The following is a 115,343-nucleotide window of genomic DNA, read 5'->3' on the forward strand; positions in this document are numbered from 1 at the left end:
TCGCTGTCTGAGTCTGAATCGCTATCTGAATCTGAGTCACAGTCTGAATCGCTGTCTGAATCTGAGTCACTGTCTGAGTCTGAATCGCTATCTGAGTCTGAATCACTATCTGAGTCTGAGTCGCTATCTGAATCTGAGTCGCTATCTGAATCTGAGTCGCTGTCTGAATCTGAGTCACTATCTGAGTCTGAGTCACAATCCGAGTCTGAATCACAATCTGACTCTGAGTCACTATCTGAGTCTGAGTCACTATCTGAGTCTGAATCGCTGTCTGAATCTGAGTCGCTATCCGAATCTGAGTCGCTGTCTGAATCTGAGTCACTATCTGAGTCTGAGTCACAGTCTGAATCCGAACCACAGTCTGAATCTGAGTCTGAGTCACTATCTGAGTCTGAATCGCTGTCTGAATCTGAGTCACTATCTGAGTCTGAGTCGCTATCTGAGTCTGAGTCGCTATCTGAGTCTGAATCGCTGTCTGAGTCTGAGTCACAGTCTGAATCCGAACCACAGTCTGAATCTGAGTCGCTGTCTGAATCTGAGTCGCTATCTGAATCTAAATCACTATCTGAATCTGAATCAGAATCATAGTCTGTGTCTGAATCATAACTTGAGTCTGAATCACAGTCTGAGTTGTAATCACAGTCTGTGTCTGAATCATAGCTTGCGTCTGAATCGTAGCTTGAATCTGAATCATAGCTTGCGTCTGAATCGTAGCTTGAATCTGAATCATAGCTTGAATCTGAATCATAATCTAAGCCTGAATCACTATCTGAGCTATAATCACAGTCTGAGTTGTAATCACTATCTGTGTTGTAATCACAATCAGTATTATATTCACTGTTTGTGTCGTAACCAGTATCTGTGTTGTAATCATAACTTGTTGAATCAGTATCATAGTCTAAGCTACGATCCGCGTATAAATCGCAATCTGAGTTGCTATCTAAAGCTGAAACATTTTCAACAGCGTCTCCATTAGCTGAGACATCAGATGAATTATCTAAATTATCATTATTATTTTCGGAAACACCACTTATTGCTTCTATATCGTAATTGTTAGAACCTGCTTGAATACCATTTTCACAGTCTGCTGATTCTGACAATGATTGATTTGCATCATTATTTTCTTCTTGAGTTTCATATTCTTGGGCTTTTTGTAATTCATCTATGTTATTGTCGTTGTTCACTTGGTTATCTGTTTGTTCTTGCACTGATTCGTTGTCAAAAGTTTGTTCATTTGCAATGCAGTTATCAGTTGATTGGGCGTCAACTGATTCATTCTCCGTATTACGTGTGTTAATATCTGTTGAAACATTTTCTAATGATGTAGCATCTTCTTCTTGGGCTTTGGATGATGCATCATCACTATATTCAACTTCGTTCATAGGAACTTCATCAATAATACAATCGTTGTCTATTTGCTGAGTTGGTTGTTGCTCGTTATAGTCGTTTTGTGTGTTTTGAGTTTCTGTTAACATTTCTTCTTGCTGGGCTTGATCAGTAATACCCGAACAATCTTCATCCGCTTGCGCCTGAGTTAATTCAGTTGAAGTCTCAGCCGCTTTAGCTTCATGATTCACTCCGAATATTAATGTTGCACCAACTAATATTGATGCCGTTCCTACTGTAAATCTTCTAATGGCATACTTATTGTGCCTGTTAGGCACGAAATCCATTCTTTTTCTCAAATTACTTCTCTCCCTAAAAAAATTTTGTGATTTATATAATCACAAAGAATATAATACTACAATTTCTTTTTATATAAAAGAGTTAATTAAAATGTTATTAATAATTCACAAAATATATGAAATTTGTTTTTGGTGTTATTTTTTGAATTTCAATTTTATTTCAGAATATTTAGCGTTTCAACGTATTATTTTTATATTAGTAAATTTTTTAAGAAAACAAAAAGCGTTAGTTAAATAATTCATATGAATATCATTTAACTAACGCTCTAAAGTAATTATGAAATATTAAATTTTTTAAGTGTCATTATAAATCTTTGCTGATTAACCAGTTTTTATTACTTTTGAATAGAACTTTATCCTCTCGAAGTTCATTAATGATATGACCTGTGGTTTCTCTAGATATACCGGCCATATCGCTCAACAGTTGTATCGTCATGAATTGCTTAATTTCATAAAATTCATCATTATCATAACCAACTGTTTGGCAAAGATAGCGTAATATCTTTGTTACGCGTTCTTTCGCAAGCTTGCTGGTTAACGCCATATTATATTCAATGTGTTGGCATTGTGTTGCACTCAACAATTCAAATAACCTTACAAAGATATCTTCATGATTTTTACAAAGATATTCAATTAAATCTTTAGGTATGCCAATCACTTCGCAATTCGTCAATGCGGTGCACATTTCATTTGGCGCCTTATCTTGAAATAAATTGTTTAAGGGAAATAACACTTTTTCTCTATTTAAATAACGATACACATCACCATTAAGATTAAAGTTTTCTCTCATTATATTCCCTTCTATTAATAAATAGATATGCGTCGTTTCATCTGACGAAAAGTAAATAACCTGACCCTTACTATAATGTCTCACAAAGCATTGGCTTTTAAATGGAAGTAAGACACCTACAGGTATATGAATATATGACGCTAATTGTTTAAAACTTTCATCAAGTTCATTTTCTCTACAAAACATTTGATTTCCAGCCATAACATAAACTCCTTACTACCTAAGCTATTGGATAGAGGAACAACCAAACATCTTTTGCAAGTTGTTAACGGGGTAAGTGTCAAAGAAGAACCGCTTCAAAGATGTTATATTTTTGATTAGGGGGCCATCGTTCTTAAATCTCCAATAGCATAATCATTCATTATTTATGAATATGTGTACCTGCTTGCTTGTCGAACGCTTGATAAGCATTTTCCAAATTAGTGATGATCGCTTCTTTATGCTCCCCACTTTCAACGAAATCAATCGCCGCTTCTATCTTAGGTAGCATTGATCCTTCAGCGAATTTACCCTCTTTCGCGTAACTTTTCAAAGTTTCAACATCAATATCTGTTAACTTTTCTTCATTAGGTTCTTTAAAATTTATATACACGTGCTCTACATTGGTTAAAATCATCAGCGTATCCGCATCAATTAAGGCAGCTAACTTCTCGCTAGCGAAGTCTTTATCAATGACGGCGTCAACACCTTCATAAGTATTATCTTTCTTAATAACAGGTACACCGCCACCACCACATGCAATGATGATATTTTTTTGTTCAACAAGTGTACTTATCAATTTATGTTCAAGTATTGAAATTGGTAAAGGTGATGCGACAACCTTTCTATAACCACGACCAGCTGAGTCTGCTTTATAGATAGCCTCAGGTTGCGCTTCTTTCAATTCTTGCATCTCTTCTTCAGTGTAAAATGGACCAATCGGTTTAGTTGGTCGATCAAATCTCGGATCATCTTTATCGACTTCTACACGAGTAATAATAGTACCGACAGCTCTGTCACTGCCAATCTCAGATAGTACACGGTTAATTTCTGTTTCTAACCAGTAGCCTATCATACCTTGTGTCATAGACCCACATACATCAAGTGGCATAGCGGGCGTTTGTTCACTATCAGATTGAGATTGTTGAATCAATAAATTACCTATTTGAGGACCATTACCATGCGAAATGACAATATCATTATCGGATTGAAATAGTGGTTTAAGTGTTTGCATAGTCATACGAATAGCCCGTCGTTGTGCTTCTGCTGAACCTTCAGACGTCTGAATCGCATTACCACCTAATGCGATGACAATTTTTTTATCCATAACAGTTCGCTCCTTTTTCTAGAACACGTTAATCGCGCCACTACATAGTCGTATAAGTCCGACAATAGATAGAATGATAATGATAGCGAAGAAGATATAGTCAATGCGTGTTAAGCGTGTTTGGTTATTTTTTTGAACGATTGAATAAACGATAAGACCAGGAATGTAAAGCAACATTGTTAATAATAAATAATCAAATCCTGCAGCATAGACCAGCCATACTGCGTATAGTGAGGCGAGTATACCTATAGTCCATTGTTTAGGTGTCGCGTGTTGTTTATGTTCAATAGTGTACTTAACTTGGTAAAAGGCACTGAACATATATGGGTATAAAATGGCACTAGATGCTAATGAAAATGCAAATTGGTACGCGCTGTCAGTGAACAACATACTAATCAAGAAAATTTGAACTAATATGTTAGTGATTAATAATGCATTGACTGGTGCGCCGTTTTCATTTTCCTTAGCGAACCATTTCGGGAATAATCCATCTTTCGCAACGATAAAAGGCAACTCTCCGGCAAGTAGTGTCCAACCTAACCATGCACCTAAAACTGAGATAATTAGTCCAATGTTTACAAGTGTTGAACCCCAATCTCCTACGATGTAAGCAAGGACATGTGCCATAGATGGTGCGTTTAATTGAGAGATATGGTTTTGAATGATGACACCTTGTGCTAATACAGTTAATAAGAAATAGATGAGTAACACTGAAATTAATCCTATTACTGTTGCAGTACCTACATCTTTCTTACGTTTGGCACGACTTGAAAAGACGACAGCACCTTCTATACCGATAAATACCCATACAGTGACGAGCATTGTACTTTTCACTTGAGACATTGTGTCTCCAAAGTTAAATGGTAGTGCACCATGTGCATTCATTCCGAAGAATCCTTCTTTAAAAGTTTCAAAATTAAAGGCAACTAACATGCATATAATGACTAATAAAATAGGTATTAACTTGGCAACCGTAACAATACTATTAATAAACGCCGCAGTTTCTACCCCTTTAAGTATTAAAAAGTGAACACCCCATAATAAAATTGAAGCAACGAGTATACTTGGGAATGTGTTACCACCTTTAAAAATTGGGAAAAAGTTACCGACGGAAGACATTAGTAATGTTGCGTACGCGACGTTCCCTAAAAATGCAGAGAACCAATATCCCCATGCACTTGCAAAGCCGATAAAATCGCCAAAACCAGCTTGGGCATAACTGTATATACCGCCATCAAGATCCGGTCGTTCATTTGTAAGGTTTTGGAAAACGAATGCTAATGAAATCATGCCTATGGCTGTGATAACCCATCCTATAATAATGGCTAAACCACCAGCTTGTCCTCCCATATCAGACATGAGATTGAATGCACCGCCACCTATCATTGATCCTATTACAAGACCTATCAATGATGATCGACTTAACTTATTTTCTCCTTGTTCGCTCATATTCATTTCTCCTTTAGAAGTAGGAAACTATAGACTTACTTTTCCCTCTAATTGTTATCATTGTGCTGAAACCAATAGTGTATTTTCTTTCATTCATATCCTTTCATTAAGTCAGTATGCGAGAGTGGGTGTTGTGGAAAGGTGTGAAAGATAGTTACGACCGTTACATTAAATGGGTTAGTAAACATGTGACTACGGACGGATTGATAACGGTCAATTCGTAACGACTTAATGATGATGAACGTTTAATCTTGATTCATCACTGCTCGAATATGATGAACTCAATCACTCATTTGACTTCATACACTTGGAGTGGCTCAATTTGTTTTGTATGTTGTAAGTCTATAGTTCCTCATGATGTTGTGTAGATTTAATCTAGCCTAGTGTAGCAGCCATAACAGCTTTAATTGTGTGCATGCGATTTTCGGCTTGATCAAATACTTTAGAGTGCTCACTTCTAAAGATTTCATCAGTAACTTCCATTTCACTGAGGCCATATTTATCATATATATCTTGACCGTATTCTGTTTGTGTATCGTGAAATGCTGGTAAACAATGTAAGAAGATTGTACTGTCTTTACCAGTTAATTCGAACATCGCTTTATTGACCTGATAGTCCTTCAATAAATTAATGCGTTCTTCAAACTCACTTTCTTCGCCCATAGATACCCATACATCTGTATAAATAACATCGGCATCTTTAACTGCTTCTTCGATCTTATCAGTGACTAACACGGAACCACCATATTTAGAGCCACAATCTCTAGCTATTTCTACATAAGCATCTTTAGGACTTAGTGCTTGTGGTGTACAAATTCTAATATTTACACCAAGCATCGCACCAGCTACCATTAATGAATGTGCCATGTTATTACGTCCATCACCGACATAAGTCAAATTAATGCCTTCAAGATGTTCGAAGTTTTCTTTTACTGTCATAAAGTCTGCCAACATTTGTGTTGGATGCCAATCATCTGTTAATCCGTTCCAAACTGGTACACCAGAGAATTCTGCAAGTTGTTCTACTTTCTCTTGTGAGAAACCTCTAAACTCTATACCATCAAACATTCTGCCTAATACTTTCGCAGTGTCTTCAACAGATTCTTTTTTTCCTAATTGTATATCATTTTTTCCTAAAAATTCAGGATGTGCACCTAAATCAATAGATGCGACTGTGAATGCAGCACGCGTACGTGTAGACGTTTTTTCAAAAAGTAATGCAATGTTTTTACCTTCTAAATAACGATGCGGTGTGCCTTGTTGTTTATACGTTTTTAACGTCATGGCAAAATCTATTAAACCTTCAAATTCTTCTTTGGTAAAATCACATTCTTTAAGTAGTGATCTTCCTTTTAAGTCAAATGGTTTCCGGATTTTTTCCATAGTATACGCCCCTTTCATCTAATTAGTCGCAGTGTAAATCATCAGCGCCTTCAAAACTTAATATGATAAGTTTTTAAATTGAAAGCGATTTCATATACACTATAACAGGTTTTTGAATACGATTCTATAAATCTTCTCTGAATAATGGTTGACTCATACATCTTGGGCCACCACGTCCGCGAACAAGTTCGCTTCCAGGAATTTCAATTACTTTAATACCGCGTTTTCTTAACAAATCATTTGATACATAGTTACGATCATATGTGACTACTACACCTGGACGGATACATAATGTGTTTGAACCATCATTCCATTGTTCACGTGCACCATCAATCACATCACCATTACCAGTTGGGATTAACTCGATATTATCAACACCAAGTACTTCCTCCAATGTTCGTTTAAGGTGACTTGAATGAGTGATTTTGATGTCATCACTAGCTTCATCATTTTCAATAATGAAAATGTTCATATTACCTTCAGCTTTAAGGATTGCAGAGTGAGTTGTGAACTTATCATAATCAATCATTGTACAAACTGTATCTAAGTGCATAAATGTACGGCTAGTTGGAATCTCAATTGCTACTACCTTTTTAAAAGTGGATAACGGATCTTTAAATATACGTCGTGCTAAGCGTTCGATAGCTTGAGCTGACGTACGTTCTGATATTCCAATTGCTAGTACTTCTTTAGAAAGTACAAGTTCGTCCCCACCTTCAATGTTGAAAGGACAATCACGGTCTAACCATACCGGAACATCCGCATCTTTGAAGCGAGGATGATGTTTTAAAATGTATGAAATGAAGATTGATTCTCTACGTCTAGCTCTCCAAAACATACGATTCACTGTCATACCTCGACCTATTGATGCTTGTGGGTCACGAGTGAAGTATAAGTTAGGCATTGGGTCTAAATAGAATGGATACTTGTCATCCATATACTCAACTAAATGCGTAGATTCTAATTTTATCTCTTCTTTACGCACACCAGCCATAACTTTATCAATTAACTCTTGATTAGATAATGTTGAGAATAATTTTTTTATTTCTTTCTCATGACCAAGAATTGTTTTACGAGATTCTGCTAACACATCATTGATGAATTGTTCTCTAATATCTGAATCTTCAATGCTTTCTGCAGCAAGTTTCTCTAAGTATAGTACTTCTACTCCTTCATCTTGTAACACTTTGGCGAACCGATCGTGCTCTTGTTGAGCAACCTCCAAATAAGGAATATCGTCAAATAGTAAACCACCTAAATAATCTGGAACTAAATTTTCTAACTCTTTACCTGGACGTTTAAGTAAAACGGTTTTAAGTTTACCAATTTCACTGTTTACTTGAATGGGTCCATCTGCCATATTCATTTCCTCCTTTTCTGTAACTTCAACATGAGTATATAGTGATTTCACATACATTTATGTGATTATATTCACAAGTTCAATGTAGAAAGTTTTGTACAATTTGGTTATTCAATACATTTATATGATTGTTTATACATTTTTGTATTGTTATTTCGTATGGAAAATGAATATTCAGCTAATATGAAATAATGAATGTTTCGATAAAAAGTTTTTTATTCACTTAAATGAATAGTTAGTCAATATGTGAATTAATAACTTTAGTAATATAAAAGACCTAGCAAACGTATGCAATACGTTTACCAGGCCTTTCGATTCATTATTCAGATATGAGAGATTATGAATAATTATGATTGAATATTTTGTAATACACATATTCAGCCATTGCTTTAGAATGAGTAAGTATCATAATAGTGTCGTTGCCACTTATAGTACCAACAATCTCTTTAAGTTGTAATTGGTCAATATAATAATTGATACTTTGCGCAAATCCTGGTGACGTCTTTATAAGTATATATGATTCTTTAATCACGGTACTAATGATTTCTGTTTCTAAATAATCATCTAGCTTAATTTTAGCGTCGATTTGCGATTGATTATTTAAAATTTTGTATTCAAATTGTTTGCTCTCAGCTGGCAGACGAAAAATATTAAGTTCTCTCAAGTCTCTCGCAATGGTTGTCATACTATAACGAATGCCAAAGTGATCATCAATATAATCAATGATATCTGCTTTTTTATAGATGTGATTTTGTTTAACAATCATGGTTACTAAATCCTGACGTTTACTCTTTTTCATTAAATGATAAACTCCTCACTAAATCTAATTTAAATTCATTTAAACTTTAATAATTCTTTTTATTTAATAATAATTTATCATTCTAATGTTAAAAATATATGAGAAAGTATGTAAAATTTTGTGACAAATATTGAGTAACACAGGTAGTACCATACATCACTTTAATGTATAACTGACATTGAACAATCATTTGTACAATGTCTAAGATGTCTTATCTTTATAAATCATTCTAATCCATCCAATCATTAATAAAGCCGAATTAATGATTGATAATAAGTTAGAATAAAATGCAGGTACGTGAATCAAATGAGTGAATATTAAAATATTAATGAAGAAAATAATGATTAGTGGTGTAAATAAAATGAAATCTATAATATTCAGACCTTGCTCAGATTTATTCAACCTCAATCAACTCCTAAAACTTTCTATCATTGATCGTGTTTATCTTTCTTATTTATTCGAATTAAACTAATAAAAACGATAATGGTAAAAATAGTGGCAACATAATTAGATTGACTTTCTGACAGCTTTACTATGTCAAAGGTATTTAAGAAGCACATCACTGCAACTATAAATAAAATGACAATCAATACGAAATCTTTTTTAGTTAACTTCTTTAATAATTTACGCACTTCTTATCTCCTAACACTTTATTTTCTATTTGGAATGTTTATGTTCTGCCAGAGACTTAAAAAGAATAAGAACGACGATGATTATAGGAAGTATTAACGTAATGATTGGCGATACGTGTATTAAATTAAATATCTGCAAAACTCCAATTAAAACGACTAATAAACTAATAATGATTAACAGAATATCAATAACTTCAAGTTGTTTTATCTTTTTCATCCTCTTCTCTCCTAGTAATTTTGCTTTTAGAGCATAATCTTTCATTTATAAAAGATGTCACAATAATCATAAGCAATGCTAATAATACGACACTTAGTAAAGGCAACTTAAAAAAACTAACGAATCCCATAATCAATATTCCTATAACGTCTCTTAAATTAAAATCTTTCATTGGATCATTCATGTTTATAATCCCTCATTTGTATTGTCTCTTTCACTCTTTATAACATTTATAAGATAGAATAAAAAGGTTAGGTAGAGTTAAGAATATCTATTAATAGTTTCAATAAATAGACTGCCGTCTCACTTCGGCTAGACAACCCGCAGTCTCCTCCCTAAGAACATTTTAAAGCCCCTACTCTACTGTTAGAGTAAGGGCTACATGAAGCCAAACATTGTTTGATCATCATTTATTAAGGCGTTTAATATTTGTAAGTGTTTAACATTAATTCTTGTTTATTAAGGCGTTGATTATGTTCGTTGATAGATTGTTTATGGCTGATTTAAATGATTTAAAGCTCAATTATTTATACACCAACGTCGTCCCATGCATCTGCTACTTGGTTAGCTGTGTTTTTATCATATAAATCTAAAGCTGATTGATACAGTGCTTCTTTAGCATCACTAAAGTTTGAATTTGAACTTAAATATTCTGTGAGCGCTCTGTAGTAAATTTGTTGTGCTTTACCCTTTCCAATACTACGTATTGTATTGTAAGCTGCTTTGTTAGGAATTCCGGAGTTAGTGTGTACACCACCATTGTCTGATTGCGTATTTACGTAATCATCCATGTGAGATGGTTGACCAAATCGTTCTGGATTGGACATACTTCTTAGTGCATCTCCATTTTGTCCTGGTGTATATACATCTTCACCCATTAAGAAATCTTCATCATCGACAAAGTAACCGAAGACATCTGAGAAACTTTCATTTAAAGCTCCTGATTGATTGCGATAATTAAGATTCGCTGTTTCTTGGGTTACACCATGCGTGATTTCATGAGCTACAACGTCATTTGCACCAGATAGTGCTGTAAATGTTCGTCCGTCTCCATCACCATATATCATCTTATCGCCAATCCATGCGGCATTATTTCTATTATCAGAACCTTGGAATTTGTTTACGTGTGCTAGAGAGATAATTGAACTTCCTCTATCATCATATGATTCACGACCGAAAGTATCTTTATAGTAGTCATACACTTGTTTAGCGTAGTAATTAGCGTCAACACCAGCACGTTGATTATCATCTGTGAAGTTTTTATCGTTATCTTTGATGAGCGAATGTTGGCCAGTGTTATCACTATAATTGTAAGCTGCTAATTGTCCTTGATGCGTTAAATCTTGTAACGCATATCCTTCATTTACACTATTGATATTGATTTGTTTTGTATCACCAAGTACACCTTTACCTGTACCTGTCGTCGCTGCTTCTTTGATGAGATTAAGTTTATCGACAACTTGGCCTGTTTCTGCATCAACTTTGATATTCCAATGTGAAATTTTAGGTGTTGTAGTAATCAATTCTACATTGTAAACATACTTATTTGTTTTACCATCGATTTCTACTTTATTTGTTTTGACGGCGTCTTCTTTCATATTTTTCGCTTTTTTAGGATTAAGATTAACCGCTTCAAACGCTTTTTTAGATGCTTGTTCTTTGTTGATCGACACCTCATTAGCTGGTCTCACCTTCTTCGCATCAGTGTCACCGTTAATTAATACAACTTTACCTTCAGTATTCACATGTACTTTAACCTCCTCATCAGGAGCAAAGACGTTACCTAACTTAGGTTGTAAAGTGTAGTGCGTAAATCCTTTGTTGTCTTTTTTTACATCAGTGACAACATAGTCTTTATAATGGTTCTTAACATTTTCTGAACCAGGTAATGCTTTAAGCGCTTTTGGTGCGTCAGTCTGTTGAGTAACCTTTGCATCAATGTCTTGTTTTACTGACTTGTCTTTAGCATGGCCATCCATAGTGACAAAGGGACTTGCGACCGTAAGTGCTGCGATACTTGTAAGTGCATATTTTGAAAAATTTTTCATCTCGTAACCTCCTATAAATTTTTGAAAAAGCAACTTACGGTGCCATCGTAATTTTAATTTTCTGTTAAGTAAATGGAAACTGCATTTTATTCACATACTTTTCATTTATAAATTATTTGTATAAATAATATGTTCATTATGCCAAAAACTTATGTTAGTATTTAAACTTTGATAAACTTTATTTATTTATTTTTATTAATTGAACTGCAATAAAATTAATAATTATATTATGCATAATAAAATTAAGCGAAAGCGTATTGTGCGTAATACCTTTGATATCAAGGGTTTTGGAATATAAAAAAATTACTCGACATTCAATCGAGTAATTTCCATCAATCATTTTTTAATATTTCACCTTTAATAGGATTATTATAATATTTAAATTGAATCTTCAATGATTGACCATTTTCTAAATCAGGGGCATTCATAACTTGAAAGTGTAAATGAGGTTCGGTAGAGTTTCCTGAATTGCCACACTGGCCAACCACTTCTTGCGCATAAATTAGATCCCCTTCATGTACAGTAATCGAATGCTTCTTTAAATGGGCAAGAACACTATACTCATGATCGCCATGCTTCAGCATTACATAATTTCCATATGGCTCACTTTCATTTGTGTTTCCAGGCGTATTATCATTAATATGGTTCACAACTTTAACAACCTCTCCATAAATCGGTGCAACCACATTCGCCCCAAAACTATAATAATTTGAACAAAATTGACCACCATCATACATCGTTTTACCATTGACTAGTTTCACTAAATCATATGCATAGCGTTGCGTTTCGTAGTTATAGTGATAATTAAATAATTCGTTATCTCCACCCCAATATATTAACCATTCATCTTTAATAGGAAGATCATAAGTCTGTTTCGTCCATTTATCTTTAAAATAATAGAGGGGTTTCAGTATTAAACTATAAATAACATCATTTTCCAATAACACGAAAATACCATAATTTTGGTATTCATCTAGCCAGATTTTTTCGCCACTCTTTTCATTGCCTATATCCACATACAAAGTATGTTTCTTGGCATATTTCATATATAGATCTAGTGTTTCCTTTAACACGCGTTTACTAATAGAGCGCTTAAAACTTTTAGAAAACATCCTATATAACTCATTGTGCTTTTTATTTTCGATTAGAGTAATTAATTTGTTTAAGTCCATTTTCATCCCCCCAGATGTCCTATACATTAATATATATTCCCTAATTTATATATAATTATCATATTTCATCTTTATATATAAAAAATGACCCCCATGAATAGAAGCCTACGAACTCACTAAAAATAATCATTCAATCAAAAATCCACAAAAAAGCCCATCTCACTTTTTCCAGCGAGATGGGCATTCACCTTATATAATTAATACTTAAAATTCATCAGTAAATGACGTTAAGAAATCGATATAATAATCAACAAAATCAAGATAATTTTGTTTTTCAACACATTCGTCAACTTGGTGAGGTCCAATACCAGGGCCGAACATTAAGAATGGAAAGTGCTCATCTTTACCACGAAGTAAGTTAGACGCATCTGTAACCGCAACAGTCGGCGTAATAATTAAACCTTCCTCATTAGGGAAATGTGCTTGTGCTTTCTCATGGCCAAGTTCTACCAATCTATTTTTACCAGTTGTTACAACAGGCGCTAAATCAAGATAGATTTCTTGAGATAAACTTGAACCATTTTCGTTAGCTTGTTTTAAATATTTATTAAATAATTCTTTAACTTTGTCATTATTATATTCTGGTATAGTACGCACGTTAAATTCAGCAGTCGCACTATCCGGTACAGAATTGACTTGTGAACCACCGTTAAAGATACTATTTGTCATGACTAAACCTTCAATTAAATCTTTAGCCTGTTCTTTAGTGACATTTTCAGGTAATTGACCTGCTAACTTATTCATCATATTACTGTAGTCTAAAGACTCACCTTTAACAGTTTGCGTAAGTTCTTCATATTCTTTATCAATATTTTGAATAAATTCGAGTAGTGGTTTAATCGCATTTTCACCTAAGAATGGCATTGAACTATGTGAAGATCTACCTTTAGAAGTGATTCGGAAATCCATAGAACCTTTATGCGCATAGACTAAACTTGGATAAGACGGTTCTGCGATAAGTAACGCGTCTAAATCGTCCGCATAGCCTTTTTCATATAATTGTGAAGAACCTGCTTGTTCCATTTCTTCACCAACAGTCGCCATAAATTTAATTGTACCTTTATTTAACTGGTTACTTTCTTTAATTTCAATTAACGCAATGGCTAATGCTGCTAAACCTGATTTCATATCAGCAGCACCGCGTCCATATAAGTAACCATTATCTTCAGTCAATTCAAATGGATCATATGTCCAGTCATCATGATTTCCTTCTGCAACCACATCCATGTGACCTGAAATACCGATGACAGGTTGACCTGAACCAACAGTGGCAATTAAATTGGCACGTCCTTCTGAAACTTCATCTAATTCTGATTCAATTCCATACTTGTCGAACCACTTTTGTAAGTATTTCGCTACTTCCAATTCATTGTCGTTCACTGTTTTAATTGCGACGATATCCGATAGAATTTTGACTCTCTCTTCATTTGTTAATACACTCATGAATGATTACCACCTTTCCATGACTTCTATACCCTCTCCCCTTGAAAATTAATTTTCCGACAGAAAGTGAACTTTATCAAATTTAAATATTTCATTGATACAACTTAAATTACGTATAAGAAAATTAAAATTCTTTAGCGCTGGTGCACTTTAATAAGGGGAGGATGTCATCATCATTGACCTTTATCAGTGTCTCTCTATTCATCATATCAGTTTTCCCTACTCTAATTTTATAGATTTGAATAAATATTTCTCCACTAAATAAAAAAAGAGTGGCACAGAAATATAATTTGTCAAAATTAATTTCTCTGTACCACTCCGGCAAGGATGACTAAGATTGAAAGAAGCTTAGCATAAGTGCACTTCCAATTCAGATATCTATTGCCAATATGTTAATTAAGGTTGAGACAATTATTTATGTTACAGCCTCCACCTATAAATCTTATTTACTTGGTGTAGAAAGTGAGTAGCCAATCGTCACTGCTACGACACGACTATTATCTACTACAAACAATACACCTAAACCTTTACCTGAAGGTGTATAACAAAAAATACCGCCATCCTTGTTTTTATTATGACTTTTCTTAATTAAATCTTTGCCATAAGCTTTTTTCAGCTGATTTAAGGTTAAATCTTTAGTCACAGTAAATTGGACTTGTTTAGCCTTAATCCCATCATTTGCGACACCTTCGAAATGTTGATCATACTTATCGACCATTTTAGTACCAGTCGAATGTGTCAATTTAATTCCATTAAATGTCACATTATTACTCTTAACGGCTTTAATAAATTGCTCTTTAATTAAGAATGATCCATTTCCTTTAACGTAACCTTGATACGTATAGTAATGTGAGTTTGTAGCTTGAGCAATGCCATTAACTGGTGAAGCCGTAGAAACACCCACTCCTACTAATGTTCCCATTGCGATAGTTGATGCTACAAAGACTTTAGTTAGTTTTCTCATGATAAGCTATCTCTTTTCTATATTTAATGTTGCTTGTTCATTACGTATTAGTAAATGATTAGCTAAAATTTTTCTCCAGTCACACCTAGTGTTCCGATTGTAATTTTAGTTACTTTATTATTCTTAGTAGTAAATGATATACCATAGTGTTTATTTCCTGGGCTATAAGCATACGTTTTAGTGCCTTTGTGCTTGTTAGGTAAAGCTCTCAAACCTTTACCATAAGCTTCTTTAAGTTGTTTCACAGATAGATGACTTGTAACTTTAAACTCTACGCTACCTGCTCTCGTTTTCTTAGTATTAACTCCACTAAAGCTTTGGTCATATTTCTTAACCATGCCTTTATATTTGTTCACATGATTTTTACCAGTTGTGTAAGGAATTTTTATTCCATTCATTCTAAAAGTGTCATACTTTAACGAATTAATAAATAGTTGGTTTAAAACAAATGAGGCGTGATTACCAGCATATCCTGTAAATGAGTAGTAAGGTGCTGTTGCTGCATGGGCTTGATTCACTGGTGGCGTATCTGTTGAAAGGCCAACTCCAAATACTGTTCCGGCTGCTAACATTGACGATAAGATTACTTTTGTAGTTCTGTTCATAAATGGATCTCTCCTCTATTTTTATTGGAATCGCTATTTATGTACAACAAAGATGGGATATTACGATTCAATTACAATATTACAATGCGATTACATAAAGTGCAAATTTTTCTTTAATGTTTTTTATTACATTCTTGTAATTTTTTATATTTTCAAAAATAATTGGTATGATATACGTAACTTATTGTTTCAAAATAGTTCTACTTATGACCCGAAAACGATTATAATAGAATACAGAAAAATTTAATTAGGACGGAGGACAACCATTTGAAAAAGATATTAGCAAGCATCGTAGTGATCCTTCTTGTCGCTGCATTAAGCTTCTCAATTTATGCAGCAATGACGCATGAAAGCAAATCTTCTAATACTGACTCAAATAAAGACAATCAAAAAACTGAAGAGAAACATAAGAAGAAAAATAAATCTAATCAAGACAGCGATCAATATAATGGAAATAATAACGCTAACCAAAGCCAAGAAAATGCGCAATCAGAACCAGCATCTGGCACATATAACGGAAACTCTAATATTAATCAATCCAACAACACAACTAAGCAACCTAGCAATAATCAGTATCAAAACGATAAACAACAAACCAACACAAACGAAACTAAAGATAAACCATCTAAGAACAACTACAAACCAAGTATGCAAAATAACACGAACAATAATAACTACAATAACCATTCACAACAAAATAGTCAGAACTCTACACAACCATCAACATCAGAGAAACCTAACAACCAGCAATCTAGCTCACAAAACTCTGAAAACAAACCAAGTAACCAACAAAATAATAACAACAGCACACAAAATAAACACGAGTAATAAAAAAACGTTTATGCAAACAGATGTATGCATAAACGTTTTTATTTTTTATTAATGGAATCTCATACCACCATCAACAATGATAGTTTGTCCTGTAATATAATCTGAATCACTACTTGCTAAGAAACTTACGACATTAGCTACATCTTCCGGTTTTGAAAGACGTTTTAAAGTGATTTGATCAGTGAACTGTTTCCAACCCCACTCTTCGGGTTGATTGTTCTCTTTAGCTAATTTTATTGCAATACCTTCCATCATTGGTGTTTCAACAATACCAGGTGCATACGCATTAACTGTAATACCTTTATCAGCTAAATCACGTGCAGCAACTTGTGTTAAACCTCTAACAGCAAATTTAGTACTACTATATAAAGATAATCCCGCATTACCCTCTACACCGGCTTGAGATGTAGCATTAATAATTTTACCGCCATGACCTAGTTTATTAAATTGTTCTAATGCAGCTTGTATTCCCCAGAATACGCCACCTAGATTGACTCCAATAACCTGATCAAATTGTTCAGGTGTCACTGTATCAATTGGCGTCATTGGACCTAAACCTGCATTGTTAACTAATACATTAAACTCTCCGAAATGCTCAACCACTTTTCTTAATACTGAAAAGACTTCATCACGATTAGAAACATCAGCTTTAAAAGCAATGGCCTCTTGTTCATTATTCGTTAAAGATGACGCAACACTTTTAGCACCTTCTTCATTGTAATCAACTATGGCTAAATTAAATCCATCTTTAAATAAACGTTCAGCAATTTTCAAACCAATACCTTGAGCCGCTCCAGTAACAACAGCTACTTTTTTAGAATTACTCATCCAAATCACTCCTATAGATAATATATTCAATTATTATATTATCACTAAGATATAAGAATGATTTGTAGAGATTGTGAATACTTATTTAATTTTTATGTTTTATTATTTTTTGAGTAAGCTAACCTCTCTCTTCAAAACTACTATCTAAATTTATACTTTATTACCTTATATAGCAGTTTCATATATTTATGCGTTATCATGAATTATAAATAATTTTAAAAAGGTGATTAACTTTGAAAAAGCTAATTTATATTCCTCTTATAATTATAGTAATAGCAATTTGTTACATGATTCTAAATTTCTTATTTTTTGATAAATGGGTTATGTATTCCAGTGAAAAACAATTAAATACCTCTATTAAAAATAAAGATACTAAAAACTTAAAAGAAATTGCTAAAGATAATAAAACTTATCAATTTCTAAAAAGCCAAAATAAAGTTTCTATTAACGGACAATCAGATAATCAAGGTAGCGGTCATATAGGTTATTATCAAGTGAACATTAATGACAAACCAGCGACTTTAACTGTAAAAATTAAGTATGCATTACTACAAGAGAAACCAAAAATAAAATCAGTAGAATTAAATGACTAACTAACAAAAAGACTCTAATACATATCAAATTGAACTAGAGTCTTTTTTAGTTAACATAAATGACTTATCGGAAGTTAACTCTCATCGTATATTCGGAGATGATATAATATATAGGTCGCCTATCCCTCAGGCGTCAATTTGACGTAGAGAGGAGGTGTATAGAGTGATGCTTATTTTCGTTCACATCATAGCACCAGTCATCAGTGGCTGTGCCATTGCGTTTTTTACTCATTGGCTAAGTAAACGCAATAAAAATAGGTGACATATAGCCACACCAACAAAAATCCCCTCACTATTGCGAGTAGTGGGGGGATTGGTGTATAAGTGAATACTTATTTTCGTTGCCTAAATTATAACACTGGTGAGCAGAGGAATGCAAAATAAATAAAGCTCTTAGGAATCAATTCCGAATTTTTTTAATAATACTACTTAATTTTTTTAAACTTCTATCAATATCACTTTCATCAATGTATGAGTAAGAAAATCGAATGTAATTTTTGTAGTTAGAATCATATATTTCTCCAGGTTGTATAAGTATATTTTCTTTTATAGATTCATTAAACAAAGTTTTTACGTTTATTGAAATAGAAAATTTAAACCAAATATAAAAAGAACCATCAGGGTCGTTCCAACTACCGTATATAGATAGGTGTTTTTTTAAAGCTTCTATAAATAAATTTTTCCGTTCTATTAATTCTACTTTTAATTTATCTATATGCTTTTCATGATAAGTATTTAGCCATTTTGTAGCAATATACTGTGATATAGAACTAGCACCATAATCATTTTGCATTTTTAAATCAGATAAGTGGTTAATTACATTTTTATCAGCTACTATCCATCCAATACGCAGACCAGGACTAACTGTCTTAGATAAACTACCTAAATATAAGACATTATCACTGTTTTTCAAAGACTTCATTGGAACTTGTTTTTCAGTATTAAACCATAAATCAGAATATATGCTATCTTCAACAATAGGTATTCCATTTTTTTGACATTGATCTATAATTTTTTGTTTTTCTTCTTTAGTGTAAGTATTTTGAGTAGGATTATGTAAGGTAGGTACACAATAAAATATACTGTTTTTGTAGTTACTACTTATTTTAAATATATTATTAATATTTCTCTTTATATAGTTAATTGATAAAGGGATCATTTTAGATCTGATATTATGCCAAGTACGTATAGAATTAATATATGAAGGTATCTCAATAATAATTTTAGATTGAGGAACTAATAACCCATCAGCTATTAGTTTTAATCCTTGAACGGCGCCTGAAGTTATGCATATATTATCAACGTCACAAATAACCCCTCTTTTTTTCATATACCGTACTATTTCTAATCTAAGATCTAATTTCCCTTTTGGCTCCTCGTAGTTTGTTTGAATAGATTCATCAATACTGTTTGCTATTATTTCTTTGAATAAATTATTTGGGATTAACTTGGGTGATAACTCACCAGTACCTAGACGTATAATATTAGAATTGAATTCTAGTTCGTTGATTCTTTGAATATAATATTGATTGTTTTTAGACATACTATTCCCTATATAATTTTGCCAATTAATATTACTTGTAATATAAGCATTCCATTTATATTGAGATACATAAATGCCTTTTTTTTCAATGGTTTCTAAAATACCATAGCTTTTCAAAATATCTAGTGACTGTATAACTGTAGATCTATTCACATTATAATATTGAGAAATTTCTCTTTGAGATGGTAATTTATCTCCTGATGATAGCTCGCCATTGTTAATTTTATTAATAATATCATCTATTATCGTTTTATATTGAAAATTTCCCATGCCTCTTCTCCTTGAAACTGGTTGGAATTTTATATTTAATCTGGTAGTTTTTTTAAATTTCAGATTATTATAACATATAATCCACAGGAGGGGATTATGATGTCACAAAAATTAAAAAAGGCAGTTTTTTCTAAGGAAATCAAAAAAGAATTGAAACCTTTGATGAAAAAAGATAACTATCATAACATTTTTGCTTTACTTTTTGATTGGTTGGTTATTTTTGGAAGTTCTTATTTAAGTATAACTACAGGAAATATATTTGTTTATCTACTTAGTATTATTTTAATTGGAAGTCGAATGCGAGCTTTTGATAATTTAATGCATGAAGCATGCCATCGTTCGTTATTTACGAATAAATTTTTTAATAAGTGGATTGCTTGTATATTAGTAGCATTCCCTATTTTTACAAGCTTTACTACATACTGCAATTCTCATTTTCAACATCATAGAAATTTATGGGATGAGAATAATGATCCTGATACAAAAAGATACCGTATTGTTGGGCTAGATAAGCCACAAGAAGATACAAAAAAATTTGTAGCAGATCACATTATAAAAGTATTATTACTTTTTCATGTACCTAAGTATATACTAGGTACGGTATCAGCTAATCTTTATAGTAAGGACATACCTAAGTCAGAGTTTTGGACTAGAAATATTCTGTGGATAGTTTTGATATTGACGTCTATAGTATTTAACTTCTGGTTATACCTTATTATTTTTTGGTTCGTGCCACTTCTTACAACGTTTCAAATTATTCGTTATTGGGCAGAGATGGCAGAGCATTCTGGATTAAATAATGATACTGAATTAACAGCAAGCAGAAACACATTTGGTATGCCTTGGACAATATTTTTATTTCATCCACATCATGATAACTATCATTTGGTTCATCATTTATTCCCAGCTATTCCTCATTATAATTTAAAGAAAGCACATACTATTTTGATGAAAGATAAGAAATATAAAGAAGCACACCATTGTACTGGATTTTTTAAGACTACACTACCTGGGTTTTATAGTGTAGTAAAAGACATTTGTACACCCAATAATAAAATGAAAGAGAGTTAATATTATGTTACAACCAATTGCACATGGTGTTTTATTAGCATTAGGTCTAATTCTTCCATTAGGAGCGCAAAATGTCTTTGTATTTAATCAAGGTGCTAATCAAAAGAAATTTGTAAAAACTTTACCAGTCATTATTACAGCTGGACTATGCGATACATTATTAATAACCATTGCAGTTTTAGGGGTTTCATTAATTTTAATGTCTCTACCTATTTTGCAATTAGTTATATATATTATAGGCCTTCTATTCTTATTATATATGGCTTGGTCTTTATGGAATGAGAAACCAAATAATTTAGAAAATCATGACTCTATGAGTGCTAAAAAGCAAATTGGTTTTGCTTTATCTGTATCCCTATTAAATCCCCATGCAATTATGGACACAGTAGGAGTAATTGGCACAAGTGCTTCTGTTTATTTAGGTATAGAAAAATTATTATTTAGTATTTCTACTATTATTATTTCATGGATATGGTTTATTTTATTAGCTATATTAGGGAAAATTTTAGGCTCCATAGATCAGACTGGAAAATATATAATAATCTTAAATAAAGTATCCAGCGCTATTGTTATTATAGTTAGTTTGATAATTGTAAAAAACATCTTACATTTAATCTTTGGTTAGATGATTAAAAATCTAGTTTAATAAATTAAAGGAGTGGTTTTGAATGTCTAAAAGAACAGATGCAGATAATTATGTTATCAGAAAATATGGAAATGATATCACATTCATTCGGGAAAGTGGAGGAATTTTCTATTATGAAGTTAGCACTTTTTGGAGTGGAAAGTTTACAATAAAAGTTAAAGATGGTTTTCTTGGTTGGAATGACGAAAAATTATAAAATGTTAAATAATAATTTTGATTAATTAAGGTACACCCTAATCACACAAAATAAGTTATTGAATTTATAGTAACTTGAACGTATGATTAGGGTGTATATTAATTTTGGAGTGAAAGTGAATGATTATAGGTTATGCAAGAGTATCTTCGATAGATCAAAATTTAGAGAGACAGATAGATAATTTGAAAACATTTGGCGTAGAGAAAATATTTACAGAGAAACAGTCGGGAAAGTCAGTAGAAAATAGACCCGTATTTCAAGAAGCACTTAACTTTGTGAGAATGGGCGATAGATTTGTAGTAGAATCGATTGATCGCTTAGGTCGTAATTATGATGAAGTGATTAACACAGTTAATTATTTAAAGGATAAAGAAGTTCAATTGATGATTACTAGTTTACCTATGATGAATGAAGTCATTGGCAATCCTTTATTAGATAAGTTTATGAAAGATTTAATCATACAAATATTAGCAATGGTTTCAGAACAAGAACGAAATGAAAATAAACGTCGACAAGCGCAAGGTATTCAAGTAGCTAAAGAAAAAGGTGTATATAAAGGGCGTCCGTTACTTTATTCAGCGAATGCTAAAGACCCACAGAAACGTGTTATTTATCATCGCGTGGTGGAAATGTTAAAAGAAGGCCAAGCAATTAGTAAAATTGCGAAAGAAGTAAATATAACAAGGCAGACAATTTACAGAATTAAACACGATAATGATTTGGTTTAATAAACTTTACTTCGATGAAACTGAGAGCCTCTCACAGCGTCCCAAAACAGATGATCATAATCTATTATGAGCTTTTTAATAACAAAACAAGAAAAGAGAGCAAATACGCTCTCTTTTTTTACTTTACATAATAGGTATTTATCAGAATTACACAAACATCTTTTGTAATAAGCCTTGTTTACGTTGTTTTAATAATTCGACTTTAGAAGATTGTTTTTCAATTATTTTATCTATTTTTTTAAGAATAAACTGATTTGTTTTTGTTCTTGTCTTACAGGAAGTTTTATTTTATATAGTTCTATATCTTTCTTAGTTAATTGTGGTTGTGCAGAACCAAAGCTAAGTAAATCAATTTGTTTTTTTCCTAATGGTGAAGCTAAATATTTTGTTATAAAAAACGACTTAATATAGTCTTCTGTTCTAAGAATTAGCATACCTGAGTTAATTCTTACAAATGGTTTTTTCTTAGTAATTTTCTCATTATACAGAAAAACATTTCCAATAGATCCTCTTGTAGTCAGTACTACATCATTTATATTTAATTTTCCTTTCCCCATAGAGTTTGATTTTTCTTTAGTAATATATTGACTTTGATTTAAAGAAAAGCCTTGTTAAGTTACATTTGCTGCACTTAAAAAAAGTGTATGCCCATTTTCCATAAAATCATTTTTAGTAGGATAATTTTTACCTCGATCACCATCTATAACAGAAAGAAATTCCATTAATTTCATTTCTTTCCAACTAGGATGATTGTTCCCTCTTTCATCTTTAAATTTTAACTCTTGAGAAAAAATCTTTTGTATATACCCACGCTTTTGTTGTTCTAAAAGTTCAAGTTTCTCTTCTTCTAACTCAATTTGGTAGTCGAGTTTGCTGAAGAGTTTACCAATTTTCTCTTGTTCTTCATTTTTAGGATAGTTAATCATTACTTTTGCAATTTCATTTTTATTAATTTTTTTCGGAAATGCTATATGCAAAGTCTTTCTCCATAGTTCATTTTGAACAGTAGGAGAAAGGATTAATGATTCTAAAAAATATGAATTAATATTTATAGGTTTTAATAATGCTAAACTCACATAGTATGCTAACGGCTCTATTAAGTTTACTACTTTAGGCGTTCCAATATCACCTATTCGAGTCATCAGTATATCTCCATATTCTGGATAAATTTTAAATTCTTTTTCAAAATCCTCTTTGGAAATAAACTTATTTGATTTCAATAATCTTATATTTTCTACAGAAAGAAATCTAATTCCTTCTTTAGTATATCTCGGAGTTTGATGAGTACCATCATACACATTAACTACGTCTGCTAACTTACTTTTACGCCACTCACCTTTGAACTCTGTAAATCTTAACTCTGGAGTATTTTGTTCAGTCATTATCCGACACTCCTAGTTCTTTGAGATATTCGTTGATTTCTGATTCTACGTTGGCGATGTCTTTATCGATGTTTTTGAGTTGCTGTTGGACTTGGTCTAAGTCAATCGGCTCTTCTTCTTCAAATGTATCTACATATCTAGGAATATTGAGGTTGTAATCATTCTCATTGATTTCATCTAAACTTGCGACATAACTATATTTATCTATTGTCTCTCTTTGGCTGTATGTTTCGACGATTTTTTCTACATCTTCATCTGTAAGGTGGTTTTGGTTTTTACCTTTTTCAAATGATTGTGAAGCATCAATAAATACTACGTCATCATCAGCTTGGCGACATTTCTTAAAGACTAGGACACACGTTGGAATACTTGTCCCAAAGAACAAGTTGGCAGGTAAGCCTATCACGGCGTCTAAATAATTCTTCTCTTCGATTAAATATTTACGAATTGTGCCTTCGGCTGCGCCACGGAATAGAACACCATGTGGAAGAACAACTGCCATTGTCCCCTCATCATCTAAGTGATAAATCATATGTTGAATAAATGCAAAGTCTGCTTTAGATTTAGGTGCAAGTTTGCCGTAATCACTAAAACGTTCATCATCTAAGAATGAAGGTTCAGCACTCCACTTCGCACTGTATGGTGGGTTTGCGACTACCGCATCAAATTGTTCGCCTCGATGCGCTGGATCTTCTAATGTATCGCCATTTTCAATTTGGAAGGCTTTAAAGTTCACATCGTGAAGCAACATATTCATTCTAGCTAAGTTATAAGTTGTACTATTGTATTCTTGACCATAATAGTTACGTACTTTAGCTTCACGACCTACACGTAATAGTAATGAGCCAGAACCACATGTCGGGTCATACACACTTCTTAAATCTTCTTTACCAACTGTAACGATCTTCGCAAGTATCGTTGATACTTGTTGAGGTGTATAGAATTCACCGGCCTTTTTACCCGCACTAGCTGCGAATTGACCGATTAAGTATTCATACGCGTCGCCTAACATATCGATTTCTAAATCACTATGGACGAATGGTAATGTAGAAATATTCATCATGACTTTCCCAATTAATTTCGTACGTGCTGCATTGGTATTACCTAAACGACTGGAGTTCAAATCCATGTCATCGAATAAATGGATGAAGTCATCTTCACTTTCATGACCACGTGTAGAGTTCTCAACATTTTTAATCGCATTGCTTAAGTCTTCAATTTCAAATGTTTGGTTTTCAATTTTAGCTTTTAAATTACTAAATAAATTTTCCGGTTCAATAACGAAACCAATACGTTGAATGAGTTCTTTCTCAACGATAGGACGGTAATCCTCGTTATTCATTGCTTCTGTATATGAAATATTATCTTCTGAAAGAAGTCTTGCGGATGTCTCTTCAACCTTCTCACTCAAGAAACGGTAAAAGATAAGGCCTAAAATGTAATTTTTAAATTCATTGGCGTCCATATTCCCACGTAAGTCATTCGCAATGGACCATAATTTCTTTTGTAGTTCTGCTTGTTGTTGACGTTTCTTCTCTGATGTAGTCAATGTACGTTCCCTCCATTTAGTACGAAATTTATAAATAAATAGTTGTCCATTTATTTTGTCTTTTATTTATAATTTTATAGCACAAAATAAAATAAGTTAAGTGGGAACACCCACCTAACTTACAGTTTTTGTGAATTATTTTACTAGATATAAAATCTAACGCAAAACTCTTGAGGAAACAAGATAAGTATCTAAACCGTGGCTCGACCCCAGCCCCTCCTTAGGAAAGCGTTGCGATTGAAGTTAGATGTTAATATCATGTGTTTAAAACATCAAAATGATTATTCCACTGCACCATATTTTTCTACGGTTTCTTGAACGAAGGATTTAACATTATCAATTTTCTTAGTACGCACGAGTAAGCCACCAGAGACACCCTCTTCAACTAAATTATTATCTAATTGTCCACTGTACTCATACTCACTCACAAGCTGTTTTAATAAATCAATTGGATAGGTTTGATCTTTGGCGAAATCTTGTAACTCGCCTTCTTTGACTTCCTCTTCAAATTCATAATATGCATCATCAATCGCTGTTCCTTCTTCAAGATGTGGAATCACACTATCTAAGAACTCGCGAATTAAGTCTGCCTTCAGTCTTAATTTATCATCATCTGCTTGTTCAAGTAACTTACGTATCTGCTTACGTGCTTTATCTGTTTCTTCTTTATTCGTTAAATCAATCTGGTTCAATAAATCTAGAATATATTGAACATTAATCAAATCATTTCTTAATATCTCGACTTCGAAGTCAATATCATCTAAAACAGAGACTTTGTTAATTTCTCTTTTATTTTTCTGACGTACAGCATCATATAAATGAAGATATTTACCTCTGTAATCTTGAAAAGTTTGCTGAGCTATGCCGAGTTTATCCTTGTCAAAGCTAAATTCGTCAAACGTTTTTAGCATTTGCATTAAACGTGACAAACTACGGAAAGTTAATACAAACTCTTTAATATCATCTTCACGTTCTAATCGGTCTACCGCTTCTGGCGTATCTGCAACTTTATACAACTCTATTAATTGCTTTTTAAACTCAACTAAATACTCATCAAATGATGCACTTAATACCGTGTCTACATCATCTGTTTGTGAGAATAACTCGATTGCTTTATCTGTATTCTCTTTCAAATTACGATAGCACACAATGTTGCCATAAGGTTTAGTCTCATCTTCAACTCGATTCGTACGAGAATAAGCTTGAATTAATGTATGATATTGTAGATTTCTATCAACATATAACGTATTTAACTTTTTACTATCGAAGCCTGTTAAGAACATATCAACAACAATTAAAATATCTAATCGTTCACCTGGTATGCCTCGTTTCACTCGCTGAGAAACATCATTAAAGAATCCATCAAATGTATCTGTAGAATAATTTTTATCAAACATTTTATTATAATCTTTAATTACTGTTTCTAATTCTTCACGTGAATGCTTAGGATTTTCATTTTGTTGATACACTTCTCTATTTTTATGCATATCTTCATTAGGATTATAAGTGAAAATTGTAGAAACATTGAGGTTGTGTAAACCTTCTTCTTTCATCTCTTTGAAGATTTTATAATATTTAATTGCCATTGGTATGCTTTGAACAGTAAAAATGGAAGTATACATTTGATTACGCGTCTTCTTGTGATGGTTTGCGACAAGATGTTTAGCTACTTTCTTAAGACGGTCGTCAGCCATCCAAATCTCATTCTCATCTATCTTAGAAACATATTCTTCATCAATATTGTCCTTCAATTTATCGAATGTATTGAGGTATTCAACAGAGAATCCTAGTACATTGCCATCACGAATCGCATCTTTAATAAGGTAAGTATGGAGGCATTTCCCGAATATATCCGCCGTCGCACGTCCGTCTTGACTCGCATTCTCTTCAAAACGTGGTGTACCTGTGAATCCAAAGTATTGCGCGTTCTTAAAATGTTGTTTAATCACACGATGCATATCACCAAACTGTGTACGGTGACACTCGTCGATAATGAATACTACTTTATCTTCTTTATAACGTTCAATTGCTTTATGTCCTGTTTTAATTGCATTTGCCATCTTTTGTATCGTCGTAACGATAAGGTTCTGAGTAGGGTCGTCTAACTGTTGAAGTAATTTACGTGTATTGTCTGTAAGGTCGACAGAGTCATTTTCAAATTTGTTGAATTCAGCAAGCGTTTGGCTATCTAAATCCTTACGGTCGACTAAAAATATGACTTTATTGATATTAGGTTCCCTAGAGAGAATCTGACTCGTCTTGAAAGAAGTTAACGTTTTACCGCTTCCTGTCGTATGCCAAATATAGCCATTATTATTTGTCTCTGTCGCACGTTTAATTAGTGCCTCAACTGCGTAAACTTGATAAGGTCTAAGCGTCATAAGCACTTTATCAGTTTCATTAATAATCATGTAGCGACTAATCATTTTAGCAAGTTTGCATGGGCTAAGAAAATCTTCAACAAAATCTTTCAGGTTATTGATACGTTGATTATTTTTATCGCTCCAATAAAACATCGCGCTCTTAAAAATTCTTTGGTCGCTATTTGCGTAGTAACGTGTTTCCATCTTATTACTAATAACGAAGAGTTGAATGAATCTAAACAGACCTGTGTAATTAAATTTACGATAACGTTCAATTTGATTAAATGCTTGAGTAATTGCGATACCACTTCTTTTCAATTCAATTTGAACAAGTGGCAAACCATTGATAAGAATCGTCACATCATAACGACTTTTATATGTATCTTCAACAGAAACTTGGTTCGTTACTTGGAATTTATTCTTACACCACTTTAACGTATCCATAAAACTCAGATATACTTTCGTCTCATCATCACGTTCAAGGACATATTTATCCCTTAATATCATTGCACTATCAAATACACTTTTATCACTAATATCTATCATAATTCTACGAAATTCCGCATCTGATAATGGCTTCCCTTCAAGTTTATCAGCATTACGTTCATTTAAAATTGAGCGGAAATTATCGACTAGCTGTGCGTGATCACGTATTTGAACTCTCTCGTATCCCTGACTCACTAATTGTTTAATTACATATTCTTCTAAAGCGTGTTCGCTTTGATACCCCATACTATCACCCAATATAAATAATTTAATTAAAATATATCATATTTACTTGGGTCATTATATAGTGAAAAACAAAAATTGCACACATAACAATTATTAATGAAAAAACTGTTATGAGTGCAAGAAATCTTTTAATAGATCATTTTAAATTAGAATATCTTTTATTCAGCACGTTGTTTGTTTCGTAAGATTTTTAATAAGAAAGGGAGTAGTGCTATAAATAAAGATGCAGCTGCAAATAACCACGCTTCACTAGCCCCTGCTATTAGTTTATTAGAACTTGAGGAGTTATTAATAAATAATGAAGTTATAGCTGTATAAATAGCAATACCTATATTTTGAACCATTCTTTGAGCTGCTCCTACTGTACCTTGCATATCCTGAGAAACGGAGCCCATAATTGCTGAAGTATTAGAAGGAAGAAAGAATCCACCTCCTAAACCATATAGTAGTAATAATAGACTTAATGCTATTGGACTTAAAATAAATTGGAAGCCTCCTAAACTTGTATAAGCAATAGTCATTATAATTAATCCAATCACCATTAATATGGTACTTCCTAAACGAGATATCAACTTTCCGGCAAGTTTTGAAACAATGACTAAGCCTAAAGGAGATGCTAAATTAACTAAGCCCACTTGCCATGAACCGAGATGGTTAGCTTTCTCTAATATGTACGGTGGAACGATAAATCCTAGAGAGGTCGTACCGCCAAACACAAATATCGCAAAAATAGGAGAAGAAAAAGATATATTTTTAAACATGCGTAAATCTATGATTGGATGACTATTTTTTAATTCCCATACTACAAACAAACTAAATAGTATGATAAAAGTTATTAAATTCCCATAAACGAGTAAACTTTTAATAGAATTATGAGACCATGCAGTTAGACTGATTAATAAACAAAATATAGATAGAAATAACAATATATTTCCTCGCAAATCCAGGTGAATAGATGTACTTCTATTTTCTTTAATATTTCTCTTCAATATTAAACAGCCAACTAACCCTACTACGATAAAGGGAATATTCATCCAAAATATCCATCTCCAACTTCCTAAAGAGAGTAAACTCCCTCCTACACTAGGTCCTAAAACTGGTCCTATTCCTAAAAGTATACTTAGCGTTCCTAGGGCCGATCCTTGTCTATCTTCAGGAATACTAGTTGTAATAATAGCAGTGGCAGTGCCTTGCAACATTGCTGCTCCGATGCCTTGCAAACCTCGAAATGTGATCAATTGGATAATATTACTTGAAAAACCACATAAAATTGAAGCTATTAAAAACACAATAAGCCCGATACTATAGATATTTATTCGACTAAATTTGTCACTCAATCTTCCAAATATGATAATCGTTCCCGTCAATAATAAAGTATATAAAGTGACACTCCATGTTATCAATGATGTATCAACATTAAATGATTTCGATAAAGTAGGTAATGCAAGGTTAATAATCCCACTATCTAAGGTAGATAAAAACATTCCTATGCCTGCGGTAAAAACAACTAAATAATCAAAATCTTTAGAAGAAATGTTCAACTATAATACCTCCTCATCTAACTAATTTACTCATACCCATATAACATTTTGCTTAACAATATAATGAAGAAACTGTTATTTGAGCAAGTCAATTAAAATTAATGTTTGATGGGAGTGGTTGTTGAGTCAATTGTTCTAATATAATGATTTAAATTTGGAAGTTCGTTGTCTTGAATATCGAAGACTTGGAGTCTATTAATTGTTTGATTACAATAATCGATAATTTCGTACTTAATTCTTCAAAGTTGATTTTCTTACCTACTTGCCTATCTCCTCGCTAACAAGTAAACTTTGATTGTGTAGTAAGCGTTTTCCTAATCAAACTTTGTGGGAGAAGTGAGATGGACTATGATAAACAGACAGATTAAACTCATTCAACTCTTAATCAATAACGCTCAAACGTACATTAGTGGGAATGAAGTTTCGGCTTATTTAAATGTGTCTAATCGCACAGTTAGGAATGATATTAAAGTTATTAATTCTACATTCATTGATAATCTTATAGTGAGTGTTAAATCTAGAGGTTATCAATTAAATTTAGATACATATTCTATTAGTTATATTGAGGGACAATTAAATGACAGTATTCTTAAAGAGAGAAAGTTATTAATTAAGATTGCTTATAAATTATTGATGGATCATCATACATATACTTTGAGTGAGCTTGCATCACAGTTTCATCTATCAAAGTCAGATGTACTTGATTGTGTCACACGTATCCAAACTTGGTGTGAAAAATTTGATGTCACCGTCACTTTGAAAAGGAAACAAGGTATCATTATCGATGCTAGTGGTTCGGATTTAAGTAATGCGGTTCTTCATCTGAATCAACTCTCTTCGAATGAAATTAAGGTAGAAGATTTGATTCTGCAAGAATTACCACAGGGACATATTCAGCGTATTCATCATATTATTAAGAAACATATTCAAGCTTCCGAGCTTCAAACGTCAGATAATCAAGTGCGACAGTTACTTGTGCATTTAATCTTAATTATCAAGCGCACTAACTCTGAGGAGTTAGATTGGGAGTCGGATCCAACTTCACTAGCCATAGCACGACAGTGTATTACAGATATTAATCAACAACTAGGTTACCGGCTGACTGATGAAACGAGTCAATTGTTTTCATTCTTCATTAGTTATCATTTCAATCAATTTGATTTAAGCTTCCAACAACTCTTTATTCAAAGTTATATTCAACGGTTAATACAATTGATGGAAACGAATGTAGATATTCCTTTTTCTAAAGATTCAATTCTAAAAGAAAATATTTATATGCACTTTAGTCGTACCTACTTACGATTGATGCGCAATGTTTACCTCAACAATCCGCTGACATCTGAAATCAAACAACTCTATCCTTTTATCTTTAACACGCTTTATGATGTGATTCATCAGTTATCTAAAGACACTGACATACAACTTAGCGAAGATGAAATTGCCTTTTTGACGATTCATTTTCAATCATCAATTGAACGACAAATGCATTCGACCATTAACGTCGTCATTGTGTGTTATTACGGCTTAGGGGTTTCAACTTTATTAGCCGAAAGGATTAAGAAATTAAGTCCTTCAATATCAATTGTTAATACATTGAAACTTGAAGATGTTGAAACTTATGACTTTGCGCAAGTGGATTTACTCATCACGACGCATGATATCGACTTAAGTCACAAACGTTCATCACACCTTCCGAAAGTGATTCAGGTGTCGCCATTATTTTCAAAAGATGATGAACGCCAAGTTGAACATGTAATTAAAACGTTTAAAAACCCAACGTTACAAAGAGATGCCCTGTCACCAATAGAATTTGTGGTTGAGTCCGACATCGAACAAGATGAATCCTCCGTTGCACTCTCAATCTTTAAGAGAACTCAAGAGATTCTAGAAGAACATCAAGCGACTTTAGATGGTTATATTGAATCTGCGATGGAACGCGAACGTCAGTCTTCAACTTTCATAGGCAATGGTATGGCGATTCCTCACGGTAATCCTGAGAAGGTGCTGAAATCTCATGTGATTGTCTATAAATTCAAGCACCCCATTCCATGGAAACAACATGATGTGAAGTTAGTGTTCTTCCTAGCGATTGCGAAGAAAGATGCACAAATGATGAAAAATATGATTCAGTCACTGGCTCAACTTGATGAATATACGGTTGATCAGTGGTGTCTGATGGATAACCATGTCATGAAAAATAAGTTAATCGCTCAAATTCGAGAATAATTGCCACTAATAACGGCAATTATTCTTTTTTATATAGTATTGAATACGCTTACACTTTAAATAAAGGAGAGTGAAAGCGATGAAAATACTTGCTATAACATCATGCCCTAACGGTATCGCTCATACATATATGGCTCAAGAAAAATTAGAACAAGCTGCTAAGGAAATGGGCGTAGATATCAAAGTTGAAACGCAAGGCGGTGTAGGTGCTGAAAACATTTTAACTGCCAAGGAAATTAAAGAAGCAGATGGCATCATTATCGCCGCTGATAGACAAGTTGATCTTTCACGTTTTAATGGTAAACGCCTCATTAATGAGAACGTGCGTGAAGGTATCCATCATCCAAAACAATTAATTCAACGTATCATTGATCAAGACGCCCGTATCTATCATGGAAATGATTCAGAAACTCACAGCCACAATTCTGAAGAAGATAATGAACATAAAAGTGGCATGCAAATGGTCTATCAACACTTAATGAATGGTGTCTCTTTCATGGTGCCATTCATCGTTGTAGGTGGATTGCTGATGGCCATTGCTTTAACTATAGGTGGCGAAGCGACTTCTAAAGGCCTCGTCATTCCAGAGCATTCATTCTGGAAATCAATTGAAAATATTGGAAGCTTATCTTTTAAATTTATGGTTCCAATTCTAGCCGGTTATATTGCCGTAAGTATTGCTGATAAACCCGGACTTGTTCCAGGTATGATTGGTGGAGCTATCGCTGCTGATGGAAGTCTTTACGGCAGTACTGCAGGTGCTGGTTTCTTAGGTGGTATTGTTGCCGGTTTCTTAGCTGGTTATATCGCTAAATGGATTAAACAAATTAAAGTTCCTAAAGCGATGGCACCGATTATGCCAATTATTATCATACCTATTATTTCTTCACTTATCGTAGGACTGATATTTATCTTTGTCATCGGTGCTCCAATTTCAAGTATCTTTGCTGCATTGACGACATGGTTAAAAGGTATGCAAGGTGCAAATATTATTATTCTAGCGTTGATTATCGGCGCTATGATTGCCTTCGATATGGGTGGTCCGATTAATAAAGTTGCCTTTCTCTTCGGTTCTGCATTAATTGCTGAAGGTAACTATGCAGTGATGGGAATGGTTGCTGTAGCAGTATGTACGCCTCCAATCGGTTTAGGCTTAGCAACATTTATTCAAAAACGTAAGTTTAACAAAGCTGAACAAGAAATGGGTAAAGCCTCATTTACAATGGGGCTCTTCGGTATCACTGAAGGTGCGATACCTTTCGCTGCCCAAGACCCACTTAGAACAATTCCAGCTAATATGATTGGTGCTATGGTAGCATCTGTCATCGCCGCGCTGGGAGGTGTTGGAGATAGAGTGGCCCACGGTGGTCCAGTTGTAGCAGTACTTGGCGGTATTGATAAGGTTCTTTGGTTCTTTATCGCTGTCATTATCGGTAGTTTAGTCACAATGATGACGGTCTTAATTTTCAAGAGACATACACCTGCGAATGAAGTGAATGCACACGAGACTGACCCTACCCTTGAAAATGATTCTACATCAGCAAACGATACAACAACACAAAGTAATGTAGCAACGACTGCTCCACAAAGTGAGCCTACAAATGAAAGTAAAGAACATGAAGTATTTGCCGAGAATATTATTGAAATATCAAATACTGAACTTACGCGTGACAATGCGATTGATACGCTCATTTCTAAATTAAACGAACATCACTATATCTCTAATGTTGAAGAAGTAAAAGAAGCTATTCTTAAGCGAGAAGCAGAGTCAACTACTGCCATTGGTATGAATGTGGCGATTCCTCATGCGAAATCAAGTGCAGTCAATCAACCTGCCGTAGCTGTTATGCAAAATAGAAAAGGCATTCAGTGGGAAAGTCTTGATGGTTCATTACCGCAATTGGTCTTCCTTATCGCTGTGCCAAATGACAGTAATGATACGCACTTAAGATTATTGCAACGCTTATCAAAAGCTTTAATGCATGATGATACAAGAGACAACCTCGTACATGCTCAAGATAAAAATGAAATCTACAACATTTTAAAAGAGATATAAAGGAGTGTAAGATATGGTATTGTTTCTTAAACCTGTATTTCAAGAGCGCATTTGGGGTGGCAATGCTTTAACTCAGTTTGGTTATGATATTCCAAGTGATCAAACTGGCGAAAGTTGGGCTATTTCAGCACATCAGAACGGACCTAATGTCATTGAAAATGGCAAACATCAAGGTAAGACGTTGGATAAGGTATGGGAAGAAGATCGTGCGTTATTCGATAACGATTCAAGAACACACTTCCCGCTTCTAACTAAAATTCTAGACGCTCATGATCAACTTTCAGTACAGGTTCATCCTAATGATGACTATGCACTTAAACACGAAGGTGAATATGGTAAGACAGAGTGTTGGTATATTCTTGATGCAGAACCTGGCTCAGAAATCATCTATGGTGTAGAAGCACAAACAAAAGAAGAATTAGAACAACTCATCGATAATAAAGACTTCGACCATTTATTTACTCATGTTCCAGTTCACCCTGGCGACTTCTATTATGTTCCTGCTGGTACAGTACATGCGATAGGATCAGGCATCCTCATCTTGGAGACGCAGCAATCTTCTGATACCACATATCGTATTTATGATTACGATAGAAAAGATAAAAATGGCAACACACGTGAATTACATTTAGAACAAAGTAAAGATGTTATCGATATTTCTAATCGACAGCCGAATACTTCTCCACATACTAAAGAGATTGATGGTAACACTTATACGCAATTTGTGTCGAATACGTTCTTCACAGTAGAGAAATGGGATATTTCTGAACATCTAACTTTAGAGAAACCTCATCCGTATTGCTTAGTTTCAGTCATTGAGGGTGATGGTCAATTAACAGTTGATGACGAAACATTCACTGTTCAAAAAGGTACGCATTTTATTTTAACAACAGAAGATAAAGCAATTCAGTTTAATGGACACATGGAGCTAATTATAAGCCATCCTTAAATAAGCATTGCTTATAACTAAAATAATCCCTCGAATTGAACCATACAATTCGAGGGATTTTAGTATATTATTCAGTTACTTTACTTTCTGCTGCACGTTTAGCAATTTTACGCATAATTGGGTCCATCACAGGTTTCATACATATACCAAATATAATAAATCCAAGGCCGAACAATGTGAGTACGACAACTTTAGTAATTAATATTTCAGGTACAATACCACCTACAGTTTCACGTAAGGCGTCAATGGCATAAGTGAAAGGCAGGTATGGTGAAATGGTTTGGAAGAACTGTGGTGTCGTTTGAATTGGGAATGTTCCTCCACCCCCTGCGATTTGTAATACGAGCAAGATAATCGCTACAGCTTTACCTGGATTACCTAACATGGACACGCATGTATAGATGATTGAGTTAAATACGAGTGAACTAAATACAGCGATGGTTACGAATAAGACTGGTGATTCCACCGCCGCTTTAAGTATCACTAGGTCACCTATCGACACGATAAGTGCTTGAATGATACCTAAGAGGAAGAAGAAACCAGCTTTACCCATGTAGATTTGTCGTGCTGTTAATATAGGTCGCAAATGTTCATGTTTGTTATCTACTGAAAGTAAACTTACCATTAATAAGCCGCCTACCCATATTGATAACGCTGTATAGAATGGTGTCATTCCTGAACCATAATCTTTCACTGGGAAGACATCCGTAGTCTTTTTATTAATTGGATTTGCAATTGTGTCTGCTTGCTTTTTCAAATCGTTCTTTAATGTGTCTATAAGTTTATCGATAGCATCATCTTTGTCTAGTTTCTTGAAGACTTTATCTGCTTTTTTAAGATCCTTCTCAACGTCAGGCAATTTATTCTGTGCGAAGTCAGCTAGTGAAGCTAAACCTTCTTTCGCACGTGGTTGATTCTCATTTAATAAATTAACAGCATTGTCATAGCGGTTAAATAATGCCGGTAAGTTTTGGTTGACTGATTGAGTGACATTAGCTAATTCTTGTTCCAATTGTGGTAAGTCATTGCGCACGAAACTAGCGGCTTGTGCAACGTCTTTCTTCACAGTTGGGAAGTAAGCTTGAGCAGTTTTCATGGCATTGATGTAAGTTTGTTCAATACCAGGTAAAGTGCTTTGTATTGTATCAATACGTTCTTTACCATCACTTAAGATATCTTGACCTGCATTAATCACTTGGTTGATTGAGTTCAATTTCGATTGAATTGTAGATAAAGTATTCTGACCTTTATTTAATTGATCTGTAATTTCGTTTGAAACAGCTAATAAATTGTTATTTAGTTCATTTTTAATATATGAACGGAAGTTATCAAGATTATCACTCAGTTTTGGCAGTCCACGAAGTACTTTTACTGCTTCAGACTGGCCTGAACTACCATTTGATAAAGAATCAATTAATTGATTAGTCGTACGTAAACTATCATTAATTTGGTTATTCGCCTTTTTAATATGTTTAATTTCTGATGATAAATCTACATCTTCACTTTTCTCTAATTCTGAGAGAATATCGATCATTTGTTGATTATATTTAGTAGCATTTTCCAATCGAGATTTAATATTCTCAAGTGGTTCTTTAAATTGTGTAGGTTTATCTGATGCGATAACACCATATGCCATGTTCTTCAACGCTTTAATATCTTGTTGAGTGGCTTGAGCTTGTTTGTCTGTCTGATTTGATAATGATAATAACGATTCTGTTAAGGCGGTGTTCATTGATTTAACGTCGTTTTGTGTTAAATCTGAATCATTGTTAGATGAATCACCCATCGTACTCATTTGGCTGGTCTTTATATTAGAGTAACTATGCCCTTGATCTTTATGGCTTTGGGTAGCACTTTGTTGCTGTGTCGTTGTATGATTGTTTAAATCTTTATTCACAGCACCATTCACTTCTTGTGCTCTACCGGCAGCTTCTTGATAGTCTTTCACACGCTGCTTCGCTTGAGTTAAATATCCTTGTGCGTCGTTTAATTGACTACTTGCTGCATCAATGCCTTCACTGGCAATGTCTACGCCTTTATTAATCTTAGGAAATTGTGCTGGCACATCATTGGAAGCTACATTGAGTAGTCGTTCAATATTCGGCATATAATCATTAAGTGCTAGGATGAGTTTTGCCTTCTCATTTAAAGCGGGAACAGCCGAATTGACTGCATTGAGTTTGTCTTGAGCATCAGTAATGTTGGCCTTATATTTACCTAAATCTCTAAATTTATTCGCATATTGATCTAACTCGTCTTGATGATTGTTAAGATAAATAACTTTGTCAGCGAAGTCGTTAATCTTAGGTAATGCATCATTCGCTTGATATACCGCATTTTTAATCTTATTGATTGTCGGCACATTGTCTTCTAATGTTAGACCGACTTTATTTGCTTCAGTTAACAATGCTTTCGTAACTGTTTTATTAAATTGCTCATTGGCTTTCTCTACAACGAGCGATGAACCTGTATCTGTCAGTTTCGCCGCTACGGCATTAATTTTTTGGTTCACTTTGAAATTAACGTCTGCTTTTTGCGGATGCTTTCTTAGTGTGCCAGTAACTTGATGTGTAAACTTACTTGGTATGTATATACCGGCATAGTACTTACCCATCTTAATTTCATGGTCTGCTTTTTCTCGGCTAACAAATTGCCAATCGAAACTGTCATTGTTCTTTAGCGATTTGACCATTGTATCGCCGACGTTAATTTTTTTACCTCGAATTTTGTCACCACTGTCTTCATTTACTACTGCTACTTTAATATGGCCTGTATTGCCATACGGATCCCACATCGCCCATAAATTGAACCATGCGTAGAACGAAGGTAGAATAGCTAGACCTGCTAAGATCACCCAAACACCCGGCGTTTTCGCTACCCTCTTCAAATCCGTGATAAAGAGTTTTAGTGCGTTCTTCATATTCACACTCCTATTGAGAAGGTTTTTAATATTCATTCTTTATAATAACTCTATTTTTATTTTTGAAAATGACTCCACCATCATTACTTGATCATTGAGGAGATACTTCTATTATTTTATAACATTTCTAGGAAAGTAATTTATTTTTACAAGTAAGATTTGTATAATAAATGTATTAAGGCGCATTACGTTTCGTTGATAGATATCAACAATATAAGTCATAAGTTAAATTATACCAAATTCTCAATTATTATCACACCAAAATTAAACTTTTCGAGGGAGAAAAAATGTGATGTCGAAAAACAAATTGTTAATTTATTTACTATCAACTACGTTGGTATTCCCAACATTCACTACCCCTACGGCCGTTGCGAAAGATAATACAGATGACATGAATCAACAAACAAAGGTAACTCATAAAAGTTCACAGTCGAAAGAAGATAAACAAGAGCAAACTGATAGCAATCAACGTGCACACCAAGCAGAAAAAGCTTCTTCTGAGAAATCTCCTTCTAAAGAGAACGGTAAATCTTCTAAAACGCTTAATAAAGATAATGATATTAAAGTGAATAAAAACAAAACATCTAATCAGTCAGATCAAAATTCTAACCACTCACATCAAACTACAACAGCAGTTACTGATCAAAATAAGCAAAAAAATACAAATTTAGTTGACCAATTTTACCATAACGTTGCTCAAAGTCAGTCTCATATGAACGACCTGTTAAAACCTGATAAATATGATGATAGCTTTAGTTTAACTACATTAATTCAAAATCTTTTTAACTTTGATTCTAATATTTCAAATTATGAACAGTCAGATGAGCATACAAGTCAATCATCTTCCGCTTCAAATAGAGATGATTCTACTGATAGTGATAACAATAATTCTAAAGAGGTAACATCGAATAAAAATACTAATTCAGACATTCCTTCTGAAGGAAGTCATTCCTCTCATTCTGAAGATCAATCACATCAAAGTAGTACATCATCTTCTAAAGCAGAAACAGATGATTCAAAGGTGAGTGACGCATTATCTCAATGGGAACATGACGATGATAAAAATACTTCTCAGTCACAAGGTCAATCGTCTCAACAAGATGAATCTAAACAGTCATCAAATCAAACGCATCAATCATCTTCTAATCAAACAACATCACATTCATCAAGTGACAACAACCACTCAAGCGTATCTGATTCAGCACTAGATACCATTCTTGATGAATACAGTGAAGATGCTAAGAAGACCCAATCTAATTATGAGCAGAAATCTAAACATCAGAAGCACACATCGCAGTCTTCTCAAAATAATAATCCGCAACTACCTACAGAGGATGAATTGAAACATAAATCTAAACCGGTTCAATCGTTTGAGTATGATATTAAAAAATCTAATACGCGTTCAACAAGTTTATTCCAACAAGTACCACAAATTGAAGATGGCAAAGTGTCAGACGATAACTTTAATGTGGTAGACAGCCAAGATACTCGTAAATTTATTAAATCGATTGCCAAAGATGCACATAAAATTGGCCAAAAAGAAAAGATTTATGCCTCTGTTATGATGGCTCAAGCTATCTTGGAATCTGACTCAGGTAAAAGTAGTCTAGCTCAATCACCTAACTATAATTTATTCGGTGTTAAAGGTAGTTATAATGGGGAATCTGTGAACTTCAATACATTAGAGGCTGGTAGCGATAACCAAATGTTTAGTATAAACGCTGGATTCCGTAAATATCCTAATTTGAAATCCTCACTCCAAGATTATGCTGACTTAATTAAAAATGGTATTGAAGGCAACCCTACAATATATAAACCTACTTGGAAGAGCGAAGCATTAACATATAAAGAGGCAACGTCACACTTATCACATTCTTATGCGACAGATCCGAATTATGCTAAAAAGTTAAATAGTATCATTAAACATTACAATTTAACTGCATTTGATAAAAAACGTATGCCAAATCTTAAAAAATATACTCAATCAATTGGAACAGAAACTTCAGGAAGTGATTTCAAACCATTTGTTGAAGCCAGTGGATCTTCTCCATATCCACAAGGACAATGTACGTGGTATGTTTATCAACGTATGCAACAATATGACTCATCTATTTCTGGTGATTTGGGTGATGCACACAATTGGAACAATCACGCTGAAAGAGAAGGTTATACTGTAACACATTCACCCAAAAACCATACTGCTGTTGTCTTCGAAGCTGGCCAACTTGGTGCAGATACACAATATGGTCATGTTGGTTTCGTTGAAAAAGTCAATGACGATGGTTCAATTGTGATTTCAGAATCTAATGTTAAAGGCCTTGGCGTTATTTCATACAGAACCATTGATGCAGAAGATGCCAATGATTTAGATTATATTCAAGGTAAATAATAAGAGTTACTCAAGATAGCATGTCTCTTCATAGAGCTTGCTATCTTTTTTATTTTCCAGGAAATAGTTGAGTTTGATATGTATTTAAAATAATCCCTCCATAAACATTGTTTACGGAGGGATTGCTCAATTTGTATTTCATCGTTATATAAAGATGTTACTTTACTATAAATGGTTTCTCCATGATTCGACTGATTCTATTTCGCATGAACGATTTAAAATTTGTTCTATTATGAAATCATGCTTATCATCTGAACGATCTCCCACAGCATCTTCTAAAACTGTAATTTGATAATCTTTATCTGCTGCCTCAAGTGCGGTACTTAGCACCACTCCACTTGTTGAAATACCTGTTAAAACAAGATGATTAATTTGATTCGCATTCAAGAAGACCTCTAAACCACTACCTGTAAAGGCACTAAAACGTCGTTTAGTCATGATTGGTTCATCCTCTGCAGGTTCTAATTCCTCAAGAATTTGTGCAAACGCATCATCCTCTGTCATGGATATACCACGTTGTTTAAAACTTGCGAACACACGATTATGAGGTGAAACGTCTGCAAAGTTTTTCTCTAATGCAACACGCATAAAGACTACCGGAATTTGGTGTGCGCGTGCTGCTTCTATTGCGCGTTGATTAGCTTTAATTAAACTATTAATTTGTGGCACATTATCTGCGATACCTTTTTGCATATCCATCACTAATAGTGCTGTTTGATTTGTCATAGTCATACTCCTTTAACTCTTTTTCATAAACAGTTTCTACATTATAACGATATGAGATACTCATTCTCCAATTATTTATATTTATTTCCATTGAAAAGTCACCCAAACATTTTAAAAATTTTAAGACGTCCGGGTGACTAAATTTATTAATTATGATGCATGATGTTTCTTACGACGACTTACCCAAATCAATGTGCTTCCAATCACTAAAGCAATGATTGCAAAAGGTAAAACACTCAATTTAAGAACTTTACCTGCAGCTGGTAAAGAGATATTGCCGTCGTCATTTAATATTCCACTCAATAAGCCATCACCTGAACCTAATGATAAATTGTTCTCTGGGGATGGTGTATCCATATTACCAATACCATCTAGTATTGAATCTTTAGAGTTTAAACCATCTAATATACCTGATCCATTTGTTAAACCTGCGAGTTGGTTTAATATATCAGCGAGTTGACTACTGTTGTGATGATTACCATGGATTCTATCAAGTAATGATGGGCGATCTTTTATTGGTGATAAAATATAATTTAAATCACCTTTAGCTCGTTTAACACGATTTTGAAGTTGCAATAAGTCATTTGCTTTACCATTTAAAGCGGATTGTATCAGTTGTAACGCATCTGTTTTATCATTTTGGATACGTGTAATGACACTTGCTAAAATTTTCGCTTTATCTTGATTCAATCGTGTAGCTAATATCGTTTCGATTGCTTCTTTTTTATTTTTAGCATTATTTAATACGCCATTTAAAATATCATCTGCTGTTGCGTGACCATTCTTATCAAAATAGCGTTTTAATTGCTCCACAATTTGAGATTGACTCAAGTGACCATTGGCTAATTTCTTTGCTATTTGAGAAGCTTCATTGTTTCCTAGTCGCGTCGATAATAGTTCTTTAATCAATTTTTCTTTATTATGTGATTGATCCAACATTGATTTAAGAATGTCATCACTTGAAGTTGTGGCAACGCCATCAATCTGTTTCGCGATTTGATTAGCAATGTCTTTATCAGATTGACCTTTAATTTTAATGTGTTTCAATGCACGTTGAGCTTCATTGTTACTCATGATGCTATGAAGTATATTTGCAGTGGTCTTAGCTTTATCTTTATCATTTTTAAGTTGATTTAATATCGCATTTTGTTGTCCATCAAGTTTTTGATGCGCTCGATCAATTTCACGTTTTAATTTTTGCTTATTATCGTCGGATAAATGGTTATCTTCCTTAACTTTGCTTTCTAAAGCTCCTAAATCATTCAATTTACGACTTAGATAGTTCTCATTATTATCATTTTGTCGTGATTGTCTCTGTGCAAGCGCATGTGTGATTTTATCACTACCTTGTAAGTCCTTAGTGATTTTTCCAATCGTATCCTCAGCATTATCCCTATTTTGATTAGCTTCTGATTTTAGTGTTGCTATATCATGCTCAATTTGATTTTGACGCTCTTTGTTATCAGATTGATTTGAAGTCTTTTTATCACTTTGACTCGTACTAGAACTTTCATTTGAGCGGAGAGAATCCACATCATCTTTGATAGAGTCTAATTTCTTGAAAATGGTCGTATCATTCGCCTGTGCTTTAGTATCATTGTCTTTAGCTTCTGTATTCTGTGTATCTTCTTTATGAATAGCGTCTTTATTGGGATGGTCTTCATTTACACCATTGTTTGGTTGATAGTTATCAACATTATTAGAAATGGCATCCAAATCTTCTAAAAATTGATCTAACTCCTTAGACGCTTTTGAATCGTTGTTACTATCATTAGAGACCGTTGAATTTACTAACTTTTCATTATGTTGTCTCGCATCTTCAATAATAGCATCTATTTTAGAGTCATCTTTGGCACGATCTATACGAGTTTGATAATCTTTGATATCTTCTTTTGATAAGTCTTTTAAGTGATTTAATTTATCTTTAGCTTCTTTAATGTGTTTACTTAATGAATGATTTTGATCTTGCGCTTGCGTCATCGTACGAGATGTTTCTGTAGAATCTGCGTGTGTATTGTGGGTAAATCCATAACCAATGATTGTCCCGCTGACAAGTAGTGCTGTACATGAGATTTTTAAATATCCGCTAAGTTGGTGTACACGTGTTCTCTTCATATATTTACTCTCCTTCTATAGATTTCCCAATTACTCAATTCAATGCCATTATATACCATTTTACATAAAGATACACTTATCATTTTTATTACACTCTTTTAGATTTCTGTAGATTATTTAAAAATAATATTAAATATAAAATCACATTTCTTGTAAGTTTAACTTAAATGGTATTATACTTCGTTATAACCTTGATTAGTTAAACAAAATATCTAATCAAGCGTAATCAAATAAGGTAAGGAGTTTTCAAAATGGCAAAACCTTTATATACTACGACAATGATTTCAAATGGTGGCCGTGATGGTCGCGTATTTAGCCCTGATAATACATTCGTTCAAAATCTAGCCACACCTAAAGAAATGGGTGGTCAAGGTGGTAATGACACGAACCCTGAACAATTATTTGCTGCTGGATATAGTGCATGCTTTAACAGTGCTTTATCATTAATTTTATCTCAAAACAAAGTAAACGATGCTAACCCAGAAGTAGAAATCACTATTGAATTAATTAAAGATGAAACTGACAATGGCTTTAAACTTGCGGCAGATATCAAAGTAACACTTGAAAATATCTCACAAGAAGACGCTGAAAAATATGTAGAACAAGCTCATCAATTCTGTCCTTACTCTAAAGCAACGCGCGGTAACATCGACGTGCAATTAGAAGTAACAGCACATTAAAAAAAGACGATAAAGACACACCATTTAAAAATCCCCTTACTATTACCAGTAGTAAGGGGATTTGGTGTTTAACCTATGCTAGATATTTTCTGATTTATTATGGGGCTTAACATTTCATTTTGTAGTAACGTTTGTTTATCTTACTTTAATTTAACGCGACGCTCCTGGATTTTAGCATCATTATCAGAAACCTTCACAGAATACTGTTTCTGTGATGTTAAATCTAGTAATGTTAAGTATTGATTATGACCTGCACCAGTATCAATATCTATGACACGAGGTTCAATATGAATGTGATCTTTCTTATATCCTAATCTATAATTCGGCACATGACCGTGAACAATAACTTTATTTTTAGGTAAATAATGATTCAAATTTTCTGGGGCATGGCCTGTAACAACTGCTCTTGATTGTTTGCGCATCGACTTACTTGTATCAATTCCTGCATGCACAAAAATATATTGACCAATGACTTTATAATATGGAAGTTCATTGATAAATTGATGCCACTGAATCGCTGGTTTGTCTTTACGTTCGAGCCATCTTAATTCATGATTCCCCACTAACGCGATAGCCCCGTCGTTTACTAATTGTTTTACAAATTTTAATGTTCCTACTGAATCTGGGCCATTATTGACATAGTCCCCGATAAGTACAAGTTGGTCATCTTTTGCATCATAGTGAGCTGCTTTCAGCAATCGCGCTAGAGACTTACCATGCCCATGAATGTCCGATACTGCTAATAATCTTTTAGGCATCTGTGCATCACGTTCCTCTCACTACTACTGAACTCTTAAAGCTTTTTCTTTCTTTGATACGTTTCTAATATGAATAAAATGATTGAAGTAATACCTATAGACATTATTGCCATTGCCATACCTTGGGCAGAATCTCCTTGCTCAAATTGACGGTAAATAAACGTTGAAGATGTATCCGTATTAGGTGGTCTCAACATTAACGAAGCAACTAATTCTCTCATAGATATGCAAAATATAAGTATCCATCCAGAAATAATGCCTGGTCTTAACAAAGGAAATGTAATTGTTCTGAACAATGTCCATCCTTTACTACCTGAAATCTGAGCTGCTTCAATAAGATTTTTACTTAAACGTTGATCAACCGTTCTTATGTTTTGAACAGCGTATGGAATATAAAGCACTGTGTAAGCAACGACTAATATTCCGATTGTATTATAAACCGGTAAGGGATTATGTTTATTATTCCAGAAAAGAATTAGCCCAATAACCACAATAATACCAGGTACTGTGTTTGGTAATAAACTTGAAAAGTCAATCACCCGACCTAAGGGATTACGTCTTCGTGTGATTAATACAACCCATAGACCAATTAAACTTGCTAACGTAGCCGAAATAGTAGCTAACATGATGCTATTAAATAAAGCTATGCCACCATTACCCGATAATACATTAACAAAGTTTTGCAAAGTAAAGTTACTTAAATGAAACCCTGACGATAACTGTTTCATAAAGGCATTCATAAAGATACTTGCATAAGGTAAAACGATAGTAACGATAATTTCACAAATAATAAATACATAGCATAATATATTCCACTTACTGCGAGAATGAACTTTCACTTTATGTCCTTTTCCAGCATTAGAACTTAAATGATTTCGTGATTGAAACCATTGTTGAAATGCCCATACTGTCATACTCACAGCTAATAATAAAGTAGATAATAACGCTGCTCTTTGAAAATCAATCGGCCATATAGAAGCACTATGATGAATTTCTGAGGTTAATACCTGAAAGCCAATTCTGTTCCCCATTGTGACTGGTGTACCAAATTCTCCGATTGTTTTAACGAAAATAAGCAATGCTCCCATACTATATCCTGATGCAAAAAGTGGCGCTATAATTTTACGAAAACGATAAAAGAATGTACCTCCGTAAATTTCAGCTACTTCTTCTTGTGATTGATGAATTGTCATGAGTGCATTTTTCAAAATAATATATAAAAATGGTGTCAAGTGGCAACTCATGATCAACACCATCCCAAAAAAGCTAAAGAAATAAGGCGTCACACGTGAGAAAATGGGGCTGAGTTGCTCCAACAGCCCATTTCTCTGCATTGTTAGCATCCATCCCATTGATCCAATATAAGGTGGTGTCATAAATGGAATCATAATAACAAGATCTAACCATTGATGTTTAGAAAGTGACGTCTTTGTCATAATATAGCTCAGTGGTAGTGCAATGATTGTGCATAATATGACGACTGAAATACCTAAAATAACTGAGTTCCATAATATTTTAAGGTGGTAAGGTTGACCTAGTTGTTGGATGTGTTCCCCAAATGTGCCATCCTCACCAGACACAAACCCTTTAAAAAGTATTAAACATAAGGGCAAGATGATGAGGAGGAACAACACAATGACTGCTATTACTTGGTTCACACGATAGAATGAAGAATGATGTCGCATATTATCTCATCAATTCCGTGAACTTTTTCAATACTTTTTCACTCTTATCACTTAAATGATTCCAATCATATTTATACTCTTTGATATCTTTACGTTTAGCTTTACCTTTTTTCTTCTCTGCTGTTTTGTCTGCTGGAATTAAATAGTGATCATCCACTTGTTTTTGGCCTTTAGAACTAGTGACATAGTTCATATATTTTTTAGCTAAATCTTTATGTTTTGATGATTTTAAAATAAATGCTGGACGTGGTGAAATCGCCGTCCCTGATTTAGGATATTTAATGTCTACTGGTTCACCTTTTGCTTTCGCTGCATATACCATGTAGTCTACACCACCATATACAACATCATTATCACCTTTAATCACTGATTCTAATGCAGGTTTATTCGCACCAGCAAGTTTCATGCCATTTTGCTTCAATGCTTTATATTCATCCCAAGCTTTACTTCCTTCGTTATTCACTTTAATAGATAATAAATCTAATGCCGTACCAGATTCTGAAGGATCAGGAATGGCAATTTTATTTTTAAATTTAGATTGAGTTAAGTCTTTGATGTCTTTAGGTGGATTTTTAACGTTTTTAGTATTGTAAGATAAACCTAATGCACTGCCACTAAATCCATAATAGTATCCGTCTTTATCTATCCAATCTTTATATAATTTTTTATGATTTTTAACTTTATAAGGTTCAATTAACCCTTTCTTCTTATAATCTAATGCTGCAGGTAGTGATGCGAGTTGAACTACATCTGCTTTAGGATTATCTTTTTCAGCTTCTAAGCGACCAAGAATTTCTCCAGTAGTTCCTTGGAAAACTTGTACTTTTTTCCCCGTTTGTTTTTCGAATTGTTTGACCATATCATTAACTAAATTATCTGGTCCTGCTGCATATAAAACGAGTTTATCTTTACTATTTCCGTCATTTGAACTCGATTTAGAACTATTACTCCCTTTGTCGCCATTCTCTGGTTTATTTTGACATGCTGCTAATAAAACTACCGTTGCAATTAAGATTACGATATATTTAGTGAACTGCTTCATGTTTAGTTTCCCCCATTTTTATAAAGTAATTTTCAGGAATATCAAAGGTTAAATTGACCGTCTCATTCTCTTGAAAATAGTTACTATCGTAAAACATAATCGAGACACCATGCGATGATGCTGTATATTGATAACGTTCACCTGTGAAGCTTACTGTCTCAATGACAGCGGGTGTCGCTTTCGAATGAGTTGCTTCTTCTATATGTACGTGTTCTGGGCGAATTAATACGCCATATTTCCCCTCTTTACTTTGGATAGAATGATTAAGTTGAAAACCTTCATTCGTGCTTAAAACTTGATTATGATTCACGCCTTCTAAAAATGTCCCCTTCCCAATAAATGTGGCAACTTCCTTGTTCTTAGGATGTTGATACAATGTTTCAGGAGTTCCATATTGAACGATACGTCCATTCGACATGACTGCAATATAATCTGACATACTCATAGCTTCATATTGATCGTGTGTGACGAATATAGCGGTCATGTCATATGTTTTAATTAATCTTTGAATCAATAACTGCATATCTTCCCTTAAACTTGCATCTAAAGCCGATAATGGTTCGTCCATCAATATCAGTTTGGATTGTGAAATAATTGCTCTGGCTAATGACACGCGTTGTTGTTGACCACCTGAAAGTTGATGAATCGCTTTATCATAGTGTTCTTCCAAGTGAACCTCTTTTAGCGCTTGCATCACACGTGTTTTTAAATCTTTCGTATCTTTATTTACCTTCAATGGATACGCAACATTTTGGAAAACAGTCATGTGTGGCCATAGTGCGAAATCTTGAAAGACCATCCCTAAGTCTCTCTCAGCCGGTGATACATATGTATGTTGGTTAGAATCATAATAAGTGCGCTCATCATGATTGATACTTCCAGAATCTGGTGTTTCTAAACCGGCAATTAATCGTAACAACGTGGTCTTACCACATCCTGATGCCCCTAGGAGCGATACGAATTTACCACTCTCAATCGTTAAATTAATATCTTGAATCACAGTCCTTGAACCAAATGATTTTTTAATATTTTTAAGTTCTAAAACCACATCCTCACCTCTTTCAATTACTACTATAGAAAAAGATTGTTAATAATTATTAAACAGAATGTTAACGCTAACTCAAAAAATTATATGTAATATGTATAAATGTATAGAGAAAATTTATATTTGGGAGGTGACATGCTTTGAATACAAAGCAGATGATGATATTTAAGCAGTTTGTTGAATTTCAAAATGAAAATGCGGTAGCTGAATCAATGAATATTACTCAACCAACCGTGACATTTCATTTAAAAAATTTAAATAAATATTATGGTATTCCTTTATATTACAAAAAGGGAAAACATTTTAAATTAACTGAAGCTGGGGAATTGTTATATCGAAATACAACTAAATTATTAAATTTAATGCAGGAAACAAATGATGTCATGTCAGACTTCAAAGCTTCTAAGCGAGGAACTTTAAAAATTGGTGCAAGCCATGCGCCTGTTTACCATATTTTACCAGAAGCCTTTAAAAGTTATATGAATAATCATCCAAATATACAAATTGATTTAACAGTAGATACAGCGCCTCATATTATTGATAAATTGAGAAGTAGAGAAATTGAGTTAGCTGTCATTTCTGAAAATGCCTTTTACGAGAATGATTTAAAGGTAAAACGTTTTATGGAAAATGAATTAATGATAGCTATGGACAAAGAACATCCACTTGCTCATAAAGAAGCGTTAACTATGAAGGATTTAGAATACTATGATTTTGTTATACATAGTGGAGGATCTACCAGAGAAAGTATTGATGAGTGGCGTCGCGATAATTTAGTACAACTTCGTGCACGTATGCAATCAAATAGTTTGAGTAGTATTTTAGAAACGATTAAACATTCTCATTATTTAAGTTTAATTAGTCATAGTGCAATTCAACATCGTCAAGACATCGTAAGTAAAAAGCTACCTAATGGACCTAGACCTCGATACATATCAATAGTTTACCGTGATGATATGTATTTAACCCCAGTTATACAGAATTTTATCTCACTCATATACAATGTAAATTTCGGGGAAGCTCCAAATCAACGTACGTAGATAACGTAAAATAAAAAGCAGGAAGTGTTTGAAACACAAAGTAGAAATTAAACCTAACTTTGTCTCAACTCACTTCCCTACTTTCATAAAAGTAACATTTAATTCTTAGTAATTTTCAAATATCAGATTGGTTTTAAGTTGATCTTTCTTCTCATGAATTCCTAATTGATCTAAACTCTTAATGATAGCACTTTGAACTTTTTTCGCTTCCGCTTCATTGGTAACTTTAGAGGAGATTTCTACAACATTTTGATCTTTAATATCCCAGTTTTCGATCTTCACTTCATTACCATCAATATGACCTTTATGTCGTTCAAAATGGACCGGTCCAATTAAATGAGGTTGTTTGATTTTATCTAATGCATCACTATAAGGTTGTTCAGCATGAGTCTTTAAAATCTTTAAACTATCTTGAGCATTAGGCATAGCTAAACTTCCTGAACCTAGTTTTTCTTTTGCTTCTTTTGTCACGCTTAATGTTTCTTTACCTTCACCATATTCTACTTCGTACTCATCTCCATTATAGCCATCTGCTTTTGCTTGTTGAATGGCGCTAGACACATCATGATTAGAAATAGCATATCTCTTTTTATACTGCAGTTTATGTTTACTATCATCTTCAGATTTGCGTATACGATAAGTGACGTTGTTTTGATAATTCGTACGGTTGGCATCATCTAAATATTGAACTTGAAAGTCTTCATCTTTGTCTTCTGAACCTAAATCTTCTAAGACACTGTGCTTAATATGGCGATTGTCTTTTACTATTTTATGACTATCTGCATATACTTTAACTTCATATTGATCTGGTTGATTTGTCTCAGCTTGCACATTATGCGTTACTCCGCTACCAAGTAAAATTGCTGTTGTAACCATTCCAACTTTAATTAATGAACTTGTCATTCGCTCCCACCTCCACTTTCAACATAAACGATGTTTATGTAGCAAACATGACATTAAAATAAATAGATAATAAATTTTTATAAAGTTTTTGAATATATACTTTTATAAATTTTATATTCTCACTACTATATTTCACAGTTTGTTAAAAATATTCTCCTATCACATTAGATATTTCAAGATTAAAAGGGAATATGAAAGTAACTTCATAAACTATTTCTTCATTATATATATCAAGAACTAGGCGACAACTACATACTGTAGGAGGACGATGTATGTTAACAACTTCCATTATTTTTATGATAATCGGTCTATTACTTATTTTAGTGAGTAGAATCGTGTCTAGAGCTGAATCATTTGATTTGAGAGAGAAAATCTATGTACCAGGTTTGTGCTTACTCTTAATAGGAGCGCTTTGTTTAATTGGGCATTTTGTTAATGCTTCTCTCTAAATATCTTATTGCTTAATCATTTTCTAAAAAAGTAACAACAATTCTGACTATCTGTTGCATTTTTCAACGTCTTACTCAAATTAGTGGTGTTTAGGGCGTTGGGAAATTGTTAAATTAGTATATGTAACTTACAAGCACCTTAATTTTAATGCCTCCAAATCGCGTTAAAATTATTAAGAATTCCATGCTCTGTTGCAAAATAATATACAAATAGGAGGAAATGTCTTGGCAAAACTTTTATACAAATTAGGCAAATTCATTGCTAAGAATAAATGGGTGAGTATCCTTGCATGGTTAATCGTTCTAGGCGTTATTATCACCCCGCTAATGATTAACTCACCTAAGTTTGATGATGACATCACAATGAATGGTCTAAAATCATTAGATACAAATGATAAAATCACTAAAGAATTTCATCAGGATAGTCAAAAAGCCTCGATGAAGATTGTCTTCCATTCCAATAAGAAGAATGGTATTACAGACAAAGATACTAAGAAAGATATTGAAAAAGCACTTGATAATATCAAACAAGATGATGATTACGTACAAAACGTAAGTAACCCTTATGATTCTCATCAAGTTAATGATGACAAAGATACTGCAATCGCAACAGTTAACTATGTCGTTAACCAAACAGCGTTGCAAGATTCTTCTAAGAAAATTATCGATAGAGAATTAGATGATGTAAAAGCAGATCATAATCTTAAAATTGAGCAAACTCAAGGTGGCTCAATGAATTCTGAAGTAGGTGGTTCTTCAGAACTTGTAGGTATTGTAACTGCCTTCATCATTCTATTGATTACATTCGGTTCATTAATTGCAGCTGGTATGCCAATTGTCAGTGCACTCATCGGACTAGGCTCCAGTGTTGGAATCATCGCTCTATTAACATTTATATTCGATATTCCAAACTTCACACTGACTCTAGCTGTAATGATAGGTTTAGCCGTTGGAATAGACTACTCTCTATTTATACTCTTTAGATATAAGGAAGTTCGTAAACGCGGTCTAGAGCCTGTCGAAGCTATTGCGACAGCAGTTGGTACTGCAGGTAGTGCCGTTATCTTCGCCGGTGTGACCGTAATGATTGCAGTTTGTGGTTTATCACTAGTTGGCATTGATTTCTTAGCTATTATGGGATTCGCATCAGCAATTAGTGTATTATTCGCTGTACTTGCTGCGTTAACACTCTTACCTGCACTTATTAGCGTGTTCCATAAACGTATTAAGATTAAAGATAAACCTGAAAAGTATAAAGATCCTAAAAATCATCCATGGGCTAAATTTGTTGTAGGTAAACCAATTATTGCTATTATTATTAGTTTACTTATCTTAATTGCAGCTGCCCTTCCAGTGAGTGGTATGCGTTTAGGTATCCCTGATGATAGTCTTAAAGCTAACAATACATCAGCACATAAAGCTTATAACTTAATTACTGATAACTTTGGTGCCGGTTATAATGGTCAAATCGTTATGTTAGTAAACACGAAAGACGGCGGAAGCAAGAAAGATATTCAACAAGATCTAAATAATATTAGAGATGATATTAAGGATATGGATAATGTAGATAAAGTGGCATCACCAAAATTGAATGATAATAATCACTATGCATTGATTTCTATCATTCCTGAAGATGGTCCAAATGCACAGTCTACAAATAATTTAGTTTATGATTTACGTGATTATAATAAAACTGCTAAAGAGAAATATGACTTTAATACAGAGATTTCAGGACAAAGTGTAATTAACATTGATATGTCTGAAAAACTTAATGAAGCTATCCCAGTATTCGCTGGCGTTATTGTACTCTTAGCATTTGTGCTACTAGTATTTGTATTCCGTTCAATCCTAGTACCATTAAAAGCTGTACTCGGCTTCGTATTATCACTACTAGCAACACTTGGATTTACGACACTCGTGATGCAAGATGGCTTCTTAGGTAGCTTATTCGGCGTAGAAAATACGGGTCCTTTATTAGCATTCCTACCAGTTATCACAATTGGCTTACTCTTCGGACTTGCCATTGACTATGAACTCTTCTTAATGACACGTGTACATGAAGAGTATAGTAAAACGGGTGACAACGATCATTCTATCCGTGTAGGTATCAAAGAAAGTGGTCCAGTCATCGTTGCAGCAGCACTCATTATGTTCAGTGTGTTTATCGCCTTTGTCTTCCAAGAAGATTCAGCGATTAAATCCATGGGTATTTCACTCGCATTCGGCGTTCTTTTCGATGCATTCGTTGTACGCATGACTTTAATTCCAGCACTTACTAAATTATTTGGTAAAGGTTCTTGGTATATCCCTAAATGGTTAGGCGGTATCTTACCTAAGATTGATATCGAAGGTAAAGCTTTAGAAGAAGGTCATTCAAACACGAATACTTCTATGAATGAAGCACATCGCTATAACCGTCATAATCGTGATGAAGACATTTATTATGATGACCAAGAATATACACGTCGTCATGGTCAGGCTTATGACAAACGTGATGCACATGATGAGAGACATAGACGTTATGATGACCGCGAGCGCTATTTCAATCGTGATCGCTATGGCAATAATGATAAAGAGCACTATCCTCGCTACGTTCGCCTAGATGATGACCGTCGTGGCTATGGGGAAGATCATTTTCCGGAAAATGACTCACAATATCGTAGATCACAATATAGACAAGATGAGACAGAATCATATGTAGATGAACCATCTCGTCAACGACGTGAGCATGTAGATTATGAATCTCTCTACACACAACAAGGTAATCATTACCGTAATGAAGGCGAAAGAGACAGATATGAACGCAACCCTCATCGTGAGGAAAGATATGATGACCCTCAATCTCGATACGAGGATGGCCGATACGAAGAACGTCATTATAGAGATCATGCGCAACGCTCTGATAGTGAGTCTCGTACAACTGATTTATTTAAACAATTGTCTCGCGAAACCAATGATCAAGATATGTTATTTAACGCATTAATGTTATATGCACGTGAAAATAACAAAGATTTATATGATGACTATGCGCGTCGTGCACCTCGCAGACATGATAATGAAGATGAGAGAGAGTAAAATCACAAAGGAGGAAACGCCGAATGTTCAAGAAAAGTAGTTTCAAAGTTTTAGGACTACTTGCCACACTCGCCTTAGCAATTGTGCTAAGTGCGTGTGGTAATGGCGACAGTGGATCATCGAGTGATGGAAATACATCACTAGGTAAGAAAGATGTTAATATCCCTTATATTGCAAGCGATAATTCTACACCACGTTCATTAGTTATCGCGGAAGTCCTTAAAAAAGCTGGATACAATGTTACTACTACGCCAGTACAAGCGAGTGGTCCATTATATGCGTCAGTATCTCAAGACTCTGACTCATTCCACGCATCTGGTATCTTCCCTTCAACAGATAAAAGCTTTTACAATAAATTCAAAAGTAATTTAACTGTTTATGATAAGAAGAATTTAGTTGATAATGTTAAAGTTGGCTTAGCTGTTCCTAAGTATGAACAGGATATTGATTCAATTTCAGACTTAAATAGCAAGAAATCTACTACTAGTAGTAATACTGGCAATAGTAGTAACAGCTTTGGTAAATCGGTCGATTGGACAATACAAGGTACAGATGCTAGAAATGGTGTTATGAAACAAACTAAAAGTGAATTAGATGATGGTCAATTAGACAAATATAGTCTTAAAGAGTCATCTGACCAAGATCAATTTAAAACGATTCAAAAAGCTTATAAACAACAAAAACCTATCGTCTTTACTGCTATGGAACCAAGTTGGTTCTCTAAGGAACTTGATATTAAAATGTTGAAAGATCCTGAGAAGATTTACGGTAAAGATGATGAACATATTAACCTAGTGTTTAATAAAAATTTCAAAGATGATCATCCTGCTGCATATACGATTGCAACACGTATTTCCGATAATTGGAGCAAAGATGATGAAGAAAAATTAGCGAAAAAAATCTTCAAAGATAATAAAAACCCTGAAGATGTTGCTAAAGATTATGTAGATGATCATGATACTAAAGTCGATAAATGGTTAAAAGGTATTGATCACTAACTAAAAATCGATAGTATCATTAACCCCTTCACATTGAATGACAGTGAAGGGGCTTTTCTTTGTTCACTTATCTAAAAATGATAATCATCAGGAGTTATATTTGGTAAAAACACGCTACTTATGATAAATTAACGTATATTCTAAGTCATGAAGTATCCTTTGAGAAGAAATATAGAGGAGAAATGTGTATGCCTACATCAACGCAAAAACGTATGATTCGACATATCAATAAAACTGTTTTTGAACTGTTATATGATTATCACTTTGATGAGATTACTGTACAAAAGATATGTGAAGTAGCTGAAATCAATCGCAGTACCTTTTATCGTTATTTTCAAGATAAATATGACCTACTCTATTCATTACCTCCGTATATGACAGGCGAAATCATGGGTGATCCAAATACAGAGCACTCTATTGATACCGCTGAGTCATTTAAAGCGTTTATTTATTATATAGAACAACATAAAACTGTATTCAAACACTTGCTCGTATCTTCAAGGCAAGTCGATGTATTTAGAAGTCTGACACATGCAAGTCGCGAAATGATGTTGTATGGTTCAAAGAATAATCACAATGATCCATTAGCACTTAAAATTCGAGAAAGTAAGCACCCTGAAATTTTAGCTGACTTCTATAGTAGTGGCGTCATAGAAGTTTTAAGACGCTGGGTTGAAAATGATTACAATTATTCTGTTGATGAAATCTTTGAAACATTAAATGCAACACTAGAAAGTTCTTTAAACGGTTGTAAAAATTCATAAATAAATAAATTTAAAAAAAGCATGTATCTCATACTTACTTACAAAAGTAAAAGATACGTGCTTTTGATTTAATTTAGGATAAGAGTTGTTTTTTAACTGCTTCAGCAACTTGTGATGGAGACTGAGGGTTTTGTCCTGTAATGATTCGATCGTCGACTTCAAGTGTAGATGTAAAAGGGACACGTCCGAAATGATAGCTGGCACCACGGTGTTTGATTTCATTTTGTAAATGAAATGGAATCATTGTATCTCGTTTAGCTAGTACTTCTTCAACATTTGAAAAACCAGTCACATTTTTATTTTGTATGAGAAATGTGCCTCCTGCATCTTTAACGTTTAGCAACGCAGCAACACCATGACAGACTGCTGACACAATACCACCTTGCTCATATATCGTGTTCACTGCACTTTGTATAAATTTATTTTCCGGGAAATCATACATGACACCGTGACCCCCAGTGAAATATACAGCATCATATTTATCAGGTTGAGCTTCACTGATAGGTTGAGAATATTTCAACATATCCATGAAATGCTCATTGTTATAATATGCCTTTGTAGTATTGTCTAACATAAATGGACTAAGGCTCACTGGGTCAATAGGTGTATTGCCTCCTGTAATGTTGAATAAATCAATATCTACATTCGTGTCTTTGAAAGCATCATAGAAATGAACAAGTTCACTTAGCCAAAGACCCGTGGGCGTTTCCGTATTACCGAAGTACTCTGTACTTGTATTAACAATCATTATTTTCTTCATTTGTTTCACCTCTTTTATTCATCTTCCATCTTCACAATAATTTTACCTTTAGCTCTTCCGCTCTCAGAGTATTCTAAAGCTTTTTGTGTTTCTTTAAAGTCATATACTTTATCAATAATAGGTTTAATTTTTCCAGCTTCAATGAGTTCTGTGATTTCTCTTAATTGTTGACCACTTGGATGCATAAACAGGAATTCATATTGAACATCGTATTTTTTAGCTAAACGTTGATATTTATATGAAGCTGCTTTGAGTATGCCACGTTTAAAGATACTTTTATCTAATTTTCGTGCGTTACGTTCAGTTGGCAGTCCTGAAATGGACGCGATGATACCTCGTGGCTTTAGAATTTGGAACGATTTCACTAGGTTCTCTCCTCCAAGCGTATCGAATACACCGTCGAAGTCTTTGAGTACCTCTGAGAAGTCTTGTTCTTTATAATTAATAAATTCATCTGGATTGAGTGACTCAATGAGTTCTTTACCACTATCGCTTCCCGTTGTTGCAACATAGAGTCCTTTAGCTTTCGCGTTTTGGATTGCAAAACTTCCAACACCGCCAGATCCAGCTTGAATAAGTACTTTGTCCCCTGGTTGCGCTTGAATAACCTCATTGATCGCCTGATACGCTGTTAAGCCCACTAAAGGTATACTCGCCGCTTCTTCATACGATAGGCCTTTAGGCATTGGCGCGATTTCTTCTGCATTAACTGAAATATATTCAGCAAATGTACCAATTTTAGATTTTCGTGGACGACCATAAACTTTGTCCCCTACCTTAAATTGAGTGACTTTGTCTCCTACTTCATACACTTCACCAGCAAAGTCATTGCCTAAAATGAGTGGAAATTGATATGTTAATAACATTTTAAGCTCACCATCACGAATTTTAAAATCGATGGGATTAATGCTTGCTGCTTTAATTTTTACACGAACTTCGTGAGGACTCATACTTGGTAATGGCATTCTTTCAAGTGATACAGGTCCTTTACCATAATGATGGATGACCATTGCTTGCATATCTGTTTTCATCTTTTTCGCCTCTCTTTAAATGTAAATTTCATTTAATTCCTAAAAGATTGTACGTCTGATAAATTTAAGTTTAATCAAGTGTAAAGTGCATTTGTATTCATTACAAGAAAAATGCATGCCACTCCTGAGAGCGTCATGCATCCTAATATTTTAAATTTACTCTTCCGTTTTATTATCAAAATTTCGGCCTTCTAATCCAGCTAATTCTTCTTTAGTAGCAGCTGGTGCTTTCATTTCAAAGATTTCGTCCACTACTGTATAGTCATAATATCCTAAACGTGCGATAGGTCGAATGGATTGAATATCTAATTTACCATTATCGAGAATGACTTTGTCATCGATATGGACTTGTGCCACACGTCCTATAACAATATCCACAGTTGATACAGGATCACCTGTTGGTATACGTACTGTCTGAACATATTCACATTCAAAGTGTATTGGTGATTCTTTAACTCTATATCCAGGCGCTTCAATACATTCTTCTTTTGTAACGCCGGCGAATTCAAATTCATCTTCTTCAGGTGGTAAAGCCTTAGAAGAAAGATTAACCGCTTCACGTAAGTCATATGTTTCCATATTCCATACAAACCAACCTGTTTCTTCAGCATTCTTTACTGTATCTTTTCGTTCATGATTACCTAATACAGATTGATTAGCTGCGAACATAACCATCGGTGGATCCCATGTTAAATTTTGATATTGACTATAAGGTGCTAAATTATCTTCACCATCTTTAGATACTGTCGAAATCCAACCGATAGGTCTTGGTACGGTACTACTTTTAAATGGGTCATGCGGTAACCCGTGACTTCTCGTGCCTTGCTTTGGAGAATAATTCAATTGACTCCACCCCAATTGTTTTAATGTTGTTATATTCAGGCTACATGACATTGTGGTTTAACGTCTAATATTAAAAAATGATTTATCTATAGCTTCATGCTATAAACAAATCATTTTCTTATACTCTATAACTATGAAATGTTGAGTCATTTTCCTAAAAAATTAATTCACATGGTGGTCATTCGGCATAAATATTGAAACGATAACTGCTAGAACACCTATTATTGCAATAGTTAAAAACTCTAAGAAGAAATTAGGAATTTGCTTAACATAAATCATTAAAATTGGTGCAATAGCCGTTCCTAAGAATAAAATCACTGTATTAACTGATAAAAAGAAACCTTGATTACTTTTCACCACAACACCTACTTTAGAAATCACTGTAGGTATAGCAAATGCAATACCTGCTACAAATGTCACACTAAAAATAGTGATAAGTACAATGTTCGTGAAAGTTCCCATGAGTATAAGTGATACCACGCATGTTAAGAGCGCTAAAGTTAGGACACGTTTCGTACCTAATCGACCACTCAAACGTCCTGCTAATAATGATAAAAACATTCCTATCACACCAAATAATTTTACGACTGATGCAACTGACATATCCCCACCAACTTTATTAGAGGTGATATATGAATTCAAGATACTATACATACTAATAAACATAATGAGTAGCGTAAGAGAAATAAATAAGCAATACAATACTTTAAGATTTTGACCAAAGTCTTTAAAGTTATTGAAAAATTTAAGTAGTTTTAGATCTGGCTTTTTATTAGGGCTTTCTGGCACATGTTTATAAATAATAAATGTCAGTGTTAAATATAATATCGTTAAGATAAAATAAACCCAATGCCAATTGAGATAACTGACTACTATTTCACTCATATTTTGACCGAGTACACCTGATAACATAAAACTTGTACTAATAAAGCTGATTGCTGTAATTCGTTTGACGGGAGGATATGTTTCAGTTGTGTACGTAATCGCTACTGGAGAGAATGCTGCAGCGAAGACACCTTGCAATGCGCGCATGATAAGTAAAAGCATAAATGAATGTACGAATCCTATGATTAAGCAAATGATGACTAGCGCGCTAATACCCACCAGTATCGTTTTTATTCTGCCGAACTTTTCAGAGATGGTGCCGTAGAAAAGACAACTTATTGAATAAGTGAGTGAGAAAACAACACCATTCAATGTTGCTACTGATTGAGGAACATGAAAGTCTTCTGCAAAAGCTGCGGTTAAAGGCAATGCTGTGTATAAACTACCCATCACGATAATTCCTGAAATAAACATAATTGTCGTGATGAGATTATAGTTTCTACTGTCTTCCATTCATCTTCATACTCCTTTCAAATTTTTAGTCAACGTTACTATTATGCCAGTTTGATTTTAAATTCTAAAGGGGAGATTTAATTGGCGAATATTACCTATATTAAAGATTAATAACCTGAGGTCTATAGTGATGCATATGATGCTCAATATTATTTTTTATAATAAGGGAACTTTTATATTGACATAGTAAAAGTGTAAGCTTAATATATACCTAGTATAAAAAATATACTAGGAGGTGTGAGTGATGAAAATAGAATTGGGATTAACATCTTTTGCTGAGAATAGCGACATTGTTATGCCTGATGGCAAGCATGAATCTATTAGTCATGCACAACAAATTCGAAATATTGTCGAAGAGATTGAACTCGCCGATCAACTTGGTTTAGATATCTATGGTTTAGGCGAACATCACAGAAAAGACTATGCAGTTTCTGATCCAGTAACAGTTTTAGGCGCTGCAGCTACAAGAACACAGCACATTAAGTTATCATCCGCTGTTACGGTCTTATCTTCAGATGATCCGGTCAGAGTTTATGAGAGATTTTCGACTTTAGATGCTGTATCTAATGGCCGAGCTGAAATCATGATTGGTCGAGGTTCATTTATCGAATCTTTTCCTTTATTCGGTTATAATTTAAATGACTATGAAGATCTATTTAATGAAAAACTTCAAATGTTGCTTAAAATCAACAAACATGAAATCATAAGTTGGGAAGGTAAATTAAGACCAAGTTTAGAAGACACTGGCATTTACCCACGAGTAGAAAATGGCGAATTACCTATATGGATTGCTACAGGTGGTACGCCTGAATCATCACTCAGAGCTGGTGCGTTTGGCTTACCTATTACGTATGCTATCATTGGGGGAAATCCTAGACGATTTGCACGTAATATTGAAATATACAAATCAATTGCGTTATCTTACGGACATGATCCTTCAAAATTACCTATTGGTGTACACTCATGGGGTTATGTAGCTGAAACAGATGAGCAAGCTAAACGAGAATTCTTCCCTTCACTTAAAGCACATCAAGATATTATAGGTAAAGAAAGAGGTTGGCCAGCTTTCGATGAGAATGCATTCGAAAGAGAAATAGGCAGTCATGGTGCTATCTACTTAGGTAGCCCTGAAACAGTTGCACAAAAGATTATTAATACAATTGAAACTCTAGGTATTAATCGCTTTATGATTCATACGCCTGTAGGTTCTATGCCACATGAGTATGTGATGAATTCAATTCGTCTTTTTGGGGAAAGGGTTAAACCTATAGTAGATAAATATTTTGAAGATAAATAGGAGGAAATATTTTATGATTTTACGTTATGCTACAAATTTAAAACTTGCTAAAGAATTATACAATGCAAGCAAACCAAAATTACAAGGTGACCAAGGTATGGTGGATACTTTCACTAATACATTCGGTTTACCAGCTAGTTCAGTTAAAGTAGCGGGTGGTGTTGAAGCTACTGCAGCTGCATTATTCGCTGCAAGTTTCTTAAACAAAAACATCTCACGTCTAGGTTCACTTGCTACTATTTCAGTATTAGGTGTTGCAACTTATAAACACTTTGAAGCTGGCCACGGTAAAAAAGGTGCTCAACATGCCCTTGATTTACTAGGTTTAGCTACTTTAAGCTTATTAGATACTTTCACTTCTAAAAGATAAGAGTTAAAATTAAGACTCTCCGCATCGGCGGGGAGTCTTATTTATTATTTAAATACTTCTTCATAACTCTAAATGCATTTTGCATATCTTCTTGATACTTTAGTTAATAAATTTACTTTTTATATTTATTTAAAAGTGATTCAGGAACATGACAAAGATATTGATCTTCAGGATGCTTATCAAGATGATCTTGATGTTCTTCAGCACTTTTCACATAGTTTAATAATGGTTTAACTTCCACCATAATTCGTTGTGCGTCTGATCTACTATCAATAAAATCGCGAGCTTCATTTAAGTGATTAGAATCATCACTATATATACCGGTACGATATTTTTCACCTACATCTTGTCCTTGTTTATTCAAGCTATATGGATCTATCACTTCAAAGAGATAACTCATTAACTCTTTAATGGTTACTTGATTTGAGTTAAATTCAACTTTTACACATTCTGCATACCCGTCGTACGGGCCATCTAAGTTATTTGTAGTTCCATTAACTCTTCCTGCCTCAGTATTAATCACGCCAGGTATCGTTTTAAAAAAGGCTTCTGTACCCCATAAACATCCGCCTGCAAGATATACGATGTCCAACTCTATCACCTCGTATACATTGTAGCATTTCTTATTTCTCAATTAGACAATTATTATTTATGAATGTTCTAAATATCAAAGTGACAATTTTGTCATAGATTTGATATCTCATACACAGGAGTTCATAAATAGCTTGTGATATCTTATTTATTATACATAGAGAACGTGAATGATTTGTAAATTTGTTGTACTTTAAACAATGCTTCTTGGGAGACTTTTATTGTATTTCTCTGGTGTATAGATTTAAAATTTTAAGGAGAGATTATTTTGACTCAAAAATTTGTCGCTTGCACTATTGGTAGTGTCTTAATTACTCTCGCTTTTCTTGTGGTATGCAATCAACCATTATCTGCTGCAACTCCTAATGAGAATCAAACAATGAATCAATTACAGCTACATTCATTAAAAGATGAATCGAGATATGCCAGTTCAAAGCCATATTTTTTTAAATCCAACGCAGTAGAACATAAACATCCTATTTATCAAACGACATCAAAATCCACACTTCCTGAAACAGGTAAATCTATATCTCATTCTCCTGTTATGGCAGGAATTATAGCGCTCGTTTTGGGCTTAGTTATTTTAATTCATAAAAAGATTTCTGCTAGAAAATAATAACTATTTTATTTAAAAATGAGCTTTTCGATTGATCATCGACAAGCTCTTTTAAATTACATAAAAAAAGAGTTGGAACTAAACGCTCCAACTCTTCTTAAATACATTAAATAATGAGTAATTTAATACCTCTAATTATATTTGTAAAGAATAGGACAATTGCCCATATAAAGAAAATTGCTGCAACGATAAATGCAATTGTTATTCCTATTCCAGAATGCGCGCTATCAAATAACGCTGGAATAATCATAAGGCTTAACAATCCAATAGCTACAAATACCCAAGTGAAAATATGATTAAATAAAGCATTTCTAGAATGAGTAGAACCTGGTGGTTTCGCTATAATCCATACAACGAGTGGGAATAACACAGGTGCAAAAAACACACTAAGATAACTTAAAGCGCCTAATACATTATTAGCTTTTTCATTATGTCTCTCATCATATCTTTCATCAAAATTGTTCATTTTTTTCACCTCAGTTATATCTAAACATATCATTGCACACAATTTAAGATATAATGCTTAAAATTACAACTCTGTAAGTTTAACAACGTAATTCTTAGCATTTTTAATTCAATGCTTGATTGAGTGCCGTCTTAAATGTTGAAACCGAGATTTCATTCGCGTGAGACGACTGTTGATCAAGTTTATCTTTAAATATATCTTTATTAGAACCTACCTCAGTAAGTACTCGGCTCAATTCTGCAACATTTTCAGCTGAAAATAAGTGTGATGGTGAAGTTATAGTTAAATGGTGTGCAGTCTCTTTATACCCAAGTATGAGTAAATTATAATCAAATGCTGTTCTAACAGCATTTAATATTTCCCCACCTTCGTTAATATCTAGATAAATATCGCATCGTTGATAAAGTTCCTCTACCATATCTCTTTTAATCGTCGGATAAAGTTTCGCATTCGGATAATGTTCTAGGCTTGTAAGTACAGTAGACATTTCTGTCACTGCACCAATGTGAAAGTTAAAATCATCATGACGTTGTATTAATGCCTCTAAATGCGGAATTTGATCGGAATTAGTTAGGATTAAAATATTTTTTGATAATTGATTTTCTTTCTTTTTATTATATAAGTACCCAGAAGGATATACGAATTGATTTTCAGTTGAATTCAGTTGATTAGTAATCATTTGATACTCTTCTCTTTCAGGAATAATAACTGAAAACTGACTGAAATTATTTGGCTCAAACATTAATTTCATATTTCCCGGGACATGCCCTTGAGACTGTTCTTGCCAAAATAACACGACTTGTTGTGCAATAGATTGATGATAAAGCGTAATAAACGGTGTTGAAAGGGAATTAATAACGACTTGTTTATAATCAATATTTAGTTCATTTAAATAAAATGCTATAAATTCTTTCGTCGTTTCAAAGAAATAAGACTTCCCTCTGTAATCCAAAACTATATTTTGAGTCACATAGTTTTCGTATATAACTTCTTTACCATTTCTATCCATATATTTTTTTAATATGGGTGTACCGGACAAATCATAGACCTTTTCAGCGTATTTGAATCCTTCTTTTGTGTAGTAATCGACCGAACGAAGTCGTTGGTGTTTATCTAACCATTCTACATAACTTACGACTCTCGTTTTATAATTTTCTTTATAGAATATTTTACCTCGCAACTCGCCCATGTCTATGACTTGAGCCATCGTACCGTTTCCTTTTATTTCCCAAAAGGGCGGTGTAGTTACATCATTAAAAAATGCAGGTTTGTCATCATCATAGATTTGATAATTAGCAAAGTATTGATACGGTGAAGTCACTTCATCCGGTAGGAAACCATCATCATTTAATACAATTGTAAAAGGATGATAGCCAGCTATTTTAAGTGATTCATGTAACTCACGGGTATTACTATCATAATTCTCGAATAAATTAATCATGTAGCACCTCTTTAATTAATTGTTCCCATTTTTCAACTATATGAGTTGTCTTAAACTCCTCAGCAATTTCGTATGATACATCGTGCGGGTGTGAGGGGCCATTTTCAAAATATTGGATGATCTTAGTCGCCATGTGATCTGTGACGTCGTTGATGGATTCTCTATCCAAGTTAATAGGAATAAGGTAACCATTATGAGCATCTTTAATAAATGTCGGACTACCATAATTTACATCAAATCCTATCATGCCTAGACCTGAACCTACTGCTTCCATCAGTGTCAAACCGAAGCCTTCGCTTTGAGAAGCAGCAACAAATAGTTGATAATGACGATAGACATCTTGAAGGTTCACGTGTCCTTTTAACCGAATATAGTCTTGGGCATGATGTTCTTGGATTATCTTCTTGATTCTTTCTTGTTCAGGACCATGGCCGTAAATATCAAATGTTAATTCAGGTAGCGCTTTTCTCGCTTTAATTACCGCTAGAGCTATCCAATCCACATGTTTTTCACTAGCTAAGCGCGAAGCAGTGATTATAGAGAAAGGCATTCTAGGTTCTTGCGGATAACTTATTTGATGTAGACTCCCCACTGGTATCGTTCTGATTCTAGGAGAATCATGCGTATAATTTTTAAACTGTTCGTTTAATATTTTATTTTGTAAATCTGTTGCTGTAATAAAGAAATCAATGTATTTTGCATTCTCAAATTGATATTCATAATAATTATTCCATAAAATATGTGTATCATCAGTTGAGTTCATACTATAATGCTCGGCATGGACCACTACACCCACTTTGCTGTCGCCCTTATTTTGTAAAATAGCCTGACCTACATCTGTAGCGCGATCAATAATGACAATGTCGTCACTTTCTAAGTGAAGTTTGCGAATAAAATACGCGATAAATTCTTCTTTACTATATAAACGTGCATCATCAAATACATATACATGTGCATCATCATCTATGTATTCTTTATAAACAATTGATCCGTCCTCATTATAGAATTGACGCATATATAGTTTAGCTCTCTTATCATACGGCGCATAATACTCGGAAAATGTACGCACATAACTATAAAAATCTTTACGAATTAACATGCCATTCACTACAAATTCTGCACGATCGACATAGTTTTCTTCAGGATTTTTTAAATAGCATGTAACGAAAGTCTCATTATTGTCTAAATACAGTCTCAATACTTTCCCATTTCGCTCATAACTTGAGACCTCGTTACCAAGCTCTGATATTAAATCATTAACTGTATATGTAGTGGGAGCGATATTAATGTCTGTGAAGTATTGATATAACCAGATAATTTCATCATCTTTGAACCCAATATTACTCGTTAGAGTTTGAATATTTTCAGATTGAATAAAATCTAAAAACACAAACTTGATTGGATAGTTGAGTTGACGAAGCAGTTGAGCTCGATAAGCTTGCGCATATTCAACCCCACTACTTGCCCACCCAATACCAAAATTTATATTATAAATCGTCATGCCTTTACACCTCTTTATTTATGGAAAATGGATGACCATATCATCAGATTTATCGAATGTTAGAATACTTAAGCATAAATTTCGAATGATTTTTCTTTTGATGTCCTTCGCCATTAATTCATACGTCTCTAAAGCAACTTTATGATATTCATAAATGATGTTTCGTTGACCATTTTGTCGATTATTGACACTTGCTTTAAGTTGTTGCAAGTTATCCACTTGTTCTATCCACTCACTATCAATTGCTTTTAGAAAGGACTTTTGTAAAAAACGGCGTTTTAAGTATGGGTCAGATACTTCTTTCAGATTATGATTAAGTTGTTGCTTAAACTGTTTTATTAAAAACTGTATAACCTCTTCACGATTTTTAATGTCTATATTTGAAACAGTTTCATTAAAAACAAAACTTAAATTTTTATAAATGTAATTAATCAGTGCTTCTTCGTTGATTAACTTTTTGTATTTAATATCATTCGCAAAGACGTCTCGCGCTAATTGTTCAAAGTTAAAGTCCTCAAAGTGTTCTCTCTCAAGAATTTGATCTCTTAAGTCATAAATTTTTTCTCGCTGAATACTAATACTTTTTTCAAATTCATTAGCCATTTCTCTATTAACCATGGCAGTTTCTTCAGAAACCCGTTGCGCTTTATTAACGATTGACTTCACTCGTCTTTGGAATAGTGTACTATTTTCTAATTTTGAAGATTCCAACGATAGTAGTTTTTCATTTCCCACTAAATTAGAATTACTCCAACGTTTTACCAAATAATCATCTAATGATACGAAAATTTGAGAATACCCTGGGTCTCCTTGACGTCCTGAACGCCCTCTCAATTGACGGTCTACACGGCTATTTTCCATGTGCTCATTAATTATGACTGCCAATCCGCCAATTTCGAAGACATCTTTAGCTAATTTAATATCAGTACCTCGTCCAGCCATACTTGTCGCCACTGTTACCGCTGATAATTGCCCAGCTTCTGCTATCATTTGTGCTTCTTTCGCAACATTTTGTGCGATAAGCAAGTTGTTAGGTATGTCTTTTTTGAATAATTGCTGTGAGAAATATTCTGCAGCTTCAGCTGTTCTAGTAATAAGAAGTACTGGTTGCTGTGTGCGATGAATATCAACGACACTTTTTAAAATCGCTTCATTCTTAATATTTCCATTCGCAAAGACTCTATCTGGACGATCGTCACGTTTAATTGGACTATTAGTTGGGATTTCTACCACTATTTTGGAATATAAATCGAAGAATTCTTTTTCCCCTAGTTTACCGGTCCCTGTCATTCCGGAAAATTGATTAAATTGCTTAAACAAGTTTTGGAATGTAATCGTCGCCATCACACTCATATCTCTAGAAATCTCAACATCTTCAATCGCTTCAATCGCTTGATGTAAACCTGACTGCAGTTTAGTACCCTGCAACATGCGCCCTGTTATCCTATCAATTAACACGATTTCACCATCAAAGATAAAATAATCCAAATTATACTTAAATAAATACTTTGCACGAAGCGATAAGTTGATAATTCTGACTAAATCAAAATGTTGATTCTCATACATATTATTTACTTTAAAGTAATGATTCGCCGCTTCTATCCCTTCTTCAGTTAACCAAACTTCCTTTTTATTAAATTTCACTTGAAAATGAACATCCTCTTCAAGTGTTTCTACAAATGATTTAACAATATGAAATAAATTAGACTGTACTCGTGGTGCACCTGAAATAACGAGTGGTGTTTGAGCTGCATCTAGAATAATTGAGTCGACCTCATCAATAATTGCAAAATTTAAGTCTGGTAGAAATTTAGCTTGTATATCGTCGGCCAAATTATCAATTAAATAATCGAAGCCAAGACGTCCGTTCGTCGTATAAACGATATCATGATGATATAGATGATACTTCTCATTTTCTTCATATTCATAGTTTGGTATATCGACGAAGCCAAGAGATGCACTAAGGCCAAGCCATTCATATAATGGTTTCATCTCTTGATAATCACGTTTCGCAAGATATTCATTAGTAGTAATAAGGTAGGCACCTTTTCCTGTGAGCCCGTTTAAATACAGTGGCATCGTAGCCGTTAAAGTTTTACCTTCACCCGTTTGCATCTCAGCAATATTACCTTGGTGCATGACAATTGCTCCAAGTACTTGAACATCCTTTGGGTACATTCCAAGCACACGTTTCGACGCTTCACGTACAGTGGCATACGCTTCAGGCAATAACTTGTCCAAGGTAGTTTTACTAGATTGTAACCGTTCTTTAAATTGTAGCGTTTTCGCTTTTAATTGTTCATCTGTATAGTTCGCATATTCCTTGCTTAATGCATTAATTTGCTTTAAAGACTTACTCACTCGACGCAATCTCATGTTGTTTATGATTGTGTTAATACCGCTATTCACGGTTTTCACCTCCAGCATCGGAAAGTGCATCCAAGTCATACGTTCTTGCATTTTTTATCACACGATTCATAATTTCAAACTTCTCTTTAGTGTTAATGCCCTTTGCAGTACTTGGGTTACGGTATGTCCCATCTCCTAGTTCCACAATCGTTATATTTTGAAAGTGAAGATGATCCATCCCAGCATTAACTAACTCCAGCTGATAAGAATGCGCTTCTAACGGATAAACGATTTCTTCTTCCTTATTTTTAATAATTTTGTATTCAAATTGTTCTTTGTTATTACGATAAAACTTAATTTTGAAATAGGCTGCTCCTTCAGGCTCGACTTGAAAATTAAATTTAAATAAGTAACGATGTCCTTTTTTTAATATCGGAAGTTTAGGACTCACACGATCTTCTGTAAAGTTCGTCAGCATATACCAATTGTGAATCACTGTACCTGAAGGCATGAGTGGATTTTCAAAATAAATATCATCATTATTAAAATGTAACTTAGTGCCATACATAAATGTAGTTAAATTGACTAATCGCCATTTCACTTCAAATTGTTTAGCTTCTTGCATGTGATTCTCTCCCAAATTGTTGTGCCATGATTAAATGATAAAAATTGATAAACCAGTTAGTAATTGTCGAAGAATCATCATTATGTCTCCCTGGTACACTTCTACTCATTACACGCGCATATTGTTTTGTAAGTACTGGTAATAATTCATGAAAGGCATTGATATCATAATCATCGTGCTCCATATATGCAATCGCAAATGTTGTCTGGGTAAGTTGACTGTTGTGTATTTGATTCCAAAATTTTTGATCAAGTTGGTTGATTTCATTTTCAGAAATACCGCCTTCATTAGATCTTAAAACATCTAAAGATGTACCAAAGTCGTTAGGACGGACTAGCTTCATATTATTAGCAATCGTTCCGACATTAATCAATGGTTTACCTACTATCACTGCTGCCGGCTGAAGTCGTGTCGCATAATATAAAGCACCAAAAGATCCCATTGATAATCCTGAAAGTATCAATTGGTCATGGGTAAAACCTAAATAATCTAACGCATCCTGGATGACATCTTTAATGCCATTCTCATAATCTTCAGATCCTAAATAAAAGGCCCCACCCTCAATTCGAGGATCACTAATTAAAATGAAAGGTGCATTCAAACGGTTCATCATAAAGAAACCTTCGAAGCCTTCAGCAGTTCTATAGCCACTAAAATACACATTCAATGGTGGTTTAAAATCACCTGGATTGAAGTAATGAAAGAACTCATTACGGTTTTTATCGCTAAACCGTTGTCCTCCTAGAATAAATTGACCTAATTCCAACCTAGACCAACGCTTGTGAATTGAACCTACAAACAACGTACCTTCTCCTTGCGCTTTGAGAGAAATACTCACATTAGCTTTATACGGTCTCGCAGGCAACTCTATCGGTTGGTCTAATTCATTCTGTTCAAAGATGAATGTTTCAACTGGTTGCTCAGTAGAGTAGACCGGTATCATACGTAGCGTATACTGTATCTTAACTTCACCTTCAATTTTAAATTCTGGCCATATTTGATTGACTTTATTTTCATCAGCAATAATGTTTCGACTCCATGTGACAAGAGGTGTAAGTTGGTCGCCAAAGTTTCCCGAAATCTCTAACGATTCATTACCGTTAAATTGGTATTTTCCAATAAACGCTGTATTTACACGACAATGTATAGGTGTAACTTTATCACCATATTGCCCAGGAAATGTTATCGCCTGTAATTTCTGATGCAAATCTTCCTCACTATCATACTTGAGAGGTTTGATAAAATTCTGCTGAACGATCTTTTCTTCTTGAAAATGCACATCCCAATATGCCTCGTCTATCACCGTGTTATAGGGCGTGCTAACGATTTTGAATAAATTGATAAGTGACTCAGAGTACGGCGCTTGTGTAAACACAAAATCAAATGCCCCGTTTTGTTCTATAAGAGCTTCTACTGCTTGGAGATAACCACTTTCAAAATCAAATACAGCCGTATCTATATAATCCCATTCGACTTCTCTTTTATTTTCAAAAAGGTTTTCTAAATCATTTCCTCCAATTTGGAGTACTTTAAATGTACGTGGCATACTTATCATCACCTTCAAACAATTGATTAATTTGATGAATGATATTTATAGAACTAAATTCATCTACTAATCTCATGGAATATGCATACGAATAATTCCACTTTTTTAAATGTACTAAAAAGTAATCTAAAGCTGAGACGATTTGAGAAATATCTTTTATGATTAAACCATTCTGTTCATGTTTAACATAATCAGTCCCTCTATAATTAACTTGTGGCACACCTGCGCCTATACAACAAATTTGTAGAAAGAGGTCGGGTTCATTTGATAAATCTACAACTAACCTTAAATTTGAGACAGCTCTAACAAAGTCTTCTGAAAAAGGTACATACTCCAATTCTATGACCGTCTCTTTTTTTATTTGTGATGCCAATATATCCTCTATTTCATCAGAATGTTCTTGTTTTTCTTGGTGGTACGTATCATTGAGTCGAGCAATTTCTTCCATTAACCAATCGTTTGGATCATTCTTGTATTTGGTAAGTAATTTTAACTTGAAATGATCTTTTTGTTGTATATATTGAAATAATGAAGTTAAAATCACTCGCAATTCATGTTTAGGTAATTGATCTATCCATAATCCTACATACGTATCATAGAGTTGACTACTTTTATTAGATATCGTTTGCGCATCAAAGGGCGTTACTCTTAATAAATGTAGATGTGTTTGAGACTCCTTAGCATAACGTTGAATCTCTCTCTGATTGTCTTGCGTATCGACTAGACAATAGCGTGCTTGAGAGATCGAATCAAATAGTTCGGGCGTTACTTTCTTATTTCGCTCAGTAAATACTGAAAAACATAAAGAAGACTCATCTATCGTATGAGCCATCACTGAATTGTGTCTTTCATCTGATGCAACGATGATTAAGTCATCTTTATTAATCTCTCTTTCGGCATACTCTTTGAACTTTTCTTCAATTAAATCTGCCATAGTTGCATAAGTTGTTTGTTTAAAATTTGATTGGAATTGCTCCTTAATAGTAACTGTTTTATTTCTCAAATCTTCTTTAAATATTTCTTCTCCTTTGATTGAGAAGTAATGTTTCATTTTACTTTGACCCGTCTCAGTATATGTTCTAACCGCTGAAATAAAACCTCTATCATCAATGACATAGCGTCGTTGGATTATATTGTTTTCAAAGTCTTCAATCCACATTAAATATCCTTCTTGACTAAAGTGTATCTTTGAAAAGGTATGCTCCCCTGTGACCGCCTGAATTTGATAAGGAGTAAATATAAATTCTGTATTTTCAGGCCACGCTAAATCTCGATAATCAATTGCCTGTGGCGTTTGATGACTAACACCTTGAATATCATCAAACACAGACCAATAGTTGGTTTCAAACAAATCATATCTATGGAGGAAAGTTCTGAGATAAGGACTGAAACTAAGTATCATCAACTGATAATCCACATTATTTTTACTATGCATTGTCATTAAACTGATCATATCATCAAAGTCTGTGTATTGACGCTTTTGATAGAAAGGTACTGATGTACTTTCCCACCATTTATCATGACTATACCATGCAGGAATAAAACGCTTCATAATTTCCTCCTTACCAATATTTATCTAATATTTGCTTGTAACCATCAAAATATAAATACGCACGCAGTGTTTCTGCGATATTGATACCTATATAAACAAAGACAATCAATTGAATCGAAAAGTAAATTTCCTCAAATAAATGTGGCACAAGTAATGAACAATATAATGGAATAGCTAACACAATAGCTACAATGATTGAACCAGACCAACATACACGGCGTGCTTTTTGTGATAAAAATCGTGTCGTATGCTTACCTGGATATATCCCCTCAAAATAATTTCCGTTTTTAAGAAATTCTTTCGATTTACGTCGCGTGTTAATTAAAAATCGTGATAAGACATACCCTAATACGATTTGCATCAATAGATAGATTGTAATACCTATAGGGTTTGAAAAACTGAAAATAGTCGTCTCAAAATCCTTATCTACGGCCAGTCTACCTATGAGATTAACTATATTATTCTCAAGTATGAAGATAGATAAACTCATCATTATCGTTATACTTCCTGCCGGATTTAACTTCCACGACAAATAAGTTGGTGTATCCTTTGAAGAAATATTCATAATATCATTGTATTCTAAGCGATACTCTGACCGTTCTATAAAGAGTAAGATGAAGAGTATCAAAGCCAATGAACAGATGATAATGACCAATAGTATTGGATTTAAATTTAATTTAGCAAAATGACTATTGAATATTGATTTAACAAGGCTCATTAATACAATTGGCATAGGTCCAGCAATACCGTATGTGGTATTTTGGTCAGCTAACCATACTAAAAATAACGTTCCTGTAATTAAGACAAGTAGCAATATAAAAATATTTGTATCAGTTATCGCCTTTTTATTAATAAATGAATGTATGATATAGAATCCCTGAATCGTACTTAAAAGAAGTGTTAATAATCTTTCTTTAAAATGACGTTCTACGCGCGTTTGCGTTTTCACTTTATCTTCATTTTTATAATTCATTAGGGTAATGATAATCATTGAGCTTAACCATGGTCCAAGTCCTAGTGAAAAAATATTCAATGTATTTAAGTCTCCACCGACATTGGAAATTGCTAGCTTAAAGAATGAATCCTTATGTTGTTTAATTGCTTCATTACCGACAATAGAAATATTACTGCCAAGTATGTAAATAATTAAAATGAAACATGTAAATAATATTCTTTTATATAGAATTTTATATTCAAATTCTTTCAACATATTTTCACCCTAATCAAATGGTTTATTTCATTTTCAAATGATATCAAAAAGGCTAAGGAGATAAATAAATTAGTTTTACTTGTGATAGTAATCATTTTATTTATATTACCCTAGCCTTTTTAATATTAAGTAACTAATCGCTATGATTAATCTTCATTATTTTTTCTATCTTTATTTTTATCCTTTTTAGATCTTCTAATTAATCCTAAACCAGCTAACATTGTTAATACTATTGAAACTAATCCTCCTCTATTTGTTTCATCTTCACCAGTATTAGGTAATGATTTGTCATTTTGTTGATCTGAATGTTTTTCACCATGTTGAGTCACTTGATTATGATTGTGTTCATTTTCAGAAGTGAAATTAGATTCTTTATTCGACTGATTAGAATTAATGAATTCTGAAGAATCCATACTACCACTAAGATGTTGTTCACCTGGATTTTGGTGACTAGGTTTGAATCCACTAGGATCCACAAGCGAACCTTGATGGTTTGAAGAATCCGAGTTGCTTGTAGATGTCGATGTGCTAAATGATTCTGAACTACTTGTGCTCATTGAAGCACTATCTGAGTCGGATGTGCTCGTACTATCTGAAGTACTTACACTATTTGAAGTGTTCCCGCTCGTTGATGTTGATGCGCTTATTGATTCACTTGTTGATGTCGAATTACTGTCTGATGCACTTACTGATTCAGAATTACTCATACTTGTTGATGTGCTAATTGATGTTGACATGCTATCCGAACTTGATGTTCTACCTGACATAGAGACACTTTCTGAACTTGATGTGCTACTAGAGTTAGAATCACTAATTGATTGAGAATTTGATGTTGAATCGCTGTTTGAAAGCGATACGCTCGTCGATGTCGAATCACTTAAGGAATCTGATGTTGATGTACTTAGTGATTCTGAACTACTCATTGATGTTGAAGCACTGATTGATTCTGAAGCCAAGTATGATGGTAAATCAAATTCTGGCAACGATGTGCTAGTCGGTTCAACCATAGAGGATGAGAATTGACTCTTAGATGATATTGACTCACTTTCTGATTCAGATGTACTCATACTTGTTGAATCGCTAATTGAAGTGCTTGTGCTTATAGATGTACTTCCTGAGGTAGAATCACTTAATGAGCCTGATGTACTGTCACTTAGCGATGTGCTAGTACTTAATGATGTTGATGTTGAGTCACTTAGTGACGCGCTTTCACTGTTTGAAGCACTCATTGAAGTACTTGTACTGTCTGAGGTACTTAGACTTGTTGATACACTGTCGCTTGTTGATGTTGATGTGCTCTCGGAGTCTGAAGTGCTTGTTGAGTCGCTTGTGCTTATTGACGTTGACGTGCTCTCTTTAGTGGATTCACTGTCTGAAGTACTTAATGATTCTGAAATACTGTCAGATAATGACATACTTGTACTTGCTGATTCGCTATCAGATGTACTTATTGATCCAGATGTGCTCTCACTAGTTGATTCACTTAATGATGTACTTGTGCTATCTGAGGTGCTTGTACTATTAGAACCACTTGCGCTCGTTGAGGATGATGTACTCGTGCTGCTTGATTCGCTCATACTTGTTGAAGATGAAGTGCTTGTACTTGCTGAGTCGCTACTTGATGTGCTTGTAGAAGTTGAAGTGCTTGCGCTTGCTGAATCACTATCAGAAATACTTATAGAGTCACTTGTGCTACTTGAATCACTTGTTGATGAGCTTGCACTTGATGAGTCGCTTTGTGACGTACTTAAACTATCGGACGTTGACGTGCTCTCTTTAATGGATTCACTGTCTGAAGTGCTTAATGATTCAGAATCACTAGTAGATAAAGATGTGCTTGTACTTTCTGATACGCTTGTACTTTCCGATTCACTTGTACTTATTGAACCTGATGTACTGCCTGATAATGACGTACTTTCACTTGTTGAATCACTTTCTGATGTGCTTGTTGATTCAGACGTACTTACGCTTGTTGAATCACTCTCACTTGTGGATTCAGATGTACTTTCTGATTCTGAACCACTTATTGACGTGCTTTCTGATTCACTTGATGAGTCAGATGCACTTTCTGATGCACTTGTTGACTCTGACGCGCTTTCTGATTCACTCGCGCTTGTTGATCCTGATGTACTTTCTGATTCTGAATCACTTATTGACGTGCTTTCACTTTCTGAATCTGATGCACTTGTGCTTGTTGATTCGGATGTACTGTCAGATGTTGACGTACTTAGTGATTCAGACGTGCTTGCGCTTGTTGAATCACTCTCACTTGTGGATTCAGATGTACTTTCTGATTCTGAACCACTTATTGACGTGCTTTCTGATTCACTTGATGAGTCTGATGCACTTGTTGACTCTGACGTACTGTTAGATGTTGATGTACTTAGTGATTCAGACGTGCTTGCGCTTGTTGAATCACTCTCGCTTGTGGATTCAGATGTACTTTCTGATTCTGAACCACTTATTGACGTGCTTTCACTTTCTGAATCTGATGCACTTGTGCTTGTTGACTCTGATGTACTATCTGATAATGACGTACTTTCACTTGTTGAATCACTTTCTGATGTGCTTGTTGATTCAGACGTACTTACGCTTGTTGAATCACTCTCACTTGTGGATTCAGATGTACTTTCTGATTCTGAACCACTTATTGACGTGCTTTCTGATTCACTTGATGAGTCTGATGCACTTGTTGACTCTGACGCGCTTTCTGATTCACTTGATGAGTCAGATGCACTTTCTGATGCACTTGTTGACTCTGACGCGCTTTCTGATTCACTCGCGCTTGTTGATCCTGATGTACTTTCTGATTCTGAATCACTTATTGACGTGCTTTCACTTTCTGATTCTGATGCACTTGTGCTTGTTGACTCTGATGTACTGTCAGATGTTGACGTACTTAGTGATTCAGACGTACTTGCGCTTGTTGAATCACTCTCGCTTGTGGATTCAGATGTACTTTCTGACATTGATTCATTTTCCGAATCAGATGTGCTCGTTGACTCTGACGTACTCTCACTGCTTGACTTACTTAGCGATTCACTTGTACTGCTTGAATCGCTCATGCTCGTAGAGGCTGATGTACTTGCACTTGCGGAGTCACTACTTGATGTGCTTGTACTTTCCGAATCACTCTCGCTTGTTGAAGTTGACATACTCTCACTATCCGATTCACTTGTACTTGTTGATTCTGATGTACTTTCTGATTCTGAACCACTTATTGACGTGCTTTCTGATTCACTTGATGAGTCAGATGTACTTTCTGATTCTGAACCACTTATTGACGTGCTTTCACTTGATGAGTCACTATCTGATATGCTAGTGCTTGCTGACTTACTTGTACTCTCTGATGCTTTTTTCGAATTACTCTCACTTATTGATTTTGACGTACTTTCAGCTGCTGATTTACTTTGAGAATCTGCAATACTTGTACTTTTTGATTCACTTAAACTTGTTGATGTACTTAAGCTTGTCGATGCTTTTTGTGAGTTACTTAAAGATTCACTTGTACTTTTTGATTTACTCTCACTGATTGAATTTGACTCACTTTCCGACGTTGATTTGCTTTGAGAATCTGATATGTTTGTTGACGCACTCTCTGAATTTGCCTTACTTGTTGATGCGCTTTCTGAATCCGACTTACTCGTTGATGCACTCTCTGAATCCGCCTTACTTGTTGATGCACTTTCTGAATTAGCTATACTATTGCTTTTTGATGTTGAAAGGCTCTTACTTGAAGAAGTAGATATGGAATCACTAGTACTATTTCTAGTAACATCATACTTAAATGTAGACGTTGATGTATTTCCAGTCTCATCCTTTGAAGTAATAGTTATGGAAAAACTACCCATTTTACTTGGCGTGCCACTAATCGTATTCGAATCAAATGTAAGACCATCTGGCAATCCTGATACCTCGTTAACTACCTTAGCACCGCTATTATCTGTTGCACTAATAGTAATTGGATTGATTGGGTTATAAACTTCTGATGATTGATTACTAATCTGTGTAATCGTTGGTCCAGTAGAATCTTTAACTGTAATGACAAAGCTGCTATCTGAAGCATTACCAGTTGAATCTTCAGAATGCACTTGTACAGTCGTTGTACCTATATGAGTAGGTGTACCTGTAATGGTATTAGTAGTACTATCAAATGATAATCCATCTGGCAATCCTGTTACAGTTGTTTTAACCGGATCTGAACTATTATCTGTAACTGTAACGCTAATTGGTGACGTAGGTTTCCCTACTTCTATAGTTGGATTACTGACACTAATCGTCGGTTTTTGTGCATCATTAAATTTGTAAATAATATTTTGACCAGCATTAGTTAATTTAACTGTTCCAGTACTATCTATATAATTAGGTGCACCAGTACTATCTACACCAATATAGTTATATCCCTTACTCTTCATTGCATCTATTTGTTTATCAATAGTCGCACTGCCATCAACTTCACCAGCATATGTTTTAAGAGGGATAATGTCTTTACCTGTTTTAGCATCCACGTATCTTACTTGTGCCGTAGCAGATTGTGTATATTCAAATTTACCGAATTGAACTTGTTGAAGATTTCTAGCCCCACCTGTAGACGCAGTCATTGATAAAGAAAACGTCGTAGAACCACTTCTTTTAATCCAGTCGGACATGTTTTTAGTCCACGTTTGACCTGCATATGTAATGGTCATAACTTTTGTGTCACCATTATAATCAATTATAAATTCTTGGAAAGAATTGTCTGTTGGTTGAACATTTAATTTAGCTGCAGTGCCGGGTTCAGTTGTTGCCATACCTCTAGCATCTGTTGATACAAATGCACCAAATGCGCCTCCGCCACCTACATTAGATGGATCGGCATAAGCTTTAGAAGCAACACCTGGATCACTCGTATTATGGTAAGTATCCAATTTGAAACCAAATGCATTTTTTAATCCACCTATACCTAGAGCTGCACCTTCTTTACCAATCTCACCTAGATTACCAGGAGAAAAAGCAAAACCTATACCGTCTCCCCCCACGATAGCAGTCTTACCTGTCCCTTCATTATGTCCTTCATATCTACTACCAAGGTTAACCTTACCAGTAAAACGAAAACTACGATTTGAATCTAACCGTGTATTTAAACTAATGGCACCTTTCACACTATTCACATCTGGCGTTAAAGTGACTATACCTGTGTCTTGATCAAAAGTCGCGGAACCTGAAACATTCATATGATCGTTAAAGTTATCTTTAGTTACTACTACTGAATTTGAAGATACGCTTGACGCAGTAGTTGTTGTAGAAGCAGCTGGTGTAGCTGCCAATGTTTTAAAGACACTCATTCGACTGAATGTTCTCAAGTTACTTACTTTTGATGTCGATGATTCACTTGCTGATTGAGAGTTCTTATTAATAGTCGGCTTTTCTGAAGTATGAGTGCTTGTTTGGTTATTAATAGTATCTTTTTGAGTTGCTGTTTGGCTATGTTGAGTAAGTGTAGATTGACCCTCTTTTTTATTATTTGAACTTTCTGATGTTGATTTTAATTGTTGAGATTCCTGAGAAGTTTTTTCTGATGTGGATGTATTCTTAGGTTGTTGGGAATTTTTGTCATTATTCGTGGATGATGTATTTGAAACAGTTGATTTACTTATAGAAGATTTTTCTGAAGATGATTTAGATTGTTCGCTATTTTGTGCTTTATTCGTACTTTCACTAGCTTCTTTTTTTATGCTTTCACTATTTTGATTGCTTTCTACAGCTTTTTCGCTACTAGATTCGTTTTTATTTATCACTTCTGATGATGATGTTTTAGTAGTAGAATTTTTGATTTCACTACTTTGCTGCGTGGAATTTGACGTTGTGTTATTCGTTACCTTTGCTTGCGAATTTCTTATAGTAGTAGAGTTTTGATTGGCAACTGTTCCGCTATTAGATGAAATTTCTGAAGTCATTGGCGTCTCAGAAGCAGCTAACGCATGATGATCTTGAAGCATGTTGAATGTGAACGCTCCGCCGACTAGGGCCGTTGTCTTAGCAGCATTCTTCTTGAATCTACTACCTTTATTATCTTTAGTTTGGCTTTCTTTTTTAATATTTTTACTTAAAAAAGGCACTCCCATTGTTCTTAATAATTCAAATTCACTAATACTCGCTTTAACCCAGTTTTTACCGGACTTATAGAGTTTGACCCGGGCTTTTTCTTGGCCAAGACTCTTGTTAAAATCTCTTTCTTTTTTTGACATAATCGACCTCTCACTTATCCCTAAAAATTTGTGAAAAATAGTTATTTATACCATAAATATTCATTTTCTTAAGTATATAACCCGCTATATGTAAAAAGCAACCAATTTAACACAATATTTATATAACTAAATTTTAAAAATATCGTTACGGTATCTTTATACACTTTAGGTGTAATGAGATGCTTAGATAAGCGTGATTTTTTCAAAAAATAAACAAAAATTTTACCTCATAACTATTGAAATTAAATTCTTTTTATGAAAGCGTTATATTAATTTTATAGGTAAATCAATTAGGATTTAAATCGTTTTTAGCTATAAAATAAGTTAAGCTTGATGTATTAATATACATAAAAATGCATATAATAAGCCGACTTGATACATAGGGATTCAAGCCGACTTTATTGTTTTTCATTAGATTATTGGCAATTTATCTAAAGACATATACATTTATTTAAATTTCAAATTAATAAATAAATGTATATAGGACAACCTTGATTATATATTTCTTTTATCAACCTCTAAAGATTTTTTAACCATTTTATTCTTACTATCCTTATGTAAACCATCCTTGAGATAAATCCCCCAAAGAATGTAACAAAGAGCACCGATATTTATTGCGTTAAACATTACGATTTCTATGGTATTAGTCAGTAAGGTTGCTATAAAGAGCACAAACGTGAGTTTAAACATATATGTGGCTAACAGCATAACCTTTAATACATATATCACATAACAAGCTAAACCAATTACCCCAGTAAACATGATAAGTTCAAAAATCATATTCCCTGCGACTATATCACTATTTTTAGTCAAACCGTGCAATGACATACCAAATCCATTCCCCATAAGCATATGAGTTTCTAGCACATTCTCGATATTTTTAATTTGATTATCCTTTGGCATTAAAACACTCTTAACTGAGTTACCATTTAACACAAAGCTTTTAATTAAATAATGAATTGACGGTTGAAAGATACTTAATATGATTATTGAAATTATTAAGGGAATCGTTAAATATTTATAACGCTTTTTCAAAATTAAAAGCAATAAAGAGATAAATAAACATACTATAAATACAAACCATGCCAACTTAGAATGAGTTACATAAAGTTCAAAAATTCCCGACATCATAGCAAACATAACGAAGAAATTAAATTTATGATATTTCATAGATGAAATAATGAGAGTTAATAAACCTAATATAAGAAAGACTGCAAACGTATTTGAGTGATTGAAGAACCCTTTAAATGATTGTTCTTGAGAAAGAACTTTTATTAATGACATCACTAAAGGTATTAATGTAAAAAGAATGAATGTTACAACTTGATTCGCTAGCCATTTAATAAGTTCATCTACTTCTTTGATAAGATAAACTAAAGTAACAATAATGATTAATGGAATAAAGTAATTAATGAGTTTAATTATTGAATAAAGAGGATTATTAGATGTAATCAAAGACATTATGATATAAATTAGCATCAAAGTGATTGAAGCTAAAGCAAAGGTAAATATCAGATAGCTTTTCACCCAACGTTTGATATGTCTAATTAAGAAAAATATTCCTATAACATAAATGAGAATGTAAATCGCATATGTAAGATCATACGCGCTATCACTCATGTCGAAAAATGAAATCATTAAATTTCTTATAGTATAGAGGTAAATAAGTTGGATCACTCCAAGTATTCCTCTCTTTAACAAGAGAACCGATAAAATAATCGCTAAAAGTAGCAACCATTTATTATATAAACTCATTATAAAAATAAGACTTATCAATGTATTTTCTCTTAGAGTATGTTTATGTATTTTTAAAAAACGTTTCATTTAAATGTACTCCAAACCTTCTAGTTGTAAATTCTATTATGATGTTCTTGGAAATGTAAATTGGGAACTTAAGTCTATAACTTATACGCTATAAATATTACAATCTCTTATCTATCGTTGATCTCAAACCTACTTTCACATTTAAAGATAGGTTAAACTTTATATATCCAATCATTTTATAATTCTATTTTTATTAAATAGCTTTCTATAATTATATCACGAGTTGTTAGGACACGAATACTTAATAACCACTACCATGATTCAACATAAGTCTAATAACCTTAAATTAAAAACCCGTTCAAAATGTTTTATGAACTTTGAACGGGTAGTATATATCACTTATTTTATATTGTTGATTGCATCCTTAATATCAGTTTGACCTGTTTGAATGAAGATATCTTTACCTTCAACTGCTGACGCATCAAGAGCTTCGATTAATACAGTTGCTACGTCTTCGCGAGGAATTGTATAGCTATTAGGATCTCTTGTGATATCTAATTCAGCATCAATTTTACCTGTACCTTCTTCATTTTGAAGTGGACCAGGATGGACAATGGTATAATTTAAATTTGAATTTTCAATATATAGATCTGAGAAATGTTTAGCTACAGCATATGGTTTCATAACATCAGTTTCTTTATCAGGTTCAACACTATCTGTAGCACTTAAATGAACAAATTTCTTCACTTGATGTTTAGTAGCGTAGTCCACAGCTTTTTTAGCTCCCCACAAATCTACTAATAAAGTTTTATCTGCACCAGTACTACCACCTGAACCTGCTGTAAATATGACACTATCTACGCCTTCAAAAGCACTTGAAAAATCTTCCTCTAAATCTTGGACAACGACTTTATCTGCACCTAACTCTTTTAGTTCACTTACTTGTTCTTCTTTACGTACAAGTGCTACAGAGGAATGTTCAGTGTCTTTTAATTGCGAAATAACTTTTCTGCCCACTGCACCATTTGAACCAATTACTAGTACATTCATCATTAAAAGCTCCTTCCTCGAATTTTATATGCACATGCATATTAACATGCGTGTCATTCTCACTCAACTCTTGTGCTTACGCTCGTAAAACTCTTTTTCTTTTAAAAAATAAGTATACCTGACGTCTTATTATAAATCTTTATGATTCATAACTTTTTAGACGGTAGGCATACTTATTTTCAGATAAAATGACTAAACAATACGCTTACGAATAGCACCAGATATTAGGTCGACAATCGCAACCATAATCACTAATCCTATTAAGATGATACCCACACGATCCCATGAACGTGTTTGGAGTGCAAAGATTAATGGCGTACCAATACCTCCTGCACCTATTAATCCTAGAATAGAGGCAGAACGTAGATTTAGTTCAAATCGATAAAGAATTAATGATATAAATGAAGGTAATATTTGTGGTATCACTGCAAATATTAATGTTTTAGTTTTATTAGCACCACTAGCTTTTAATGATTCAACAGCACTAAAATCTAAACTTTCAATATCTTCAACAAAAAGTTTCCCTAACATTCCAACGGAGTGAATACCTAATGCAAGTACTCCAGAGAATGAACCTGGTCCTACGGCTTTGATAAAGATAAGTGCCATTACAATTTCTGGAAATACACGAATAATACTTAAGATAAATTTACTTATGCCAGTTACTGGTCTTAACTTCACCATATTTCTTGCACCTAAGAAAGCAAATGGAATACATATAATAGAGGCAATGAATGTCCCTATTACTGCAATTGCAAATGTTTCTAATAGTCCTCTAAGTAAGTCTTCACCGGCAGGAATATATATGTAGCCTAGATCTGGATGAAATAAGCCTTTGAATATGGACTTCAATATTTCAATCGATTTACTTTTTAATTCTAATGCTGGCATACCTGCAAATGCCCAAATAATAATCGCTGCTACAATAACTGCAATAATCCAATTTTTTATAATTCTCTCACGATATCTCTTTGAATTGAGTTTGTATTTTTGTTCATTCATGCTAATTTTTCCCTCACTTTCGAACTTACAAAATCAATAATGACAACGATGAGGAGAGTAAATAAAATAATCATTGCCGTTTTCTTGTATTGGAATAAACCTAGAGTTTGATCGTAAAATAATCCAATACCCCCTGCACCTACAAGTCCTAAAACTGCCGATGCACGAATATTAATTTCAAAAGCGAATAAAACATATGACATGAATGAAGAAATTGCTTGAGGAACAACACCAAAAACAATCCATTTAACTTTATTTGCTCCTACAGCCGTCATTGCTTCCATAGGTCCTGGTTCAATTGTTTCTAATGATTCATATAGTAACTTTCCGATGATACAGATAGTTAATATGAATAATGCTAAAACACCAGGAATTTGACCAATACCAAATACCGCAACAAACACTGCTGCTAAAAGTAAGTCTGGAATTGTACGTACAATGTTGAGAATAAATCGTGCTGGAATAGCAATCCACTTAGTTTGGACGATGTTGCTTGCACATAAAAGAGCTACAGGTATTGATACAATACTCCCTAAGAATGTGCCTACAATTGCCATACGAATTGTATCTAACATTGGTTTCGTAATTTGATCTAAGTAACTCCAATCTGGTGGTACCATCTGTCCAAAGAATGCACCAATTTGTGGAATACCTATCATTAAATCTCCAATACTAAAACCTGTATAAATAAAGCTCCATATGATGAGAGCTGCTATAAGAATAATTGTAAAGCTTGTTTTAATTGACATCTTTTTATTTAAATATTGATCATATTTACTCGTTGATGATGTAGGTGTTGCCATTTTACTCCACCCCTAACTTTTCATCTTCGTTAATTGACCGACCATAAATATGATTGAATACATCGTCATCCGCTTCACTTGCTGGTCCATCATAGACAAGTTCTCCAGCTCTAAGACCTATGATTCTAGATCCATATTCCTTTGCTAAATCTACAAAGTGTAAATTGATTAAGATTGTAATTCCTAATTCTTCATTAATTTTCTTTAAATCATCCATAACTTGTTTTGTTGTTAAGGGGTCTAACGATGCAACAGGCTCATCCGCAAGAATGATTGCTGATTCTTGGCACAATGCTCGCGCGATTGATATGCGTTGTTGCTGTCCACCTGAGAGTTGATCTGAGCGTTGATCGTACTTATCTAGAATGTTCACTCGCTCTAAGGCGTTCATTGCTTTGATTTTATCTTCTTTAGGGAATAAACCGAGTACCATTTTCCAAGTTGGATGATATCCCACTCTGCCACTTAGTACGTTTCTTAGTACGGTTGAACGTTTTACGAGATTGAAATGTTGGAAAATCATTCCAATGTTACGTCTCATTTCTAATAATTGTTTGCCACGCGCTTTCGTAATGGATTGTCCATCAATTGTAATATCACCTGAAGATATATCATGTAGGCGATTGACAGATCGTAGCAAAGTCGATTTCCCTGCACCTGATAAACCAACAATAACGGCAAAATCACCCTTTTCAATGTTTAAATTGATATTTTTTAACCCCACGTGCCCGTTAGGATATACTTTATTAACATCCTTGAATTCAATTTGACTCATAACAAACACCCTTCTTTTATAAAGAAAAGCTAAGAAGCTGAATAGTTGATATCATCATCTTTCATTCAGTCTCCTAGCTTTTCTATTTTTTGACTCTATTCAATTTATCGTATGGTTGATTACTTCATGTCTTGAACTTCTTTTTCATATTTTCTTACGATATCGAAGTTAGAATCCTTTGTATCTGTGTATCCTTCGTGTGAATATACTTCACTAATGATTTTGTGACCTTTTTTAGATTTAGCGATGTCTTTAAATGCTTTTTTAAGTTTCTCTTGGAATTTTTTATCCATATCCGGACGTACTGAAATTGTATCGTTAGGAATAGATTCAGTTAGTTTTAAAATCTTAGTATCTTTAAAGACATTTGGTTGGTCTTTTTTAACTATAGTACGTGCATCTTGGAATACTGCAGCTGCATCAACGTCACCATTTAATAAAGAAATAACAGCTTGATCGTGACCTTTAACATTTACAATCTTCATATCTTTTGTAGCATTGATACCTGTTTCTTTTTTAAGTGTAGCTAATGGGAATGTGTACCCAGCTGTAGAAGTTACATCTTGTAGTGCGATTTTCTTGCCTTTTAAATCTTTTAAGCTCTTAATTCCTGAGTTTTTCTTAACTAAGATTTCAGATTTGTAATCATCCACTAATTTTTTATTAGATGAACCGTCTTTATTAACACCGTAACGTTGTGCTTGAAGTAATAAGTCTGCTGCTTTTTGATCATGAGCTAAAGTATAAGCAGTTGGTGGTAAGAAACCAACGTCTACTTTTTTAGACTTCATCGCCTCAACAATTGTGTTGTAATTCGTTGATACTGATACTTTTACAGGAATACCTAATTTATCAGATAATAACTTTTCTAAAGGCTTTGCTTTCGCTTCAAGTTTGTCTGCATTTTGAGATGGTACGAACTGTACAGTTAATTCTTTAGGTTTATAATCACCCGAACTTGAACCAGAATCTGATCCACTATCTGAACTTTTCTTATTGTTATCTAATGAACTAGAGTTCCCACACGCTGCCGCAAAGATAACTACCGATAATACAAGTACAACTAAAAACTTAAAATTCTTCATTCTCATAACTGTCCCCTTCACAATATAAGTTAGTGTAATATGTATATTTTAGAAACCATATTTATAGATTAGCACATCTAATAAGTAATGAGTATTTAATTTTAATTAAATTTATAAAAACTTTATATTAATTACTAAGGCTTTGTAAAAATATCGTTAAGTCTCTACTTACCCTCCAATTTTTATACTATAATTTTGAAAGGTATACATTTTTAATGAGGAGTAAATAAAGAGATGAAATTATTTAAAGTGTTAAGTTCAACTGTTTTAGCTACTGCCATTTCTGTAACTACGATTCAATCAGCTCATGCAACGACACAATCTACATCTTCAAGTTCGGGCCAATCTGACCAAACCGTGCTTTTCGATAACTCTCATGCACAAACAGCTGGTGCCGCTGACTGGGTAATTGACGGTGCATTTTCAGATTATGCAGATTCTATGAAGAACAAAGGATATAACGTTAAAGAATTAGATGGAGAAGCAAATATTAGTAATGAAACACTTAAAAATGCTCATATTTTAGTAATTCCGGAAGCTAATAATCCATTTAAAGAGAAAGAACAACAAGCTATTGTTAACTTTGTAAAACGTGGGGGTAGTGTCATATTTATTTCAGACCACTACAATGCAGATAGAAATTTAAATCGAATCGATTCATCTGAATCTATGAATGGATATCGTCGTGGTGCTTACCAAGATATGACAAAAGATATGAATAGTGGAGAGAAAAACTCTAAAGCAATGCAAGGTGTGAAAAGCTCAGATTGGCTTTCTAATCAATTCGGCGTTCGCTTTAGATACAATGCATTAGGCGATTTAAATACTCAGAATATTGTATCTAGTAAAGAGAGCTTTGGAATTACTAAAGATGTGAAATCAGTATCTATGCATTCTGGTTCAACTCTAGCTATTACTGATCCTGATAAAGCTAAAGGTATCGTATATATGCCTAAAAACTTATCTAATAAACAAAAATGGTCTCACGCCGTAGACCAAGGTATTTATAGTGGTGGCGGTACTAAAGAAGGACCTTACATAGCTATTTCAAAAGTTGGTAAAGGTAAAGCTGCATTTATTGGAGATACTTCACTTGTAGAAGACAGTTCTCCTAAATATAAACGTGAAGATAATGGCAAATCGAAAAAAACATATGACGGCTTTAAAGAACAGGATAATGGAACACTTTTAAAAAATCTCACAACTTGGTTAGGAAAATCAGATAGCCATGAATCAATGAAGGATACAGGTGTCAAACTTGATAATAAAACCCCATTACTAAACTTTGAAAAACCTGAAAATTCCACTGAACCTCAACATGAACCTTGGTCACAGCCAGAAAAAGGCTATAAATGGTATGACCGTTCAACTTTTAAACCTGGTAGTTACGGTAGTTCGCAAAGTGGGTCTGATAATAATGATGAAAGTAGCTCTAATGACAATAGCAACTCACACCATGACCAAACTGGCAACGCTGAATTCAACCTACCTCAAAGTATTCAGCCCAAGCATCCATTTAAAGTAACAGTAAAACTTAAAGGTTATGATGCAAATAGTACAATTAATAATTTAACAGTTGGTATTTATAAAGATGGAGGTAAACAAATCGGTAGCTTCTCATCAGATGGGTCCCAATTTAGTCAACCAGGCTATAGTAAAGATCAAACTGTTAAAACGGATAGTAATGGAGAAGCAACATTAACACTTACTGCTAAAGTTTCTGAAGATATTAATGGTGCTCATATTCGACTCAAACAAGGTAAAAAAGTAGTTACAACTACAGACATTCATTAACACTATAGATATAATATTTAAAAAGAGGTCGGGACGAAAGTTTTAGGATTGAAGCAGAACCATAAGTTTTACTGCTAAAATCCCGCTTTGGGACATCATAAATTAGTTTCCCAAAGCTTAAACTTTTAAAGTCCCAACCTTTTCTTTATCAAAGGAGGTTCTAGGTGGATGACTCAATTAGCATTTTATGTTGTAAGTGATGTGCATGGATTTATCTTTCCCACTGACTTCTCACATCGTGATGTTGAATTACCCGTGGGATTATTAAAAGCTAATCATATCATTGAACAAGACTGCTCTCACTATGACGGCAGTATAAAAATAGATAACGGCGATTTTTTACAAGGTTCCCCTTTGTGTAACTATTTAGTTTCTGAATTAGCCACTAGTCGTCCATTAACCGATATTTATAATCGTTTAAATTTTAACTTCGGTACAATTGGAAATCATGAGTTTAATTACGGTCTAAAGTATCTTAAACAAACCATACATCAACTTGATTATCCTATGCTGTGTGCGAATATTTTTGAAAATGGAGAACCGTTTACAGGGCAAGGTATCACTTACATGAAAAGACAGGGGTTAACTATAGGTGTGATTGGCTTAACAACGCAGTTTATTCCACATTGGGAACAGCCTGAATACATTGAAACTTTGACATTTCAAAGTGCTGTTGAAACTCTATATTCACAATTACCTGAATTGCGAAAACAAAGTGATGTGGTAGTCGTAAGTTATCATGGTGGGTTTGAACGTGATTTAGAAACTGATGAGCCTACTGAAGCTCTGACTGGAGAAAATGAAGCTTCTGAAATTTTGCGTTTATTCAGTGATGACATTGATGTATTAATTACTGGTCATCAACATCGTGATATTGCTACCATTTACAATCAAACTGCCGTCATACAGCCTAGTACAAGAGGAACTAAAGTTGGAAAAATCGTCTTAAATATTGAACATGACAATGACGTTCAAATAGAGAGTTGTCACTTATTAGATGTCGAGGATTGTTCAAGTTTTGAAATAAATCAACAAGATCAAAATTTAAGAGTTCATTTAGAAGATTGGCTAGATAAGAAAGTTGCAACTTTACCTACTTCAATGCGAGTTGAGAATGCTTTTGATGCTAGAGTTAAGCCTCATCCGTTTATTAATTTACTAAACTACATTTTACTTGAAAGTAGTGGCGCTGATATTGCCTGTACTGCCCTTTTCGATTCTGCTAAAGGCTTCGATAAAGATGTAACTATGCGTGATATCATCAACAACTATCCATTTCCTAACACATTTAAAGTAATTGAACTTACAGGTCGTGATATTAAATTAGCTATTGAACGGTCAGCTGCTTATTTCGATTTGCATGATGAGGAAATAAGTGTGAGCGCAGACTTCCTTGAGCCAAAACCTCAACATTTTAATTATGATATCTTTGCGGGAATAGATTATACGATTCATGTAGGTCGTGCTCTAGGAGAACGAGTGAGTGATTTATTTGTGAATGGGAAGCCTTTAGATGAACATAAAAGCTACACTATTTGCGTCAATAATTATCGTGCTGTTGGTGGTGGTAATTATAATATGTATGAAAATAAACCAATCATTAAAGACATCCAAATTGAAGGCGCACAACTATTAATCAATTACTTATCAACTAACGACTTAAGTCATATACCTAAAGTCGTAAATTTCAAAGTCGTAAAATGAGAGGTGCAAGTTATGTCAGAATTTAACCTTTTTATAAATGACATCGAGAATGAAGCGCATCGTGAAAAATTGAAACACTTATTTGAATGGATTGAAACACAATATTCAGATTTAAAACCGGTAGTGAAATGGAATCAACCAATGTACACGTACAACGAAACGTTTATAATTGCCTTCAGCAAAGCCAAACAACATTTCTCAATTATGCCTGAAGCAGCTTGTTTAAAACAATTTAAGCAACGTGTAACTAACGCTGATTACACACAAACTGAAAATTTATTTAGAATCAAATGGAACCAAGAGATTGATTATGATTTAATCGGTGACATGATTAAACTAAATATGGATGAGAAAAAAGATTATACGAAATTTTGGAGAGATCATAAGTAAAGAGTGATTTATGATGTGAGTTTATTTATATTAAATCAATTATGCCTGCTCGCTAAGGATAGCGAACAGGCATTTTTTAATTAATCATTGAATGTAATGTGTTTCTTTTCATAAATATTATTAAGAAAGTTAAGAATGATACCTAGAATAATGATACCACCTGAAATAAATGTAATTTGAATATATGGTAAACCTATAGATAATAGAATTGAACCAATGATTGCGCCTAAGAAATTCGCTACATTGAATACAGATGCAGCCAATGTACTTGCAAGTAGTGGCGCTTCATGAGCACTTAATATAATTTTACTATTGAGTAAAGGTGTCGTACCAAATGTTCCAAAACCAAACATGAAACATACAATTAACGCTAAAACTGCGTTATGCACAACAGTAACAAATAAAATAATTGTGATGAACAATAATAAAAACGTAAGATAGAGATTTTTAGTTAATTTATGTTCTGGAATACTTCCAGTAACTAAATTACCGATAACGCCACCAAGACCAAACATAAATAGACACACTGTAAGGCCTACCACTTTATAAGGTGAGAAATCTCTAATCATTGGTTCCATAAAAGTATAAGTTGTAAATACGCCACTATATCCAAATACAATGATAGAAATAACTATAAGGATATGTGGATTTTTAAATACTTTTAATTCTTTAGCAATATTGGCTTCTGCACTTAATGATACTTTTGGAACAAATTTAATCATACCTAACATTGTAATGATAGCTAATAGGATCATTACACCAAATACTGTTCTCCAATTTGCGAATCCACCAAGAAATGAACCAAACGGCACACCAATCATTACCGCGATAGTTAACCCAGCTTGAACTAAGGCAATTGCTTGTGGTTTCTTAGCGGGAGGAGCAACCGCAGCCGCTACGCTCATACATACACCAAAGAATGGCGCGTGCATTGCTGCTGACATCAATCTAGATAATAGCAGTATATTAAAATTAGGAGCTAACATACCCACTAAATTACTGACAATGAATATAGCCACTAGAATAGGCAATAATCGATGTCCATGCACTTTTAAAGTGAATATTCTCATGAATGGACCAATCACAGCTACACTAATTGCATAGACACTTATTAGTAAGCCAGCGCTTGAAATAGAGACTTTCATATCGTCAGCAATTTGCGTTAACAAACCGGTCACTACATATTCTGCCATACCTACTGTGAAAGTTCCTAACATGAATATGAAGAACATCATTTTGTTTTCTCTCATTTTTGCTTCCTCCCTTATTATTTTTTCTCAAAAAATCAACATGAGTGATATACTATAAAAAATTATGGTACTTGTGAAGAGGTATTTAGAAATTAATTTTTGAGTTTAAACTCAAGTATCATAAGCTTTCATTTTGTTTTCATTATAATAAAATTAAGACAATTTTAGATGACGTGGTATTAAGCCAATTGTAAAATGATTAATCAAAATACTTTTTAATATAGATAAATTGAAATGCATATTCATAATTTTTGTCGATTTTGTGACAACACGTGCTAATTACTTATTTATCTTCCCTATTGAAATAAATATTAACGACGACTTTTGAAAAATCACATTGTAACTGTTATGTTTGTTTCAGTATTAAAATAGGAGGATAATTATGAGTTCAACACCCACAGAGAAAAAGAAAAAACGAAAATTTGAATGGTTTTGGTGGTTTGTGGATATTATTATAGATCTTATTTACTATTTAATTATTGGTCTAGTTAAGGTATTTAAACAATGGAATTAATGAGTGTATGAAATTGGTATTTACATAAATTTAAAGAAAATAACATTTTCTCTTTACAAAAGAATATGAGCGTTTTATAATAGTTAATGTTCTGATTTTGGAGGGATACTCAAGTCTGGCTTAAGAGGCCAATCATTCGTGATTGGTAGGAGCTTTTAGCTCGCGTTGGTTCAAATCCTTCTCCCTCCGCTACTTTATTAAAGGGCAAGTTCTTATTACAAGAACCTGCCCTTTTTTGTTTGCAATTTGATTTTGCAAAACCAAATTGAACGTGTTTCTTCTATTATATGGTATATATTTTAATATTAGTTTTCTACTATATAAAAAGCCATAGCATGTTTTTAGAATTGGGATAGAAACATAATTTTGAAAATTATCTTCATGGTCCTTATCTAAATGTCACACACTATGGCTTACTTAATTAAATCACATTGTTTACTTTTGTGATTATTTATTTATGTGGTTTGAACGTCTTTTGAGGTGCATAAATCGTTGTTTTATATTTATCTGCAATTTTTTGTGTTTCTTGGTCTACTTTTTTCGCAAATGCTTTTTTAGACATTTGTGATGCATTTCCTACTTTTTTCTCTAATTCTGCATATTGAGCGCTTGTCATTCCTTTAGGTGCTACACCACCGTATGGACGGTCCCCTTGTTTAGTTTGTTGAGTATGAGGTTTGAACGTCTTTTGAGGTGCATAAATCGTTGTTTTGTATTTATCTGCAATTTTTTTGTGTTTCACGATCTATTCTCTTGTTAAATACTGAGTTAGGCATCTCATTAGCATTACCAACATTATATTCTAATTCATTGTATTGCTCACTAGTCATACCTTTAGGAGGCATACCACCATATGGTCTAGATCCCATATTCGTACGTCCTTGTTTATCAAACTCTTTTAAAGCTTCCATTTTACCTTTATATTCTTTATTACTAATAGCTCCATCTTTTTTTAATTTTTTTAGTGATTCAACTTTTTCCTTATAAGTAGCGAAGTTGCCATGATGATAGTCGCTCGCATTTGCTACTCCTGTTACGCCTGATAAAGCAATCGTACCTGCTAATACTGCACTACTTAATAAAGTGACTTTCTTCATTAAACTGTAACCCCTTTCAGAAATTTTGAATTTTACATATTCTACGTTATCACAGATTTTTAATTATTTCATTTATGTTACATAATTTTTACCATATTTTTACATCATTGACTTGTAATTAAATTGCTTAATTAACTTTTATTTTAAAAATTAAAAAAAAGAGCACCCACAATGACGATTGTAGATGCTCAAATATATTATAAATTTTATTAACTAAATGTCTATGACTCATGTTTATAGGCTGTTTTCGATTATATATGAATTTAACAATCTTAATTAAGCCTCTATAATTTTAACTTAACTATAACTAGGTTCACGATCAAATTTTGAAATACTAAAATCACACTTATGAACAACTCTTATTAAATTTGAATTATTCAAATCTCCAAGTAATTGTATAAAATTCGAATTTTATTAGCTATAACTTTAGAGTCTCAATTTTTATATATATTGTCAACTATTTTTTGGTTTCAAAAAAATATGCAATGCAATTCCTTATAAAAATAAGAGATTTATTACATACTAGTTACCAAAATTATTTTTTTATAAACACATTTAATAAAGAATATACTTGGTCTTTATAGCAATTCTTATTTTCTTCAGTAACCCCGAATCTTTGTGAAAAGGACGCTCTCAGATACCAACTCTCTAAAAAAAGGAGTATCAAATTTTGAAAATCTTCTTTACCCATAGATATATTGGAGGGATCATAATATTTTATAATTTCACTATCTAGCACTTCATTAACTCCTAAGAGATGATTATGGATCTCTGAAGATAACTCTTCTGGTGCACTGGATAATTGGACGTATAACCTGATATACCTTTCATCAATATCAAATATAAATTCAAATAAAAACTGGTAAAGCCCATCTATAGAGTAGTTAGAATCGTTGTTGCTCTCAAGAATGAAAGTTTTAAAGTAATTAAAACAGTTTTCTACGCTTTTACGGTAAATTTCTTCTTTGTTGTCATAATGATAGTATAAACTCGCTTTCTTGATGTTTACACTTTTAGCGATATCATCAAGTGTAGTACCGTAATACCCCTTTTCAGAAAATAAGGTTATTGCATTATCAATAATCTTATTCTTCAATTCTAAAATCTCCCCCTTATTTAATTTAAATTCGTTATATTACAGGAAAATTAAGTTAAAATTACAAATATTACTGTTCAAGTATAACAACATTCTATTGCAAATTGAAACACTTTCGATTAGTATATGCGATACAACCTAACTAACGAAAGGTAGGTAGATAAGTTGCAATTTTTTAACTTTTTACTTTTTTACCCCATTTTTATGTCCATTTACTGGATTGTTGGGGCGCTTTATTACTTTTTCACTAAAGAACTACCTTTTAGTAAGAAAAAAGTAATCTCTAAAAACAAGGACCAGATTGAAGGTATCTCTTTCTTGCTGGCCTGTTACAACGAGAGCGAAACTGTTAGAGATACACTCTCAAATGTGTTGGCTCTCAACTATCCAAAAAAAGAAATCATCATCATAAATGATGGTAGTTCAGATAATACCGCTGAAATTATTTATGAGATGAAGCAACATCACGACTTTAAATTTGTTGATTTACAGGTTAATAGAGGAAAAGCTAACGCTTTAAACGAAGGCGTCAAACATTCTTCATATGATTACGTCATGTGTTTGGATGCAGACACAATCGTAAATCAAGATGCGCCATATTATATGATGGATAACTTTAAACAAGATCCTAAACTAGGTGCTGTTACAGGTAATCCACGTATACGCAATAAAAGTTCTATATTGGGGAAAATTCAGACGATAGAATACGCAAGTTTAATTGGATGTATCAAACGTAGTCAATCACTTGCTGGTGCTATTAATACTATTTCTGGAGTGTTTACATTATTTAAAAAAAGTGCACTTAAAGAAGTTGGTTACTGGGATACTGATATGATTACTGAGGATATTGCTGTTTCGTGGAAACTGCATCTTGCAGATTTTCGTATTAATTATGAACCACGTGCCATGTGTTGGATGTTAGTACCTGAAACGGTTGGGGGTCTATGGAAACAACGTGTACGATGGGCTCAAGGTGGACATGAAGTTCTATTAAGAGATTTTTGGGCAACAATGAAATCTAAGAAATTATCGCTCTATATCCTCATGTTTGAACAAATAGTTTCAATTATTTGGGTTTATATGATTTTGCTGTACTTAGCATTTCTATTAATGACAGCAAACTTCTTAGATTACACATATTTGAAGTATAGTTTTTCAATATTTTTCCTATCATCATTTACGATGACCTTTATCAATATTATTCAATTTACAGTTGCTTTGTTTATAGACAGTCGCTACGAAAAGAAAAATATCGCTGGTTTAATATTTGTGAGTTGGTATCCGACAATCTATTGGATTATCAATGCCGCCGTTGTCATTTTCGCATTTCCTAAAGCATTAAAAAGAAAGAAAGGTGGCTATGCTACATGGTCAAGCCCAGACAGAGGAAATATCCAACGGTAAAATCGTCGTTGAATATAGTTAGGGAGAGCTTATTCATTGCGATATCTTGTGCATTTTGGATTTATTGCGTAGTCGTTATGATTGTATATATCGGAACGCTAATCAATTCTCAAGTGGAAAGTGTGATAACAATACGTATCGCTCTTAACGTGGAGAATATTGAAATTTATAAGATCTTTGAATTAATGGGATTATTTTCAATTATCATTTTCCTATTCTTCACATTTAGTTTGATTTTCCAAAAAATTAAGAAAGGTCGTGAAGTATGAAACCTTTCAAATTCATCTTCATTAGCTTAGTAGTGATGTTAGTAATGACGAATGTAACACCTAGCTTTCATCATTATGCACAAGCCGATGAAGACCACAAGAAGTTAAAGTATAAGAAGAATAGCGCTTTAGCGTTAAACTATCACAGAGTTAGAAAAAATGACCCGTTAAATGACTTTATTACGATTTTCTCTAGCAGTAAGGAAATTAAAAATTATAGTGTGACAGATAAAGAATTTGAATCACAAATCAAGTGGCTTAAGAAACATGATGCAAAGTTTCTTACTTTGAAAGAGTTTTTGAAGTATAAACAGAAAGGGAAGTTTCCAAAACGTAGCGTATGGATAAATTTCGATGATATGGATAAGACAATTTATCAAAATGCTTATCCAGTACTAAAAAAATATAAAATTCCTGCAACTGGCTTCGTGATTACAGGACACGTTGGAGAGAAGAATTTTCATAATTTGGATATGATCACGCAGCCTCAATTATCAAAAATGTATCGTTCAGGACTTTGGGACTTTGAAACACACACGAATGATTTACATTCTCTTAAGAAAGGAAATAAATCTAAATTTCTAGAGGCGTCTAATGTGTCTGCTACTAAAGACATTGAAGTAAGTGAAGATGAACTGAAATCGAAGTTTGGTAAAACACAACATGCCATTGCTTACCCCTACGGTCTAATCAATAATAGTAAAATTCAAGCTTCTAAAGATGCAGGTATGAAATACGGATTTACATTGAAGGAGCAAGCAGTCACTCCTCATGATAATAATTATAAAATTCCACGTATTTTAGTAAGTAACGACGCATTCGAAACTTTAATTAAGAAATGGGACGGTTTCCATGAATAAAAATAGACTTGAATTAGTATATTTACGTACTTTTATTTGCATCATTATTATAGTGACACACTTATTAACTCAAATCACACTAGAACATGAACATTTGTCAGGGAGTTCTCTTGTTCTACAATATTATATTCGGAATATAGTTATCTTTGGAACTCCAAGTTTTATTGTATTATCACAGTTGCTAACAACATTAAATTATAAATCTGTAAGCGTACAATATTTAATTTCTCGGTTCAAATATATTTTCATTCCATATTTATTAGTGGGATTATTCTATAGTTATAGTGAATCATTATTGACTGCTTCTTCTTTCAAAAAGCAATTTTTTGAAAATGTAATATTAGTGCAATGGTACGGTTATTTCATCATTATCATCATGCAATTCTTCATATTATCTTACTTAATTTATAAAATTAATTATAAACTGTTTAACAGTAAGATATTATTAGTATTAGCATTTGTAGTACAACAAACATTTTTATACTACTTTAATCATAGTGATGCTTTCCATACATTTGTAAAACATTACTATCCTTTAAGTGAAAATACGATGATATTAGGATGGATTTTCTATTTCTTTTTAGGTGGTTTCATAGGATATAACTATCAACGTGTCCTATCATTCTTAGAAAAATATCTCGTTATCATGATTATGTTAGCGTTAGGTTCATATGTATTATTTATAGCACTTTCAGGTGATGATTATTGGAATGTTACAAGCTTCACTTATTCACTTACGTTATACAATAGTATTATGTTCTTTGTGCTTATAGGCATTTGTGCGCATTTTAAAACGATGCTATTAAATACGGTTCAAATGGTAAGCGCATTTTCGTTTTTCATCTATTTATTACATCCAATTATCTTAGATTCACTATTTGCTTATACCAATATCTTTGAAGATAACACGGTCGTCTTCTTAGCGGTTTCCTTGTTAATGATTATCGGAATATGTATTGGTGTTGGCATGATGTTAAGAGAATTTTATATTTTTAGATTTGTTATTGGCAAACAACCGTATAAGTTACAATTTAATAACTATCAACCTAGTTGGAAATCACACTAATGTTGAAAAAGCCTCCCACAGAGATATAATAACTGGATCTCTGTGGGAGGCTTTATGTAAAGCTGTTATCTCATTATGAGAATAATGTTTTTAAGACTTTGAAAAATGAGCCGATTAATTGGAATACATCACCTGTCATTGGATTCACTCCTTTTTAAATAATTTTTAAAATTCATGTTTCATCGTTATGCTTTTTTAGTTGATGTCAGTTTTTCACTTTGAACTAAATCATCTGCAAGTCCATGCCAGAATTGTTGTAGTTCCTCTCTTGAGCGTACTGTATCTGAGCTATCTTGTCCAACAAAGTCCACATGATCCCAGTCATGTTTAGTTGGTGTCACTTGCCATACACCTTTTTGATTTTGGTCTGTAGCTTCAACATATTTTTGATTGAATGGATGTTGAGAAGAAATAACTGATACTAAACCGTCATTTTCTCTCCATTCTTTCTCTTTAGCTTTACCAATAACATTGGCAGTTACCGTGAATGGGAAGAAAAGATTTAAATCTGCTTTTTGTCTACCAAATAGACCTTTATGCGTAGATTCACCTGTATATGTTTTATAAACAATATTAGGATTTAATGATGTTTTACGGTTAAGGTCAGTCGCACCATCACGAGTTAAATCATTGAAACCATTATCTTTAGATTTCCATAATTTAGATTTTTGAACTCTCTTCACATAATCAATACGTGATTCGTTTGGTTTTTGTTTAAGACCCCATTGTGATAATCCAAAGTCTACGCGAGAATTTTTATTACCGAATGCTCTTCCTAAATCATACACAACTTGACGTACTAGCGCTTCATTACCTAATTCATCTGATGCGTGCGTACCATTATGTGGTGTACCTAAAGTTGTGATTGAAGAAACCATATTGTCATTATTACCTTTATATAATGGAGAAATTTCGCCACCATGTTCTTTTTGATATTTGACTTCTTCAGGATTTCCGTTTCTTAGTAACTCTTCTAATTGACGGATTGTTTGACCACCCATACTATGTCCAACAAGATGAACTTTTTGGCCTGGTTTCCAATCTTTGTATACACCTTCATATGTTTTACCGTAACGTTTATGACCATATTTCGCAGCATGTGCAGCACCATAATCTACACGGCCACCTTTAATATAGTAATATAGTTCAACTGCGCGATCGTAGTTACTACCAAATGCACTAATACTTGCTTCATAAGATTTATAACCATTCTCTTCTAAATCTTGACGGATATTCATTTTATCGCCGCCCCAATAATGTGCAAGCACTGAAGGGTTGATATCATCAGTGAAACCATTGAAACCATGAACTAAAATGATTGGGTCATGATTTTTATATTGGCTTTGTTTAGCCGCTTTATTTGTTTGATCTTTCTGTTGTTTCGTTGTTTGTTGCTTAGACTTTTTATTTGTAGTAGCTACAGCATTACTCTTAAGCGTACCTAATCCATCTTTAGAATCTTTGTCATTGTTAGATGATTCATCTTTCTCAGATTTAGGATTTGCTTTGTCACTTACACTCAATGCTTGCGTTTTGTGGTTATCTGTTTCAGCTGGAGTCTCTTCTGAAGTTGCTTCGTCTTGCGCTGACACTTTTTGCTGTTCTTCTGCATCATTTTCTTTATCTTGTTGTGATGCTTTTGGTTTTGTTGCAGTTTGAGATTGATCTTGATCTTTATCAGTTTGAGACGCTTCAGTTTCATCTTTAGCTTGATTTTTTACTGCTCTGTCTGATTGAGTTGTCTCTTTATCTGAAGATAAGTCATCTTCTTTTTGGTTATTTTGAGTGTCTTTTTGTAAATCTTTTTGTGAATCTGATACTTCTTCTGTTTTATCTTCAGTTTTTGGATTGTCTTGTTTTAGATTATCTTGAGTCTCAGATGAATCTTTTTCACTTTCTTGATTTTGATTCACTTCTGGTTTAGATTGAGTTGATTTATCTTCATCAGATTTTTCTGTTGGTTGTGATTGAACATCCGTTTGTTCTTCTGTTTGTTCAGATTTTGAGTCCGCTTGGTTAGCATCCTCTTGCTTTGCGTCCTCTTTACTATTATCTACTTGTGAATCCTCACTAGATTCCACTTGTTCATCTGATGACTTAGTTGAATTTTGAGTTGCATCTTGTGCAGAAGTTTTTTCCTCTTTACCTTGTTCTTCAGTAGACTTCGTTTGTTCTGTATTTTGTGCTGTATCTTGTTCTTCAGTTTCTGAATCTTGTTGTTCAGTGTTTTGATTATTTTCATTATGTAAGCTTGTTTGATTATCATTAGCATTTTCGCTATTATCTTTTTCAACATTTGGCTGTTCAGACGTAGTTTCTTTAGCTGATTGAGACGTGTCATCCTCTGTCGCCTGTTGCCCATTTGAATCTTCATTTTCATCCCCAATAGATTGTGCTGTTGCCTTCTCAGGATTTCCCTGTTCCTGATTTTGTTCGGCCGCTTGTGCTGAGCCTCCACCCATAAATAATAATGCTGCGATTAAGATGGATGATGCCCCCACACTAGATTTACGAATACTATACTTGTTTTGTCTTGTTTTCATAGTAAGCACCTCTCTATTTGTTTATTTTTGAAAAATGAACTCCACAATAGCGTATTTCTAAATAAATAGATTTACGATTGCGCGTGGTAATAATTCAAAGATCTTGCTAAATATCGCTTTAATAGCTTCCATAATGACCATCCTTTCCATCGTTCAGAAAGCGTTTCCAATTATTATGAAAAATTTTTCTCACACACTTTTTATATAAAAAGTATATAAGAATCAAAACACTTTTCTTTTCGATTTAATTTAAAACAAATATTACGAGATAATTGCAGTTTTGTCAATAATTATACACAATTAAATCAAGCATTATAAAGCCGATTAAACCTATAAACTTACATATTTATGGGTGTCTTTTTTAAAATAGAGATGAGTGTGAAAATAAAATTTGTAGGAGGATGAAATATGGAATTATCGCAGTTTGAAAGCTATTTAAATATAGATTCTTATCGTTATAACACGATTGATGTGGCTTCACTTAACCATTATATGGAACGCTATATGATGACTGTTCCGTTTGAAAATATTAACGTTCAAAATCAAGTTCCGATCTCTGTTAATATTAATGATTTATTGGACAAAGTTATAAACCAACATCGCGGTGGGTTCTGTTATGAAATGAACCACTTGTTCGGAACGTACTTAGAGAAAAAAGGTTTTGATGTCCATCGAGCTTCTGGAACAGTTCATACTCCAGATGGCGGTGTTGCTTTAGAAGGCTCACACATGTCTTTATACACAATTTTAAATGATACTTATTATGTGACAGACGTTGGATTTGGTGACTTACCTTTACATGCAATCCCGATTTCACATCCGTCTCAACCAGTGAGTATTTCTGATATCAATGGAGAATTTCGCGCAATTTTTGACAAAGAAGACTGCTATCATGTTCAAAAATTGAAAAATAATAAATGGACTACTCTATATCACTCCTACTTAGAGCCTCAATCAATTCAAGATTTCAGCGATAAAATCATTTATAACGAGAGTAATCCAAACTCTATCTTTGTTAAGCAGCTATTAATCACACAACCACAGTCATTTGGACGTGCGACGATGACACATCAAAGTCTTACGTTAACTTCACAAAGTTCTAAAGAAAAATATAAGGTATCGTCCCACAATTATAAGCGTTTTCTAAAGAAATATTTTAATCTTAATATCACGATTGATAGACTTGAACAGTAGTAATACTTTGGTGTACCTAGGGTATGTATTAAGTAATGAGGTGAATTCCATGTCACAAATTGAAATCATAGGTGCTAGACAAAATAATTTAAAAAATATAGATGTTAATATACCGAAACATCAATTAACTGTATTTACAGGGCGGTCAGGCTCAGGTAAGTCTTCACTGGTATTTAATACCATTGCTGCTGAATCTGAACGTCTATTAAATGAAACATACTCAAGTTATTTTCAACATCAACTCACACAATATGAAAAACCAGACGTCGATCAAATCAATCACCTTCCCGTTGCAATGATTATTAATCAGAAACGCCTAGGTGGTAATTCACGTTCGACGGTAGGAACTATTTCTGATATTTATGCTTCTGTGAGATTATTATGGTCAAGAATAGGAGAACCTTTTGTTGGTTATTCTGATATTTTCTCATTTAATAATCCGAAAGGTATGTGTGAAACATGTTCAGGATTAGGTTATGTTGAAGACATTGATTTAAATGAGTTACTTGATTTTGATAAATCGCTCAATGAAGATGCCATTAAATTCCCGTCGTTTAGACCCGATAGTTGGCGAGGTAAAAGATATCTTTATACAGGTCTGTTTGATAATGATAAAAAGTTAAAAGATTATACAAAAGAAGAATTGGACACTTTTTTATACACTGAACCTACAAAGTTGAAGAATCCGCCATCAAATTGGCCTAGAACAGCTAAATTTGAAGGTCTAATTCATCGTTTCAGACGCTCTTTCTTACTAAATGATAACTTTGAGAAGAAACGCTTCAAAGCGGATATTGATCGAGTCGTTACTAAGCATGATTGCCCTTCATGTCATGGTAAAAGGCTTAATGATAAAGTGTTGAGTTGTAAAATCAATGGCTTAAACATTGCTGAATTTACAGATTTACCCATTGATGAGGCTGTTCATTTTCTAGAAAATATAGATTCAAACACAGCAAAAGTGATTATCGAACCTTTAAAACAACAACTACAAGCATTAAGCTATATAGGTTTGAATTACCTAACGTTATCTCGTGAAACGACAACGCTTTCCGGTGGCGAATCTCAACGGATAAAACTTATTCGCCATTTAAATAGTCCATTAAGTGATTTAGTTTACATCATCGATGAACCGAGTGTAGGACTTCACCCAGAAGATATTCAGAGAATTAATGACATGATTGAATCACTTAAACAAAAAGGTAATACAGTGATTGTTGTCGAACATGACCCTGATGTCATTCAAACGGCTGACCACATTATTGATATAGGTCCGAATGCAGGTAAAGATGGTGGAGAGATTATGTTTGAAGGAAGTTATCAAGACCTTCTCACATCTCAGACGAGCACAGGTCAAGCTTTAAACAGAACACATCAACTTAGAGACCATCCTAGAGCAACTCATGACATGTTTAATATTGAGAATATTTCACGTAACAATTTAAATCATATTTCAACTCAATTACCAAAACATGCGATGACCGTAGTTACTGGTGTGGCTGGCTCAGGTAAGAGTTCCCTTATCTCAGCAGCCTTTGAACAAGAGCAACGTGCTATCTTCATCGATCAGAAACCGCCTCACGCATCGAATCGCTCTAATTTACTCACATACTTAGATATCTTCGATGAGGTAAGAAGTTTCTTTAGTCAACATACTGGTATGAAGAAAAGTATGTTTAGCTATAATTCTGAGGGCGCTTGCCCTGAATGTAATGGTAAAGGCGTACTTAAGACCGAACTCGCATTTATGCCAGACTTTTCTCAAGTGTGTGAAATGTGTGGTGGCACAAGATATCGCCCTAAAGTATTAGACGCGAAGGTAGAGGGATATTCTATCGCAGATATACTTGCCCTTACTGTAAGTGAAGCCATCTCTCAATTTGAAGGTCAAGACAGTATCACTCGTCCGCTTCAAGCTTTGGCTAATACAGGACTTCAATATATGACATTAGGACAATCTTTAGATACATTGTCAGGCGGTGAAATTCAACGCGTTAAACTAAGTCGCTATTTAACTGAAGATGTACACGATTATATTTTTATTTTTGATGAACCAACGACGGGGCTTCATGAAGATGATTTACCTGTACTGATTGATTGCTTCAATCATTTAATTGACGATCATAACACGGTTATTCTTATCGAACATAATTTAACGATGATGACACAAGCTGACTGGTTTATCGATATAGGCCCTTATGCTGGAGATAAAGGTGGACAACTATTGTATAGTGGTCAGCCTGCGGGACTTTTAAATATTAAAAATTCAGTAACCGCTAAACACTTAAAAAGATATATCCTTTAACTGAAAAAGCTCGGCGATGATTTATCATCTAATCAACGTCGAGCTAAAATTTTATTTTATATCTAAATTTTTCAAATTTACTATTGTTTAATATATTGTCGTTCATCAAGTGAACATTTTTATAATGATGTATTCCTTCTGCACTTGAGTAAAATATTAATTTTAAAAAAAACGTGTGAAATATGTGGTTAAAGGGACGATTCGCCTTGTTTGAATCTACTGGATATATTATTCTAAAAGTAGTTATACATATATTTATTAAATACTTATAAATATTAAAACTTTCACCGATACATTTTTTAAAAATCCACAAAAAAAGCAAAATACCAATCGATAACGATCAGCATTTTGCTTTACACACGCAATAACTAGAGATACTTGACTACATTAATACACAAAAATTTAGGGATACAGCAATTAAGCTGTTTAAGTGATTTTGAGAAAAATAAAAAAGTATACTCTAATTACCACACAAAACATACTAACCCACAAAGCCCAATTAAATGAGTTAGTATGGCTTACATAGTAATACCATTGCTTTGAACATGTTAATTAAATTATTATTACAAAAGTTATTATACCAACTTAAATTCAAACAATGTATATCCAAATTAAGCTATCTGATACTTATGTGACATTTAATCAAAAATGTCTCTTTTTTAGAGGTGTATAATGAAGAGTAAAGATTTGCGTGTAGAAAAAACAGAAAAAGCTCTATTAGATGCTTTATTTGAAACTTTAAGAGCAAAAGAGTTCAATCAAATAACAGTGCAAGATTTGTGTGATAAAGCGCTCGTAAGACGTTCAACGTTTTACCGACGTTTTGATGATAAATACGATTTGCTTAAGTTATTAATACGAAAATTAATTTTCAGAGTAAGAGAGAAGCATTTCTCAACATTAAACCCTGAGAATCCTAGAGCTCATTTCGAAAAGGTCATTCACGAATCATTACAATATCTATATAATCATAAGTCTATTGTTCAAAATGTATTAACATTAGCGCTTTATGATGAAGTGACCGATATTATATTCAAACAATTATATGAAGGGATGAAAGCACAAATACAGTTTGAAATACAGCACGGCGTTGAGTTCGATGTCGATATAGAAATACTTGCTGAATTTATAACCGGGGGAATATTGAGAACAATGTATGCTTGGATTCAAGATGGTCAAGAACGCTCGATCAATGAGTTAACTAAAGAAATGGTGACCCTACTTGATGGCGTGCACAACTATCATACTAAAGGTGAAAATTAAGAGGAAATCATGATGAATAGTTATGTTCGTCATGATTCCCTCTCGATTAAATGATTTCCCATAAAAGCCAAGTGAATACTGACTTTATCATTTAAAATCTCCTTCTTATATTTTAACAACCCTTCTCTAATTACGAATAAATATTTGTATAACTAAATTATATATTTTGTTATCACATATAATAGTAGTAAACTATAACTATACTTTAGTTAATTAATAAGTCAGAGACTTTAACTAACAATAATTATACATCGGCTTCAATTTTATTGAGTAGCCAAAATACAAAAAATGTCGCTTAAGTCACACAGATTTTGAAGTGTCCGATTAATGAGGTGAACAATAATGAATAGCAATGATTTACGTGTTAAGAAGACACAACGTGCTCTAATGGATTCATTTTTAGAATTACTTAAAACTAAAAATTTTAGTCAGATTACAGTTCAAGATTTGTGTGATCGTGCTATGGTACGACGCTCTACTTTTTATCGTCACTATAGTGATAAATACGATTTATTAAACCAAGTCTTAGCCAACTTTTCCAATAGTTTGCATGAATCTCATTCAGAGAGTTTATTAGTCAAACAGCCTAAATCATATTTTGAAAATATCGTCAGAGATACGCTTTATTTTTTAATTGAAAATCGAGAAACGATTCAAAGTATCTTTACCATTTCGTATTATGATGAAGTGACACGTATCGTCTATACGCAACTTTATAAAGGTGTAGAGAGACAAGTTAATTTCGACATAAGGCACGGTATACGTTTCACTATTGATTTAGAAGTTTATAAAGAATTTATAGCAGGTGGTATATTACGTATCATTTATGCTTGGCTTAAAGAAGGTCAAGAACGATCTGTTGATGAGTTAACTATAGAGGTAGTTAAAATAATCAATGGTATCAGAGAAACAAATATAAAGAAGTTCTAAACTATATTCATAAAAGAGAGGGATTGAAAACACATCTATATAAAGATAGTTTTGCAATCCCTCATCTATTTATCAAGAATGATTATGAATCTTCAGAAGAAATTATAATAGAGGTTTTAATCATTAATGTCCAGCCATCCAAGATCTTCCTTGTATGGCTTTTTTACGTCTAGTTTTGGGTGAATTTGTTTTAGGAACAATCCAAGGTCCATGCCCTCTTTCAATTCGTTTCTTTAACTTGCTATCCTTTTATTAAGTTTAAAAGGCATTAAAAACACGTATTGCTGTTTTCATTACAGTGCGGACACTGTGCGTAATGATATTGAACGTTCATCGAGTGTCTTATAGTGAATGCACCACACTTTTTGCAATCATAAGTAATAAATAAGATATAGCGCTTTTGTAGATCAATAAAAAAGTTATCGCATTATTCAATGCGATAACCATCCAAATAAGCCACTACCTTTCTTTTCAGCTTTTACCGATGGATAAGAAGCGCCATCTAGAAAATGTCGTTGATAGTGAACGTAAGCATTCCCTTTATCATTAATCGCAATATACCATTTTTTATGTTTAGGTACGACGTCATATAAGTCTTTTTTTACTGTGTATTTTTTGCCATCAATTTGATGTTCACCTTTAGATAACACCTTTTTATATTCATATTGCTTCCGATAATATTTCATCATATCATTCGCAATTTCATTACGATTTAATTTAGCTGTTTCACTAGGATATGGTGTAACATCTAAAATCGTCTCATTTAATCTCACACCATGTTGCTTATTGGTTAAAGCTAAACTATATCCGGAATCACTCGTACCAGTCTTGAGTCCGTCAGTCCCTTTATAATATTTCGGCTGACCTTTCAAAGATAAATTCGTAGATTCAAATGATTGTCCTTTTTGTGTATCTGATTTATTTTGTGTGGTTTTAAGTATTTCAGGGTGCTCTTTGATCATGTGATACATCATGATATTCATATCTTTAGACGTACTGGAAGTCTTCCCTTGGTTCTTATACTTTTGAGGTGCGCTAGATCCTAATAATTCAGTATCAGCACCAGCTGGACTTGTAAAGTGTGTGTCTTTCATGTGAAATGTTTTAGCCTGCTGATTCATTTTATCTGTAAAAGTAGAAGTCGAACCTGATACCTTTTCGCCTAGAATTAAAGCAGCAGCATTACTTGAAGCTAAAGCGGTTTGGCTCAATATATCTTTAACAGTATATGTTTGTCCTGCTTCTAACGGTACCGAAGAAAGGTTAGACTTTTGAGATAATTGCGCTTGTTTAGATGTAATTTTTATTTTATCTTTCATATGTATTTTTCCTGATTTAACTGCATCCAATGTTAAATACATTGTCATCATTTTAGTTAAAGAGGCAGGATCTACTTTTTTATTTTCGTTGTAATTGTATAAAATTTGACCTTGTTTTGTAGTAAGCGTGAGTGATTGAGGTTCATATTGAGTTGAAATATTAGCATTTTCTTCTTTATTGACTAGAGGTGTGGGCTTTTCTACTGCATAACTTTGAGAAGTTAAAAGTAATGATGTTAATCCTATCGTGCCTGTTATATATAGTATTCTTCGAAACATCGTATCACCTGATTTCATTTTTCTAATATTCTTGTTAGTTTATGTACTTTACATATACTTATATCAAGTTTTACTCAACTTTTCAAAAATACCGAATACACGCGCATAAGAGGATTAAATTAACTTGCTTCAAGAGCTCTATAAATTAAGTGTTTTTGTAATATTGACTTGTTCATGTAATACTTATCAGTGAAATGTAAAAACACAATTGGGTTGGTAGTCCCAATGCAAATCATAAGATTTGTCAGTAACCCTCCTCCTCAGGTTGTCCATCATTTCAATATTTAATAGAGGAGGGACTATACATGAAATTATCAATATTTCATGATGGTCAGTTTTTTATAGGTTTAGTTGAATTCAATAACAATAATTCAGTTCGATTTTCTAAACACGTCTTTGGTCCAGAGCCAAATGACGAAGACGTTCTTAAATTTATCAAGGAGGATTTAGAGTCTTTAATTGATAACACACATACGCGGATAAGTGTTCAAAAGAAAGTCAAGAAAGTTAATCCCAAGAGATTACAAAGAGAAGTAGCTAAGGAGCAAAAAAAGCCTAAATTTACTACAATGGCTCAAGAAGCTATAAAGAAAGAACAAGAGTTAAAAAAGAAATCACGAAAAAAACTAAAGAAAAGCCATAAAGAACAATTAAAAGCGTATAAGAGGTCTATAAAAAGACAAAAATCGAAAGAAAAGCATAAAGGACATTAATTAAGGGAGTTTAACTATGAAAACAGCTCTATTTTTATTATTAGATGAATATGCAGATTGGGAAGCCTCATATCTTAATTCTGAACTTAATCAAAGCTCTGAATGGCAAGTTAAAACTGTCTCTCTACAAGATATTGTTACATCGATAGGTGGTTTTAAAACTTTGATTGATTATAATTTAAATCAAAGATGTCCAACTGGTGATTTATTAATACTAATTGGTGGTAATAACTGGCATATTGAATCAACTACTTTATTAAATTTCATTAATGAGAATTTTAATTCATCGAAACCTATCGGTGCGATTTGTGGTGCTGTAGACTATTTAGCTAAAAATGGTTTCTTAAATCAATATCATCATACTGGAAATTCAATTCAATTATGGGCTGAATTTCCTAATTATTTAAATCATAAATCATTTAAAAATACTCAATCCATTCGTGATAATCATCTTGTTACTGCTAATGGAACTGCGCCTATTGAATTTACTGAACAAGTTCTTAAAATGATAAATCTGGATTCTGATGAAAACATTGATAAAATCTCTTTTATGAACAGATTTGGCTTTTATGAATATTGTAGAAAATTTGGCAATCCTTACGAGTAAGATTTATTATGCTATTTCTTAATGTAAAACAGGCTAGGACATAACGTTAATGTCTTAGCCTGTTTACTTGTTATGAGTAATTATCTGAATGAAATTATGAAAGTAAATAATTCGCATAACTTCATCTTATTAACGAATATTTATTCTTGTTGATAATCTTTATTCCCTTTAAAGTAACTGCGATCTTGTTTATCATAAACCTTCTCAGGATTCATAAAAGGCTTTAATTTATCTTTAAAATCGTATAAGTTCAGACCGTCTACTGCAACTCTATCTTGATATACATTATCTGGTTCAACATCCGTAAAGTTATTAGGTCCTACTCCAGCCAAATATTTAAAGTGACCTTCTTTAATCAGATAGTTATATGCTGGCGTATCTCTATCCTGTGCACCATGGGGGAAAATAAATAAATCAGTTTTACCTACAATGGGTGTCACTTCTTTCTCCCAACGTTTTGTATCTTTAACAATTCCTTCAAAAGATGATTGTTCAAAATTAATATGTCCATATGAGTGACTGGCGAATGTCCAACCATCTCTTTTCATTGCATCAGCTACTTTTGTTGCTTTAGCTTTACGGTCCTTATAATGCTTACTATCTGTTTCATTTGTACGATATCCTAAAACGCCATTATATCCTGTTAATGCAACTACACCTTTTTGTCCATTTAAAGAGAAATCAGGGTGTTTTTTAACAAAGTCATTTAATATTGGAACGATATCATCGTCTTTAGAATGTGTTACTTTGCCATTCTTTTGCTTCGTTTCTGACACAACATGTTTATTTTTATCTAAAACTAATCTGTCGGCATACCCTTTTCCACGCATGTACTCATAATAGTTCATGTCGTCGATAGATAGTATTAATGGTTTTTTACCTTTAGGTAATTTTAATTTCTTCTTATTTATCGTTTTTGCTTTTAAATCATAAGCATCGTGTGGATCAATTAAAATATAATTTCTTTTATGTAACTCTTCTAGAGATTTTTTAAATTCGTTAGCTGTAATCATCCAGTCGTTATTACCTTTGGCTTCTTGTGGGCTCCCCGAAAATGCCACTTTAGCGTCAGTAATAAGTGGATGATAAAAGATATGGTATATTTCACCATCGTATGTTTGCCAATCTTTAGTCATTTTTGATTGATGCCTTGCATACATATTTTCATTTTCACTATCTTCAGTGTGAGAATCTTTCTGTTTTGAGCATCCCTCTAAAATAAATACCATCAACAAAATAGAAACAAAAAATAAATATAAAGTCTTTCTCATTATCTCATCCCTCAAATTAATATCATCATACAATAATCAATATAACATTAATGGGGTATACAATATTATTAAATATATCTTAATTTTATTTTGATTTAATGTTAATATCAAAAACTATCGCTTTATATTCACTTTAAGAGTTCAAACGAATAATGAGTTTAAATATATATCTATGTATTAGGCTGACTAAACAATGATTTGAATACGCATAAAAAAAGAGCGAGATAAAAATTATCTCACTCAATAACGTAAATATTTACAAAGGAACATTTAACTGTTGCTTAAAATAACAACGATCCCCATCATTTATAATATTATTCCACGTATCATTTAATTCATATCCTAAACGTTCGGCAAGCTTAATAGAAGATTCATTGACCTGATTCGTTCGTATAAGTTTCGGTGTTACTGCATCAAATTGTTTCATCCATCGTGATATCATTTCGATTGCTTCAGTAGCTAATCCTTCACCTGTATATTTTGGAAAAAGTCTATAATATAAGTTTAAGAATAATTGATAATTAATGGTGCGGTATTCAAAACCACTCATCCCTACTAATTCTCCAGTATCTTTGGCTATTAACATAAAGTATCCAAAGTCATTTTCTTCCCAATGTCTTCTCCAACCTTTTATAAATCCTTTAGTAATATCTTTGTTCTCGTGTATACCTTTAGGTGTGTATTTTGTTGATTCATTATTCGTATGTAGTTGGAAAAGCGCATCAAGATGTTCCATATCTGGTTTTAATAAGTAAAGTCTATCGGTTTCTAACATATACCCACCACCTCAATGTGTTTATTACTGACTTTTTAGCATATACCCTTTTTTCCTACCTTTTACTTCAAACTAGTCATAAATTTAACGTTGAACTAGCATACAGGATGTCTTACCTCAGACAAACCTAAGCCTCACCCCCACCTACAAATGTAAGACTTAATGAGAAGTTTTTAGCTAACTCATTTACACATTAAAACTCTATGCGACGACATAGCCACGCTCGTTTAACTATCTCGTATAGTGTTTTATTTTATTTAGATCTATTTAATTTAAAAAAATTTATGATTTTAGTTTTTATTTTCCTAAAAATAGGGAATATATTTATAATGAAAATTTACAAATCGAAGGTTGATGAAGGATGATTACTTATACACTCAGCAATTACTTTGATACGAGATGGAAGACGATGTATGATGATGGAAATCCCTATTTATACATACGTAAATCGTACCCTAACCCATTTATTAAAGGATTAGACATTATTATTCCTCAAGCAGGAATATATACCTCTTATGTCGTTAGGGATTTAGAGAAAAATGTAATATTTACTTCTAAATGTATTCCAAATTTTAGAAACTTTAGAGAGATTCATTGTAATTACAGAGGTACTCATATTGAGATGAAAGAGTTCACATTGGTGAACAAACCGGTTAAATTCACTTATGATAATGAAGATTATTTTATTAAAAAGACGAGCCCAGAAACATGTACTATTACGAATTATGAGAATGAAAAACTATCTCATTGGGCTAAAAATGAAGGACAAGTGAGCTTCCATATTTTAGATGAAAGTAGTAAACCAATAGAAGAGTTATTAATCATACTCTCTCATGCATTAATGAATAAAATTTGAGGCTGGACATAAATGATTGTCGCAGTCTTATTTATTAATATATAAGCTGTAGATGGTTGTACTGAAGATGTGCTTATATCAAGTTTCTTTCAATTCTAGCCCTTCTTGCTTACGGGGCTCCAACTTATGGTAGCCATCTTCTCATTTATTAGGAGTAGGACATATAATTAAATTCAAGTTCTACTCCTAATTTGTGTCTAATCAATGAGCATATTATGTCTAAATTATTACAAAATGGAATAGGTATTATTGAAAATATGTATTTTTGTTATAGATTGTTAGCAATTATAATAAGACTCAGCGCAATAATTTAATTATTTTTGCACGAGTTCTGTTTTAAGAAAGGTGAGCAAAAAATGGCTAACAATGAGTCAAAAAACATAGTTATTATTGGCGCTGGTGTCTTAAGTACGACATTTGGTTCTATGATTAAAGAATTAGAACCTAATTGGAACATCAAACTCTATGAACGTTTAGATCGTCCAGGTATTGAAAGTTCTAACGAAAGAAACAATGCCGGTACTGGACATGCTGCGTTATGCGAACTGAATTATACAGTTCAACAACCGGATGGTTCAATTGATATAGAAAAAGCGAAAGAAATCAATGAACAATTTGAGATTTCTAAGCAATTCTGGGGACACCTTGTGAAAAGTGGCAACATTGATAACCCTAGAGAATTTATTAATCCACTTCCTCACATTAGTTTCGTAAGAGGTAAGAATAACGTTAAATTCTTAAAGGACCGTTACGAAGCGATGCGTAACTTCCCTATGTTTGACAATATCGAATATACGGAAGATATCGAAGAAATGAGAAAATGGATGCCATTGATGATGAAAGGTCGTACTGGCAATGAAATCATGGCAGCTAGTAAAATTGACGAAGGTACCGATGTTAACTATGGTGAGTTAACACGTAAAATGGCTAAAAATATTGAGCAACATCCTAATGCTGATGTTCAATATAATCATGAAGTCATTGATTTCAACCGACGTCAAGACGGCATCTGGGAAGTGAAAGTAAGAAACCGTAACAATGGTTCAGAGGAAACTGTATTCGCGGATTACGTCTTTATAGGTGCTGGCGGTGGCGCTATTCCACTATTACAAAAAACTGGTATCCCTGAAAGCAAGCACCTTGGTGGATTCCCTATTAGCGGTCAGTTCTTAATTTGTACTAACCCTGAAGTCATTAATGAACACGACGTTAAAGTATATGGTAAAGAACCACCAGGCACACCACCAATGACTGTACCTCATCTTGATACGCGTTATATTGATGGTGAAAGAACATTATTATTTGGTCCGTTTGCGAATATCGGTCCTAAATTCTTAAAAAATGGTTCTAACTTAGATTTATTTAAATCTGTAAAACCATACAACATTACAACACTACTTGCATCTGCAGTTAAAAATTTACCTTTAATCAAGTATTCAATCGACCAAGTATTGATGACAAAAGAAGGTTGTATGAACCACTTACGCACGTTCTACCCTGAAGCTCGTGACGAAGATTGGCAATTATACACTGCAGGTAAACGTGTTCAAGTTATCAAAGATACGCCTGAGCACGGTAAAGGATTCATTCAATTCGGTACAGAAGTTGTGAACTCTGAAGATCACTCAGTTATTGCATTATTAGGAGAATCACCAGGAGCATCAACTTCAGTTTCTGTAGCGTTAGAAGTTCTAGAACGAAACTTCGCTGACTACGAAAATGAATGGAAACCTAAATTACAAAATATGATTCCTTCATATGGTCAATCACTTATAAATGATGTTCAATTAATGAGAGAAACTCGTAAACAAACATCAAAAGATTTAGAATTAAATTATTATGAATCTAAATAATTAACCCTTTCCCTGTAAAATATAAAATATTAAAGTCCTTACTTGGGGCTCTCCCCTGACCCCAAAACCCTTAATAAATATTGTAAAAGTTAGAAGTAACAAAAAGTTGAAACTAAATTAACCTTATTTCCCCTACCCCTTCGAAGAGAGCCACTTTGAAGGGGGTTTTTATGTATAGTTTGATAATCAGTAGTTATACACACTCATTCTTTTACTATCTAAAAAATTATTTTCATAAAAATAAACTGAGACAGATGAACTATCTCAGTTTCACATAATAAAAAGTTAAACTTAATATATATTATTCACTTGGCGTAAAGAGTTCCGCTTCATTATCTGGAGGATAATAAAATCCATTTGGAACGGTTTGTAATTCAATGAGACTTCCCCATGGTGTTTTAACATATACTGTTTGATTCCCTTCGGTGTCTTCATATCTCGTATTACTATGAGGCTCAGAAATAAGTTCTCCACCGGCTGATCTTACTTTAGCTACAGCCACTTCAAAGTCATCTACATAAAACGATAAATGTGTATAACCAATATCTTGAAGTGCTTCAGGTTTTCGTTGCTTTGCATTTTGGAATTCAAACATCTCAATATTTGGACCATTCCCAAATACCATCATCCGTTTATGTACGATTTGAGCACCTTTACTCATGCCCAATATTTTTTCTACATCTTTACCACCACGTGGTTTCTCATCTTTTCTTTGACTATCATAGGCAATCTTTCCGTCTAAACCCTTTTTGAAGAATTCAGTGGCTTCCTCTATATCCGGTACAGTTAAACCAATATGATTGATACCTCTTGAGATATCTTTCATATTTCTTCACCTCTTTAGAAATTGTTTATCACAACGATTATTCCCTAGATAATAAAGTTTTACACATCTCTTTTTATATAAATAACAGCTAACAATGGCTCAAAATGGGTAAATGTTTAATAGAAGTTATTTTCAAAAATGAGTATGTTGAGAACTTATTGATTGCAACTTGAGCAAACGATGTTATAATAATTATATCAGGTATAATTATTATACTTAAAACTTATGAAAAAGGGGTAATGTAATCATGACTCAATTCACATTTGATCAAGCACATAGTGATATTCAATTCCAAATCAAACATTTAATGGTATCTAAAGTGAAAGGTACTTTCTCCCAATATGATGTTCAATTAGATGGAGATATTAACGACTTAAGTTCACTTAAAGCAACTGCAACTATCATTCCAAGCTCAGTCGACACGCAAAATGAAGATAGAGATAATCACTTGAAATCTGGTGACTTCTTCGCAACAGATGAAAATGATAAATGGACATTTGAAACTAAAGAAATTTCAGAGAACAAAGTAACGGGCGATTTAACTATTAAAGGTGAAACACACGAAGAAACTTTCGATGTTGAATTTAATGGTATTAGTAAAAATCCAATGAACGGTTCACAAGTAACAGGATTTATTGTTACAGGTACAATTGACCGTGAAAAATATGGCATGAGCTTCAACCAAGCATTAGAAACTGGTGGCGTAATGTTAGGTAAAGAAGTAAAATTTGAAGCATCAGCTGAATTCAGTTTAGAAGATTAATATAATGAACATATCCATCATTTTATCTCTTAAATAGTAAAACACAATTATAAATGTGTTAAACCCCTCACTATCATCGCTTATAGTGAGGGGTTGTTTATTGAAAGGGTATAACCCGACTTCTTATTTATATCTCTAATAATTAACTTGTTCTTAAAAAATTTGCATCTATTGAAATTGGTAACTTTGATGACCTTTAGCAAATCCATTGACC

At 33.5% G+C, this 115,343-nt stretch carries 96 protein-coding genes, 1 tRNA gene and 1 pseudogene (1 of these 98 running past the window's edge); 38 read left to right on the forward strand and 60 right to left on the reverse strand.

Going from position 1 to position 115,343, the window contains the following annotated elements; all coding sequences use genetic code 11:
* The 15 genes from MHI13_RS23510 to isaB (MHI13_RS20945) all read right to left on the reverse strand — a co-directional run.
* A partial coding sequence (locus MHI13_RS23510; protein ID WP_445684215.1) for a YSIRK-type signal peptide-containing protein occupies positions 1 to 1,673 on the reverse strand: 1,673 nt, incomplete at its 3' end.
* Between the two features lie 316 nt (positions 1,674 to 1,989).
* Positions 1,990 to 2,676 carry a Crp/Fnr family transcriptional regulator gene (locus MHI13_RS20880; RefSeq protein WP_023351014.1) on the reverse strand — a complete coding sequence of 229 codons (687 nt, stop codon included), beginning with the start codon at positions 2,674 to 2,676 and terminating at the stop codon, positions 1,990 to 1,992.
* 160 nt (positions 2,677 to 2,836) lie between these two features.
* Positions 2,837 to 3,781: a carbamate kinase gene (gene arcC, locus MHI13_RS20885; RefSeq protein WP_002436220.1), complete on the reverse strand. Its 945-nt coding sequence runs from the start codon at positions 3,779 to 3,781 to the stop codon at positions 2,837 to 2,839.
* Between the two features lie 18 nt (positions 3,782 to 3,799).
* The gene (gene arcD / locus MHI13_RS20890; RefSeq protein ID WP_023351012.1) at positions 3,800 to 5,230 is read right to left on the reverse strand and encodes an arginine-ornithine antiporter; all 1,431 of its coding nucleotides are present in this window, start codon (positions 5,228 to 5,230) and stop codon (positions 3,800 to 3,802) included.
* A 375-nt stretch (positions 5,231 to 5,605) separates the two neighbouring features.
* Positions 5,606 to 6,613: an ornithine carbamoyltransferase gene (gene argF, locus MHI13_RS20895; protein WP_002436235.1), complete on the reverse strand. Its 1,008-nt coding sequence runs from the start codon at positions 6,611 to 6,613 to the stop codon at positions 5,606 to 5,608.
* Between the two features lie 124 nt (positions 6,614 to 6,737).
* The gene (arcA, locus tag MHI13_RS20900) at positions 6,738 to 7,973 is read right to left on the reverse strand and encodes an arginine deiminase (RefSeq protein WP_002436265.1); all 1,236 of its coding nucleotides are present in this window, start codon (positions 7,971 to 7,973) and stop codon (positions 6,738 to 6,740) included.
* Positions 7,974 to 8,310: 337 nt separating this feature from the next.
* A complete protein-coding gene (locus MHI13_RS20905; RefSeq protein ID WP_002436164.1) occupies positions 8,311 to 8,772 on the reverse strand; it encodes an arginine repressor in 462 nt (153 codons plus the stop codon).
* 201 nt (positions 8,773 to 8,973) lie between these two features.
* Positions 8,974 to 9,174 (reverse strand): hypothetical protein, encoded by a 201-nt coding sequence (locus tag MHI13_RS20910; RefSeq protein WP_064210808.1) that lies wholly within the window; start codon positions 9,172 to 9,174, stop codon positions 8,974 to 8,976.
* Between the two features lie 26 nt (positions 9,175 to 9,200).
* Entirely contained in the window at positions 9,201 to 9,404 is a 204-nt protein-coding gene (locus MHI13_RS20915) for a hypothetical protein (RefSeq protein WP_002436270.1), read from the reverse strand.
* A 194-nt stretch (positions 9,405 to 9,598) separates the two neighbouring features.
* The gene (locus MHI13_RS20920) at positions 9,599 to 9,805 is read right to left on the reverse strand and encodes a hypothetical protein (RefSeq protein ID WP_002436188.1); all 207 of its coding nucleotides are present in this window, start codon (positions 9,803 to 9,805) and stop codon (positions 9,599 to 9,601) included.
* Between the two features lie 343 nt (positions 9,806 to 10,148).
* Positions 10,149 to 11,669: a M4 family metallopeptidase gene (locus tag MHI13_RS20925; protein WP_340761950.1), complete on the reverse strand. Its 1,521-nt coding sequence runs from the start codon at positions 11,667 to 11,669 to the stop codon at positions 10,149 to 10,151.
* Between the two features lie 332 nt (positions 11,670 to 12,001).
* Positions 12,002 to 12,841 carry a M23 family metallopeptidase gene (locus MHI13_RS20930; RefSeq protein WP_002436267.1) on the reverse strand — a complete coding sequence of 280 codons (840 nt, stop codon included), beginning with the start codon at positions 12,839 to 12,841 and terminating at the stop codon, positions 12,002 to 12,004.
* A 204-nt stretch (positions 12,842 to 13,045) separates the two neighbouring features.
* Entirely contained in the window at positions 13,046 to 14,284 is a 1,239-nt protein-coding gene (locus tag MHI13_RS20935; protein WP_002436237.1) for an ArgE/DapE family deacylase, read from the reverse strand.
* Between the two features lie 442 nt (positions 14,285 to 14,726).
* Entirely contained in the window at positions 14,727 to 15,248 is a 522-nt protein-coding gene (gene isaB, locus MHI13_RS20940) for an immunodominant staphylococcal antigen IsaB family protein (RefSeq protein ID WP_002436274.1), read from the reverse strand.
* A 62-nt stretch (positions 15,249 to 15,310) separates the two neighbouring features.
* Positions 15,311 to 15,853: an immunodominant staphylococcal antigen IsaB family protein gene (isaB, locus tag MHI13_RS20945; RefSeq protein ID WP_064210810.1), complete on the reverse strand. Its 543-nt coding sequence runs from the start codon at positions 15,851 to 15,853 to the stop codon at positions 15,311 to 15,313.
* 267 nt (positions 15,854 to 16,120) lie between these two features.
* On the opposite strand from isaB (MHI13_RS20945), the gene MHI13_RS20950 reads away from it, so the two are divergent.
* Positions 16,121 to 16,681, forward strand: coding sequence for a hypothetical protein (locus MHI13_RS20950; RefSeq protein WP_064210811.1), 561 nt, complete (start codon positions 16,121 to 16,123; stop codon positions 16,679 to 16,681).
* Between the two features lie 51 nt (positions 16,682 to 16,732).
* Here the strand turns inward: MHI13_RS20950 and MHI13_RS20955 are convergent, their stop codons facing one another.
* The gene (locus MHI13_RS20955; RefSeq protein WP_064210812.1) at positions 16,733 to 17,512 is read right to left on the reverse strand and encodes a (S)-acetoin forming diacetyl reductase; all 780 of its coding nucleotides are present in this window, start codon (positions 17,510 to 17,512) and stop codon (positions 16,733 to 16,735) included.
* Between the two features lie 233 nt (positions 17,513 to 17,745).
* Here MHI13_RS20955 and MHI13_RS20960 point away from each other — a divergent pair, with 233 nt between their 5' ends.
* Complete coding sequence (locus MHI13_RS20960) at positions 17,746 to 18,105, forward strand: hypothetical protein (protein ID WP_037579077.1); 360 nt, start codon at positions 17,746 to 17,748, stop codon at positions 18,103 to 18,105.
* Between the two features lie 163 nt (positions 18,106 to 18,268).
* A complete protein-coding gene (locus MHI13_RS20965) occupies positions 18,269 to 18,367 on the forward strand; it encodes a type I toxin-antitoxin system Fst family toxin (protein ID WP_121909925.1) in 99 nt (32 codons plus the stop codon).
* Between the two features lie 138 nt (positions 18,368 to 18,505).
* Here the strand turns inward: MHI13_RS20965 and MHI13_RS20970 are convergent, their stop codons facing one another.
* On the reverse strand, positions 18,506 to 19,918 hold the full coding sequence (locus tag MHI13_RS20970; protein WP_064210813.1) for an aminotransferase-like domain-containing protein: 1,413 nt from the start codon (positions 19,916 to 19,918) through the stop codon (positions 18,506 to 18,508).
* 99 nt (positions 19,919 to 20,017) lie between these two features.
* Here MHI13_RS20970 and MHI13_RS20975 point away from each other — a divergent pair, with 99 nt between their 5' ends.
* The 4 genes from MHI13_RS20975 (at position 20,018) to MHI13_RS20990 (ending at position 22,559) form a co-directional block, all read left to right on the forward strand.
* Positions 20,018 to 20,989, forward strand: coding sequence for a fatty acid desaturase family protein (locus MHI13_RS20975; protein ID WP_176605632.1), 972 nt, complete (start codon positions 20,018 to 20,020; stop codon positions 20,987 to 20,989).
* A gap of 4 nt (positions 20,990 to 20,993) precedes the next feature.
* Positions 20,994 to 21,614 carry a LysE/ArgO family amino acid transporter gene (locus MHI13_RS20980; protein WP_002436218.1) on the forward strand — a complete coding sequence of 207 codons (621 nt, stop codon included), beginning with the start codon at positions 20,994 to 20,996 and terminating at the stop codon, positions 21,612 to 21,614.
* Positions 21,615 to 21,657: 43 nt separating this feature from the next.
* Positions 21,658 to 21,831 (forward strand): hypothetical protein, encoded by a 174-nt coding sequence (locus tag MHI13_RS20985; protein WP_002436251.1) that lies wholly within the window; start codon positions 21,658 to 21,660, stop codon positions 21,829 to 21,831.
* Positions 21,832 to 21,950: 119 nt separating this feature from the next.
* A complete protein-coding gene (locus MHI13_RS20990; protein ID WP_060545605.1) occupies positions 21,951 to 22,559 on the forward strand; it encodes a recombinase family protein in 609 nt (202 codons plus the stop codon).
* Between the two features lie 230 nt (positions 22,560 to 22,789).
* Here the strand turns inward: MHI13_RS20990 and MHI13_RS20995 are convergent, their stop codons facing one another.
* From MHI13_RS20995 to MHI13_RS21015, 5 genes and pseudogenes are all read right to left on the reverse strand, one after another.
* Positions 22,790 to 23,116, reverse strand: a complete 327-nt coding sequence (locus MHI13_RS20995) for a restriction endonuclease subunit S (protein WP_340761955.1) — start codon at positions 23,114 to 23,116, stop codon at positions 22,790 to 22,792.
* 173 nt (positions 23,117 to 23,289) lie between these two features.
* Positions 23,290 to 23,941, reverse strand: a pseudogene (locus MHI13_RS21000) (restriction endonuclease subunit S); the annotation flags it as partial.
* Positions 23,934 to 25,490, reverse strand: a complete 1,557-nt coding sequence (locus tag MHI13_RS21005) for a type I restriction-modification system subunit M (protein ID WP_340761957.1) — start codon at positions 25,488 to 25,490, stop codon at positions 23,934 to 23,936. The gene MHI13_RS21005 and the pseudogene MHI13_RS21000, both read right to left, overlap by 8 nt.
* A gap of 281 nt (positions 25,491 to 25,771) precedes the next feature.
* Positions 25,772 to 28,585: a type I restriction endonuclease subunit R gene (locus MHI13_RS21010; RefSeq protein WP_064210720.1), complete on the reverse strand. Its 2,814-nt coding sequence runs from the start codon at positions 28,583 to 28,585 to the stop codon at positions 25,772 to 25,774.
* Positions 28,586 to 28,743: 158 nt separating this feature from the next.
* A complete protein-coding gene (locus tag MHI13_RS21015; protein ID WP_064210719.1) occupies positions 28,744 to 30,126 on the reverse strand; it encodes an MFS transporter in 1,383 nt (460 codons plus the stop codon).
* Positions 30,127 to 30,474: 348 nt separating this feature from the next.
* On the opposite strand from MHI13_RS21015, the gene MHI13_RS21020 reads away from it, so the two are divergent.
* The 3 genes from MHI13_RS21020 (at position 30,475) to manA (ending at position 35,357) form a co-directional block, all read left to right on the forward strand.
* A complete protein-coding gene (locus MHI13_RS21020; RefSeq protein ID WP_064210718.1) occupies positions 30,475 to 32,352 on the forward strand; it encodes a BglG family transcription antiterminator in 1,878 nt (625 codons plus the stop codon).
* A 79-nt stretch (positions 32,353 to 32,431) separates the two neighbouring features.
* Positions 32,432 to 34,408 (forward strand): fructose-specific PTS transporter subunit EIIC, encoded by a 1,977-nt coding sequence (locus MHI13_RS21025; RefSeq protein ID WP_002436390.1) that lies wholly within the window; start codon positions 32,432 to 32,434, stop codon positions 34,406 to 34,408.
* A 13-nt stretch (positions 34,409 to 34,421) separates the two neighbouring features.
* The gene (gene manA, locus MHI13_RS21030) at positions 34,422 to 35,357 is read left to right on the forward strand and encodes a mannose-6-phosphate isomerase, class I (protein ID WP_002436369.1); all 936 of its coding nucleotides are present in this window, start codon (positions 34,422 to 34,424) and stop codon (positions 35,355 to 35,357) included.
* 67 nt (positions 35,358 to 35,424) lie between these two features.
* Here manA and MHI13_RS21035 read toward each other — a convergent pair whose 3' ends face one another.
* Positions 35,425 to 38,277, reverse strand: coding sequence for a YhgE/Pip domain-containing protein (locus MHI13_RS21035; RefSeq protein WP_002436363.1), 2,853 nt, complete (start codon positions 38,275 to 38,277; stop codon positions 35,425 to 35,427).
* A 292-nt stretch (positions 38,278 to 38,569) separates the two neighbouring features.
* Between MHI13_RS21035 and MHI13_RS21040 the strand changes: the two genes are divergently transcribed.
* Entirely contained in the window at positions 38,570 to 40,666 is a 2,097-nt protein-coding gene (locus MHI13_RS21040) for an amidase domain-containing protein (protein ID WP_002436409.1), read from the forward strand.
* Positions 40,667 to 40,831: 165 nt separating this feature from the next.
* On the opposite strand, the gene MHI13_RS21045 is transcribed toward MHI13_RS21040, so the two are convergent.
* Positions 40,832 to 41,392 carry an isochorismatase family cysteine hydrolase gene (locus MHI13_RS21045; RefSeq protein ID WP_002436377.1) on the reverse strand — a complete coding sequence of 187 codons (561 nt, stop codon included), beginning with the start codon at positions 41,390 to 41,392 and terminating at the stop codon, positions 40,832 to 40,834.
* A gap of 150 nt (positions 41,393 to 41,542) precedes the next feature.
* Positions 41,543 to 43,507, reverse strand: coding sequence for a hypothetical protein (locus tag MHI13_RS21050; RefSeq protein ID WP_002436403.1), 1,965 nt, complete (start codon positions 43,505 to 43,507; stop codon positions 41,543 to 41,545).
* A gap of 251 nt (positions 43,508 to 43,758) precedes the next feature.
* Here MHI13_RS21050 and MHI13_RS21055 point away from each other — a divergent pair, with 251 nt between their 5' ends.
* Positions 43,759 to 44,187 (forward strand): organic hydroperoxide resistance protein, encoded by a 429-nt coding sequence (locus MHI13_RS21055; protein ID WP_002436384.1) that lies wholly within the window; start codon positions 43,759 to 43,761, stop codon positions 44,185 to 44,187.
* Between the two features lie 140 nt (positions 44,188 to 44,327).
* Here MHI13_RS21055 and MHI13_RS21060 read toward each other — a convergent pair whose 3' ends face one another.
* From MHI13_RS21060 to MHI13_RS21075, 4 genes are read right to left on the reverse strand one after another with little or no spacing between them, the layout of a single operon-like run.
* Positions 44,328 to 44,945, reverse strand: coding sequence for a metallophosphoesterase (locus MHI13_RS21060; RefSeq protein ID WP_002436382.1), 618 nt, complete (start codon positions 44,943 to 44,945; stop codon positions 44,328 to 44,330).
* A gap of 35 nt (positions 44,946 to 44,980) precedes the next feature.
* Positions 44,981 to 46,630 (reverse strand): ABC transporter permease, encoded by a 1,650-nt coding sequence (locus tag MHI13_RS21065; protein ID WP_002436397.1) that lies wholly within the window; start codon positions 46,628 to 46,630, stop codon positions 44,981 to 44,983.
* A gap of 1 nt (position 46,631) precedes the next feature.
* Positions 46,632 to 47,672, reverse strand: coding sequence for an ABC transporter substrate-binding protein (locus tag MHI13_RS21070; RefSeq protein WP_002436368.1), 1,041 nt, complete (start codon positions 47,670 to 47,672; stop codon positions 46,632 to 46,634).
* The gene (locus MHI13_RS21075) at positions 47,656 to 48,720 is read right to left on the reverse strand and encodes an ABC transporter ATP-binding protein (protein ID WP_002436407.1); all 1,065 of its coding nucleotides are present in this window, start codon (positions 48,718 to 48,720) and stop codon (positions 47,656 to 47,658) included. Before MHI13_RS21075 ends, MHI13_RS21070 begins: the two co-directional genes overlap by 17 nt.
* A gap of 137 nt (positions 48,721 to 48,857) precedes the next feature.
* Here MHI13_RS21075 and MHI13_RS21080 point away from each other — a divergent pair, with 137 nt between their 5' ends.
* On the forward strand, positions 48,858 to 49,757 hold the full coding sequence (locus tag MHI13_RS21080; protein WP_002436383.1) for a LysR family transcriptional regulator: 900 nt from the start codon (positions 48,858 to 48,860) through the stop codon (positions 49,755 to 49,757).
* A gap of 105 nt (positions 49,758 to 49,862) precedes the next feature.
* On the opposite strand, the gene MHI13_RS21085 is transcribed toward MHI13_RS21080, so the two are convergent.
* Positions 49,863 to 50,660 (reverse strand): hypothetical protein, encoded by a 798-nt coding sequence (locus MHI13_RS21085; protein WP_002436385.1) that lies wholly within the window; start codon positions 50,658 to 50,660, stop codon positions 49,863 to 49,865.
* Positions 50,661 to 50,932: 272 nt separating this feature from the next.
* On the opposite strand from MHI13_RS21085, the gene MHI13_RS21090 reads away from it, so the two are divergent.
* The 4 genes from MHI13_RS21090 to MHI13_RS21105 all read left to right on the forward strand — a co-directional run bounded on the left by MHI13_RS21090 (position 50,933) and on the right by MHI13_RS21105 (position 55,946).
* Entirely contained in the window at positions 50,933 to 51,109 is a 177-nt protein-coding gene (locus MHI13_RS21090; protein ID WP_002436370.1) for a hypothetical protein, read from the forward strand.
* 225 nt (positions 51,110 to 51,334) lie between these two features.
* Positions 51,335 to 54,184, forward strand: a complete 2,850-nt coding sequence (locus MHI13_RS21095; protein WP_064210717.1) for an MMPL family transporter — start codon at positions 51,335 to 51,337, stop codon at positions 54,182 to 54,184.
* 23 nt (positions 54,185 to 54,207) lie between these two features.
* Complete coding sequence (locus tag MHI13_RS21100) at positions 54,208 to 55,182, forward strand: glycine betaine ABC transporter substrate-binding protein (RefSeq protein WP_002436372.1); 975 nt, start codon at positions 54,208 to 54,210, stop codon at positions 55,180 to 55,182.
* A gap of 188 nt (positions 55,183 to 55,370) precedes the next feature.
* A complete protein-coding gene (locus tag MHI13_RS21105; protein ID WP_002436365.1) occupies positions 55,371 to 55,946 on the forward strand; it encodes a TetR/AcrR family transcriptional regulator in 576 nt (191 codons plus the stop codon).
* 73 nt (positions 55,947 to 56,019) lie between these two features.
* Here the strand turns inward: MHI13_RS21105 and MHI13_RS21110 are convergent, their stop codons facing one another.
* The 4 genes from MHI13_RS21110 to MHI13_RS21125 all read right to left on the reverse strand — a co-directional run bounded on the left by MHI13_RS21110 (position 56,020) and on the right by MHI13_RS21125 (position 59,918).
* Positions 56,020 to 56,706 carry a type 1 glutamine amidotransferase domain-containing protein gene (locus tag MHI13_RS21110; RefSeq protein ID WP_002436378.1) on the reverse strand — a complete coding sequence of 229 codons (687 nt, stop codon included), beginning with the start codon at positions 56,704 to 56,706 and terminating at the stop codon, positions 56,020 to 56,022.
* A gap of 14 nt (positions 56,707 to 56,720) precedes the next feature.
* Positions 56,721 to 57,725 (reverse strand): NADP-dependent oxidoreductase, encoded by a 1,005-nt coding sequence (locus MHI13_RS21115; RefSeq protein ID WP_206598537.1) that lies wholly within the window; start codon positions 57,723 to 57,725, stop codon positions 56,721 to 56,723.
* A 168-nt stretch (positions 57,726 to 57,893) separates the two neighbouring features.
* On the reverse strand, positions 57,894 to 58,580 hold the full coding sequence (locus tag MHI13_RS21120) for a flavin reductase family protein (RefSeq protein ID WP_064210715.1): 687 nt from the start codon (positions 58,578 to 58,580) through the stop codon (positions 57,894 to 57,896).
* A 162-nt stretch (positions 58,581 to 58,742) separates the two neighbouring features.
* Positions 58,743 to 59,918 carry an MFS transporter gene (locus MHI13_RS21125; protein ID WP_064210714.1) on the reverse strand — a complete coding sequence of 392 codons (1,176 nt, stop codon included), beginning with the start codon at positions 59,916 to 59,918 and terminating at the stop codon, positions 58,743 to 58,745.
* Between the two features lie 244 nt (positions 59,919 to 60,162).
* Here MHI13_RS21125 and MHI13_RS21130 point away from each other — a divergent pair, with 244 nt between their 5' ends.
* Both MHI13_RS21130 and MHI13_RS21135 read left to right on the forward strand, forming a co-directional pair.
* A complete protein-coding gene (locus MHI13_RS21130; protein ID WP_064210713.1) occupies positions 60,163 to 61,215 on the forward strand; it encodes an LLM class flavin-dependent oxidoreductase in 1,053 nt (350 codons plus the stop codon).
* 13 nt (positions 61,216 to 61,228) lie between these two features.
* Positions 61,229 to 61,585: a hypothetical protein gene (locus MHI13_RS21135; protein WP_002436380.1), complete on the forward strand. Its 357-nt coding sequence runs from the start codon at positions 61,229 to 61,231 to the stop codon at positions 61,583 to 61,585.
* Positions 61,586 to 61,697: 112 nt separating this feature from the next.
* On the opposite strand, the gene MHI13_RS21140 is transcribed toward MHI13_RS21135, so the two are convergent.
* Complete coding sequence (locus MHI13_RS21140) at positions 61,698 to 62,177, reverse strand: peptide-methionine (S)-S-oxide reductase (protein ID WP_002454197.1); 480 nt, start codon at positions 62,175 to 62,177, stop codon at positions 61,698 to 61,700.
* Between the two features lie 267 nt (positions 62,178 to 62,444).
* Between MHI13_RS21140 and MHI13_RS21145 the strand changes: the two genes are divergently transcribed.
* Positions 62,445 to 62,792, forward strand: a complete 348-nt coding sequence (locus MHI13_RS21145; RefSeq protein WP_002436399.1) for an LPXTG cell wall anchor domain-containing protein — start codon at positions 62,445 to 62,447, stop codon at positions 62,790 to 62,792.
* Positions 62,793 to 62,898: 106 nt separating this feature from the next.
* Here the strand turns inward: MHI13_RS21145 and MHI13_RS21150 are convergent, their stop codons facing one another.
* From MHI13_RS21150 to MHI13_RS21220, 15 genes are all read right to left on the reverse strand, one after another.
* Positions 62,899 to 63,258: a hypothetical protein gene (locus MHI13_RS21150; protein WP_002436374.1), complete on the reverse strand. Its 360-nt coding sequence runs from the start codon at positions 63,256 to 63,258 to the stop codon at positions 62,899 to 62,901.
* Positions 63,259 to 63,361: 103 nt separating this feature from the next.
* Entirely contained in the window at positions 63,362 to 64,699 is a 1,338-nt protein-coding gene (gene gtfB / locus MHI13_RS21155) for an accessory Sec system glycosylation chaperone GtfB (RefSeq protein ID WP_002436395.1), read from the reverse strand.
* Positions 64,692 to 66,200: an accessory Sec system glycosyltransferase GtfA gene (gene gtfA / locus MHI13_RS21160; protein WP_002436371.1), complete on the reverse strand. Its 1,509-nt coding sequence runs from the start codon at positions 66,198 to 66,200 to the stop codon at positions 64,692 to 64,694. Before gtfA ends, gtfB begins: the two co-directional genes overlap by 8 nt.
* 18 nt (positions 66,201 to 66,218) lie before the next feature.
* On the reverse strand, positions 66,219 to 68,576 hold the full coding sequence (gene secA2 / locus MHI13_RS21165; protein WP_445684216.1) for an accessory Sec system translocase SecA2: 2,358 nt from the start codon (positions 68,574 to 68,576) through the stop codon (positions 66,219 to 66,221).
* A 25-nt stretch (positions 68,577 to 68,601) separates the two neighbouring features.
* Complete coding sequence (gene asp3, locus MHI13_RS21170; RefSeq protein WP_002436361.1) at positions 68,602 to 69,174, reverse strand: accessory Sec system protein Asp3; 573 nt, start codon at positions 69,172 to 69,174, stop codon at positions 68,602 to 68,604.
* Positions 69,161 to 70,720, reverse strand: coding sequence for an accessory Sec system protein Asp2 (asp2, locus tag MHI13_RS21175; RefSeq protein WP_002436362.1), 1,560 nt, complete (start codon positions 70,718 to 70,720; stop codon positions 69,161 to 69,163). The genes asp3 and asp2 overlap by 14 nt, the downstream gene beginning before the upstream one ends.
* Positions 70,704 to 72,272 carry an accessory Sec system protein Asp1 gene (gene asp1, locus MHI13_RS21180; RefSeq protein ID WP_002436376.1) on the reverse strand — a complete coding sequence of 523 codons (1,569 nt, stop codon included), beginning with the start codon at positions 72,270 to 72,272 and terminating at the stop codon, positions 70,704 to 70,706. The genes asp2 and asp1 overlap by 17 nt, the downstream gene beginning before the upstream one ends.
* Positions 72,273 to 72,282: 10 nt before the next feature.
* Entirely contained in the window at positions 72,283 to 73,482 is a 1,200-nt protein-coding gene (gene secY2 / locus MHI13_RS21185; RefSeq protein WP_002436386.1) for an accessory Sec system protein translocase subunit SecY2, read from the reverse strand.
* A gap of 146 nt (positions 73,483 to 73,628) precedes the next feature.
* Entirely contained in the window at positions 73,629 to 79,709 is a 6,081-nt protein-coding gene (locus MHI13_RS21190; RefSeq protein ID WP_340761968.1) for a lectin-like domain-containing protein, read from the reverse strand.
* A 495-nt stretch (positions 79,710 to 80,204) separates the two neighbouring features.
* A complete protein-coding gene (locus MHI13_RS21195; RefSeq protein ID WP_064210608.1) occupies positions 80,205 to 81,533 on the reverse strand; it encodes a hypothetical protein in 1,329 nt (442 codons plus the stop codon).
* 339 nt (positions 81,534 to 81,872) lie between these two features.
* On the reverse strand, positions 81,873 to 82,523 hold the full coding sequence (locus tag MHI13_RS21200; RefSeq protein ID WP_064210607.1) for an SDR family oxidoreductase: 651 nt from the start codon (positions 82,521 to 82,523) through the stop codon (positions 81,873 to 81,875).
* 192 nt (positions 82,524 to 82,715) lie between these two features.
* Positions 82,716 to 83,525 (reverse strand): phosphonate ABC transporter, permease protein PhnE, encoded by an 810-nt coding sequence (gene phnE, locus MHI13_RS21205; protein WP_002434989.1) that lies wholly within the window; start codon positions 83,523 to 83,525, stop codon positions 82,716 to 82,718.
* On the reverse strand, positions 83,522 to 84,328 hold the full coding sequence (gene phnE, locus MHI13_RS21210; protein ID WP_002435050.1) for a phosphonate ABC transporter, permease protein PhnE: 807 nt from the start codon (positions 84,326 to 84,328) through the stop codon (positions 83,522 to 83,524). Before phnE (MHI13_RS21210) ends, phnE (MHI13_RS21205) begins: the two co-directional genes overlap by 4 nt.
* A 1-nt stretch (position 84,329) precedes the next feature.
* A complete protein-coding gene (gene phnC / locus MHI13_RS21215) occupies positions 84,330 to 85,103 on the reverse strand; it encodes a phosphonate ABC transporter ATP-binding protein (RefSeq protein ID WP_002435031.1) in 774 nt (257 codons plus the stop codon).
* Positions 85,104 to 85,222: 119 nt separating this feature from the next.
* On the reverse strand, positions 85,223 to 86,188 hold the full coding sequence (locus MHI13_RS21220) for a phosphate/phosphite/phosphonate ABC transporter substrate-binding protein (protein ID WP_037579261.1): 966 nt from the start codon (positions 86,186 to 86,188) through the stop codon (positions 85,223 to 85,225).
* Between the two features lie 234 nt (positions 86,189 to 86,422).
* Here MHI13_RS21220 and MHI13_RS21225 point away from each other — a divergent pair, with 234 nt between their 5' ends.
* From MHI13_RS21225 to MHI13_RS21235, 3 genes are all read left to right on the forward strand, one after another.
* Positions 86,423 to 87,982, forward strand: coding sequence for an Ig-like domain-containing protein (locus tag MHI13_RS21225; protein WP_002435033.1), 1,560 nt, complete (start codon positions 86,423 to 86,425; stop codon positions 87,980 to 87,982).
* 168 nt (positions 87,983 to 88,150) lie between these two features.
* Positions 88,151 to 89,686: a bifunctional metallophosphatase/5'-nucleotidase gene (locus tag MHI13_RS21230; RefSeq protein ID WP_002469844.1), complete on the forward strand. Its 1,536-nt coding sequence runs from the start codon at positions 88,151 to 88,153 to the stop codon at positions 89,684 to 89,686.
* Between the two features lie 12 nt (positions 89,687 to 89,698).
* Positions 89,699 to 90,076: an iron chaperone gene (locus MHI13_RS21235; RefSeq protein ID WP_002435007.1), complete on the forward strand. Its 378-nt coding sequence runs from the start codon at positions 89,699 to 89,701 to the stop codon at positions 90,074 to 90,076.
* Positions 90,077 to 90,156: 80 nt separating this feature from the next.
* Here the strand turns inward: MHI13_RS21235 and MHI13_RS21240 are convergent, their stop codons facing one another.
* Positions 90,157 to 91,326 (reverse strand): MFS transporter, encoded by a 1,170-nt coding sequence (locus MHI13_RS21240; protein WP_002434998.1) that lies wholly within the window; start codon positions 91,324 to 91,326, stop codon positions 90,157 to 90,159.
* A gap of 382 nt (positions 91,327 to 91,708) precedes the next feature.
* On the opposite strand from MHI13_RS21240, the gene MHI13_RS21245 reads away from it, so the two are divergent.
* Both MHI13_RS21245 and MHI13_RS21250 read left to right on the forward strand, forming a co-directional pair.
* The gene (locus MHI13_RS21245; RefSeq protein WP_002435053.1) at positions 91,709 to 91,840 is read left to right on the forward strand and encodes a hypothetical protein; all 132 of its coding nucleotides are present in this window, start codon (positions 91,709 to 91,711) and stop codon (positions 91,838 to 91,840) included.
* A 99-nt stretch (positions 91,841 to 91,939) separates the two neighbouring features.
* Positions 91,940 to 92,029, forward strand: a tRNA-Thr gene (locus MHI13_RS21250).
* Positions 92,030 to 92,291: 262 nt separating this feature from the next.
* Here MHI13_RS21250 and MHI13_RS21255 read toward each other — a convergent pair.
* The 3 genes from MHI13_RS21255 to MHI13_RS21265 all read right to left on the reverse strand — a co-directional run bounded on the left by MHI13_RS21255 (position 92,292) and on the right by MHI13_RS21265 (position 94,033).
* Positions 92,292 to 92,582, reverse strand: coding sequence for a hypothetical protein (locus MHI13_RS21255; protein ID WP_002434985.1), 291 nt, complete (start codon positions 92,580 to 92,582; stop codon positions 92,292 to 92,294).
* A complete protein-coding gene (locus tag MHI13_RS21260) occupies positions 92,557 to 92,937 on the reverse strand; it encodes a hypothetical protein (RefSeq protein ID WP_002435011.1) in 381 nt (126 codons plus the stop codon). The genes MHI13_RS21255 and MHI13_RS21260 overlap by 26 nt, the downstream gene beginning before the upstream one ends.
* Before the next feature lie 535 nt (positions 92,938 to 93,472).
* The gene (locus MHI13_RS21265; RefSeq protein WP_002435048.1) at positions 93,473 to 94,033 is read right to left on the reverse strand and encodes a TetR family transcriptional regulator; all 561 of its coding nucleotides are present in this window, start codon (positions 94,031 to 94,033) and stop codon (positions 93,473 to 93,475) included.
* A 165-nt stretch (positions 94,034 to 94,198) separates the two neighbouring features.
* On the opposite strand from MHI13_RS21265, the gene icaA reads away from it, so the two are divergent.
* From icaA to icaC, 4 genes are read left to right on the forward strand one after another with little or no spacing between them, the layout of a single operon-like run.
* The gene (gene icaA, locus MHI13_RS21270; protein WP_002434959.1) at positions 94,199 to 95,437 is read left to right on the forward strand and encodes a poly-beta-1,6 N-acetyl-D-glucosamine synthase IcaA; all 1,239 of its coding nucleotides are present in this window, start codon (positions 94,199 to 94,201) and stop codon (positions 95,435 to 95,437) included.
* Entirely contained in the window at positions 95,401 to 95,706 is a 306-nt protein-coding gene (icaD, locus tag MHI13_RS21275; RefSeq protein ID WP_023350944.1) for an intracellular adhesion protein IcaD, read from the forward strand. Before icaA ends, icaD begins: the two co-directional genes overlap by 37 nt.
* On the forward strand, positions 95,703 to 96,566 hold the full coding sequence (icaB, locus tag MHI13_RS21280) for an intercellular adhesin biosynthesis polysaccharide N-deacetylase (RefSeq protein WP_002434961.1): 864 nt from the start codon (positions 95,703 to 95,705) through the stop codon (positions 96,564 to 96,566). The genes icaD and icaB overlap by 4 nt, the downstream gene beginning before the upstream one ends.
* Positions 96,559 to 97,632 carry a polysaccharide intercellular adhesin biosynthesis/export protein IcaC gene (icaC, locus tag MHI13_RS21285; protein ID WP_064210606.1) on the forward strand — a complete coding sequence of 358 codons (1,074 nt, stop codon included), beginning with the start codon at positions 96,559 to 96,561 and terminating at the stop codon, positions 97,630 to 97,632. The genes icaB and icaC overlap by 8 nt, the downstream gene beginning before the upstream one ends.
* A 185-nt stretch (positions 97,633 to 97,817) precedes the next feature.
* Here the strand turns inward: icaC and lip are convergent, their stop codons facing one another.
* Positions 97,818 to 100,175 carry a YSIRK-targeted triacylglycerol lipase gene (lip, locus tag MHI13_RS21290; protein WP_064210605.1) on the reverse strand — a complete coding sequence of 786 codons (2,358 nt, stop codon included), beginning with the start codon at positions 100,173 to 100,175 and terminating at the stop codon, positions 97,818 to 97,820.
* Between the two features lie 408 nt (positions 100,176 to 100,583).
* On the opposite strand from lip, the gene MHI13_RS21295 reads away from it, so the two are divergent.
* The 4 genes from MHI13_RS21295 to MHI13_RS21310 all read left to right on the forward strand — a co-directional run bounded on the left by MHI13_RS21295 (position 100,584) and on the right by MHI13_RS21310 (position 105,867).
* A complete protein-coding gene (locus MHI13_RS21295; protein ID WP_002434922.1) occupies positions 100,584 to 101,369 on the forward strand; it encodes an arylamine N-acetyltransferase in 786 nt (261 codons plus the stop codon).
* 49 nt (positions 101,370 to 101,418) lie between these two features.
* Complete coding sequence (locus MHI13_RS21300; RefSeq protein WP_002434979.1) at positions 101,419 to 103,674, forward strand: ATP-binding cassette domain-containing protein; 2,256 nt, start codon at positions 101,419 to 101,421, stop codon at positions 103,672 to 103,674.
* Between the two features lie 672 nt (positions 103,675 to 104,346).
* A complete protein-coding gene (locus MHI13_RS21305; protein WP_002434987.1) occupies positions 104,347 to 104,937 on the forward strand; it encodes a TetR/AcrR family transcriptional regulator in 591 nt (196 codons plus the stop codon).
* 342 nt (positions 104,938 to 105,279) lie between these two features.
* Positions 105,280 to 105,867, forward strand: a complete 588-nt coding sequence (locus MHI13_RS21310) for a TetR/AcrR family transcriptional regulator (protein WP_002435036.1) — start codon at positions 105,280 to 105,282, stop codon at positions 105,865 to 105,867.
* A 431-nt stretch (positions 105,868 to 106,298) separates the two neighbouring features.
* On the opposite strand, the gene pbp4 is transcribed toward MHI13_RS21310, so the two are convergent.
* The gene (pbp4, locus tag MHI13_RS21315) at positions 106,299 to 107,465 is read right to left on the reverse strand and encodes a penicillin-binding protein PBP4 (RefSeq protein WP_340762110.1); all 1,167 of its coding nucleotides are present in this window, start codon (positions 107,463 to 107,465) and stop codon (positions 106,299 to 106,301) included.
* 305 nt (positions 107,466 to 107,770) lie between these two features.
* Here pbp4 and MHI13_RS21320 point away from each other — a divergent pair, with 305 nt between their 5' ends.
* Together MHI13_RS21320 and MHI13_RS21325 are read left to right on the forward strand one after the other, a co-directional pair.
* Positions 107,771 to 108,178, forward strand: a complete 408-nt coding sequence (locus MHI13_RS21320) for a YjdF family protein (RefSeq protein WP_002435047.1) — start codon at positions 107,771 to 107,773, stop codon at positions 108,176 to 108,178.
* A 16-nt stretch (positions 108,179 to 108,194) separates the two neighbouring features.
* Complete coding sequence (locus MHI13_RS21325) at positions 108,195 to 108,785, forward strand: type 1 glutamine amidotransferase family protein (protein ID WP_002435025.1); 591 nt, start codon at positions 108,195 to 108,197, stop codon at positions 108,783 to 108,785.
* 140 nt (positions 108,786 to 108,925) lie between these two features.
* Here the strand turns inward: MHI13_RS21325 and MHI13_RS21330 are convergent, their stop codons facing one another.
* A complete protein-coding gene (locus tag MHI13_RS21330; protein ID WP_232502473.1) occupies positions 108,926 to 110,059 on the reverse strand; it encodes a polysaccharide deacetylase family protein in 1,134 nt (377 codons plus the stop codon).
* A 253-nt stretch (positions 110,060 to 110,312) separates the two neighbouring features.
* Positions 110,313 to 110,831, reverse strand: a complete 519-nt coding sequence (locus tag MHI13_RS21335) for a GNAT family N-acetyltransferase (protein ID WP_002434913.1) — start codon at positions 110,829 to 110,831, stop codon at positions 110,313 to 110,315.
* A gap of 361 nt (positions 110,832 to 111,192) precedes the next feature.
* Between MHI13_RS21335 and MHI13_RS21340 the strand changes: the two genes are divergently transcribed.
* On the forward strand, positions 111,193 to 111,687 hold the full coding sequence (locus MHI13_RS21340; protein WP_023350936.1) for a tubby C-terminal domain-like protein: 495 nt from the start codon (positions 111,193 to 111,195) through the stop codon (positions 111,685 to 111,687).
* Positions 111,688 to 112,007: 320 nt separating this feature from the next.
* Complete coding sequence (gene lqo / locus MHI13_RS21345) at positions 112,008 to 113,540, forward strand: L-lactate dehydrogenase (quinone) (RefSeq protein WP_087671605.1); 1,533 nt, start codon at positions 112,008 to 112,010, stop codon at positions 113,538 to 113,540.
* A gap of 301 nt (positions 113,541 to 113,841) precedes the next feature.
* On the opposite strand, the gene MHI13_RS21350 is transcribed toward lqo, so the two are convergent.
* Entirely contained in the window at positions 113,842 to 114,366 is a 525-nt protein-coding gene (locus MHI13_RS21350; protein ID WP_002434905.1) for a VOC family protein, read from the reverse strand.
* Positions 114,367 to 114,613: 247 nt separating this feature from the next.
* Here MHI13_RS21350 and MHI13_RS21355 point away from each other — a divergent pair, with 247 nt between their 5' ends.
* Complete coding sequence (locus MHI13_RS21355) at positions 114,614 to 115,129, forward strand: YceI family protein (protein WP_002434930.1); 516 nt, start codon at positions 114,614 to 114,616, stop codon at positions 115,127 to 115,129.
* 168 nt (positions 115,130 to 115,297) lie between these two features.
* On the opposite strand, the gene MHI13_RS21360 is transcribed toward MHI13_RS21355, so the two are convergent.
* Positions 115,298 to 115,343: the end of an SMP-30/gluconolactonase/LRE family protein gene (locus tag MHI13_RS21360; protein WP_002434936.1), read on the reverse strand. Its footprint extends 932 nt past the window's final position; the window shows 46 of its 978 coding nt (coding positions 933-978); the start codon falls outside the window, past its right edge; the stop codon is at positions 115,298 to 115,300.

Source organism: Staphylococcus sp. FSL K6-0223 (assembly GCF_038008285.1).

Coding starts and splice junctions, on each gene's coding strand:
- MHI13_RS20880 (WP_023351014.1), bottom strand. CDS start 2,676: ATGGCTGGAAATCAAATGTTTTGTAGAGAAAATGAACTTGATGAAAGT.
- arcC (WP_002436220.1), bottom strand. CDS start 3,781: ATGGATAAAAAAATTGTCATCGCATTAGGTGGTAATGCGATTCAGACG.
- arcD (WP_023351012.1), bottom strand. CDS start 5,230: ATGAGCGAACAAGGAGAAAATAAGTTAAGTCGATCATCATTGATAGGT.
- argF (WP_002436235.1), bottom strand. CDS start 6,613: ATGGAAAAAATCCGGAAACCATTTGACTTAAAAGGAAGATCACTACTT.
- arcA (WP_002436265.1), bottom strand. CDS start 7,973: ATGGCAGATGGACCCATTCAAGTAAACAGTGAAATTGGTAAACTTAAA.
- MHI13_RS20905 (WP_002436164.1), bottom strand. CDS start 8,772: ATGAAAAAGAGTAAACGTCAGGATTTAGTAACCATGATTGTTAAACAA.
- MHI13_RS20920 (WP_002436188.1), bottom strand. CDS start 9,805: ATGAATGATCCAATGAAAGATTTTAATTTAAGAGACGTTATAGGAATA.
- MHI13_RS20925 (WP_340761950.1), bottom strand. CDS start 11,669: ATGAAAAATTTTTCAAAATATGCACTTACAAGTATCGCAGCACTTACG.
- MHI13_RS20930 (WP_002436267.1), bottom strand. CDS start 12,841: ATGGACTTAAACAAATTAATTACTCTAATCGAAAATAAAAAGCACAAT.
- MHI13_RS20935 (WP_002436237.1), bottom strand. CDS start 14,284: ATGAGTGTATTAACAAATGAAGAGAGAGTCAAAATTCTATCGGATATC.
- isaB (WP_002436274.1), bottom strand. CDS start 15,248: ATGAGAAAACTAACTAAAGTCTTTGTAGCATCAACTATCGCAATGGGA.
- isaB (WP_064210810.1), bottom strand. CDS start 15,853: ATGAACAGAACTACAAAAGTAATCTTATCGTCAATGTTAGCAGCCGGA.
- MHI13_RS20955 (WP_064210812.1), bottom strand. CDS start 17,512: ATGAGTAATTCTAAAAAAGTAGCTGTTGTTACTGGAGCGGCTCAAGGT.
- MHI13_RS20970 (WP_064210813.1), bottom strand. CDS start 19,918: ATGGGAAATTTTCAATATAAAACGATAATAGATGATATTATTAATAAA.
- MHI13_RS20975 (WP_176605632.1), top strand. CDS start 20,018: ATGTCACAAAAATTAAAAAAGGCAGTTTTTTCTAAGGAAATCAAAAAA.
- MHI13_RS20980 (WP_002436218.1), top strand. CDS start 20,994: ATGTTACAACCAATTGCACATGGTGTTTTATTAGCATTAGGTCTAATT.
- MHI13_RS20985 (WP_002436251.1), top strand. CDS start 21,658: ATGTCTAAAAGAACAGATGCAGATAATTATGTTATCAGAAAATATGGA.
- MHI13_RS20990 (WP_060545605.1), top strand. CDS start 21,951: ATGATTATAGGTTATGCAAGAGTATCTTCGATAGATCAAAATTTAGAG.
- MHI13_RS20995 (WP_340761955.1), bottom strand. CDS start 23,116: ATGGGGAAAGGAAAATTAAATATAAATGATGTAGTACTGACTACAAGA.
- MHI13_RS21010 (WP_064210720.1), bottom strand. CDS start 28,585: ATGGGGTATCAAAGCGAACACGCTTTAGAAGAATATGTAATTAAACAA.
- MHI13_RS21020 (WP_064210718.1), top strand. CDS start 30,475: ATGATAAACAGACAGATTAAACTCATTCAACTCTTAATCAATAACGCT.
- MHI13_RS21025 (WP_002436390.1), top strand. CDS start 32,432: ATGAAAATACTTGCTATAACATCATGCCCTAACGGTATCGCTCATACA.
- manA (WP_002436369.1), top strand. CDS start 34,422: ATGGTATTGTTTCTTAAACCTGTATTTCAAGAGCGCATTTGGGGTGGC.
- MHI13_RS21035 (WP_002436363.1), bottom strand. CDS start 38,277: ATGAAGAACGCACTAAAACTCTTTATCACGGATTTGAAGAGGGTAGCG.
- MHI13_RS21040 (WP_002436409.1), top strand. CDS start 38,570: ATGTCGAAAAACAAATTGTTAATTTATTTACTATCAACTACGTTGGTA.
- MHI13_RS21045 (WP_002436377.1), bottom strand. CDS start 41,392: ATGACAAATCAAACAGCACTATTAGTGATGGATATGCAAAAAGGTATC.
- MHI13_RS21050 (WP_002436403.1), bottom strand. CDS start 43,507: ATGAAGAGAACACGTGTACACCAACTTAGCGGATATTTAAAAATCTCA.
- MHI13_RS21055 (WP_002436384.1), top strand. CDS start 43,759: ATGGCAAAACCTTTATATACTACGACAATGATTTCAAATGGTGGCCGT.
- MHI13_RS21060 (WP_002436382.1), bottom strand. CDS start 44,945: ATGCCTAAAAGATTATTAGCAGTATCGGACATTCATGGGCATGGTAAG.
- MHI13_RS21065 (WP_002436397.1), bottom strand. CDS start 46,630: ATGCGACATCATTCTTCATTCTATCGTGTGAACCAAGTAATAGCAGTC.
- MHI13_RS21070 (WP_002436368.1), bottom strand. CDS start 47,672: ATGAAGCAGTTCACTAAATATATCGTAATCTTAATTGCAACGGTAGTT.
- MHI13_RS21085 (WP_002436385.1), bottom strand. CDS start 50,660: ATGACAAGTTCATTAATTAAAGTTGGAATGGTTACAACAGCAATTTTA.
- MHI13_RS21090 (WP_002436370.1), top strand. CDS start 50,933: ATGTTAACAACTTCCATTATTTTTATGATAATCGGTCTATTACTTATT.
- MHI13_RS21100 (WP_002436372.1), top strand. CDS start 54,208: ATGTTCAAGAAAAGTAGTTTCAAAGTTTTAGGACTACTTGCCACACTC.
- MHI13_RS21105 (WP_002436365.1), top strand. CDS start 55,371: ATGCCTACATCAACGCAAAAACGTATGATTCGACATATCAATAAAACT.
- MHI13_RS21110 (WP_002436378.1), bottom strand. CDS start 56,706: ATGAAGAAAATAATGATTGTTAATACAAGTACAGAGTACTTCGGTAAT.
- MHI13_RS21115 (WP_206598537.1), bottom strand. CDS start 57,725: ATGCAAGCAATGGTCATCCATCATTATGGTAAAGGACCTGTATCACTT.
- MHI13_RS21125 (WP_064210714.1), bottom strand. CDS start 59,918: ATGGAAGACAGTAGAAACTATAATCTCATCACGACAATTATGTTTATT.
- MHI13_RS21130 (WP_064210713.1), top strand. CDS start 60,163: ATGAAAATAGAATTGGGATTAACATCTTTTGCTGAGAATAGCGACATT.
- MHI13_RS21135 (WP_002436380.1), top strand. CDS start 61,229: ATGATTTTACGTTATGCTACAAATTTAAAACTTGCTAAAGAATTATAC.
- MHI13_RS21150 (WP_002436374.1), bottom strand. CDS start 63,258: ATGAACAATTTTGATGAAAGATATGATGAGAGACATAATGAAAAAGCT.
- gtfB (WP_002436395.1), bottom strand. CDS start 64,699: ATGATTAATTTATTCGAGAATTATGATAGTAATACCCGTGAGTTACAT.
- gtfA (WP_002436371.1), bottom strand. CDS start 66,200: ATGACGATTTATAATATAAATTTTGGTATTGGGTGGGCAAGTAGTGGG.
- secA2 (WP_445684216.1), bottom strand. CDS start 68,576: ATGAGATTGCGTCGAGTGAGTAAGTCTTTAAAGCAAATTAATGCATTA.
- asp3 (WP_002436361.1), bottom strand. CDS start 69,174: ATGCAAGAAGCTAAACAATTTGAAGTGAAATGGCGATTAGTCAATTTA.
- asp2 (WP_002436362.1), bottom strand. CDS start 70,720: ATGCCACGTACATTTAAAGTACTCCAAATTGGAGGAAATGATTTAGAA.
- asp1 (WP_002436376.1), bottom strand. CDS start 72,272: ATGAAGCGTTTTATTCCTGCATGGTATAGTCATGATAAATGGTGGGAA.
- secY2 (WP_002436386.1), bottom strand. CDS start 73,482: ATGTTGAAAGAATTTGAATATAAAATTCTATATAAAAGAATATTATTT.
- MHI13_RS21190 (WP_340761968.1), bottom strand. CDS start 79,709: ATGTCAAAAAAAGAAAGAGATTTTAACAAGAGTCTTGGCCAAGAAAAA.
- MHI13_RS21195 (WP_064210608.1), bottom strand. CDS start 81,533: ATGAAACGTTTTTTAAAAATACATAAACATACTCTAAGAGAAAATACA.
- MHI13_RS21200 (WP_064210607.1), bottom strand. CDS start 82,523: ATGAATGTACTAGTAATTGGTTCAAATGGTGCAGTGGGCAGAAAAGTT.
- phnE (WP_002434989.1), bottom strand. CDS start 83,525: ATGAATGAACAAAAATACAAACTCAATTCAAAGAGATATCGTGAGAGA.
- phnE (WP_002435050.1), bottom strand. CDS start 84,328: ATGGCAACACCTACATCATCAACGAGTAAATATGATCAATATTTAAAT.
- phnC (WP_002435031.1), bottom strand. CDS start 85,103: ATGAGTCAAATTGAATTCAAGGATGTTAATAAAGTATATCCTAACGGG.
- MHI13_RS21220 (WP_037579261.1), bottom strand. CDS start 86,188: ATGAAGAATTTTAAGTTTTTAGTTGTACTTGTATTATCGGTAGTTATC.
- MHI13_RS21225 (WP_002435033.1), top strand. CDS start 86,423: ATGAAATTATTTAAAGTGTTAAGTTCAACTGTTTTAGCTACTGCCATT.
- MHI13_RS21230 (WP_002469844.1), top strand. CDS start 88,151: ATGACTCAATTAGCATTTTATGTTGTAAGTGATGTGCATGGATTTATC.
- MHI13_RS21235 (WP_002435007.1), top strand. CDS start 89,699: ATGTCAGAATTTAACCTTTTTATAAATGACATCGAGAATGAAGCGCAT.
- MHI13_RS21240 (WP_002434998.1), bottom strand. CDS start 91,326: ATGAGAGAAAACAAAATGATGTTCTTCATATTCATGTTAGGAACTTTC.
- MHI13_RS21245 (WP_002435053.1), top strand. CDS start 91,709: ATGAGTTCAACACCCACAGAGAAAAAGAAAAAACGAAAATTTGAATGG.
- MHI13_RS21260 (WP_002435011.1), bottom strand. CDS start 92,937: ATGAAGAAAGTCACTTTATTAAGTAGTGCAGTATTAGCAGGTACGATT.
- icaD (WP_023350944.1), top strand. CDS start 95,401: ATGGTCAAGCCCAGACAGAGGAAATATCCAACGGTAAAATCGTCGTTG.
- icaB (WP_002434961.1), top strand. CDS start 95,703: ATGAAACCTTTCAAATTCATCTTCATTAGCTTAGTAGTGATGTTAGTA.
- icaC (WP_064210606.1), top strand. CDS start 96,559: ATGAATAAAAATAGACTTGAATTAGTATATTTACGTACTTTTATTTGC.
- lip (WP_064210605.1), bottom strand. CDS start 100,175: ATGAAAACAAGACAAAACAAGTATAGTATTCGTAAATCTAGTGTGGGG.
- MHI13_RS21295 (WP_002434922.1), top strand. CDS start 100,584: ATGGAATTATCGCAGTTTGAAAGCTATTTAAATATAGATTCTTATCGT.
- MHI13_RS21300 (WP_002434979.1), top strand. CDS start 101,419: ATGTCACAAATTGAAATCATAGGTGCTAGACAAAATAATTTAAAAAAT.
- MHI13_RS21305 (WP_002434987.1), top strand. CDS start 104,347: ATGAAGAGTAAAGATTTGCGTGTAGAAAAAACAGAAAAAGCTCTATTA.
- MHI13_RS21310 (WP_002435036.1), top strand. CDS start 105,280: ATGAATAGCAATGATTTACGTGTTAAGAAGACACAACGTGCTCTAATG.
- pbp4 (WP_340762110.1), bottom strand. CDS start 107,465: ATGTTTCGAAGAATACTATATATAACAGGCACGATAGGATTAACATCA.
- MHI13_RS21320 (WP_002435047.1), top strand. CDS start 107,771: ATGAAATTATCAATATTTCATGATGGTCAGTTTTTTATAGGTTTAGTT.
- MHI13_RS21325 (WP_002435025.1), top strand. CDS start 108,195: ATGAAAACAGCTCTATTTTTATTATTAGATGAATATGCAGATTGGGAA.
- MHI13_RS21335 (WP_002434913.1), bottom strand. CDS start 110,831: ATGTTAGAAACCGATAGACTTTACTTATTAAAACCAGATATGGAACAT.
- MHI13_RS21340 (WP_023350936.1), top strand. CDS start 111,193: ATGATTACTTATACACTCAGCAATTACTTTGATACGAGATGGAAGACG.
- MHI13_RS21350 (WP_002434905.1), bottom strand. CDS start 114,366: ATGAAAGATATCTCAAGAGGTATCAATCATATTGGTTTAACTGTACCG.
- MHI13_RS21355 (WP_002434930.1), top strand. CDS start 114,614: ATGACTCAATTCACATTTGATCAAGCACATAGTGATATTCAATTCCAA.